General features: G+C 49.0%; 97 protein-coding genes (2 of these 97 cut by a window edge). 38 read left to right on the forward strand and 59 right to left on the reverse strand.

Annotation, left to right across the window (positions count from 1 at the left end):
• On the forward strand, positions 1 to 283 hold the final stretch of the coding sequence (locus CRO74_RS11130; protein WP_097126148.1) for a ferredoxin--NADP reductase. It extends 773 nt beyond the left edge of the window; the window shows 283 of its 1,056 coding nt (coding positions 774–1,056); its start codon lies beyond the left edge, outside the window; the stop codon is at positions 281 to 283.
• 110 nt (positions 284 to 393) lie between these two features.
• On the opposite strand, the gene udk is transcribed toward CRO74_RS11130, so the two are convergent.
• From udk to atpD, 4 genes are all read right to left on the reverse strand, one after another.
• The gene (gene udk / locus CRO74_RS11135; protein ID WP_097126149.1) at positions 394 to 1,011 is read right to left on the reverse strand and encodes a uridine kinase; all 618 of its coding nucleotides are present in this window, start codon (positions 1,009 to 1,011) and stop codon (positions 394 to 396) included.
• Positions 1,012 to 1,122: 111 nt separating this feature from the next.
• On the reverse strand, positions 1,123 to 1,368 hold the full coding sequence (gene atpC, locus CRO74_RS11140; protein WP_012929599.1) for an ATP synthase F1 subunit epsilon: 246 nt from the start codon (positions 1,366 to 1,368) through the stop codon (positions 1,123 to 1,125).
• Positions 1,369 to 1,451: 83 nt separating this feature from the next.
• Entirely contained in the window at positions 1,452 to 2,150 is a 699-nt protein-coding gene (locus CRO74_RS11145) for a hypothetical protein (protein ID WP_097126150.1), read from the reverse strand.
• A gap of 111 nt (positions 2,151 to 2,261) precedes the next feature.
• Positions 2,262 to 3,788, reverse strand: coding sequence for a F0F1 ATP synthase subunit beta (gene atpD / locus CRO74_RS11150; protein WP_097126151.1), 1,527 nt, complete (start codon positions 3,786 to 3,788; stop codon positions 2,262 to 2,264).
• A gap of 296 nt (positions 3,789 to 4,084) precedes the next feature.
• Between atpD and malQ the strand changes: the two genes are divergently transcribed.
• The 4 genes from malQ (at position 4,085) to CRO74_RS11170 (ending at position 11,079) form a co-directional block, all read left to right on the forward strand.
• Entirely contained in the window at positions 4,085 to 5,659 is a 1,575-nt protein-coding gene (malQ, locus tag CRO74_RS11155) for a 4-alpha-glucanotransferase (RefSeq protein WP_097127072.1), read from the forward strand.
• A gap of 167 nt (positions 5,660 to 5,826) precedes the next feature.
• A complete protein-coding gene (locus tag CRO74_RS11160; protein WP_179830175.1) occupies positions 5,827 to 7,215 on the forward strand; it encodes a beta-alanine-activating enzyme beta-propeller domain-containing protein in 1,389 nt (462 codons plus the stop codon).
• Between the two features lie 70 nt (positions 7,216 to 7,285).
• Entirely contained in the window at positions 7,286 to 10,306 is a 3,021-nt protein-coding gene (locus tag CRO74_RS11165; protein ID WP_097126153.1) for a hypothetical protein, read from the forward strand.
• A gap of 50 nt (positions 10,307 to 10,356) precedes the next feature.
• Entirely contained in the window at positions 10,357 to 11,079 is a 723-nt protein-coding gene (locus tag CRO74_RS11170) for an ABC transporter ATP-binding protein (protein ID WP_097126154.1), read from the forward strand.
• A 457-nt stretch (positions 11,080 to 11,536) separates the two neighbouring features.
• On the opposite strand, the gene CRO74_RS11175 is transcribed toward CRO74_RS11170, so the two are convergent.
• The 6 genes from CRO74_RS11175 to CRO74_RS11200 form a co-directional block, all read right to left on the reverse strand.
• The gene (locus CRO74_RS11175; protein ID WP_144035901.1) at positions 11,537 to 12,115 is read right to left on the reverse strand and encodes a hypothetical protein; all 579 of its coding nucleotides are present in this window, start codon (positions 12,113 to 12,115) and stop codon (positions 11,537 to 11,539) included.
• A gap of 395 nt (positions 12,116 to 12,510) precedes the next feature.
• Complete coding sequence (locus CRO74_RS11180) at positions 12,511 to 12,975, reverse strand: hypothetical protein (RefSeq protein WP_097126156.1); 465 nt, start codon at positions 12,973 to 12,975, stop codon at positions 12,511 to 12,513.
• A gap of 292 nt (positions 12,976 to 13,267) precedes the next feature.
• Positions 13,268 to 14,446 (reverse strand): Gfo/Idh/MocA family protein, encoded by a 1,179-nt coding sequence (locus CRO74_RS11185; RefSeq protein ID WP_097126157.1) that lies wholly within the window; start codon positions 14,444 to 14,446, stop codon positions 13,268 to 13,270.
• Positions 14,447 to 14,572: 126 nt separating this feature from the next.
• Positions 14,573 to 15,058 (reverse strand): GyrI-like domain-containing protein, encoded by a 486-nt coding sequence (locus CRO74_RS11190; RefSeq protein ID WP_097126158.1) that lies wholly within the window; start codon positions 15,056 to 15,058, stop codon positions 14,573 to 14,575.
• 107 nt (positions 15,059 to 15,165) lie between these two features.
• Positions 15,166 to 15,927, reverse strand: coding sequence for an OBAP family protein (locus CRO74_RS11195; protein ID WP_097126159.1), 762 nt, complete (start codon positions 15,925 to 15,927; stop codon positions 15,166 to 15,168).
• A 176-nt stretch (positions 15,928 to 16,103) separates the two neighbouring features.
• Positions 16,104 to 17,903, reverse strand: coding sequence for an acyl-CoA dehydrogenase FadE (locus CRO74_RS11200; protein ID WP_097126160.1), 1,800 nt, complete (start codon positions 17,901 to 17,903; stop codon positions 16,104 to 16,106).
• A gap of 265 nt (positions 17,904 to 18,168) precedes the next feature.
• On the opposite strand from CRO74_RS11200, the gene CRO74_RS11205 reads away from it, so the two are divergent.
• Complete coding sequence (locus tag CRO74_RS11205) at positions 18,169 to 19,464, forward strand: Zn-dependent hydrolase (protein WP_097126161.1); 1,296 nt, start codon at positions 18,169 to 18,171, stop codon at positions 19,462 to 19,464.
• Positions 19,465 to 19,486: 22 nt separating this feature from the next.
• Here the strand turns inward: CRO74_RS11205 and CRO74_RS11210 are convergent, their stop codons facing one another.
• Positions 19,487 to 20,413 carry a DUF6089 family protein gene (locus tag CRO74_RS11210; protein WP_245877823.1) on the reverse strand — a complete coding sequence of 309 codons (927 nt, stop codon included), beginning with the start codon at positions 20,411 to 20,413 and terminating at the stop codon, positions 19,487 to 19,489.
• A 207-nt stretch (positions 20,414 to 20,620) separates the two neighbouring features.
• Entirely contained in the window at positions 20,621 to 21,799 is a 1,179-nt protein-coding gene (locus CRO74_RS11215; protein ID WP_097126163.1) for an acetyl-CoA C-acyltransferase, read from the reverse strand.
• Positions 21,800 to 22,054: 255 nt separating this feature from the next.
• On the opposite strand from CRO74_RS11215, the gene CRO74_RS11220 reads away from it, so the two are divergent.
• A complete protein-coding gene (locus CRO74_RS11220; RefSeq protein WP_097126164.1) occupies positions 22,055 to 23,221 on the forward strand; it encodes a YncE family protein in 1,167 nt (388 codons plus the stop codon).
• Positions 23,222 to 23,300: 79 nt separating this feature from the next.
• On the opposite strand, the gene CRO74_RS11225 is transcribed toward CRO74_RS11220, so the two are convergent.
• From CRO74_RS11225 to katG, 24 genes are all read right to left on the reverse strand, one after another.
• A complete protein-coding gene (locus tag CRO74_RS11225) occupies positions 23,301 to 23,855 on the reverse strand; it encodes an NADH-quinone oxidoreductase subunit J family protein (RefSeq protein WP_097126165.1) in 555 nt (184 codons plus the stop codon).
• 41 nt (positions 23,856 to 23,896) lie between these two features.
• Positions 23,897 to 24,463 (reverse strand): NuoI/complex I 23 kDa subunit family protein, encoded by a 567-nt coding sequence (locus CRO74_RS11230; protein ID WP_097126166.1) that lies wholly within the window; start codon positions 24,461 to 24,463, stop codon positions 23,897 to 23,899.
• An 86-nt stretch (positions 24,464 to 24,549) separates the two neighbouring features.
• Complete coding sequence (nuoH, locus tag CRO74_RS11235; protein WP_097127073.1) at positions 24,550 to 25,704, reverse strand: NADH-quinone oxidoreductase subunit NuoH; 1,155 nt, start codon at positions 25,702 to 25,704, stop codon at positions 24,550 to 24,552.
• A 67-nt stretch (positions 25,705 to 25,771) separates the two neighbouring features.
• Positions 25,772 to 26,863 (reverse strand): NADH-quinone oxidoreductase subunit G, encoded by a 1,092-nt coding sequence (locus CRO74_RS11240; protein WP_097126167.1) that lies wholly within the window; start codon positions 26,861 to 26,863, stop codon positions 25,772 to 25,774.
• 42 nt (positions 26,864 to 26,905) lie between these two features.
• Complete coding sequence (locus tag CRO74_RS11245; protein ID WP_144035902.1) at positions 26,906 to 28,429, reverse strand: MFS transporter; 1,524 nt, start codon at positions 28,427 to 28,429, stop codon at positions 26,906 to 26,908.
• Positions 28,430 to 28,545: 116 nt separating this feature from the next.
• The gene (gene nuoF, locus CRO74_RS11250) at positions 28,546 to 29,886 is read right to left on the reverse strand and encodes an NADH-quinone oxidoreductase subunit NuoF (protein ID WP_097126169.1); all 1,341 of its coding nucleotides are present in this window, start codon (positions 29,884 to 29,886) and stop codon (positions 28,546 to 28,548) included.
• Positions 29,887 to 29,894: 8 nt separating this feature from the next.
• Positions 29,895 to 30,395, reverse strand: a complete 501-nt coding sequence (locus tag CRO74_RS11255) for an NADH-quinone oxidoreductase subunit NuoE family protein (RefSeq protein ID WP_097126170.1) — start codon at positions 30,393 to 30,395, stop codon at positions 29,895 to 29,897.
• Between the two features lie 14 nt (positions 30,396 to 30,409).
• Complete coding sequence (locus tag CRO74_RS11260; protein ID WP_097126171.1) at positions 30,410 to 31,642, reverse strand: NADH-quinone oxidoreductase subunit D; 1,233 nt, start codon at positions 31,640 to 31,642, stop codon at positions 30,410 to 30,412.
• An 87-nt stretch (positions 31,643 to 31,729) separates the two neighbouring features.
• Entirely contained in the window at positions 31,730 to 32,230 is a 501-nt protein-coding gene (locus CRO74_RS11265) for an NADH-quinone oxidoreductase subunit C (RefSeq protein ID WP_097126172.1), read from the reverse strand.
• Between the two features lie 86 nt (positions 32,231 to 32,316).
• Positions 32,317 to 32,862, reverse strand: coding sequence for an NADH-quinone oxidoreductase subunit B (locus CRO74_RS11270; RefSeq protein ID WP_012929575.1), 546 nt, complete (start codon positions 32,860 to 32,862; stop codon positions 32,317 to 32,319).
• A gap of 72 nt (positions 32,863 to 32,934) precedes the next feature.
• Entirely contained in the window at positions 32,935 to 33,306 is a 372-nt protein-coding gene (locus tag CRO74_RS11275; RefSeq protein ID WP_012929574.1) for an NADH-quinone oxidoreductase subunit A, read from the reverse strand.
• Between the two features lie 203 nt (positions 33,307 to 33,509).
• Positions 33,510 to 35,693 carry a T9SS type A sorting domain-containing protein gene (locus tag CRO74_RS11280; protein ID WP_097126173.1) on the reverse strand — a complete coding sequence of 728 codons (2,184 nt, stop codon included), beginning with the start codon at positions 35,691 to 35,693 and terminating at the stop codon, positions 33,510 to 33,512.
• A gap of 181 nt (positions 35,694 to 35,874) precedes the next feature.
• The gene (locus CRO74_RS11285) at positions 35,875 to 38,844 is read right to left on the reverse strand and encodes a T9SS type A sorting domain-containing protein (RefSeq protein WP_097126174.1); all 2,970 of its coding nucleotides are present in this window, start codon (positions 38,842 to 38,844) and stop codon (positions 35,875 to 35,877) included.
• A 60-nt stretch (positions 38,845 to 38,904) separates the two neighbouring features.
• Complete coding sequence (obgE, locus tag CRO74_RS11290) at positions 38,905 to 39,909, reverse strand: GTPase ObgE (protein WP_097126175.1); 1,005 nt, start codon at positions 39,907 to 39,909, stop codon at positions 38,905 to 38,907.
• 9 nt (positions 39,910 to 39,918) lie between these two features.
• Positions 39,919 to 40,500 (reverse strand): adenylate kinase, encoded by a 582-nt coding sequence (locus CRO74_RS11295; RefSeq protein ID WP_097126176.1) that lies wholly within the window; start codon positions 40,498 to 40,500, stop codon positions 39,919 to 39,921.
• A 170-nt stretch (positions 40,501 to 40,670) separates the two neighbouring features.
• A complete protein-coding gene (locus CRO74_RS11300; protein WP_097126177.1) occupies positions 40,671 to 42,440 on the reverse strand; it encodes a tetratricopeptide repeat protein in 1,770 nt (589 codons plus the stop codon).
• 89 nt (positions 42,441 to 42,529) lie between these two features.
• The gene (locus tag CRO74_RS11305; protein WP_097126178.1) at positions 42,530 to 43,471 is read right to left on the reverse strand and encodes a PstS family phosphate ABC transporter substrate-binding protein; all 942 of its coding nucleotides are present in this window, start codon (positions 43,469 to 43,471) and stop codon (positions 42,530 to 42,532) included.
• Complete coding sequence (locus CRO74_RS11310) at positions 43,464 to 43,685, reverse strand: hypothetical protein (protein ID WP_097126179.1); 222 nt, start codon at positions 43,683 to 43,685, stop codon at positions 43,464 to 43,466. Before CRO74_RS11310 ends, CRO74_RS11305 begins: the two co-directional genes overlap by 8 nt.
• 5 nt (positions 43,686 to 43,690) lie before the next feature.
• The gene (locus CRO74_RS11315; protein ID WP_097126180.1) at positions 43,691 to 44,515 is read right to left on the reverse strand and encodes an energy transducer TonB; all 825 of its coding nucleotides are present in this window, start codon (positions 44,513 to 44,515) and stop codon (positions 43,691 to 43,693) included.
• A gap of 4 nt (positions 44,516 to 44,519) precedes the next feature.
• Positions 44,520 to 45,056, reverse strand: coding sequence for an ExbD/TolR family protein (locus tag CRO74_RS11320; protein WP_097126181.1), 537 nt, complete (start codon positions 45,054 to 45,056; stop codon positions 44,520 to 44,522).
• Positions 45,057 to 45,112: 56 nt separating this feature from the next.
• Positions 45,113 to 45,739, reverse strand: a complete 627-nt coding sequence (locus CRO74_RS11325) for an ExbD/TolR family protein (protein ID WP_097126182.1) — start codon at positions 45,737 to 45,739, stop codon at positions 45,113 to 45,115.
• A gap of 14 nt (positions 45,740 to 45,753) precedes the next feature.
• On the reverse strand, positions 45,754 to 46,587 hold the full coding sequence (locus CRO74_RS11330) for a MotA/TolQ/ExbB proton channel family protein (RefSeq protein ID WP_097126183.1): 834 nt from the start codon (positions 46,585 to 46,587) through the stop codon (positions 45,754 to 45,756).
• A gap of 601 nt (positions 46,588 to 47,188) precedes the next feature.
• On the reverse strand, positions 47,189 to 47,641 hold the full coding sequence (locus CRO74_RS11335; RefSeq protein WP_097126184.1) for a response regulator: 453 nt from the start codon (positions 47,639 to 47,641) through the stop codon (positions 47,189 to 47,191).
• Positions 47,642 to 47,868: 227 nt separating this feature from the next.
• Positions 47,869 to 50,118, reverse strand: coding sequence for a catalase/peroxidase HPI (katG, locus tag CRO74_RS11340; RefSeq protein ID WP_097126185.1), 2,250 nt, complete (start codon positions 50,116 to 50,118; stop codon positions 47,869 to 47,871).
• Positions 50,119 to 50,227: 109 nt separating this feature from the next.
• On the opposite strand from katG, the gene CRO74_RS11345 reads away from it, so the two are divergent.
• Positions 50,228 to 50,506: a winged helix-turn-helix transcriptional regulator gene (locus CRO74_RS11345; protein ID WP_262508216.1), complete on the forward strand. Its 279-nt coding sequence runs from the start codon at positions 50,228 to 50,230 to the stop codon at positions 50,504 to 50,506.
• A 97-nt stretch (positions 50,507 to 50,603) separates the two neighbouring features.
• Here the strand turns inward: CRO74_RS11345 and arr are convergent, their stop codons facing one another.
• From arr to ilvD, 7 genes are all read right to left on the reverse strand, one after another.
• On the reverse strand, positions 50,604 to 51,038 hold the full coding sequence (arr, locus tag CRO74_RS11350) for an NAD(+)--rifampin ADP-ribosyltransferase (protein ID WP_097126187.1): 435 nt from the start codon (positions 51,036 to 51,038) through the stop codon (positions 50,604 to 50,606).
• A 146-nt stretch (positions 51,039 to 51,184) separates the two neighbouring features.
• Positions 51,185 to 52,045: a helix-turn-helix transcriptional regulator gene (locus CRO74_RS11355; protein WP_097126188.1), complete on the reverse strand. Its 861-nt coding sequence runs from the start codon at positions 52,043 to 52,045 to the stop codon at positions 51,185 to 51,187.
• Between the two features lie 51 nt (positions 52,046 to 52,096).
• The gene (gene ilvA, locus CRO74_RS11360; RefSeq protein ID WP_097126189.1) at positions 52,097 to 53,371 is read right to left on the reverse strand and encodes a threonine ammonia-lyase; all 1,275 of its coding nucleotides are present in this window, start codon (positions 53,369 to 53,371) and stop codon (positions 52,097 to 52,099) included.
• A gap of 127 nt (positions 53,372 to 53,498) precedes the next feature.
• Positions 53,499 to 54,542: a ketol-acid reductoisomerase gene (gene ilvC / locus CRO74_RS11365; protein WP_097126190.1), complete on the reverse strand. Its 1,044-nt coding sequence runs from the start codon at positions 54,540 to 54,542 to the stop codon at positions 53,499 to 53,501.
• Between the two features lie 41 nt (positions 54,543 to 54,583).
• Positions 54,584 to 55,117: an acetolactate synthase small subunit gene (gene ilvN, locus CRO74_RS11370; protein ID WP_097126191.1), complete on the reverse strand. Its 534-nt coding sequence runs from the start codon at positions 55,115 to 55,117 to the stop codon at positions 54,584 to 54,586.
• Between the two features lies 1 nt (position 55,118).
• Positions 55,119 to 56,885, reverse strand: a complete 1,767-nt coding sequence (gene ilvB, locus CRO74_RS11375) for a biosynthetic-type acetolactate synthase large subunit (protein WP_097126192.1) — start codon at positions 56,883 to 56,885, stop codon at positions 55,119 to 55,121.
• Between the two features lie 54 nt (positions 56,886 to 56,939).
• On the reverse strand, positions 56,940 to 58,640 hold the full coding sequence (gene ilvD / locus CRO74_RS11380; protein WP_097126193.1) for a dihydroxy-acid dehydratase: 1,701 nt from the start codon (positions 58,638 to 58,640) through the stop codon (positions 56,940 to 56,942).
• Between the two features lie 125 nt (positions 58,641 to 58,765).
• On the opposite strand from ilvD, the gene murQ reads away from it, so the two are divergent.
• Positions 58,766 to 59,578 carry an N-acetylmuramic acid 6-phosphate etherase gene (murQ, locus tag CRO74_RS11385; RefSeq protein WP_097126194.1) on the forward strand — a complete coding sequence of 271 codons (813 nt, stop codon included), beginning with the start codon at positions 58,766 to 58,768 and terminating at the stop codon, positions 59,576 to 59,578.
• Positions 59,579 to 59,620: 42 nt separating this feature from the next.
• Here murQ and CRO74_RS11390 read toward each other — a convergent pair whose 3' ends face one another.
• From CRO74_RS11390 to CRO74_RS11425, 8 genes are all read right to left on the reverse strand, one after another.
• Positions 59,621 to 60,868 (reverse strand): AGE family epimerase/isomerase, encoded by a 1,248-nt coding sequence (locus CRO74_RS11390; RefSeq protein WP_097126195.1) that lies wholly within the window; start codon positions 60,866 to 60,868, stop codon positions 59,621 to 59,623.
• A 114-nt stretch (positions 60,869 to 60,982) separates the two neighbouring features.
• On the reverse strand, positions 60,983 to 63,472 hold the full coding sequence (gene lon / locus CRO74_RS11395) for an endopeptidase La (protein WP_097126196.1): 2,490 nt from the start codon (positions 63,470 to 63,472) through the stop codon (positions 60,983 to 60,985).
• Positions 63,473 to 63,643: 171 nt separating this feature from the next.
• Positions 63,644 to 64,153 (reverse strand): DUF6702 family protein, encoded by a 510-nt coding sequence (locus tag CRO74_RS11400; RefSeq protein ID WP_097126197.1) that lies wholly within the window; start codon positions 64,151 to 64,153, stop codon positions 63,644 to 63,646.
• Positions 64,154 to 64,244: 91 nt separating this feature from the next.
• Positions 64,245 to 65,561 carry an RIP metalloprotease RseP gene (rseP, locus tag CRO74_RS11405; protein WP_097126198.1) on the reverse strand — a complete coding sequence of 439 codons (1,317 nt, stop codon included), beginning with the start codon at positions 65,559 to 65,561 and terminating at the stop codon, positions 64,245 to 64,247.
• A gap of 186 nt (positions 65,562 to 65,747) precedes the next feature.
• Positions 65,748 to 66,920 carry a 1-deoxy-D-xylulose-5-phosphate reductoisomerase gene (locus CRO74_RS11410; protein WP_097126199.1) on the reverse strand — a complete coding sequence of 391 codons (1,173 nt, stop codon included), beginning with the start codon at positions 66,918 to 66,920 and terminating at the stop codon, positions 65,748 to 65,750.
• Positions 66,917 to 67,507, reverse strand: a complete 591-nt coding sequence (locus CRO74_RS11415) for a hypothetical protein (protein WP_097126200.1) — start codon at positions 67,505 to 67,507, stop codon at positions 66,917 to 66,919. The genes CRO74_RS11410 and CRO74_RS11415 overlap by 4 nt, the downstream gene beginning before the upstream one ends.
• Before the next feature lie 5 nt (positions 67,508 to 67,512).
• Positions 67,513 to 68,859, reverse strand: a complete 1,347-nt coding sequence (locus CRO74_RS11420) for an AAA family ATPase (RefSeq protein ID WP_097126201.1) — start codon at positions 68,857 to 68,859, stop codon at positions 67,513 to 67,515.
• Positions 68,860 to 68,862: 3 nt separating this feature from the next.
• Positions 68,863 to 70,365 carry a GH3 auxin-responsive promoter family protein gene (locus CRO74_RS11425; protein WP_097126202.1) on the reverse strand — a complete coding sequence of 501 codons (1,503 nt, stop codon included), beginning with the start codon at positions 70,363 to 70,365 and terminating at the stop codon, positions 68,863 to 68,865.
• A gap of 204 nt (positions 70,366 to 70,569) precedes the next feature.
• On the opposite strand from CRO74_RS11425, the gene CRO74_RS11430 reads away from it, so the two are divergent.
• From CRO74_RS11430 to CRO74_RS11475, 10 genes are all read left to right on the forward strand, one after another.
• Positions 70,570 to 71,595 carry a rod shape-determining protein gene (locus CRO74_RS11430; protein WP_020604821.1) on the forward strand — a complete coding sequence of 342 codons (1,026 nt, stop codon included), beginning with the start codon at positions 70,570 to 70,572 and terminating at the stop codon, positions 71,593 to 71,595.
• A gap of 106 nt (positions 71,596 to 71,701) precedes the next feature.
• Positions 71,702 to 72,538: a rod shape-determining protein MreC gene (mreC, locus tag CRO74_RS11435; protein ID WP_097126203.1), complete on the forward strand. Its 837-nt coding sequence runs from the start codon at positions 71,702 to 71,704 to the stop codon at positions 72,536 to 72,538.
• Positions 72,539 to 72,635: 97 nt separating this feature from the next.
• Positions 72,636 to 73,142, forward strand: coding sequence for a hypothetical protein (locus CRO74_RS11440; protein ID WP_097126204.1), 507 nt, complete (start codon positions 72,636 to 72,638; stop codon positions 73,140 to 73,142).
• A 3-nt stretch (positions 73,143 to 73,145) separates the two neighbouring features.
• The gene (locus tag CRO74_RS11445; protein WP_097126205.1) at positions 73,146 to 73,628 is read left to right on the forward strand and encodes a free L-methionine (R)-S-oxide reductase MsrC; all 483 of its coding nucleotides are present in this window, start codon (positions 73,146 to 73,148) and stop codon (positions 73,626 to 73,628) included.
• Between the two features lie 108 nt (positions 73,629 to 73,736).
• Positions 73,737 to 74,183 (forward strand): DUF4890 domain-containing protein, encoded by a 447-nt coding sequence (locus CRO74_RS11450; protein ID WP_097126206.1) that lies wholly within the window; start codon positions 73,737 to 73,739, stop codon positions 74,181 to 74,183.
• A 157-nt stretch (positions 74,184 to 74,340) separates the two neighbouring features.
• Positions 74,341 to 75,411, forward strand: coding sequence for an NHL repeat-containing protein (locus CRO74_RS11455; RefSeq protein ID WP_097126207.1), 1,071 nt, complete (start codon positions 74,341 to 74,343; stop codon positions 75,409 to 75,411).
• A 16-nt stretch (positions 75,412 to 75,427) separates the two neighbouring features.
• The gene (locus tag CRO74_RS11460) at positions 75,428 to 76,951 is read left to right on the forward strand and encodes a c-type cytochrome domain-containing protein (RefSeq protein ID WP_097126208.1); all 1,524 of its coding nucleotides are present in this window, start codon (positions 75,428 to 75,430) and stop codon (positions 76,949 to 76,951) included.
• Between the two features lie 228 nt (positions 76,952 to 77,179).
• Complete coding sequence (locus CRO74_RS11465; protein WP_097126209.1) at positions 77,180 to 80,713, forward strand: DUF1553 domain-containing protein; 3,534 nt, start codon at positions 77,180 to 77,182, stop codon at positions 80,711 to 80,713.
• 166 nt (positions 80,714 to 80,879) lie between these two features.
• Positions 80,880 to 82,349 carry a DUF1501 domain-containing protein gene (locus CRO74_RS11470; RefSeq protein ID WP_097126210.1) on the forward strand — a complete coding sequence of 490 codons (1,470 nt, stop codon included), beginning with the start codon at positions 80,880 to 80,882 and terminating at the stop codon, positions 82,347 to 82,349.
• 82 nt (positions 82,350 to 82,431) lie between these two features.
• Positions 82,432 to 83,547, forward strand: a complete 1,116-nt coding sequence (locus tag CRO74_RS11475; protein ID WP_097126211.1) for a mechanosensitive ion channel family protein — start codon at positions 82,432 to 82,434, stop codon at positions 83,545 to 83,547.
• 52 nt (positions 83,548 to 83,599) lie between these two features.
• Here the strand turns inward: CRO74_RS11475 and glpK are convergent, their stop codons facing one another.
• Genes glpK through CRO74_RS11490 form a run of 3 tightly spaced genes read right to left on the reverse strand, consistent with a single transcriptional unit; the run spans position 83,600 to position 86,492 of the window.
• Entirely contained in the window at positions 83,600 to 85,102 is a 1,503-nt protein-coding gene (gene glpK / locus CRO74_RS11480) for a glycerol kinase GlpK (RefSeq protein ID WP_097126212.1), read from the reverse strand.
• Positions 85,077 to 85,754 carry a hypothetical protein gene (locus CRO74_RS11485; protein WP_097126213.1) on the reverse strand — a complete coding sequence of 226 codons (678 nt, stop codon included), beginning with the start codon at positions 85,752 to 85,754 and terminating at the stop codon, positions 85,077 to 85,079. Before CRO74_RS11485 ends, glpK begins: the two co-directional genes overlap by 26 nt.
• A gap of 12 nt (positions 85,755 to 85,766) precedes the next feature.
• On the reverse strand, positions 85,767 to 86,492 hold the full coding sequence (locus CRO74_RS11490; protein ID WP_097126214.1) for an MIP/aquaporin family protein: 726 nt from the start codon (positions 86,490 to 86,492) through the stop codon (positions 85,767 to 85,769).
• 191 nt (positions 86,493 to 86,683) lie between these two features.
• Between CRO74_RS11490 and CRO74_RS11495 the strand changes: the two genes are divergently transcribed.
• From CRO74_RS11495 to CRO74_RS11505, 3 genes are all read left to right on the forward strand, one after another.
• A complete protein-coding gene (locus CRO74_RS11495) occupies positions 86,684 to 87,655 on the forward strand; it encodes a zinc-dependent alcohol dehydrogenase family protein (protein WP_097126215.1) in 972 nt (323 codons plus the stop codon).
• A 192-nt stretch (positions 87,656 to 87,847) separates the two neighbouring features.
• A complete protein-coding gene (locus tag CRO74_RS11500; protein ID WP_097126216.1) occupies positions 87,848 to 88,558 on the forward strand; it encodes a MotA/TolQ/ExbB proton channel family protein in 711 nt (236 codons plus the stop codon).
• A gap of 38 nt (positions 88,559 to 88,596) precedes the next feature.
• Positions 88,597 to 88,989 carry an ExbD/TolR family protein gene (locus tag CRO74_RS11505; RefSeq protein WP_097126217.1) on the forward strand — a complete coding sequence of 131 codons (393 nt, stop codon included), beginning with the start codon at positions 88,597 to 88,599 and terminating at the stop codon, positions 88,987 to 88,989.
• 97 nt (positions 88,990 to 89,086) lie between these two features.
• Here CRO74_RS11505 and CRO74_RS11510 read toward each other — a convergent pair whose 3' ends face one another.
• A complete protein-coding gene (locus tag CRO74_RS11510) occupies positions 89,087 to 89,962 on the reverse strand; it encodes a glycosyltransferase family protein (RefSeq protein ID WP_097127074.1) in 876 nt (291 codons plus the stop codon).
• A gap of 121 nt (positions 89,963 to 90,083) precedes the next feature.
• On the opposite strand from CRO74_RS11510, the gene CRO74_RS11515 reads away from it, so the two are divergent.
• The 16 genes from CRO74_RS11515 (at position 90,084) to purB (ending at position 111,043) form a co-directional block, all read left to right on the forward strand.
• On the forward strand, positions 90,084 to 91,664 hold the full coding sequence (locus CRO74_RS11515; RefSeq protein ID WP_097126218.1) for an FAD-dependent oxidoreductase: 1,581 nt from the start codon (positions 90,084 to 90,086) through the stop codon (positions 91,662 to 91,664).
• Positions 91,665 to 91,720: 56 nt separating this feature from the next.
• The gene (locus CRO74_RS11520) at positions 91,721 to 92,533 is read left to right on the forward strand and encodes a 3'-5' exonuclease (protein ID WP_097126219.1); all 813 of its coding nucleotides are present in this window, start codon (positions 91,721 to 91,723) and stop codon (positions 92,531 to 92,533) included.
• A 175-nt stretch (positions 92,534 to 92,708) separates the two neighbouring features.
• On the forward strand, positions 92,709 to 93,053 hold the full coding sequence (gene nuoK / locus CRO74_RS11525) for an NADH-quinone oxidoreductase subunit NuoK (protein WP_012930395.1): 345 nt from the start codon (positions 92,709 to 92,711) through the stop codon (positions 93,051 to 93,053).
• A 111-nt stretch (positions 93,054 to 93,164) separates the two neighbouring features.
• Positions 93,165 to 95,093 carry an NADH-quinone oxidoreductase subunit L gene (nuoL, locus tag CRO74_RS11530; protein WP_097126220.1) on the forward strand — a complete coding sequence of 643 codons (1,929 nt, stop codon included), beginning with the start codon at positions 93,165 to 93,167 and terminating at the stop codon, positions 95,091 to 95,093.
• A gap of 50 nt (positions 95,094 to 95,143) precedes the next feature.
• Positions 95,144 to 96,622 (forward strand): complex I subunit 4 family protein, encoded by a 1,479-nt coding sequence (locus CRO74_RS11535; RefSeq protein ID WP_097126221.1) that lies wholly within the window; start codon positions 95,144 to 95,146, stop codon positions 96,620 to 96,622.
• 81 nt (positions 96,623 to 96,703) lie between these two features.
• On the forward strand, positions 96,704 to 98,107 hold the full coding sequence (locus CRO74_RS11540; RefSeq protein ID WP_097126222.1) for an NADH-quinone oxidoreductase subunit N: 1,404 nt from the start codon (positions 96,704 to 96,706) through the stop codon (positions 98,105 to 98,107).
• A gap of 143 nt (positions 98,108 to 98,250) precedes the next feature.
• A complete protein-coding gene (locus CRO74_RS11545) occupies positions 98,251 to 98,706 on the forward strand; it encodes a GtrA family protein (protein WP_097126223.1) in 456 nt (151 codons plus the stop codon).
• 167 nt (positions 98,707 to 98,873) lie between these two features.
• Positions 98,874 to 99,065 (forward strand): PG1828 family lipoprotein, encoded by a 192-nt coding sequence (locus CRO74_RS11550; RefSeq protein WP_097126224.1) that lies wholly within the window; start codon positions 98,874 to 98,876, stop codon positions 99,063 to 99,065.
• A 66-nt stretch (positions 99,066 to 99,131) separates the two neighbouring features.
• Positions 99,132 to 99,740: a SprT-like domain-containing protein gene (locus tag CRO74_RS11555; protein WP_097126225.1), complete on the forward strand. Its 609-nt coding sequence runs from the start codon at positions 99,132 to 99,134 to the stop codon at positions 99,738 to 99,740.
• Between the two features lie 2 nt (positions 99,741 to 99,742).
• Positions 99,743 to 103,201 carry a type IX secretion system sortase PorU gene (porU, locus tag CRO74_RS11560; protein ID WP_097126226.1) on the forward strand — a complete coding sequence of 1,153 codons (3,459 nt, stop codon included), beginning with the start codon at positions 99,743 to 99,745 and terminating at the stop codon, positions 103,199 to 103,201.
• Positions 103,202 to 103,317: 116 nt separating this feature from the next.
• On the forward strand, positions 103,318 to 104,520 hold the full coding sequence (gene porV, locus CRO74_RS11565; protein WP_097126227.1) for a type IX secretion system outer membrane channel protein PorV: 1,203 nt from the start codon (positions 103,318 to 103,320) through the stop codon (positions 104,518 to 104,520).
• A gap of 97 nt (positions 104,521 to 104,617) precedes the next feature.
• Complete coding sequence (locus CRO74_RS11570) at positions 104,618 to 105,898, forward strand: M16 family metallopeptidase (protein WP_097126228.1); 1,281 nt, start codon at positions 104,618 to 104,620, stop codon at positions 105,896 to 105,898.
• Between the two features lie 157 nt (positions 105,899 to 106,055).
• Entirely contained in the window at positions 106,056 to 106,706 is a 651-nt protein-coding gene (plsY, locus tag CRO74_RS11575) for a glycerol-3-phosphate 1-O-acyltransferase PlsY (protein ID WP_097126229.1), read from the forward strand.
• 116 nt (positions 106,707 to 106,822) lie between these two features.
• Positions 106,823 to 108,184: a dipeptidase gene (locus CRO74_RS11580; protein ID WP_097127075.1), complete on the forward strand. Its 1,362-nt coding sequence runs from the start codon at positions 106,823 to 106,825 to the stop codon at positions 108,182 to 108,184.
• Between the two features lie 46 nt (positions 108,185 to 108,230).
• Positions 108,231 to 109,574, forward strand: coding sequence for a DUF1207 domain-containing protein (locus CRO74_RS11585; protein ID WP_097126230.1), 1,344 nt, complete (start codon positions 108,231 to 108,233; stop codon positions 109,572 to 109,574).
• A 128-nt stretch (positions 109,575 to 109,702) separates the two neighbouring features.
• The gene (gene purB, locus CRO74_RS11590) at positions 109,703 to 111,043 is read left to right on the forward strand and encodes an adenylosuccinate lyase (protein ID WP_097126231.1); all 1,341 of its coding nucleotides are present in this window, start codon (positions 109,703 to 109,705) and stop codon (positions 111,041 to 111,043) included.
• Positions 111,044 to 111,146: 103 nt separating this feature from the next.
• Here purB and proC read toward each other — a convergent pair whose 3' ends face one another.
• From proC to CRO74_RS11610, 4 genes are all read right to left on the reverse strand, one after another.
• Positions 111,147 to 111,950, reverse strand: a complete 804-nt coding sequence (gene proC, locus CRO74_RS11595) for a pyrroline-5-carboxylate reductase (protein WP_097126232.1) — start codon at positions 111,948 to 111,950, stop codon at positions 111,147 to 111,149.
• 121 nt (positions 111,951 to 112,071) lie between these two features.
• The gene (locus CRO74_RS11600; RefSeq protein WP_097126233.1) at positions 112,072 to 113,208 is read right to left on the reverse strand and encodes a TlpA disulfide reductase family protein; all 1,137 of its coding nucleotides are present in this window, start codon (positions 113,206 to 113,208) and stop codon (positions 112,072 to 112,074) included.
• A gap of 4 nt (positions 113,209 to 113,212) precedes the next feature.
• Positions 113,213 to 114,694, reverse strand: a complete 1,482-nt coding sequence (gene gatB / locus CRO74_RS11605; protein ID WP_097126234.1) for an Asp-tRNA(Asn)/Glu-tRNA(Gln) amidotransferase subunit GatB — start codon at positions 114,692 to 114,694, stop codon at positions 113,213 to 113,215.
• 111 nt (positions 114,695 to 114,805) lie between these two features.
• Positions 114,806 to 115,343: the 3' portion of a phytoene/squalene synthase family protein gene (locus tag CRO74_RS11610; RefSeq protein WP_097126235.1), read on the reverse strand. The gene runs 299 nt beyond the window's last position; 538 of the gene's 837 nt are visible here — the last part of the coding sequence; its start codon lies beyond the right edge, outside the window — the gene reads right to left on this strand; its stop codon occupies positions 114,806 to 114,808.

Consider the following 115,343-nt stretch of genomic DNA (forward strand, 5'->3'; position numbering starts at 1 on the left):
TCGGACGATACTGCTACGTATCGGGCGACGGGAGGGAGAACCCCGTGAGGTTGAGATTCAGGTGCCAGCCTACAAATCCATTCTACAGGCCGCTCTGGATGAGGGTATTCATTTGCCTTACAGTTGCCGGGGTGGTCGCTGTTCCACCTGCGTGGCCCGCTGCACATCGGGAAGTGTCCACATGACCATCAACGACGTCTTGACCGAACGCGACCTGAGCGAAGGCTGGATGCTGACTTGTACCGGCTACCCGGAAAGTGATGGCGTAGTGATTGAGGTATAACGTTAACGTATCGCGGTTCTTTAGTCCGCGTAGCCGAAGGCTAATTTGACAATGAAACGATTTTTTAAGCCTGTCGGCTACGCGGGCTAAAGAACCGCGATACGTTAACGTTATACCTTCGTTTTTAAAAACTCGATTACTACATCCAACCCCTTCTGGTAATGATTGTTGTTAGGGATAACAATGTCAGCTTCGGCGCGGTAGGGTTTGATAAACTGCCTGTATGTGGGCTTTACGTGGTATTTCCAGCGATACATGACATCATCAAGGTCGTAGCCGCGTTCTTCGGCGTCTCGTTTGACCCGTCGTTCGAGTTTAATACTGTTTTTGGCGTCGATGAAGATTTTTAGATCCATCTGGTCGGCCAGTTCACGGAAATGGAAGACGAAAATACCTTCGACCACAATGATCGGGGCAGGGTGGAAGGTCAGCATCTTCGGAATAATGTTCGGGTTGTTGAACGTATATTCTTTCTGCGTAACCAGCTCGCCATTGCGCAATAGACCGATGTGTTGTGCGTAGAGATGGTGATTGATCGTTTCAGGCAGGTCGAAGTTATGAATTCCCTGATCGTCTACCGGAATCAGGTCTCGGCTCAGGTAGTAATTGTCCTGCGAAATCAAACAGATCTGTTCATCCGTAAACGCACTGAGAACTCCTTTTAAAAAAGACGTTTTGCCCGAAGCACTGCCGCCGGTAATGCCGACGATAAACGGTTTTTTGGTCATGGTGGTACCTGAAGTCGGTAACAAAGAAATAAGCAAATGATGAAGTGGCAATAAAAAAAGCGGTCCACTTAGGGTAAGTGAATCGCTTTTATGTCAAAAAGAGTAAATTCTCTAGGCAACTATGGCTTCGGCAAGCACCAGTACTCTGTTTTGAAGTACTTCAACTACGCCACCGTCAACGGTAAAGGTTTGCTGCCCCGAGGCCGTCTGTACAACAACCTGACCTTTATCCAGCGTGCTCACCAGGGGTGCGTGGTTATTCAAAACCTGAAATTGACCTTCGCTGCCCGGAAACGTAACCGCCGTAGCTTCGCCGGAGAAGACTTTACGGTCGGGAGTAATGATATCTAGTGTCATACGAGAAAGATGTATGATGTATGATGTGTGATATATGAGGAGTGTTTTCGACCAACATCATATATCATACATCATACATCTTTTTATAAGGCTCCTTTTACAAAGTTAAGTACGCTACTGATCTGGCTTTTAGCCGCTGGTTCGGCCGCTTTAGCGACTAACCCACCCTGATTAAGCTTGCCAACCGATGCCATAGCTGTCGAAATTAGCGACTGGCCGGTTGTGGCACTGCTGCCTCCCAATGCGGATAAGGCACCCCCGATGTTTGATAGACCGCCGGTTAGCTGGCTACCTTTCCCAAGTAAAGAGCCTGCCGCCATAATTCCTTCGAGTTGATTGCCGCCGGAGGCTAACTTGGCTAAACTAACTGCTTTGCCTAAAACACCGTTGCCTAACGCGCCGGTTGGAATGAGCGGAAGCAGGGCTTTTAATTTAGTAGCCTGAGCCAGCAGTTTGTCTTTAAACGAAGTTGGCTTTTGCTGCGCTTCGGCTTCCAGGGCAGAAATTCCCGTTTCGAGTTCTTTCGCTGTGGTTGCTTTATCGCCTTTGCCAAGCGCAGCCACGGCATTGTCCAGGTGGGCCGTCGCTCCGTTTGCGTCATCCTGAACTGTCGTTGCCGCTGTGCCCGGTGTAATCGCCGAATCCTTGATAGCTCCAACTACCGGTGATGATGCTGGGGCTGTAGGGATTATTGGCGTTGTAACCTGGGCCGTTGCAATCGTAGTTGCCATCAGGCTAGTGAACAAAAGGGCGATTCCAACCCTCAATCGAATTGTTTTCATAAAAACAGATCTGTTTTAATTACTAAACTAATTTGAATTGAGGAAGGAATGGCAGGTTTCCGGCTACGACTCTACAGGGTTACTTTAGAGTCGTAGCCGGAACGTAATGGCTTATTGACCGGATTCTTTCAACAGACGCTCGCCTTTGGCAACGGCATCTTCGATGGTTCCAACCAGGTTGAAAGCCGCTTCGGGCAAGTGGTCATACTTACCGTCGATGATTTGGTTGAAGCCTTTGATCGTGTCTTCGATCGGAACGAGTACACCTTTTAAACCGGTGAACTGCTCGGCTACGAAGAACGGCTGCGACAGGAAGCGTTGTACACGACGAGCGCGGCTTACGATCAGTTTGTCTTCTTCCGATAATTCTTCCAGACCCAGGATGGCGATGATGTCCTGCAATTCTTTGTAGCGTTGCAGAATCTCTTTTACGCGCTGAGCCGTGTTATAGTGTTCGTCGCCAAGAATCTCGGCCGACAGAATCCGTGACGTAGAGTCAAGAGGGTCAACGGCTGGGTAGATACCTAACTCGGAAATTTTACGGCTTAATACAGTCGTAGCATCTAAGTGAGCAAAGGTGGTAGCCGGAGCTGGGTCAGTCAAGTCATCGGCAGGTACGTAAACGGCCTGTACCGAGGTGATCGAACCCCGCTTAGTGGACGTAATCCGCTCCTGCATGACACCCATTTCGGTAGCCAGCGTAGGCTGGTAACCTACGGCCGATGGCATACGACCCAGCAGAGCCGATACCTCCGAACCCGCCTGGGTAAACCGGAAGATGTTATCAACGAAGAACAGAATGTCGCGACCTTCGCCTTCACCGTCGCCGTCACGGAAGTGCTCGGCAATGGTCAATCCTGATAGAGCTACGCGGGCACGTGCTCCCGGTGGCTCGTTCATCTGGCCGAAAACGAAGGTAGCCTGGCTATTGGTCATCTCCTGGAGATCGACTTTCGTGAGATCCCAGCCGCCTTCTTCCATCGAATGTTTAAAGGCATCGCCGTAGCGGATAATGCCCGCTTCGATCATTTCGCGCAGCAGGTCATTTCCCTCACGTGTACGCTCACCCACACCGGCAAATACGGACAGACCCGCGTATGCTTTGGCGATGTTGTTGATCAATTCCTGAATCAATACGGTTTTGCCAACACCGGCACCACCGAAGAGACCAATTTTACCGCCTTTGGCGTAAGGCTCAAGCAGGTCAATAACTTTAATGCCAGTAAACAGTACTTCGGTCGATGTCGCCAGGTCTTCGAACTTAGGCGCTGAGCGGTGGATTGGCAGGCCAACACCGGTTGTGGTTGGTTGTGGAATACCGTCAATGGCTTCGCCAACAACGTTAAAAAGCCGACCCCGGATGCCTTCGCCCGTTGGCATCGTAATCTGATGGCCTAAGTCAACAACCTCTATACCACGGTATAGACCGTCTGTCGAGTCCATTGCGATAGTCCGCACACGATCTTCGCCCAGGTGTTGCTGAACTTCCAGGATTACCTGTTGTCCATTGGCTTTAGTTACTTTGAGGGCGTCCAGGATGGCCGGAATTCGCGAGCCTTCGCCCTCGAAACTCACGTCCACGACCGGCCCGATTATTTGCGTAATCTTACCCGTATTGACTGCCGTTGCCGTACTCATTTGTATAGGATATGCTGTTAATTAAAAGTTGCCCATTGTTTGGGACTGCAAAAGTAGGAGAAAAACCGCGTAAGGTCAAGGAAGAGCCTAGTCATTTTCTAGTTGGTTCTGTCGGGAATGCATTTGGCAATAAGGTTTTTACGACAAAAAGTAAACAAAAGCGGTCTGGGGCGGATTTGTACAAAAACAAGTCGGTAGTCGTTGGCGGTCAGTTAATAGTTGAGAGTGATCAGGTACTGGTTGACATAAAACGGCTCGCTATCGACGCATACCTTTCGACTCAACGATTCTTTTTCATGCTCCAGCAACGCTCAAGTGGTTTACTGCTCCATATTACTTCTCTACCCTCCGCACATGGTGTTGGCGATCTAGGCCCCGAAGCGTATCGGTTCGCCGATTTTCTGGAAGCATCCGGGCAAACCTACTGGCAGATTTTACCACTAACCCCCGTTGACCCCGGCGCCGGGTTCTCCCCTTACAGCAGTCCATCGGCTTTTGCCGGGAATGTTCTGATGATCAGCCTGGAGAAATTAGCCGACGAAAATTTATTAAATGGCGATGATCTGGCGGTATTTAACGATCAGCCCGTTCACAATGTAGTCGTTACAGAACCATCAGATTCTGTCGATGCCGATGTAGTTGCCGCACCACTTCTGTCTGTGCCTTCTACGCTCCATGCCGCCTGGATAAAAAAACGACCGCTGTTAATACGGGCGGCTCAGGCCTTTCTGCGGGAAGCGACCCCCGCCCAGCGCAGCGATTATGACCGGTTTTGCGCCTGGCAAGCTGACTGGCTGAACGATTACGCGCTGTTCACGGCTTTGCAGGAGTCGACCGGGGAGCCTGTCTGGGTTCGGTGGCCTACCGAAATTGTCCGGCGTAACCCCGATGCTTTGGTTAAACAGGCAGCATTACTACACGATGAAATTGAGGTAATTAAGGTACTCCAGTACTTCTTTTTGCGGCAATGGAATGAACTGGCCGCGTATTGTTACACCCGGAAGATTCACTTAATTGGCGACATACCAATTTACGTACAGTTTAACAGCGCCGATGTGTGGGCCAACCCAGAACTGTTTAAGCTTGACGAAAACTTCCAGCCTTTGTTCGTTGCCGGTGCCCCGCCGGATTATTTCAGTGAAGATGGGCAGCGATGGGGCAATCCCATTTACGACTGGGCGGAGCACGAACGGACCGGCTTTGTCTGGTGGATGCATCGGCTGCGGCACCAGATGTCCCTCTACAGCCTGACACGGCTCGACCATTTTCTGGGTTTTGCGGTGTATTGGGAAATCCCGGCCAGCGAACCGACTGCCAAAGTGGGGGAATGGGTGAAAGCGCCCATTGAGGCTTTTATGCACGCTATGCACCGGCAGTTTGTTCAGTTGCCCATTATTGCTGAAGATTTGGGAGCGAAGGCCGCCGACATTCAGCCGTATCTCCGGCATTACGGGATACCGGGTATGCGGGTGGTTCAATTTGGCTTCGGAGTCGACATGCCCACGTCGACCTATGCCGTTCACAACCACGCCGAGAACTTTGTGGTCTATTCCGGCACGCACGATAACAACACGACTCTGGGTTGGTTCCGGGAGTTGGATAAGCTCCACCGGCAGCGCATGAACGATTACCTCGGCACTAAAGTAACTGAAAAGAACGTGGTCGATCAGGTCTGTCGGCTCACGATGCAGTCGGTAGCGCGTCTGGCCATTATGCCCATCCAGGATGTGTTGAATCTTGACGAAACCCACCGGATGAATACGCCGGGCCTGGGCGGTCGAAGCTGGCAGTGGCGATTGCAGCCAAATCAACTAACTGCTGATGTAGCGGCTAAGTTGTTGCGACTCACAAAAATGACCGGCCGGGGGTAGTGATACCGTAAGGCACTCAGTAAGCTGTTTGTATACCGAAAAAACTACTTTGGCACTATAAGTGCTGAGCTACTTAAGTAATGTTTCCTGAGTTACGTTAACCGAATCTCAGGAATACATTGATCATGTATGGACTGTCCGTCCACTCAATTAATGTAGCTGTGCTCATGTTTCGGAATTTACCTACTTCACTGCTTCGGCTGACCGGTTTTGTTTTACTGGTTGCAGCCTGTAAAACATCAATTGATACCCAGCCTGTTACAACCGGTAAGGCGATTGAATCATTCACCTTCACGAACGTGGCTCCGGCGGCTACAGCGGTCGTAGACTCTGTTGTGTATAGCGTCAGAGCGACCGTACCGGCTGGGACCGATTTAACCAAACTGTTGCCCATCATAAAAGTATCGCCCGGCGCCATTATAACACCGGCTTCGGGGGTTGTGATGGATTTTAGCAAGCCAGTGTCGTACACCGTTACGGCCATGGATGGGTTAATTCAGTCTTATACCGTTACGGCTAGCGTGGCAAGTACGATTGCCAACGGGGGCGCGCTCGTGTATATTGGTAACGGAGCGGGTAACTTTTATGCTGTTGACGGAGGCACAGGCGCTGTAAAATGGCGGACATCAACCGGGTCGTCAATCTCTGCCAGTGCGTATGTAGCGGCTGGTATGGCGTTTACGGGCAGCGAAAACGGTAACCTATACGCTTTTGACGCCCTGACGGGTGCTCAGAAATGGAAAATTAGTACGGGCAACAGCATCCTGTCGAGCCCGGTTGTATCGGGCACTACAGTATTTGCGGGTAGTGAAGACCAGAATCTGTATGCAATCAATTTATTGACGGGAGCTCAACGCTGGAAGTTCAGTACGGCGGGTGGGGTTACATCCAGCCCGGTTGTTGCCAATGGGGTAGTCTACACAGCTAGTAAAGATCAGACGTTATACGCACTCGACGTAGCCACGGGTAAGCAACGCTGGAAATTCAGTGCAGGGGACAAAATCACATCCAGTCCTGCTGTAGTTAGCGGGGTCGTTTATATTGGTACCAACGATTATAATCTATACGCACTCGATGCTGTTTCCGGAGCCATCAAGTGGAAATTCAGTACGGGTGGCCCCGTTACATCCAGCCCCACGGTAGCCGATGGAGTCGTTTATGTTGGGAGCGATGATTACACGTTTTACGCGCTCGACCTTACCACGGGTAAGCAACGCTGGAAGTTCAGCACTAATGGCCGTATAAGTGCCAGTGCGGCTATTGCCGGTGGAGCCGTTTATTTGGGTGTTGAGGATAAAACCTTCTATTCGCTGGATGCCGCTACTGGTGCGTTGCGCTGGAAATTTGGCACGGGCGGTATCATCAGTTCAAGTGCTGTGGTCTACAATGGGTTTGTTTATTTCGGGAGTCAGGATGCTAGTTTGTATTGCCTGAATACCACGTCGGGGGCTATGCGGTGGCGTGTTCCGCTCGATGCCAAACTACTGGCGAGTCCGTGTCTGGCCACTACAAACCTGATTCCCGTTGCGCCAGGGATTAGTGGCGGACAACAGTAAGCGATTGACCGGCAGGACTTGTAGGAGGGAATAGCAGGCACTAACCCGCCGTTAACTACGTTTCTCTTTCATGTCATCCTTATTTTTCTGGAAAGATTGGAGCCGGGGGTACCGGCTTACGTATCTGATTAGCTTTATTGCCTTCATTGTCAGTATTGTTCTGTTTGCTATTGCCTGGGCGAAAGGCTTGAGCAATGTTGTTCGGTGGGATGTGCTGAGCGAACTCAATGAGCTTCCCATTATACTGCATACCTTCTCCGATGGGCTGCTCGATTACTCCGTCAACGGGAAAGCGTATGCAGTTTCGGAGCAATTTATTGCGGGTGCCATGCAAACGCACCCCGGTCTGGCTACAGCTTTTTTAATTGGCGTTTGTCTGGCGTTTGTTCTTCTGTTAAGCGCCATAACCCGGCTCGACCGGATTCGCTACCTGGTCGGCATGGGGATTCTTATTCTCGGGCTGGCCTTTTTTCGCTGGGAAATGCTCGATGTCCCGGGTCTCGGCGGTAATTATCTGTTTCTATTGCTGACGTTCGTCTTCGGTTCGGTCAGTTACTATTTCCACGCTTTCCGGGCTGACTACCTCATCCCCGTTCGGCTGGTTACGTTCGGGCTATTAACGGCCGTCGTTGCACTGGCGATTGGAGCGTTGTCGCCGGTACCGTTTCCGGCTTTAGTGGTTGTCAGCTACGGAATGCCGGTGCTGCTGGTGTTTAGCATTGGTTTTATCTTCTTTATCGCTACCGAAATCATTGCCGGGCTCGTCTGGCTCACATCGGCCGGGCGTTCAGAAGGCGGGGAGGTACCGGTTGGTCAACGGCGGGTGCTGGGGCTTAATAACTTTCTGTTTGTCAGTGCGCTGTATCTCGTCAATCTGATACTTATCTGGCTCAAAAATACGAAGTCGATTGATTGGGATTTACTGGCAATCAGTCCGTTTATTCTGTACCTGATTTCTGTTACGCTGGGGGTTTGGGGTTTTCGCCGGTTGGTTCAGCAACAGGATTCGTTCTCTTTTCGCGATGCCGGGGCGTATCTCTATGCCGGTCTGGCCCTGCTCACAACCCTCACGATCACCTACGCGTTTGCAACGGCCAACGACCCGCTGGTCGAAATGTTCGAAGATGTAATCGTGTACACGCATCTGGCGATGGGCGTGGTTTTTGTGGCCTACGTCCTGATTAACTTCCTGCCGATCTTTCAACAAAACTTACCCGTTTACCGCATTCTATACAAACCTAAACGACTGGAGTTGAGTCTGTTTCGGGTGGCCGGTGTGTTTGGTATCGCCGTTTTGCTGGCATCAGGTGGGCTTATTACGTTCCGGCAGGGGGTAGCGGGTTATTACAATGGACTAGGCGACGTGTACACCGCTACCGGCGAACCGCAGTCGGCCAGTGCCTTCTACCAGCTCGCGCTGGAGCAGGAATTTCAGAACCACAAATCGAACTACGCGCTGGCTTCGCTGGCGATCGCGCAGAGCAACCAGACGGCAGCTGCTTTCTTTTATCAGCAGGCGCTCCTCAAACAGCCTCATCCGCAGGATTATGCTGGCCTGAGTCAGACGTATTTACAGACGAATCTGTTCTTTGAAGCCGTCAAAACCTTACAGCGGGGTATTCGGGCGTTTCCGAAAAGTGGCGAGTTGCAAAACAACCTGGGGTATCTATACGCACGCACCAGCGTGGCCGACTCCGCTTATTATTACCTGAAATCAGCAACGGATTACGCCGGAAAAAGCGAAGTGCCGGAAGCCAACCTGCTGTCGTTCTACGTCCGAAACCCGAAAGTACTGGCGGCCGATTCGAGCCTGGTAAAAACCAGCCGGGATTTGTCGTATGAATCTTATCAGTCAAATGCGCTTGCCCTTCGCTTGCTCACGCAGGCGGATACCGCGCAGCCCCAAAGGCCTAACTGGCTGGCTACGGAGCAGAGCAAAGAAGGGTTAAGCGTTGGTCGTTTTGCCAGTTTATATAATTACACGTTAGCCACACAACGGGCAGATACGTCGCTGGCGGGACTGCTTCAGCGCTTGTCGGCGGACCCCCTCAATCAGGATTTTACGGACGATTTACTCCTCGCCCGCGCCGTGGCCGAGTACAATAACTACAATCATCCGGCGGCCTTTAGCCTGATGAGCCAGTTAGCAGAGGGCGATGACAAAAATGGCCCTGCTTACCGTTCCCTGACCGGACTGTGGCTTATGGAGCAGGGGTTATACCGAAAAGCGGCCGAAACGTTCGGCTACAACACCGATACGACTTCTATTTATTTCCACGCGGTAGCGCTCACCAAAGCCAATGACCCGGCTCTGGCGCAGCCTCTCTGGGAAGCGGTCGCTAAAAGTGACCCGGCCGTAGCGGCCCTCAAGGAAGTATTGTATCAGGAGCGGAAACCACAGACTGATCTGGAAAAAGCGTTTTACGCCACTTACCGGACTGATGATCCTAACCGGGGGGCTTATTGGGAAACCGTTCAGGAACCAAGCCTCAAAACCGTAGCGGGGGTAGCCCTCACGAACGATTTTCTCGATCAGCTACAGTGGCGCAATGCACAACTGGTACTATCGGGTTTGCCGAATCCCAAACAGGTCAGTCCGGTGGCGACTTCCCTGCGAAACGTGGTTGCCATTCGTTTATCGGCCTTCCGGCGAAGTGTTGGCTCGGCCGAAACGATGGCCAAAGAATTTATAGTACCCCTCTATCAGGCCGAACGGGATTATTGGCTGGGACAGACCTACGAACGCACCCGCCGGACTGCGCAGGCTCGAAAAGCGTACCAGCAGGCACTGCAACGGGCTCCTCTGAATGCCAGGATCGTGACGGCAGCCGCTCAGCTCGATCAGCAGCGAAAGCAACCGAAGTCGGGTTACGACCTTGTGCTGACGGCCCTGCCCTTCAACGAAGACAATGTTGATTTGCTCAAAACATACATCAACTTATGTACGGAACTCAGCCTGCGGGACTATGCCGAAAGGGGTATGATTAAGCTTCAGCTGGCCACAACACCCGCCGATTATCAGGCGTTTGAAGCGGCTTATCAGGAAAAATTAGCGTCAATCGAAAAGAGTAGAGAGAAGTTTCTTCAATAAAGTAGCTTTGTGTGTTCATCCGTAGCTGCTACCCGACAAGCCAACAAACTATGAATATTATTGAAACCCAAAGTATTGCCAAACGCTATGTGATGGGCACCGAGGTAGTAGAAGCCCTCAAGTCAATTACCATCAGCATTCATAAAGGAGAGTATGTTGCATTTATGGGACCATCAGGCTCCGGTAAATCGACGCTCATGAATATTGTTGGCTGTCTTGACTCGCCCACGTCCGGGAAATACATCTTAAACAACCAGGACGTTAGCGGCATGGGCGAAAACGAACTGGCGGAAGTACGAAACAAGGAAATTGGGTTCGTTTTCCAGACGTTCAACCTGCTGCCCCGGCAAACATCGCTCGAAAACGTGGCGCTTCCGCTCATTTATGCTGGTTACAGCAAAGCTGACCGTACCGAAAAAGCAATGATGGCCCTCAAAAATGTTGGCCTGGAAAATCGGGCGGGGCACCGGCCTAACGAATTGTCGGGTGGACAGCGGCAACGGGTAGCCGTAGCGCGGGCACTGGTCAACGATCCCAGCATTCTGCTCGCCGATGAACCAACCGGTAACCTCGACACCAAAACCTCCTACGAAATCATGGACCTATTCGACCAGATTCATAGTAAGGGGAATACGGTAATCATGGTTACGCACGAAGAAGATATTGCCGAGTACGCACACCGCATTGTCCGGCTTCGCGATGGTCTGGTTGAAACCGATCGCGCCAACGCGAACATCCGCAAAGCAAAAGCCCTGATGCAGTCATTGGGATAAGTAATAACAAGGGCTTTTGGCAACGTCTTTACCTGGAGCCAGTGGTATCGGGTCCTCAGACCTGACGTCACGATAAAAATAACCTCAATTGAGGATCTCCGGAAGCTCTTTTCGATAGCAAGACTGGGTAGAGCACAATTGTATTAAAATACGAACAGCAGTTTTTGTACAAATTCTTCTGTTAAAGAAAATCTCATAATATAATTCTTAGTTATAGGACGATCCTCCAAGAAGTACAATGCCTGGCCACTGATCGAGCTGGCCAGGCATTGTACTTCTTCTCTTTTATAAGGGGGTGGCCTACATTCGTACGAAATGTTCCATCAAAGTTTATTCCGACAGAAATTCAATAAGTTACGGAGCGAGGTAAAGAAAACGTTCTGTTTCTTTACTATTTATCTCGATGGGCAGACTAAAGCGATCAAGAAACTGACCAACGTCTTAAATTAGGGCGTTTTTATCTCTTCCGTGTCGGCAAGGTATAACCGAGTTGTATAGAACCAGCAAACCCTGTTCCCCGGGTAGATACACCAACACCAGCGGCTAGATTGAGATAAAAATTACGTCGGTAGGTACGTTGTAACCCCCACAAGGCCCGCAAGCCAACATCATTATCGGGTCGCGCCAGTTCTATGCTCGACAGATATTGCTCGGTAAAAGGTGCCGACTCAGATATAGCACCGATAGACAAGTAGTTTGCCGAATTAGCATTGATGCTCTTTCCCTGTTGCAGACGTTTTGCGATATTGTAGTAATAACGCCCCTCGGCTGAAGCCACCACATTGAGGTAGTAGGATGAATAAAAGCCCGAACTATTTCCAGGCAATGTGCCCGCTCGTGTGCCCGACGCCACAAAACCCCCACCCAGTTGCAGGGTAGGAACGAAGGTAATTTTGGGGCCTAGCCTGACCTCGTGCGTGATACCAGGAGTTAAGATCAATGCCCGCCAAACATATTTTTGGGTGTAATTGGTTGTTGAATCCTGTGCGTGACAAACCACCGACAGCAACATCAAGATAGCTATACTTGTTTTCATGGTGAGTATTACCGGGGAATAAACTAGTACCACACAAATATATAATTAGCTCTAAAACAATAACTTTTCACACGCATTAGAATCTTATTAGACTTGTAGGTTAAGCGCATTTAAAATAAGTGTGAGGATATTAAGTAGATACTTGTCATCCCCTCCGTTCAAGTCGAGTTGTTATACTAGCATAATTGGTCTGATGGTACATTTCGTACGAAAGTGGGCCACCCCCTTATAAAAGAGAAAAAGTACAATGCCTGGTCAGCTCGATCAGTGGCCAGGCATTGTACTTTTTGAAGCGGTGTTGTATAACTATCATTATGTAAATTGATAAAAGACAGAATTAGCAAGTCTCGACAGTCCTCATCAACCTTAGAAAAAGCTAAAAATATGATTAATAACTAAGGTTTATCCGGGATGCCTACCCGCTGATAGAAATGGCGAGTGCTACCATAACCTTGCGAGGGGGTTGTGACCAAGTCAGTGGTCGTCATAGTCTGATACGTATTGTCAGAAGCCTTCTTAAGCATGAATTGGATATAGGACCCACTGAATTGTTCTACTAACAGACCTTGGGCTTGATCTGACTCGCCAACGGAGTTATCTTGATATAATACCTTAGGGGGCTGCCCATCCTCGGTCAAATAGAGATAATTCCGTGAGCCGTCATTACCATAACTCAAGCTTTTGTCGTGGCCCAGCGTTTGTGGAGTAATATCACCACTCGATGTGCTGGTTTTAACCCATTGCCATTTGCCAACTAACGCTGAGCCAAACGGAGGAGCACAACCACAGTCCGGTTTTTTACAAGCTTGTAGTAAAAAGCAAAGGCTTAGCGTTACGAATAATGATCTGGTCGGTTTCATACAGTTTTAGACTTGACAGTTGATTGACCCATTTTCCACTAGTAAAGGTTGTATTTTGCTGTTATATAAGTGGCATTATGTTAATTAGATGATAAATATGCAATTGCTTGCTGGAAATTTCATATTATTTCTAATCGAGAATAAGAATGCTTTTGTTAGAGGCAACATTCTTACAACATAAAGTGGATGTGCAGTTAGCTACTTGAAATTCCCTTTTAACAGGATAGTAAAAAAGAAGCTCACCTAGCTGACTATTTTACAGTTCCGGATGAGCTTCTTTTGATTAACGTAATCAAGCTTTTAAATTGATCTTCCGGCCGGTTTCGGCTGCCCGGTAGATGGCTTGCAACAGCGTCACATCCCGCATACCTTCGGCACCCGTTACATGGTCGGGGAGTTGTTTTCCGTCGATCAGGTCTTTACAGACACCGTCCATGTGAGCGGCCTGGTGGTTTACAATGGGCATCTCGATCGGGCCTTTGCTGGTGCGGCCTTTCAGCGGACCGTACCCGAATGCCGGAGAAAGTTCAAACCAGCCTTTTTCGCAGGAAGCGTAGAGTCGTTCAACACCCGCTGCATAACTTGTTGTCGAGTTGGAAACGGCACCCCCTGGAAATTCAAACTGCCAGAACATCGTTTCTTCAACATCTTTAAATTTTACAGGGTCTGTTTTTGGGGCAAACTGTGCCGATACCGTAATGGGTTCTTCGCCCGTTATATACCGGGTGCCCTGAACGGCATAAATACCTACGTCCATCAAGGGACCACCCCCGGCCATACTTTTTTTCAATCGCCATTGCGTAGGATCGCCACTCCGGAAACCATCGCTGCTTTCAATGAATTTAACGGCACCAAATACCTTCTCCTGACCCAGTCGCATCACTTCTCTGGTGAATGGCTCGTAGTGCAACCGGTACCCGATGGCCAATTGCTTGTTCGCCTTTTTGCAGGCGTCGATCATGGCCTGGCACTCCTTTGGGTAAATGGCCATTGGCTTCTCGCAAATGACGTGTTTACCGGCCTGAGCGGCTTTGATGACGTATTCGGCATGCATCGAGTTGGGCAGCACGACGTAAATCACGTCGATGTCCTTGTTGTCGGCAATGCGGTCGAAGTTCTTGTAGTCGTAAACGTTTTCCTTGGGGATGTTGTATTTCTGCATCCACTCGGTGGCTTTGGATGGAGTACCCGTTACGATACCCGCCAGACGGCAGTGCTGGGTTTGCTGCAGGGCGGGAGCCAGTTGATTTTTGCTGTAGCCTCCCAGCCCAACGAGCGCGATGCCCAGTTTACGGCCCGGCTGCGAGGAGCGTACCGAATCGAGATTGGTGACCAGCGAATGAATACCGCTGTGCTCATTCTGATAGGTCAGCGTTTCGCCGAAGCCGGCAAGGGGTAAAGATAAAGCCGAGGCACCCGCGCCGAGATTACGTAAAAAAGTGCGTCGGGAATTGTAGTCTTGATTTTTCATGAGCAGCCGTTTTGAGAGACCTTATAAAGCTACTGAAAAGTACAACGCTTTAGAGTCCATAAAAAAAGCACCGATGCTGGTTTTTCTACCAACATCGGTGCCTATGTTCTTTTAAGCGAATTGGGCTTACACGAGTCCAATCTGTATTTCTGTCACACAGTTCGATGGATTTTCCAGATCAACAACAGCATATACCTCACGAATATGCCCATCATTCTGATACCCATCCCGATACAATTGAGCGAAAAGTGCATCGTATACCGGGCCGGAGTCGCTCCAGGATCCTGTGTATGAATGACAGGCACACCGAAACGAGCGAAAGCTACGGTAGATGAATGCATCGGATGGATCGCCCGGCTGGCTAATGGGCAGCGCAACTTCCAGTTGGAACTCATTGGTTTCATCGCCATTTACACCGGTATATATCCAGTGAATAGGACCGGTGATGGTGAGGCCAAGCCGCGTAGCTTCCTGAAAAAGACGCTGAGCCGATCCGTCCGTTTGCTGGGGAAGCGTCAGGAGGGTAGCGTGGGTAGTGAAACAAAGTGCGGTGAAAGGCTGGGTTTCTTTTACCTGGAGGGCATTTGCGGGGCTCGTTAGTTCAGTTGTCATGAGATTTGCTGTGTGTTTTTTACTCATCACAACAAAGGTCGCGCATGGTAGTGACAGCCCTATGTCAGTAGGGTTTGGCTCGGTTGAAAAATCGACATCTTTACGAGCTATTGGTGCCTGTGGGTAGGTCCGGCCTCATTTACCACCTTCAACTGACGGATTTCTCCCTGCTGCCAGGCATCCGCTCCGGGCTGGATTTGGGGAGCCGGAATATCGGTCCGATTCTCCTTATTTTTAGTAGTCGACACGTTGAACCGTTTATCGCGGTCGGCAACCATCTTCGGGTTCGTTTGGCCGTCTTTAGTGAATCCCATCATGACCATCGGGTGGCCAACGGGCAGTGTCAACTCACGGTCGGTGTGCCAGGTGTGGAAGGTCTTACCGTAGGTAGATACCAGTTTTTCCATTAGTTCGTGTTCGGCTACCTGTGGAATGCCGGGCGCAATCAACTGACCTGATTTTACCTCATGGACGTGACTATGCCAGAGTTTCTTTTCTTCATCGGGCAGGGTTTTGAACAGTTTTTCGGACACAATGTACTCAATGCCCATGATCTTGGCATTTTCGCCATTGCCATCGTAAATCACGCACTGGGTGAGGTCTTCATTGATGCTTGAGCAATAGTGGTGCGCTTCCATCTGGCCCTCCATGTGCCCGTTGTAAAAATGAAAGCCATCCAGATACATGTTCAGCTTGTTGAGAGGTGCCTTATTCTGAAGTAGATCCGCGCCCGTTTCCAGTGTTTTCGTCTTGACCGTCTTTTCGTCTCCCGGCGACTCAACATTGGAGGAGGTGTTCTTGCCGCCACAACTTAGCAGAAACAGCAGGGTAAAGGCTATAAAGACGGATCGGAAGCTGAATGAGGCCATAGGAATCTACATTGACTAGTCCTACTCAACGACTCCAATTCTCCATTGTTTGTTGTGGTGAAGGGATGTAAGGATTCGGTACGTTAGGCTAACTCATGAACATACTTCCTCACAAACAAATCGAGCCAGATCTGTGCAGGTCTGGCTCGTTACTATATACTCTGAAATTTTCGTTTCTAGAAAATATACTTGTTCTCGGCAATCATCGCATCGGCAATCTGACGACGGGCATCTTTCAGGTTCATTGGTTCAATTTTCGTGAACCGTTTCAGACCCATCAGCATGCCCCGTAGCTCATCGCCTTCGGCAAATGATGTAATGGCAGCCCGACCGGCGTTGTTTACTTTTTCAACGGCCTCGTGAAGATACACCAATGCCATTTGTTTCTGAAGCGCCACCGCTTCTTCGCCCTGGATACCGATCAGCTTCTCAACGCGCAACAGCACCGATTCTGCCACGTAGATTTCAATGGCCATGTCGGCTACGTTCATCAGGATTTCCTGCTCGTTCGAGAGGTTCATCATGAACTTCTGAACGGCGGCTCCCGATACCATCAGGGCGGCTTTCTTGAGGTTGCGAATGACTTTCTTCTCGGCAACGAATATGCCTTCTTCCTCATCCGAATTGAAATCGGGGATCGACATGATCTCTTTGGCAACGGCCATGGCTGGTCCCATCAAATCGAGTTCACCCTTCATGGCCCGCTTCAGCAGCATGTCCACAACGAGCATCCGGTTGATTTCGTTGGTGCCTTCAAAAATCCGGTTGATCCGCGCATCGCGGTATGAACGGTCCATGGGAGCATCGGCCGAGTAGCCCATGCCGCCGTATACCTGAACGCCTTCGTCGACCACATAATCCAGCACTTCCGAGCCATGCACTTTCATGATCGCGCACTCGATCGAGAACTGCTCCAGCGCTTTCAGTTTAGCGGAGGCATCGTCCATACCCTGTCCTTTCAGGTCTTCAATCAGGTCGTCGATGTTTTGACCGGCGCGGTACGAAGCCGTTTCGGATGCGTACACCTTCAGCGCCATTTCGGCTAGCTTGTGCTTGATGGCACCAAATTGCGAAATAGCCGTTTTAAACTGCTTCCGTTCGTTGGAATACCGAACAGCGTGATTTATTACTTCTTTCGAGCCACCAACGGCTGCAATACCGAGTTTGATTCGGCCAATATTCAGAATATTTACCGCGATTTTAAAGCCGTTCTCCCGCGAAGACAATAAGTTCTCGACGGGTACTTTGCAATCGTTGAAGAAAATCTGGCGGGTGTCAGAGCCTTTGATACCCATTTTGTGCTCCGGCTCATTCATCGCGATACCTTCATAACCCCGTTCGACAATGAACGCCGATAGGTTTTTGTCTGCGTCGATCTTGGCAAAAACGATATACACATCAGCAAAACCACCGTTGGTGATCCACATCTTCTGACCATTCAGAACGTAGTGTTTACCATCTTCGGTCAGCGTTGCTTTTGTTTTGCCGGAGTTTGCATCCGAACCTGAATCCGGCTCGGTGAGGCAGTAAGCCGCTTTCCACTCGCCCGATGCCAATTTAGGCAGGTATTTGGCTTTTTGCTCTTCGTTACCGTAATATACGATGGGCAACGTACCGATACCCGTGTGGGCCGACAGCGCCACCGAGAACGAATGCCCGGCACCGGTTACTTCGGCAACCAGCATTGATGTATTGAAATTTGTACCAAAGCCGCCGTATTCTTCAGGAACCGAAGTACCCAAAATACCTAATTCACCGGCTTTGTCCATCAGCGATGAGATCAGCTCCGGCGATTTGGCGTTATCAATTTCATTCAGACGCGGCCAGATTTCACGTTCCAGGAACTCGCGGCAGGTAGCCGCAATCATCTGCTGCTCTTCGGTAAATTCTTCAGGAATAAAAACCTGTGCTGCCTGCGTTTCTTTGATCAGAAATTCGCCACCTTTTAAGGAAGCTTTTGGTTCTGTCGCAATCATGTTGAAAAAAGAGTTTATTATGCTTGCATACTAATTCGTTAACAAATAAAGTCAATTCAAAATTAGTATGCAAGCATACTAATAATATTTTTTGTTTAACTTTTCCCTTCCTCTGTCCAACATTAGGTATGTCTGCCTAAAGAAGGCTTGTTGTAGGAAAAATGCGTTTAACAGCCCAAAATTTAGTTATTTGCCTTCTTGTTATTTACGTATTTAATGGAGTTGATTATGAGCCTTTTATAAATCAATTCCTTTCTGACAATCCATGAAAAAAGCACTACTTATCTGTCTTTCACTGATTCCGTTCTTGGCAACTGCTCAGGTGCCGTTCCAAAACCTGAAAATCAATCCGCAGCGAATTCAAAACCGCTTGCTGGAGTTATCAAAATTTGGTGAACTGCCTAATGGTGGGATAGGGCGGGTGGCGTACAGCAAAGCTGATCTGGAAGGGCGGGCTTACTTTATCGGCCTGATGAAAAAAGCCGGACTCGACGTAAGCATTGACTTTGCGGGTAACATCATCGGCCGCCGGAAAGGGAAAAACCCGAACCTGAAACCCATCGGCTTCGGCTCGCACATCGACAGCGTACCTAATGGCGGTAATTATGACGGGCCCGTTGGGTCAATTAGTGGGCTGGAGTTGATCGAGACGCTCAATGAGAACAAGATCGTTACGGAACACCCGCTGGAGCTGATCATTTTTGCGAATGAAGAAGGGGGTACCGTTGGCAGCGGTGCCATGATTGGTAAAATTACCCCGGCTGCCCTGAAGTCGGTAAGCCAAAGTGGGCTAACCATTGCTGATGGTATCCGGGCAATTGGCGGCAATCCGGATAGCCTGAGCAAAGTGGTCAGAAAGAAAGGTGATTTGATCGCCTTCATCGAACTGCACATCGAGCAGGGTGGTATTCTGATGACGGAAAATCAGCAAATCGGTATTGTTGAGGGCATTGTTGGGATTGAACACTGGGATGCTACGATTGAAGGTACACCCAACCATGCCGGTACCACGCCCATGAATATCCGTCGCGATGCGCTGCTGGCAGCCTCCCGACTTATTATCGCACTGAATGAAGTGGTTACGAGTCACGAAGGGCGGCAAGTTGGCACGGTGGGTAAACTCGTGGTTGAGCCCGGTGCGTACAATGTTATTCCGGGAAAAGTGGTGCTGGGTGTAGAAATCCGGGATTTGTCGTACGATAAAATCTGGATGCTGTTTCGCGAATTCGAGAGCAAGGCCAGCCAGATTGCTAAAGCGTCTGAAACGACCATTACCTTCGCTCAGTCGGGCGTGCCTGTCATTCCCGCTTTAACGGCTAAACCCATTCAGGATAAGATCATCGGTGCCGCCAAATCGCTGGGACTTTCTTATCGATACATGCAAAGTGGTGCCGGTCATGATTCGCAGGAAATAGCACAAATTGCCCCCGTAGGCATGATTTTCATCCCCAGCGTAGGGGGCATCAGCCATTCGCCCAAAGAATTTTCGAAAGGGGTCGATATTGGCAACGGGGCTACTGTGTTGTTGCAAACGCTACTGGCCATTGACCGGGAAAAATGAGAAGATTCGGTGCTTACGATTATTAGTTAGGGCATTTTACAGGCGTTGGAATCAGGTAGTGAACGGCCAGATGAGTGAGTATATAGATGTCATTACCCGGTAATCCGCGTCTTACATTGGTCGATACGTTCGTCAGGCTGGCCAGTTCGAACGTTCGACTTTGACCCGTGCGGGCATCGGTGGGTTCGTAGCGTCGGTCAGAAAGCATAGCCGACTGTTCGTTCGGCAGGTCGCTTCTATTGGGATACAGCCCGCTCACATCGTCGAGATAATCCGTAAACGTATAGCGAAAGCTAAGCTCGGCGGATACGTTCAGGCTTTGGTTGAGTTTCCAGCGAAGGCCCACCCCTACGGGTATAGCCAGCGCAATCAGCGAGTAAGGCTTTGCATAACCGGCTTGCCCCTGTCCTTCGGTTCCCAGTGGTTGTAGGTCGGTCCAGGCACCTAATGCATCGCCAGAAGTGCGGGTGGGTAACCGTGCTTGTGGATTGTGGGCCACCAACGCCAGACCGAGCGTGGCATAGGGCGTCAAAGACGGACGTTGAGAAGGCCGTGCCGTTTCCGGAAAAAATTGGTAGATGCCACTTACGGCGATTTCTTTCAAATCATTTCTGAAATGAAGATTTCGATGAAACTGGACCGGATGCAGGTTAGGGTTGTCTTTGTTATAGGTATAATCGTCGCCAACTAAACGTATCCAGGTAAACGAGGCTCGAACGGAGAAATAAGGCGTGAGATGACGCATGTAGTTTATCCCAACGTTCCAGCGGGGAAGTGGCGCAATAGGCTGCACCAACTGGCTTATGGGGGCCAACTCTCCCCGATAAATCGCTGAACCGGCTCCAATACCGATTTCAGAATACAATATGGGTTGCCTGTTGCGACGCTGTCCCTGAACTTCCGACAGGCACATGTAAATTAGAAAGAGGGCAATAAAGGTAGATCTCATACAAGTTCGGCAAACAAGTAGCCAAATTAGATGAAATATACCCTTGCACCAACTATTGACGTGAACAGCCTTATGACTTTGTCATCCATCCCGTTAATAATAGTTCTGATAACACAAGATCCTAGCTATATACAAAGCAACGAGCTGGGTACCGAACCTGATTAATCAGTTCAGTACCCAGCTCGTTTATGGTCTCCTGGCTACAAATTAATTCAGGCGTTCAAAAATGCCGGCTACGCCCTGCCCGCCACCAACGCAGGCCGATACCATGCCGTATTTCTGATCTCGACGGCGCATTTCGTTCAATAGTTGTACCGATAACCGTGCCCCGGTTGAACCCAGCGCGTGACCAAGGGCAATGGCACCTCCGTTCGGGTTGATTTTAGCGGGGTCTAGCCCCAATTCCTGAACAACGGCCAGCGCCTGAGCCGCAAAGGCCTCATTCAGTTCAATCAGATCGATGTCGTTCTGTTGTAAACCGGCTTTTTTGAGGGCGATGGGGATAGCCGCTACCGGTCCGATACCCATAATTTTAGGTTCTACACCGGCGGTGGCATATGATACCATACGCGCAACGGGTTGTAAGTTTAACTCGTTGACCAACCGCTCGGACATTACCACCACAAAAGCGGCTCCGTCTGACGTTTGCGATGAGTTGCCGGCCGTAACGGAGCCCCCCGCAGCAAAAACGGGTTTCAGCTTGGCCAAACCTTCGGCACTGGTGTCTTTCCGTGGACCTTCGTCCTGAGCAACGGTCCACTCACGTGTTTTCTTCTTATTACTCTCCGCATCGAAATACGTTTCGCTCACCTTGATGGGCACTATTTCGTCGGCAAATTTACCGTCTTTCTGAGCAGCCAGCGCTTTCACGTGCGAAGCGTACGCAAACTCGTCCTGAGCGTCGCGACTAATATTAAATTGCTGGGCAACCTGTTCGGCCGTAAGCCCCATGCCAATATAGTAGTCGGGGTGCGTTTTGGCTATTTCGTAGTTCAGGGCCGTTTTCCAGCCCATTACGGGTACCATCGACATCGACTCGGTGCCTCCGGCAATAATACAATCGGCCAGACCGGCGTGGATTTTTGCCGAAGCAATGGCAATAGCCTCTAGACCTGAACCACAATACCGGTTGATGGTCATGCCAGGAACACTGTTGGGCAATGAAAGTAAGGCTATGTAACGGGCAATCTGCATACCCTGCTCGGCTTCGGGCACGGCATTGCCTACAATAAGGTCCTCAACGCGGGCCGGGTCCAGTGCGGGAACCTGACTTAATAAATGCTTGATAACTTCGGCCGCCATATCATCGGGGCGGGTAAAGCGGAGACCGCCACGTGGTGCTTTACCCACAGCTGTACGATATCCGGCTACAATGTATGCGTCCATAAAGATGCGATGTTGATTTACTGGTTAAGCAGGAAATTCATGACAATAACTGAATTTTCAATCGAAAAATTACAGCGATTCGTCAAATTATTATGCAAGCATACTATTTTCTTTTGACAAGTGCAATTCAAGGTGCTTTACTGCCCTCATGAGCGTCTGTATAGTCGAATTGTACTAGGTTGTGAGGATAATCGCGGGCAAATGACCTTTATAGGTGTGTGCCGTCGTTGGCTCTATTCCGTTAAGACCTAAGCCATGAAACCAAAAATCAACGCCTTCTTCCTGCTACTAACCAGCCTGCTTCTTGTCACGGCAACCGGTTGGATACCTTTATCAACTGCTCCTTTGTCCTGGAACGCTACTGAAACGTTAGCCCCTAAAGTACAGCGGTATTTATACGTAGTGACCCCCGGCGTACGCAATTACCTGGGTTATGGCGGGCACGGGATTCAGGTGTTCGACATGGATAATAACCATCGGTTTGTGAAATTTGTGAAAACCGGTGGATTCAATAAAGATGGCAAGCCTTCTAATGTAAAAGGCGTTGATGTAAGTCTGGCAACAAACTGCATTTACATCAGCACGCTGGAAGCGCTCCAGTGTATTGATCTGACTACCGAGAAACTCGTATGGGAAAAGCAGTACGAAGGGGGTGTTGACCGTATTTCGATTTCGCCGGACGGGCAAACGATTTACATGCCGTCGCTGGAGAAAGAGTTCTGGACGGTGGTTGACGCCAAAACCGGGAATATTATCAGGAAAATCGTTACCAATTCCGGTGCCCACAACACCATTTACGGACCCGATGGCAACTATGTGTACCTGGCTGGCCTCAAATCGACCATGTTGAATGTGGCCGATGCGAAAACGCATACGGTCGTCAAAAAAGTGGGTCCGTTTGGCGCAGACATTCGTCCGTTTACGATTAATGGAGCCCAGACGCTGGTGTATGTGAATGTAAATGGTCTGCTTGGTTTTGAAGTGGGTGATCTGGTCAGTGGAAAGTTTCTGCACCGGGTGGTTGTGGAAGGGTTCAATATCGGCGAAGTGAAGCGGCACGGCTGCCCGAGTCATGGGATTGGGATGACACCCGATGAAAAGGAAATCTGGCTCTGCGATGGAGCCAACAATCGCCTTCATGTATTCGACAATACCGTTATGCCGCCGGTGCAGAAAACGTCTATATTGGTAAAAGATATGCCCGGCTGGATTACGTTTAGTCTGGATGGTAAATACGCGTACCCGTCAACCGGCGATGTGATTGATGTGAAGACGCGGAAAATCATTGCCAGTCTGGAAGATGAACAGTACAACGATGTGCAGAGCGAAAAGATGGTCGAGATTCATTTCGCTGGTAACAGGGCCATAGCGGCAGGCGATCAGTTTGGGTTGGGGCAGGTAAAGAAATCAGCTAAGAATTGAGCGTAAAAAAAAGCCGCTCGTGTCTTCATACGAGCGGCTTTTGAAATCAAAAAGATCAATTAAATCCGATAAATCCTGGTCAGAAGTGACGATCACCAGCTTCGCGTTTGCCGAGCATGACAGCGCCAACCATGGCAACCAGGAAAAGCACGGAGGCAAGCTCGAAAGGCAGGATGTAATCGCTATACAGCAACTGCCCTAAATTCTCAACCAATCCTGTTTTTGCGCTGAACGTTCCAGCATTGACCGTAGGTACCTGCGCACTCTTAGCCCGGAAGATCGTGATCAGCATGATCATCAATAACCCGCCAACGACTACCGACGCCATTTTGGTCAGGTTTGTTTTCGACTCTTCATCTTCTTTCCGAAGATTCAGAAACATGATGGTAAACAGAAACAAGACCATGATAGCCCCTGCGTAAACAATAATGTTGACAGCTGCCAAAAACTGTGCGTTCAACAGCACGTAATGGCCCGATAAACAGAAGAACGTCGCAATCAACGCCAGTACGCTGTAGACCGGGTTACGCGCTGTAACAACACCAATGGCGCTAAACAACGTGAGTACTGTCAGGAAAAGGAACAGATAGCCGGTTGGCGTCAGGGATTTGAAAAAACTCAAAAATTCAGTCATTGTGTAGCTTAGTCGAATAAACAACAGTAGAAAAAGGTCGGCTAGGTCGCGGCCCGCGTTAGGCTGGGCTCCGTTGGGGTAGTCTGGACTTCGGAGTTAGCTACCCGAATATACCGGTCGTTCATGTTCTCGACCAGTCGATCTTTACCATAAATAACTTCGTCGCGTTCCTGGAAAACAGGAACCATAAGATCATGACGAAGGTAAACGGCCTGTTTAGGGCAAGCTTCTTCGCATAGACCACAGAAGATACAACGCAGCATGTTAATCTCGTACACGGCCGCGTATTTCTCTTCCCGGTACAAGTTTTCCTCGCCTTTCTTACGCTCTGCCGCTACCATCGAGATGGCTTCTGCCGGACAGGCTACCGCGCACAGGCCACAGGCGGTACAACGCTCGCGGCCTTGTTCATCCCGTTTCAGGATGTGATGCCCCCGATAAATGGGACCGAGGTATTTTTTTACCTCAGGGTATTGAATCGTCGGCTTTTTACGAAAAAAGTGGCTGATCGTGATGGCAAGCCCACCCACAATGGCGGGTAGGTACATCTTCTCGGCCAGCGTCATTTCTTTATTGCTGACTTGCTTGGATCGATTCGTTAGTTGCATTCTTTTCAGTATTCGGTTTATGGAATTCAGTTTAGTGTAGTACCAGAGTTAACCGGCTGAAAACACAATTTTGAATCGCCGTTAACTTAAACTTGTTGCGGAATGGCTTCCCGCTTTGGTGCCCGTGCGCCTGATACGACTACCATAAGAACCATAACAATAACAATGGCCCAGGTTGAATACTTAAAGTTATACAACAGACCAGCGCCGGTTATCACAACATTGAGAATAGACAGCGGAATGAGCGTTTTCCAGCCCAGATTCATCAGTTGGTCATAGCGGAAACGGGGAAGCGTCCACCGAACCCACATGAAAAAGAAGATGAAGAAGAAAATTTTGCCGAAGAATACCACAAAGCCAATGGCCGTGGCAATGTTATGTCCGGTAATGGCACCCATCGACTTTTCGAGTGCATTGCCTACTTCATTCATGAATGGATAATGGAACCCACCAAAATACAAGGCCGAAATGAAAGCCGATGACACAAACATATTGATATACTCGGCAAACAGGTAAAAGCCCAGTTTCATAGAGCTGTACTCCGTGTGATAACCGCCGATCAGTTCTGTTTCGCACTCGGGTAAGTCGAACGGAGTACGGTTACATTCTGCAAAAGCGCATGTCAGGAAAATAACAAAGCCCAATGGCTGAGTGAAGATGTTCCACTCGAAGAAACTGGCCTGCTGATCGACAATAGCCCGCACAGAAAGCGACCCGGTCATCATCAGAATGGCAATCATGGAAAGTCCAAGCGCAATTTCGTAACTGATGTTCTGCGATGCCGCCCGGATAGCACCCAGGAGCGAGAACTTATTGTTGGATGCCCAGCCGCCTACCATGACGCCATATACACCCAGCGAAACAACACCGAAGATGTACAACACGCCAATGTTGATTTCAATAGCCTGAAGCGGAATCGAATAGTTATCAAATCGAATGCTGTCGCCAAACGGAATAACCGCACTAGCCATCAGGGCTGTGAGCATGGCCAGACAGGGGCCGAGGATAAATAGCCATTTACTGGCCTGCGACGGAATGAAGTCCTCTTTAAAGAACATCTTGCCCGCATCGGCAATGGGTTGCAGAAGCCCCCATGGGCCTGCCCGGTTTGGGCCTAAACGATCTTGCAGGAAGGCCGCCACCTTGCGCTCGGCGTAGGTGGAGTAGGTCGCAATCAGGAGTGTTATCCCGAAAATGACGAGGATAATGATCCCTTTGACGAGTAATACGGTTAAGTCCATTTTGAAAAAAAATTTCGGCCGCTTTCCGTCCACTAACCGAAAGCCAAAGCCATGTACCTGTTACTAATTAAGGTTCTGGATCTAATGCAGCGGGTAAGACTTTGGCGAAACGCTCGGGTGGCAACTGCTGAATGGTTAGTTGCGATGTGTCGCGCTTATCGTCAATAGGCTTATAATCAGCAGCCGCCATTCGTTCGCCGAAGCTGGGCTTGATCGTGTCGGCCCGGTATTTGTTGGCCGCAATGACGGAGCTGCGAGATATTTTTGTTGGCCCTTCGATAGTCCAGTCACTGGTTTTCTTCGTTTCGAAGCGGCAGGTGTTACAGATGAACTCCGTTACTTCGCTCCACTCGTTTTTGCGGGCGGTTACCCGAATCACTTCGTCACCCCGATACCAGAGCGTAACGTTGCCTGAGCAGGTAGGGCAATCACGGTGGGCATCAACAGGTTTGGTAAACCAAACCCGATTCTTAAATCGGTACGTTTTATCCGTTAAAGCACCAACCGGGCACACATCAATGACGTTACCGGAAAAGTCATTGTCGATGGCTTTCTCGATGTACGTACTGATTTCCGATGCATCGCCCCGGTTCATCACACCGTGAACACGCTTATTCGTAATCTGATCGGCCGTGTACACACATCGATAGCAGAGAATACAGCGCGTCATGTGCAACTGAATGAAAGGGCCGATATCCCGTTTCTCAAACGTCCGGCGATCTTCTTCATAGCGGGTGGTTGCTTTGCCATGGTCGAAGGCAAAGTTTTGAAGGTCGCACTCGCCGGCCTGATCGCAAACGGGACAATCGAGTGGGTGGTTGAGCAGCAGGAATTCAACAACCCCGTTGCGGGCGTCGATAACCTGTGGGCTGGTCTCATTTTCAACGATCATGCCATCCTGCACCGCTGTCAGACATGACGCCACCAGCTTGGGCATTGGGCGTGGGTCTTTCGCCGATCCGGCGGCCACACGAACTAAACAAGCCCGGCATTTGCCGCCACTGCCCTTGAGTGGCTGGTAATAGCACATGGCTGGCGGAGCCACTGCTGGCCCTATTTTCCGAGCAGCCTGCAAAATAGTTGTTCCCGGCTCCACCTCGACCTCAATTCCGTCGATGGTAACTTTTAAGAGTTGCGGCTTTATTTCCTGTTCAGCCATAATTTTTTACTAAGTTGACAAACAACAAGTTCTGGCGTGACCTTATTTATGCTTATAAATTTGATACACGCCCATTTCTTTCGCTAATACGTAGTCACGCGAGTCAAACGTATGGTTCAAAGCAGTGAAGTATAGCGAATTCTTTCTGGGTGTGATAATGAATTTTACCCCTCCCTGTTTTACTAATTCATCGAACCGACTAAAATCATACTTTTTACTATTGTACAAAAATCGCAGGATATCGTCGGAGTAGGCTAACTCATGGCGAAACAGCATTTGATGAAGCATCCATCCCTCGAAATCGTCCCCAAACGTGACAACGATTTTATCTTTTTCCGACAGTTGAGGCTCTACAAACTTTTTAACCATCAGTTCATCCCGGTACATGAGCGCATAATGACCATTATTGATACTTTGATACCGCTCTATCTGCTTACTCACAAAAAAGAGCATGGTCATGCAAATCATTGCCGGAAATAAATACTTGCCTAACTCACTCGTCTGCGCAATTGATTTTTCATTACAAAAATACCAAAATATTACCAGCAAGCCGGTATAGGCGAATTCGTGATAATAACCCACAGCGGCACCATGTTTAAATGCCGTAGCCGTGGCAAATCCAAAAAACATAAACGTTGCCAGGGCGAGAAACCGTTGGGGATTATCTGTACCCGTAAGCAACCATTTAAAGCTGATTAAAAACGATACCGCAATCAGTAAACTGGCGGTTGGAATCAGGTGTCGGAACGTGTAATCATAAAACCAGACTGGAGAAAGTGGCAACGCCAGACTGATAAAAAGATTCTGAAAAAATACCTGATAATTACCTTCATCCAGCAACAAGGTCAACCCTACAAACGTAACCGCCATCAACCCAACGGTGCGAATCAGGATACGCCAGTGTCCAAACAAAATTAAGTAGGCAAGCAGGATCGCAATGTGAATCATACCGCTCTGCTTTATGAAAAAACACGTAACTGACAGAAGAACTGCTGCCAGAACATAGCGATTCCATAAATTCTCCTGACCTACTCCGCGCAGCATACAATACAGGTACGTTGTTGTACACAAAAAAAGCAGACTGTCTGCCCGGGAATTGGTTAGGTGCCAATGTTGCAGAACACCAAAGACAAGGCAACAAAACAATATCGTTTGCGTGAGCCTTATTCGCAGGAACCTATAAGCTGTTATAGATACCACGACCATTGCTAACAGCACCAAGGCAAACGACATTATACGGCTCACTAACTGAACCCTGTGAATATCTGTCGGGTCCCAACCGGTTAGCCGGTACATATTTCCAACTAACTGGTAGTAGATTGGTGCATACTGTGTAACCCAAAAAGGAATTTCTTCTGGATTGTAGTATAAATGCCGACCATCGGCAATCAGTTGGATACCATACGTTGTACTCCGCTCTGAGCCAGAAATGTCAGGGAAATAACTCTTGGATAAATTTATCTTGACGAAGAAAATTACTGCCGTGCAGACTAAGCAAAAAATTAAAGTCAAAAACCAAGCCTTATTTTTAAGGGTATTATATAAATTTAGTACCAGGCGCTGCATGTAAGCAATTTTACGTGTTAATGTGTTCTCAGGGTTTAGAGTTTATCATAACTAGTTGAATGAGTGTGGCTATTTGTCTTATTTTGTTCAAGTGCCTTTACCCCAATATAGGTTAGCTATACTAACGCCATATCGCCCCGGTAAACCGCCCCAGGCTGGGTAGCTTCGGCTGGATTGTCGATATGCCACTGGAACTCATCCCGAAAGTGACGAATTGCACTGGCAACGGGCCAGGCAGCAGCATCTCCAAGTGGACAAATTGTATTTCCTTCAATTTTCTTGGCTACATCTACGAGCAGGTCAATATCCTGCTGGTGCCCGTGTCCGTGTTCAATACGGTGCAGTACTTTTTCCATCCAGCCGGTTCCTTCCCGGCAGGGACTGCACTGACCACAGGACTCGTGGTGGTAAAAACGGGAGAAATTCCATGTGTTCCGTACGATACACGAGGTTTCGTCGAATACGATAAACCCACCCGAACCCAGCATGGTACCGGTGGCAAAACCACCATCAGACAATGACTCATAGCTCATCAGGCGTTTTTCGCCATTGGCTAATGTCAGGGCCAGATTCGCTGGCAGAATAGGGACGGATGAACCACCGGCAACGAGTGCTTTAAACTTGTGCCCCGGCCGGATACCACCACACCACTCATCGGCATAGATGAAATCTTCGACAGGAACGCCAAGTTCAATTTCGTAAACGCCGGGTTTATTGATATGCCCCGATGCCGAAATGAGTTTGGTACCCGTACTGCGGCCGATACCTACGCCCGCATACGCATCACCACCATTATTAATAATCCAGGCGGTTGTAGCTATGGATTCTACGTTATTAACAACCGTTGGAGATTGATACAATCCCTTTACGGCTGGAAATGGAGGCTTGTTTCGTGGGTTGCCGCGCTTGCCTTCCAGTGATTCGAGCAATGCTGTTTCTTCACCGCAGATGTAGGCACCCCCACCAGGCTGCACAACTAATTCCAGATCGTAGCCGCTGCCAAGAATATTTTTTCCTAAGAAGCCTTTTGCCGTTGCTTCGGCAATAGCTTTCTCAAGGATATGGATAACGTACATTAACTCGCCCCGTACGTAGATGAACGACTTATTGGCACCCAGGGCAAACGATGAAATGATCATTCCCTCAATCAGTAAGTGAGGAATGTTCTTCATCAGGTAATGGTCTTTGAACGTACCCGGCTCCGATTCATCGGCATTGCAGACGAGGTAACGGGGAACACCTTCCGGTTTTGCCAGGAAGCTCCACTTCATGCCCATTGGGAATCCGGCACCGCCCCGACCCCGAACGCCCGCTTTTTTCACCTCTTCAACAATGGCTTCGGGCGTCATTGTCTTGATTGCCTTTTCTACGGCCGTATAGCCGCCCTGCTTCCGGTATACATCGAACGTTTCAATGCCGGGAACGTTGATATGCTCAGTTAATATTTTGGTAGCCATGTGTGCGGTTATTTCGACAGTTCATCAATGATCTCATCCACACGTTCGTTGGTGAGGTGCATGTAATATTTTTCCCGAATCTGAAACACCGGTCCCATACCGCAGGCTGCCAGACACTCTACTTCCTTGAGCGTAAACTGACCATCTACGGTTGTTTGACCCGTATCAATGCCGAGCCGTTGCTTTAGGTGGGCGTATACCTCTTCGCCACCCATGAGGCAGCAGGGACCTGTGCGGCAGTATTCGATAACGTGCTTACCAACCGGGTTGAGGTGGTACATGGTATAGAATGACGCTACCTCATATACTTCGATTGGCTGAATGTCGAGCATCCGGGCCACACAATCCATACCCTCAGGGCTGGTCCAGCCTTCCTGTTCCTGCAATAAATGCAACAAGGGTAATAAAGCTGATTTTTGCTTGCCTTCCGGATATCGGGCAATAATTTCCTGTGCTTTGGTGAGCCGTTCCGGGGTAAAAGTTACAGTATTGTTGGTTTCAGTTGTCATAGTAAATGGCAAATTTAGGCATCCAGCTCACCGGCAATGACGTTCATGCTACTCATGATTACAATGGCATCAGACAGGGTCAGCCCCTTACACATTTCAGGATAAGCCTGATAATAGATGAAGCATGGACGTCGGAAGTGCAGCCGGTATGGGGTACGTCCACCATCACTGATCAGGTAGAAGCCGAGCTCTCCGTTGCCGCCTTCAACCGCATGATAGACTTCGCCAACGGGCGCATCAATTTCACCCATCACTATTTTAAAGTGGTAAATGAGGGCTTCCATATTCTTGTACACTTCCTGCTTTGGAGGCAGGTAGTACTGAGGAGCATCGGCAAAATAAGATCCTTCGGGCAGATTGTTTATGGCTTGCTGAATGATGCGCAGGCTCTGCTTCATTTCTTCGTTCCGAACCATGAAACGGTCGTAAGTGTCGCCACTTTGACCAACCGGGATATCGAACTCGAAGTCCTCGTACGATGAGTAAGGATTCATGACACGAACGTCGTAGTCAACCCCCGCAGCCCGCAAATTAGGGCCGGTGAAGCCATAGCTCAGTGCCCGTTCTGCCGAAATGCCACCCACGTTCACCACGCGGTCCATAAAAATACGGTTGCGATTAAAGAGGTTTTCGAACTCGTTCAGCACTTTCGGAAAACGAACGAGCAGTTCTTTGATCTTACGAATAGCCGTAGGGGAGAGGTCGCGCTCCATACCGCCAATCCGACCCATGTTGGTAGTGAGACGCGCTCCGCAAACTTCTTCGTAAATTTCGTAGATGTGCTCCCTTTCCTGGTAGATGTACAGGAAGCCGGTAAAGGCACCAGTGTCGACACCGAGAATACCATTACAAATGAGGTGATCGGACAAGCGAGCCAGTTCCATCATGATAACCCGGATGTACTGCGCCCGTTTGGGTACTTCAACGCCCAGCAATTTCTCTACCGTCATGTGCCATCCCATGTTGTTGATGGGCGACGAGCAGTAGTTCATGCGGTCGGTGAGGGTCGTGATCTGGTAAAACGGCCGACGTTCGGCAATTTTTTCAAACGCCCGGTGAATGTAGCCGATGGTCTGCTCACCCGACACGATTTTTTCGCCATCCATTTGCAGGATGTTTTGAAAAATTCCGTGGGTAGCGGGGTGAGTAGGACCGAGGTTTAGTGTTGTCAGTTCATTGACGTATTGAACCGGACCCTGCTCGGCAGGTAAGTTTTTATTCGCAATATCGAGTTCTTCAGAAACCATATTTAAAGAGCGAAAGAGCGAAAGAGTGAAAGAGTGACAAACAGCTGGTAGTACCGCTCATTCACTCTTTCGCTCTTTCCCTGATATTTATCGTCCAAACAATGCATCAATTTTGTCTTCCCGAGTCGCATCTTCCAGCGGATATTCCTTGCGCATCGGGTGATAGTCCATTTCTTCCATGTTCAAAATCCGGCGTAGGTCGGGGTGACCATCGAAGAGAATGCCGAACAGGTCGAAGGTTTCGCGCTCCATCCAGTTGGCACTGGCAAAGAGTGGAATAAGGGTTGTAATATGAAGATCCTCTGTTGTTAAGTAGACTTTGACCCGCAGCCGAAAGTTTCTGGTCAAACTATGCAGATGGTATACAACACAAAACTCTTTGCCCACCGAATCGGGATAATGGACCGCTGTGATATCGGTCAGGAAGCCCATCTGTATCGTTGAGTGTTCTTTTAAAAACTTGACCAACGAAACAATCTGGTCCCGGCTGGTTGAGCAGGTCAGGAGGTTATACGGATCATCGAAGTCCGTAACGGTCTCACCAAACTGGTTTATTATAATCTGCGCAACTTCTTCGTTGGTCAGCATTGTCAATGTATAAAGGAGTGAATGGACAAGTTCGCAAATAAATAACACAGCATAGCGCTTGGTCACCCATTTTACGAACTTGTTCTCTATTGAATGTTGTAGGAATTCAGCAGCTTCGTATACTCGTCTGTATTGCGACGGCGCAGAGACTCATTTTTGGCAAGTTCCTGTACCTGCATAACTCCTTCCAGAATCTGCTCGGGGCGGGGTGGGCAACCTGGAACGTACACGTCAACCGGAATGATCCGGTCAATTCCCTGAAGCACGCTGTAGGTATCGAAAATACCACCGCTCGATGCACAGGCACCAATCGCGATAACCCAGCGGGGTTCTGCCATTTGCAGATATACCTGCTTCACAATCGGCCCCATTTTTTTAGCAATGGTACCGGCTACGAGCAACATATCCGCCTGACGGGGCGAAAAGCTGGGTCGTTCTGAACCAAAGCGGGCCAGGTCATAGTGTGATGCCATGGTCGACATAAATTCAATACCACAACAGGATGTTGCAAAGGGCAATGGCCAGAGCGAATTAGCCCGGGCAAGTCCAATTATTTTATCGAATGACGTGGCCGAGAAACCCGGTCCATCATAACTCGCGGGGGCTTCAGCCAGCTTGATATCAGTTGCCATAAAAACACGGTCTGCGGTTGTAGTTGCTTACCCTAACAACGAATAAATATGTTCGAAAATTCATTTAAAGGCTTATTCCCACTTTAGAACACCCTTACGGATAACGTAGTAGAAACCAGCCAAAAGTAAACCCATGAACAGAACCATTTCAATGAATCCGGTCATGCCAAGTCCTTTGAAATTTACAGCCCAGGGGTATAGAAAGATAACCTCCACATCGAACAGAACAAAGAGGATGGCAATCAGGAAATATTTAATGGAAATCGGGGTGCGGGCATCGCCCTGTACAGGTATACCGCACTCGAATGGATCGTCCTTTTTCTGGCTATTGCGTTTCGGGCCAATAGAGTGGGTAACAATCATTGTCGTTACAATGAAACCAAGTGCCAGACCTAATTGAATAAGTACCGGTATGTAATCGGCCGGTAGGTAAGTTGCGTTCATATAGTTAGTTGACAGTACCTACGCAAAGGTAGCGATAAAACCAATAGACCCATTTGTTTAGGGGTGTACGTAATGCCTAATAGGCGTCAAATATAACCCACAAGCGTTGTTTTATCAATTCATGCCGTAGTATAGAAAGGGAGTAAACAACAACAGCCCCCTCTACAGAGGGGGCTGTTGTTGATAAAGCGAAAAAGCGATACTTATCGGTTTATAATGATCCGTCTGGATACATCAAAGCCCGCCGACCGCACACGAACCAGATAAACGCCCTGCCCCAGTCCTGTCAAATCAATGGCCTTTCGTTCGTTAAACGAAGGAACTTGCGATGAAAATAACTTCTGCCCACTTAGCGAAAAGACATCGACGTTGGCATTAGCCAGGTCTTCAATGGTTTCGATGGTGATCGAACCTGTCGATGATGGGTTAGGATAAATGCTTAACCCACCATTGGATCGGTCAAAGGCAAAAGCTTTAGGCGTGCTAAATTCAGAAAAACACGTCAACGCGGACCCATTATTGAGGGTGAACGTGGTTCGGGCACGTGCCGAATAGTTGGCCGAGACGATCACCTTTGCAACCGCACCAGTTTGGGGGATTACTTCGCCCGCAGCTCGTCGCCAGTCAAATAAATCAGGCTGACCTCCTGTTGGCCTGGGCAACACGGCTTGCAGGCTATACGCACCAATCTGCTCAATACTTGGTGTGGGTACTTTAGGACGAACCGTTAAGTTCAGCGCTGCGGGCTGTGCTGATCTACAGCCGTAAATATTTACGGCCTGTAAACTATACGAACCCGACTGATTCAGTTTTATTGCTTTGCCAATGGTTGTAGTTGTACTCGTGCCCCATACTCCCGTACTGTTAGTGGTCGTGTTGGCCAGTAGAGACAAAGTAGAGTCTGCGCAAATCTGCTGTTGGTTGTCGATAACCTTACCTGGCTGGCTGGCTAATGAAATGGTTGGCGTTGCGGGCTGAATCGGCCCTTGCAGGTCGAGGGCTGGAGACAGGTACGTGTTTCCAAAATTGTCCTTTAATACAGCCTGGTAAACACCCGGTTGCGTAACGGTAATATTCTGTGTGGTCTGTCCGGTACTCCATGTAAACGATTTATACAAATTAGGCAGACTCAGGCTCACGCTATTTGCCGATGGTGCACACGCTACCGTGATGGTTGGCTGAGGCAACGGAGGAAGTGGGCGCGAACTCGAAAAGAAAACGGCGTTGAGACTTTCAAACCAGGCCTGACCCAGATCATTCAGCCCTTTGTCGCCCGGGTTGTTGGTTGCCCGGTTACCAAAGTGAACATCGTCAAAGCGTGGAACCTGGATGTTGTCTGTAAACGGACCGGCAAAAACGTTATTGTTGTACGTGTTTATTACATCATTCTGGGCCTGAATTACATTTTCACTTACGGTGCCATTACTGTACGAAGATCTGGCCAACACCCAGGCCGGATATCTGTCTGTGTCAGCACGGGTTTTATTGACCAGAAACTGCATGTTATCCGCATATTCTTTCCTTGACGATTTTAACGGGAAGTTGTCATATTCGCCCTGTTGCCACAACACGGCCCTTAATCCCTGAAGTGAGCAATAATATCGTAGCGCAATGACCAGATTTGAGTAGGGCATTCCTTTGGGAAAGTTTTCACCAGGCGTTCCAAGGGCAAATAAGTTTTTAGTAATTAAACCAAGTGAACTTTCGCGCCAGTTCTGAAGGCTGGTACCCTCCCAGGCCGTATTGATGAACAGGACAGGAACATTATACTGCTTAACCAGTAAATCGCCCAGATAACCCCAGCACCAGGCACTCTTTCCGCGCGGACCAATTAACGACGTAGCGGTTAATTGCTGAAAAGAAGGAGCGGGCGGGTCGCCCAGCGAATTAGCCGCTGTGTTGTCGTACGTGACGCAGTTTACCCGGTCGTCTACAGCGCCAACGGCACCATAATTTTGAAAACCCTGCGCGTTGGACTGTCCTGTAATAATGAATACTTCACCAATGCCTACCTTCCGAACAACATCGCTTGCTGTAGCAACACCGCCAATAAAAGCCTGCACTTCTAACCGATACCAGCCACCTCTGGCTCGTATAGCGCCCTGGAAAATTCCTCCCTGCGGATTGCGCTGGATAGTAACCCAGTTGGTGTTGAGCCCCTGCCCGGTTGCTTCTACTTGTAGGCGTGCCTGAATGCTATCGACGGGTTGGTACAGACTTCCTGATAAGTAAATTGTACTGGTATTGTCATTTTCTCGTTGAAAAATCGCCCGGCTTTCCGGATATGTAATTTTTAAGACCTGATTAGTTGTCTGAGCTGATAAACGTGTACCAGTAGCTACTAAGCTGATGACAATTAGATGTTTTAATAGGTAACGATTCTTCATTTTTTGTCTTTCAATAACTTCGTGTTGGGCGATACTTGCTCTAGAGACAGTTCTGAAACGAGGTGAGCAATTCAATTGCTTTTTTAGCCTATCCTCATATTACGGAGAGTCAATGACTTTTCCCGGTAAAGTGCAAAATTAGTGCTAATATCTATGATTAAACGGTCTGTGCGGAATTATATTACAATCCTAATATAATTCGCTTTGAAACGTCAAAATCAGTTGATTGAACCCGTAAAATGTAAGAGCCAGACATCAGACTTGTTAAAACTAACTGTTTCCGCTCATCCAAGGAAGGAACTGCAGTGGTAAAGATTACCTGTCCATTGACCGTGTAAATCGTGATGACGGCATTTGTCAGATTGGCCAGCGTTTCGATGGTGATGATTTTAGCCGGATTGGGATTTGGGTAAATGCTTAGTCCTTTGTTGCTTACATCAACCGTAAAGTTAAATGAAGCTGATGGTAACGAGAAACAGGTTAGTGTCTGTGAATAGACGATTGACGAGCGAGCCGTATAAGATCCGGATTGATTTGCTTTAATTATTGCCGTTTGTGCTGCCAGCGAATCACTACCCAGCCGCCAACGGAACACGGTGCCATTCGTTGAGCTTACTGCTTGGAGTGTATATGTGCCAATTACATTAATGGTAGGCGAGGGAGGAAGAGGTCTTAGCTCAACCGTTATAGTTCCTGCCTGAGGTGACACACAGCCATTGACATCCCGAACTTTTGCGGTATAGTTACCTGCTGAACCAGTTATAATACGCTGTGTAGAATCGCCGGTGCTCCAGAAAACTGTGTAGGGGCCATCAACCCGTAAGGTGGTTCTATCTCCTTCACAAATGATTGGGGAGGGAGCCGCGAGGATGGTTGGCGTTGCCGGCAATGGGTTAACTTTTACGGCTATAACCGGTGAAAAAGGTGATAAGCAACCGTTTTGATCCAGCGCCTGGACGGCAAAGTTTCCAGAAGTGCCAACACTAATGCTGTAGCTACTTTGGCCGCTCGACCAAACAACTGCATTGTTGCTACTTGCACTTAACGTAACACGATTGCCGTCGCAAAACGTTGTTGCACCCCCAGCCGTAACAGACGGTGTTTGGGGAAGGGGATTTACTTTAAGGGTTAAAACGTCTGATTGCTCGGATGTACACCCAAACTGGTTACTCGTTCGGACGGCAAAATTTCCAGACTGGTTTAGTATAATGCTCTGGGTTGTCTGGCCACTTGTCCATTGGTAAGCAACATCCTGAGGAGCGGTTAACGTGATTGTCCTGTCGGCGCAGAATGTGGTTGGTCCATTTGTGGCAATGATTGGTTTAGCCGGTACAGGATTGGCTGTCACCGCTATTACGTTTGACTGCGCCGATGTACAGCCATTTTGATCGGTTACCGTCAAAAAATAAGAACCGGAGTTGCCAATAGTTACGACCTTGTTCTTTTGGCCATCGCTCCAGTTATACTGAATGTTGTCGACATTGGTACGGAGCGTTGTGTTGTCGCCCTGACAAAATACCGTTGGCTTTTCATTGGTAATACTGGGTGTAGGCGGGAGTGGATTTACCGTTACATTTAACACATTCGATGTGAAATCGCAGCCACTTACGTCACGATAGCGAACAAAGTAAGCACCAGCCGAAACGGTGGAGAAGTTTCTTGACGTTGCTACCGTTGAATTAGTTTGCTGGTTTAGCCATGTTACGTTATCGTAATTTGTTGTTAATGCCAGACTACTGCCAATACAAACAGAAGGGGGCCTGTTATCGCTTGTTGCCGCTACAGGGGCGTCGGACACCCGTATCTGATTCGTAAATAAGGTATTACCACGAGAATCTTTAACCTTTGCCCGGTATATGCCTGCTCCTTTTGTTATGCTGTTACCTGACTCGCCCGACTCCCACTGTATGCTGGAATAATTGCCATTGACGGTAAGCGAAAGGTTATTGTTGGAGGCACAGGCGACAGAAATCGTAGGCGAGCCAACAGGAGATATGGGGGTAGAACGCTGAAAAAAAGAGTCGTTTAGGCTTGCATTCCATGCATTCGCTAAATCGACAATGCCATTATAATCGAAGTGAACGCCTTCCGGATCATTACGTGGTGGCCGTTGGCGTGGTATTTGAATTAAGTCTGTATTAGGACCTGCAAATACGTTAGCTGTTGAACTAATCACCTGGTTTTGGGCATCAATAATGACTGGATTAACCCCACCACTAAAGTCACTATAACTTACTCGGGCCACCACCCACGACATGTTGTTGTTGTAATCCTGCCGTGACTGGTTGATGATAAACTGGAGATCGTTAACGTATTGATCTTTTGGTGTCTTAAACTGGTTGTCTGATTCGCCCTGTTGCCAAAGTATGGCCCGTAAACCCAGCGAATTGGCATAAAACTGTAAGGCAAGTTTTAAATTAATGTATGGCTGACGAGCAGGGTACGCTCCCCCGGGCCCATAGGCAACTCCACCTTCGGGCGCGCTGTCTCGCCAGTTACGCACAAATGTTCCGGTAAAGGCTGCGTTAAAAAACATAACCGGGACACGTAACCTTTTTACCAGAATGTCGCCCAACTGACCCCAGGACCAACTACCTAAACCTCTGGGAGCGATGGTAAAGCCGGATGAGTTGTCGAGTTGTGTAAATACGGGTGTGGGTGGTTCGTTTGGAAATCCCTGGTCGGGATACCGGTAGTTAACGCAGTTGACCAGATCATTAAGTGGGTTAGGCGCATCCTGATGGACTCCCTGTGCATTGGATTGCCCGGCAACAACGAATACTTCGCCAATGCCAACGCGCTCCACTAGGGTTGAATTGCCCACCTGCTGATCACCATTCATTCCCCGCACTTCGAGGTTATACCATCCCCCGGAACCCGTTATGTCGCCAGCAAATACACCCCCCGACGGGTTGTTTTGGAGCGTAGTCCAATCCGTTGATGCACCTATACCATCCCGTGCCTGTAAGCGTGCTTCTATGCGCCCAACCTGCGCCGTGTAATACCCCGTAATGCGAATAGTGGCCTGGTTTGAATTGTTTCGTTGCAGAACCGCCCGGGTTGTTGGAAAAGACACCTGCACCTGAGCTAAGGCAAGAATGGGAAGCAATAAAATAAATGCCGCACCAATGGCTACGGAAAAGTATCTCATACGTGTTAAAGCGCAACAACCCCGGCAGGTTATTTGCAGATAAATTTATGTAGGCACTACTCAGACTGGCTCGATATTCGTCAGGTTTTGCCAGATCATATCTTTTAGCTCATCCAAACCCTGTTGACTAACTGCCGAAATATACGCTACCGGTATCTTCTTGGGTAGATCATCCTGCAACTTTTGCCGGGTTTCGTCGTCGACCAAATCCATTTTAGTGATCGCCAGCATCCGGCTTTTATCCATCAACTCCGGATTAAACTCACGTAGCTCGTTCAGCAGGGTATTGTATTCCTGACGAATGTTCTCGCTGGTAGCCGGAATTAGAAACAGTAAGATGGAGTTTCGTTCAATGTGGCGTAAAAAACGCAGCCCAAGTCCTTTGCCCTGCGAAGCTCCCTCAATGATTCCCGGAATATCGGCCATGACAAAGGATTTGTAATCTCTGTAGGCTACGACCCCTAAATTGGGGACAAGGGTTGTAAAGGGATAATCCGCAATTTCAGGGCGGGCCGCCGATAGAACAGATAACAATGTGGATTTGCCCGCATTGGGGAAACCAACAAGACCAACGTCCGCTAATAATTTTAACTCCAGAACTACCCATTCTTCCCGACCTGGTTCGCCAGGTTGAGCGTACTCGGGCGCTTGCTGGGTCGCTGTTTTGAAATGGTCGTTGCCCATGCCACCGCGTCCGCCGGCAAACAGGATGATCTCCTGCCCGTCTTCCGTAATTTCGGCTAATTGTTGACTCGTCTCGGGATCTCGCGCTATTGTTCCCAGCGGTACATCTAAAATAACATCTTCGCCCTGAGCACCGCTCCGCCGGCCACCTTCGCCAGCTACACCATGACCTGCTTTAACGTGCTTGCGGTATTTTAGATGCAAAAGAGTCCACAACTGCGAGTTGCCGCGAAGGATAATGTGCCCTCCGCGACCACCGTCGCCCCCATCCGGGCCACCTTTGGGCGTGTGTTTTTCCCGACGAAAATGAACGGATCCTGCACCGCCCGCGCCCGAACGGCAATTTATTTTTACGTAATCAATAAAGTTCGATGAAGCCATAGTAAATAGTTACCGCTCGACTGCCTTATCAATTTGATAACAGATCTCTTTAAAGATCGTGTCTATCTCACCAATACCGTCAATCGCAGCGAATTTCCCCTGTTGACTATAATAGTCAGCAACAGGAGCTGTCTTGTCATTATACTCTTTTACGCGTCGCCGAATCAGTTCCTCGTTTTGGTCGTCAGGGCGTCCGGAAGTTTGTCCCCTCAATAACAACCGTCGTGTTAGTTCTTCACTATCAACAACCAGAGCGATCATAGTTGTTATTTTCGTATCATGTTGACTCAAAAGTTGGTCTAAAGCAACAGCCTGGGGTACTGTTCTAGGGAAGCCGTCAAAAATAAAGCCGGCAACTAATTGATTTTCCTCCAATTTGTTTTCAATCATACCAATCACAACCTCGTCTGGTACTAGTAAGCCCTGATCCATAAGTTGCTTTGCCCGCAACCCCAGTTCCGTACCGGCAGTAATCTGCGAACGCAACAAATCACCCGTAGATAAGTGAACCAGATTATACTTTTTAATCAAGTATTCGCTTTGGGTGCCTTTTCCGGCACCCGGCGGGCCAAACAGTACAAGGTTAAGCATACGGCTTTTAAGGTAATGTCAGTATAGATCAGTCAAAAATTTGCGCCCGCAAAGTTACAACTCCCATTCAGAATATTAGCTGTAATAATGTCACAAGCTTTATTATTGGTAAAATAAAAAAAGCGTAGGTTCGAACCTACGCTTTTTTGAGTATCAGCCAAGAAATTCTATTACTTATCGGCCACTTTCTTTTTTGCAGGGGTTGCCTTTGGCGCTACTTTGGTAGGTGCTGGCGCGGCCTTTGGACCTTCAAGCGCTTTTTTCACGCTTTCGTCATTCGGATCGAGTGCTAATACTTTATCAAAGTATTCCTTCGCTTTAGCATCATCTTTCTTCAGGAGTGCGAAACCAGCCAGTGCTTTATAAGAGGTTATCAGATAACGTTTGTAATCTGTCTTATCAGTTGAATCCGGAGTCGTAGCCTGCTCGATGAATTTTTCGTACAATGGTCCCGCTAACTCAGCTGCTTTTTCCTGCTCTTTAGGGTAAGCATAATAGTTAGCACCGGCACGATAGTAATAGGCTAATGGATACTTTTTGCCATCAGCTTCAATTCGTGATGCCATTTGTGTGAAGGCTGAATCGGCACGCAGATAGTACTGTTGTTTTACCTGACGGATCTGAGCGGTATCCATTATTGCTATCGTACTATCCCGACCAACACGTGGGGCAAATTGGTAGCTGGAAAGACCTAACCACAGGAAGTCATTGTTTTGTGGTTTCTTGTCGGTTGCAATGGTCTTACTATAATAAGTTGCTGCTTTGTCATACCGCTTCGTATCGTAGTATTTTTTAGCAATTTCACGATACAGATTTTCGGTCGTATCCATTGGCGCGGCTTTCTCCAGGTTTACAATGCTCAACGAATCACCCTGAGGGTTACCCAACTGGGCATATGCACGGCCAAGGTATTTATAGTCGTCAGCCATTACTTTCTGAGGAGCAACTTTGATGAATCGTTCCAAGGATTCAACAGACTCATTGTTCTTACCCAATGCAGAATAGGCCCAACCGTACATCCGGTCAATAATTGGGTTATTGATTTTACCTTTCAGCTGATCCAGGTAAGCGATAGCACCTTGATAATCCTGAGCAAGGAATTTATAACGGGCTACGTCAAGCAGCATCTCCGGGTCTGTAGTACCGCTTTTCTGTACATACAGTTCATAGTTCGAAGCTGCCGCTTTGTAGGCACGCGAGTTAGCCAGGGCATCGGCATAAGCACGATACGTAGGAGCAAACTCAGCATCACCCTGAATGGCAAGTTTAAAGAAATCCTGTGCTTTCTGATAGTTTTTACCTCGCAGATACAAACGGCCAATTTTGTAGTTGGCTTCGGCAAGGTTAGGATTGATCGCCAATGCGTTTTCGTACTTCGTGATCGCGTTACCACCATCATTTTTCAGAAAGTACGCATCGCCCATCAACATTTCGATCTCAGCGTTTTCATTTTTCTTGTCTTTCTCGTCAGCAACGGTTAGCAGGCTCAACGCAGCTGCCGGATCACTTTGCTTCGGTTGATCAAACAAGGTGTACATTTCAGCACCACGAACCAGCACATCCTGGTTCTTGCTTTTCGTTTGGGCAACAGCGTTGTCAATTAAACCTTTAGCTGTAGCTCCATCACTTTTGGCTAGGGCTACCCCGGCCAGACCGATGTTGTTTAATTGGTTTTTGGCATCGGCAGCAGCACCTTTTTCAAACGTTGCTTTAGCTTTATCCAGCTGCCCGCTTCGTAGATAATAGTAGCCCAGATAAAACTGATTATCAGCCGTCGGCGAGCTGGTGGCCAACTGCGTTAGCGTTTGCCCCGCCTTGTTATAGCGCTCAGCTTCTAGATCCTTCAGGGCCGATTGGACGTCCTGTGCAAATAAAGGAGTCGTTAGTGTAGCCCCCACAAACAGGATGGTCATCAGCGATTGCTTCTGGTTGTTCATCATGTAATTCAAGTTGGAAATTAGGGAAATTGGTTAATGCTTATAAAACAATTGACAAAACTAAAAAATTGCGGTCGAACCAAAAAACTTACTTATTTAGTCAGATTTATGATTCGATCATATGGAGTTCTGGGCCAAAGTCCCAATTTACGAATGATTAGCGAACCTGCATCTCTAACTATATAATTAATCAATCCGCCACCTAAACCCGGATGCGTTTCACGGCTCAAAATATATACTGGCCTACGTAAAGGGTAACGCTGCATGCCCAGGTCCTCCTGAAACGGCTGAAAATAGTCATTGCGATTAACCGGGTTTATTTTATCTGAAACTCCCATTACACGCAAATCCTTCGCTAATTCAACAGACAGTGGTTCATCACTATCACTTATCCAGTTGACACCAATAAAGCCAATGGCCGATGGGTTCTTCCGGACAAAGTCAATGACTTCCCGATTGGAGTGCGTCGTGAATATTCGCAATCCTTTTACGTCTTTAATATTAAAAGTTTTTAATACAAACGCTAGATTACTTGAATTGTTATTATCAAAAACCAGGGTGATCGGGCTACTCTGATTGCCTCCTTTTAGTTGTCCCCACTGACTTATCTGCCCATTGAAAATACGTTGCAACTCAGCCATCGTGATCAGGCTGTCTGTGTTCGCTTTATTGACGATCAGCGCTACGCCATCCGTTGCAATCTTTTCAGTAGCTCCTTTTATTTTTCGTTGATCGAATACAGCCCGCTCGTTGGGTTTTAACACACGTGTTGCGAAGACCAGCCGCGCGCTATCCTGAAGCATCATATTGATAGCTTCCTGTTCTGGCCTAAAGATAACTTTAAAATGAGCGTCTGGATAAATTCCGGAGTAAGCAGAGGTCAACTGGGTTACCAGCGGCTGAAATGATTCATCAGCAGCAATAACGATCTCCCCCCGCGATGGATTGTCAAGCGCTGGTTTCCCATTGCCGCAACTCAACAGGCTAGCCAGTAGTCCGACTGTTGCTACGATAACTAAAAAGTGTTTACTCATTTTCCTGAAAACGCTGGTAGGCCCTGTACGCTCGAAACGCACCATAAATGATCAGCAATGCCCCCATCGAATACCGCAATAAGCCGGGCTCCGGGAGCACCCCAAAAGACTGAGAGGAGGCTATCAGTCCGATGCCTCCTCCCAAGTATGCCAGCGAAGCCAGTACTGAAATATACAGTGTTAGCTTGGCTGGACCTCGATTCTGTCCGCGCATAGGTATTATTCCAGCGTGAAGTTGATCGGTAGGTTATACTTAACCCGAACCGGCCGACCTGATTGCTTACCAGGGCGCCACTTCGGCATACCCTTCACTACGCGTTGTGCTTCTTCGTCTGTTCCGAAGCCCAGACCTTTCAGTACCTGAACATCCTGAATACTACCATCGGTGTTAACGACGAAGCTTACGAACACACGGCCTGAAACGTTAGCGCGCTGAGCTGCTGCCGGGTAACGCAGGTTTTTGCTTAGGTATTGACCAAGAGCGGCCATACCACCACTAAACTCTGGCTGTTGTTCTACCACCGTAAAGATTTCTTCTTCTTTCGGGGCAGCTTCAACGGCAACTTCCACTTTTGTTGGGGCGGCTGATGCTTCAGGAGCGGCAATCACTTCTTCGGCGTTGGGGTCGCCTTCCTGCGTTTTTTCAGCAGCAACGGCTTCCTTCAGTTCCTCCACAGCGGGTGGTGGTGTTTCTTCGGGTACTTCCTCATCCGGTTTTACTTCCGGCGGAAGAAATTTCACCGTGTTTACCTTCGGCAATTCAACCGGTGGTGGTGGCGGTGGTGGCGGTTCGTTCGGGTCAATTGGCGGTGGTGGGAGCTTCATTAAGTCCACCTCTACCATTGCCTGTTCTTCTTTCTCCGGAGTTAGAGCGGTTATGATCGTAGGAGCTAATACACCAAGTGTAAACAGGACGCCACCGATAATCAGGGCCCGAGTTACAGTTTTAGGATACGATTTCCGCAAATCATAGGCACCATACGCTTGGTTCCGGTTGGCAAACACGATATCATCGAGTGTTGCCTGGGAGTCTAATTCTGCCATGGTGTTATACGTCTAATTTTGCTTTGTCTTTGAGAAGCTTTACTTCATCCGGAGTCAGTGCGTCCACAAGGGCATACCGCTTCAGTTTCGTAATCGCCATTTCATCCAGAACGTCAACCATGTTTTTGTAGGTCGATAGTTTTGTTGGTTTGATAACCACAACAAACTTTTCGCCACCTACTTTCTTCACGTTCTCCTGGAGGGCCTGCCGAAATTCGTAGCCGTATCCGACGGTTTTCACTTCTGGATCTTCGCCCGCAGCCTTACCAAAGATGTAGTAGGCCTTGTTGTCTTTGCCCAGAAAGACGGTCATTACGTTGGAGGCCTTAATAGGCTCCGTTTCTTCTGTTTTTGTTTTATCCGGCACGTTGAGCGTCATCGAAGATGGTTTGCTCAGTGTGGTGGCCAAAATGAAGAAGGTAATCAGGAGAAATCCAAGGTCTACCATGGGGGTCATATCCACCCGAGTCGACGCTTTCTTTGACCGTACCTTACCACCATCATGTTTACCACCACCACCGCCGGTATTAATTTCTGCCATGTTTTCTTAACAGATTCGCGTGGTGAAAATCAACTATAGATGCAATCGCTACGCGCTTAATCAGCTTTCCAACCGGCCGGGGGAGCTTCCGTTCCCGTAATCAGGTTGAATTTGTTGATGTTTTGCGCTTGTAACGTAGCCAGTACATTCTTGAATTCGGGGAATTTAGCGAGGTTATCGCCTTTCAACGCAATTCGAAGATTGTTGTTGGCCTTCCGGGCATTATAAACCCACTCTTTCAACTCGTTGGTTGGGCCTGCTCCGGTGGTGTCCGTTGGAATCCCCGCCTGTTTAACCTTAGCCTGTTGCTCTTTTGAGAGATTCAGGTAAGATTTCAATTGGTTAATGGGGATACCAAAGTTCGACATTAGAGAAAACTCCTTCTTTTCGTTGTTAGAGAAGGAAAGTCCTTTAGCAGCAGCAATGTTATCCAGCATGGCAATGCGGTTCTGTGCATTGTCGATACCGAAATATACCTTGCCGTCTCTACCAAGACCGATGGTCATGATATCGCTATCAGGGACTTTGATCCCGGAAATGGACGAGGGCGTTTCGATGGTAGCTGCATCCTGCGACCGGAACTGGGCCGTCAGGATAAAGAACGTCAACAAAAGAAACGCCACGTCGCACATCGCGGTCATGTCCACTGTGGAACTGGCGCGTTTTATTTTAACTGCTGGCATAAGTTATTAAACTATTAATAATGGGCTGCGAAGTTCTGCTGAATGCTCAGACCGATTTCGTCAATGTTGTAAGTCAATACGTCAATACGGCTCGTGAAGTAGCTATACATGATCGTAGCAATAGCGGCCGTACCGATACCAAGAGCCGTGTTTACAAGGGCCTCAGAGATACCCGTCGAAAGAGCACCTGTGTCAGGCTGTCCCGTAGCACCCATGGCTGCGAACGCGCGAATCATACCAAGTACCGTACCGAGCAGGGCGATCAGCGTCGAAACCGAAGCCAGGGTAGCAATGATGGTCAGGTTTTTTTCCAGCATTGGCAATTCCAGCGTTGTAGCTTCTTCTACTTCTTTCTGCAGGGCTACTAGTTTCTGCTCTTTGTCTAACTGGGTATCGGTAGCTAACTGCTGGTACTTCAACAGGGCTGTTTTCACAACGTTGCCAATCGAACCTTTCTGACGGTCGCACTCCTGAATAGCGGCAGCTACTTCGTTGCGGTCAAGCTGGCCTTTAACTTTACGAACGAAATCGTCGATAGATCCCGTACCGTTTGCACGGCCGATGGTGATGAAACGCTCAATCGAGAATACCAGTACCGTTAGAAAACAGGTAAACAGAATTGGTACGATGAAGCCTCCCTTGTAGACCGTACCGAAGTAGTCGCCTGGAAGTGGTTCTTTCGTATTGTCGCCTTCCTGGAAGTGGCTACCATCACCGAAGACGAACATGTACGTCAGGATACCGATCAGCAACAATACCGGAATTACGAATGCGGGGTTTAGACCACCTGACTTCTTTTTTGGTGCCGGTGCTTTGGCGGGTGCTGGAGAAGGAGTTTGTGTTTTCATTGGAACTGGACTGTAGGGTTAAAAATTAAAAGTTGGTTTACCCGGTAAAAAAAGTGAAAAATTTAGACTCTTTCGGTTTGTGCATCTAAATTTTTAAAGGAAATGCCTTCAAACCTCCACAAAAATATGAGTTTTCCAGCAATAACCGCACAATTCAATAAGTCTAATCTATCATCTTTATTGCAATCCAGCGGCAATTACTAGGATAAAAACCACTTATTGGCTTTTTTTTATCCTAGGCTAGGATAGACATAAAACCTTGTCGTTCAACTCTCATATACAAAATCTCCTTCGCTTTCAGGGATTAACAGGTTGAGTCTAGGGCGGGGTGTAGTTCATAAAATAATTGTTAAGATTATTAATATGGCTTTTGAAGACTAGCCTACATTGTTTTTAAAAGGGATGCCGGTGAAGACCCGATTCCATAAACTCCTCGAAAATTTTTGAGAAATTATTGAACAGTACTTTACGGCGTCAGTAAGTACGCCCAGCCTTAGTAGCGGTCTTGGTTGGAAAAATAGCTGGCTTTTGGTTAGAACTACACTCTAACTAACTCACTCGTAAAGAGTATTTGTGGGACAGATTTAGTTATACAGTGAATTTAATTGGTAAAGCCTTTGCCAAACCACACTGTAGGAACCGTAATTGTCTCAAACCAATAATGCCGTAATTGTTGCACGTAAGCCTGCCAGGCTGAATAGACAGATGGCTTTCGGGTAAATAACGAAGCTCCCATCGAAAAAGCCTTTTCTACATTCTCTGTCTCGTCGTGGTACGAAAGCATCACCACAGGCAGTAGTCGTCCTTGTGGGTGGTTGCGGAGATAATACAGGAAGGCAAAGCCATCTGGCCCTGTTTGCAAATCGATGTCCAGAAGAATTAATTTGGGCCCTTTCCCCTCAAGGCTTTCAACATAGGCCTGGGCCTCTGCATAGCTGGTTTTAACCTGAATAGAAGCTTCCGGGAAATTTTGCCGGGCTGAACGCGTAAGTACCTCAGCAACAAACGGGTCATCATCAACCAGTAGGATCGAAAATGGAGATGAGGTAGTCACAATTGAGTAACTTGGTTAATAAATAAACAGAGTAACGGTTTTTAGTTCATCAAATTAACAAATTCTTTAGACAAAAGTTTGATTCATCCGCTCAATTCAATGGGACAAATAGACTTTATAAATAAAACTGAATAGGCTGTTGACTTAGGTAAAGGACGCGGTAAGGGCATAATAAAGGTAGTCCGTTTCCAGACTACCTTTTATTTCTAATCTATCAGTCAAACCATTCAGGCCAAGTCAAATCGGTCAAGGTTCATTACCTTAGTCCATGCTGCTACGAAATCCTGTACGAACTGCTCCTGCGCGTCTTCACAAGCGTAAACTTCAGCAAGCGCCCGCAGTTCTGAATTGGAGCCGAAAATAAGATCGACACGTGTGCCCGTCCATTTCAGCTCGCCGGTTATACGGTCACGCCCTTCAAACGCATCCTGGTGATGCGAGGCCGCCTTCCAGGTTGTACCTAAGTCGAGTAGGTTAATGAAGAAGTCGTTGGTAAGTGCTTCCGGACGTTTGGTGAATACTCCGTTTTTAGAAAAACCATAGTTTGTATTCAAGACACGCATACCACCGACCAAAACCGTCATTTCGGGCGCGTTCAAGGTCAGCAGTTGTGCTTTGTCAATCAACATCTCCTCCGACGATACGGTATACTTTGTTTTCGAGTAGTTGCGGAAACCATCGGCTTCTGGCTCTAAGACGGCGAATGACTCGACATCAGTTTGTGCCTGAGAGGCATCGGTGCGACCGGGCGTGAAAGATACTATCACTTCATGACCCGCTTTCTTAGCTGCCTGCTCAATACCTACACTACCACCCAGCACGATCAGGTCGGCTATAGAAACCTGCTTGCCATCCTGTTGCATACTATTGAAGTCGCTCTGGATTTCCTCAAACTTCTCCAAAACCGTTGCCAGCAGCCCCGGATGGTTGACATCCCAATCCTTTTGCGGTGCCAGACGAAGGCGCCCACCATTTGCACCACCGCGTTTATCGGACCCACGGAAGGTCGATGCAGATGCCCAGGCAGTAGAAACTAGTTGGGAAACAGACAGACCCGAAGCCAGTATCATTTTTTTCAGTGCAACCGTATCCTGCTCATCAATCAGTTTATGAGTGACGGCCGGGATTGGGTCTTGCCAGATTAATTCTTCGGTTGGTACTTCTGGGCCGAGGTAACGGGCAACAGGACCCATATCGCGGTGTGTCAACTTGAACCAGGCACGGGCAAACGCGTCGGCAAATTGATCCGGGTTCTCGTGGAAGCGTTTTGAGATAGGCTCGTAAATAGGGTCCACACGTAACGCAATATCGGTCGTAAACATCATAGGCGCGTGACGCTTGGCTGGGTCGTGTGCATCGGGCACGGTACCAACGCCTGCACCGTCTTTCGGTCTCCACTGATGGGCACCGGCCGGGCTCTTTGTCAACTCCCACTCGAATCCGAACAAGTTATCGAAGTAGTTGTTGTCCCACTGGGTTGGCGTTGTGGTCCAGGCTCCTTCCAGACCGCTCGTGATCGTGTCACCACCATTTCCGGTACCGTAGGTGTTTCTCCAGCCGAGGCTTTGCTCCTCCAGGCTCGCACCGGCAGGTTCTGCACCTACATACTGACCTGGATCAGCAGCACCGTGGGTTTTGCCAAACGTGTGGCCACCGGCAATAAGCGCAACCGTTTCTTCGTCATTCATGGCCATACGACCGAAGGTCTCCCGAATGTCGCGGGCAGAAGCAAGCGGATCGGGCCGACTATTTGGTCCTTCCGGATTTACGTAGATCAAACCCATCTGAACTGCAGCCAGCGGATTTTCCAGTTGGCGGTCGCCCGAATAGCGCTTGTCGCCTAACCACTCGGATTCTGCACCCCAGTAGATGTCTTCCTCTGGTTCCCAGACATCCTCGCGCCCACCGGCGAAACCGAAGGTTTTGAAGCCCATTGACTCAAGGGCGCAGTTACCCGTGAGGACCATTAGATCTGCCCACGAAATTTTTCGTCCGTATTTCTTTTTGACCGGCCACAGCAGTAGGCGTGCCTTGTCGAGGTTAGCATTGTCGGGCCAGCTGTTAAGTGGCGCAAAACGCAGGGTTCCAGCCCCCGCACCACCACGTCCATCGGCAATGCGGTACGTACCGGCACTGTGCCAGGCCATCCGAATAAATAACGGGCCATAATGGCCGTAATCGGCTGGCCACCAGTCCTGAGACGTAGTCATTAGGTCGAAGATGTCTTTCTTTACTTCACTCAAATCAAGCGATTTGAATGCCTCAGCGTAGTTGAAAGACTTGCCCATTGGGCTGGACAGAGAGGAATGCTGTCGGAGAATATTCAGCTTAAGTTGATTTGGCCACCAATCCCGATTTCTCGTGCCAGCACCAGCGCTCTGCTTGGCCGTAGCACCTGTAAACGGACATTTGCTTTCGCCGTTGACATTGTAACTTGTGGCGTCTGAGGGTGTGCCCGCGTATATATGATCTTCCATTTTTGTTATATTTAGGTTTTGTGGAGTCAAATTTACACGAATCAATTAATAGTTTTTATTAATTGTTTTTATGTAACTATAGATAAAATCTATATAAGTAAAAATACTGGTGTCGGGAAGATGGAAGTTACTTATCTTATTCTCGTTGTCGGAAAGTCCCAAACGATTTAAGCAGATAGCCCCACAGGTCAGTGGAATAACAGATAAAACACTATCCAAAGAACTAAAAAGTCTGGAAGCGAATAAACTCGTTTTTCGGGAGGTCCACCATACTTTTCCGCCAACCGTTGAGTATTCCATTACGCCACACGGGATGTCGCTCGAAAAAGTGATAGATGAACTTCATTTCTGGGGACTAGCCCATCGAAAGGAAGTTATAGAGCAATGAAAGATCAGCCCATTTAGTTTTACGTTTACGCTGTTGTTCGCAAAGGTTGCGGCTAACGTTCATGCATTGTTCTACTTAAGCCGAATTTAAAACCACTTCAATCTTCTATGGCCTCAATGCCCTGATCTTTAAGTTTTGCTAATCCATCTTTCATAGCCTTGACTTGCTCCGGAGCATGTCCTTGCCAGACAGTAATCTCGCCAACGACTTTAAAAGGTTGTTTTGAGCGGTACGATTTTGTTGGATTACCCGGAAATTTTTTGTCAGTTAAATTCGGATCGTCCTCAATTGAACCTGTTGGCTCTACTAAATATATTCTTTCTCGCCCTTCTCCTAAGGCTAGTTCAGCCCCCCAAATGGCGGCATCTAACGTAGCTGTCAGATAGATGTATTTTGCTTTACTATTTTTTCCATAATTTGAGGTAACGCCTATTTCGATAAAGTCGCCAATCCTCAGATCAGCCTTAGTGCCGTGGAAGAAAGTCTGTGCAAAAGGACTTTGACTTGGTTCTTTCGATTGATTTTCGTTCATATACTTTGTCGGGATTTTAGGTCTTATTGATGTTACCGTGTTTCAGAAGCTCACGAAGTAGCCGTATTTATTCACCACGAACATGTGAATGTATAATCCAGTTATAAATGACGACTAGGAAAGTCAGGCCGTTAGGAGGCAGATGTTCAATACATCCGCTTCGGCGTTGCGCCGTACTGGCTCTTGTAGGCTTTAATGAAGTGTGAGACACTTTCGTAACCAATTTCCATACTCACTTCCGAAACGTTCTTATCGGTATTGCGGAGCAGGAAATGGGCATGTTCTAGTCGTTTTCGGCGTATCCATTGGCCGGGGGAGGTATGGAAATGTTCTTCAAAATCACGCTTGAAGGCTGACAGGCTTCGGCCCGATAGCCTCGATAGCTCGCTCATGGAGAGGGGCTTGAGGAAGTAGGTGCTCATCAGGTAATCGAGATCGGTTTTTTGGCCCTGGTAGATGTGCCAGAGAATGGCCCGCAGGTGCCGGGCGGTATCTAGTTCGAGCAGGTGAAGCAGGAGCTCCTGCGATTTAAGTCGCAGTAATTCGTTCAAAAACGGGGTTCTGGCACCAAAATAGGGCAATAAGGAGTTAATAAATGTCGCGAAGGTAGATGATGACGTGAAGGACAAGATTGGGTCGTCGGGGAGGGGAGTTTGCAGGTCCTCAAACAGGTTTAGATGCTGGCTAACAAACTCCTTCAGTGATTTTTCATTCACGAAAAAGACCAGGCTTTTGTAATTGGCGTCGATGGATTCGTTCATCGAATAACAGCCCCGCTGAAAGAAAAGGATCTGGCTTTTGTGTACGTGTAGTTCCTGGGTAGGTGAGCTGAATTTCTTCTCCCCTTCGAGCACGACAATAACGGCGTGTTCTTCAAAAAAAACCTCGTTCCGTTCGGGATAGACGTCACTACGGTAGGCCACAAACGTCATCTCCGAACCATCAGGTCGCTGAATGTTCAGCGACTGAAATTGATTGGCCTGAATAGAAGAGGGGACGCGGATCATAATACGGATGATTCAGCCAAAGCAACTGCCAGTACTATCAGTTACTACAAACTACACCAAAAACTGAAACAAGTCGGGTTGGTCGTTTAGGTACTCGAATACGATGTTTTGATCGTGCATACGCTGAATCAGCGGCTCGAAATCTTCGCGGTTCTTCAACTCAATACCAACAACCGCCGGACCGGTTTCGCGGTTTGTTTTCTTGGCGTATTCAAACCGGCTGATGTCGTCATTAGGGCCAAGTACGTTCAGGAAGTCGCGGAAGGCACCGGCCCGTTGCGGGAATCGGATGATGAAGTAATGTTTCAGCCCTTCATATAGGAGTGATCGTTCCTTAATTTCTTCCGTTCGGGTGATGTCGTTATTGCCGCCACCGACCAGACACACGACGTTTTTGCCTTTAATTTCGTCTTTCAGGAAGTCCAGCGCAGCAATCGTCAGGGCACCGGCGGGTTCAGCTACGATAGCTTCTTCGTTATACAACTGCAGGATAGTTGTACACACCTTACCCTCGGGAATGAGTACCACCCGATCCAGATTTTGACGGCATATTTCAAAGGTGGTATCGCCCACCCGCTTTACAGCGGCTCCATCTACGAATTTATCGATCTTGTCGAGCGTAACGACGTGACCTTCCTCCATCGCTACTTTCATAGAGGGTGAACCCAGTGGCTCAACGCCAATAAGCTTTGTTTTGGGACTCAGTTGCCTGAAAACTGTCGAAACGCCCGAGGCTAAACCACCTCCGCCAATAGCCATCAGCAGGTAGTCGATCTTGAAATTAGAGTCTTTGAAGATTTCCAGCCCAACGGTGCCCTGTCCCTCCATCACCTGCACATCATCGAAAGGATGCACAAATATGCTTTCGTGGGTATCGACAAACTCCATAGCGGCATGGTAGGCGTCGTCGTAGGTATCGCCAACGAGAACGACCTCAACAAACTCTTTACCGAACAGTTTTACCTGCTTCACCTTCTGGTTCGGCGTAGTTGTTGGCATGAAGATGGTGCCATGAACGGACATTTTCCGGCAGGCGTAGGCTAGCCCCTGCGCGTGATTACCAGCACTGGCGCACACAACACCTTTAGCCAGCATCTCCGGCGATAGGCTTGCCATTTTATTATAAGCTCCCCGGATCTTATAGGAGCGGACGACCTGCAAATCTTCGCGTTTAAGGAAAATCTTGGCGCCGTACCGGTCTGATAGATTAATGTTCTCCTGAAGGGGGGTATGCGTTGCCACGCCCCGAAGCCGTTCGGCGGCTAAATAAATATTGTCGAGGTCTGGGAATATAAATTTCGTCTCTCCTTTTACTACCGTGCTCATAACGTAAAGTTAAACAAACAACGCATAGGGGCGCTGAAAACGTTAATAGGCTATCGGTTATTGAGTTATTAACGGACAGTCAATAACTCAATAACCGATAACCTATTAACTTAATCACTAAAGAAAACTAGGTCCGCTCTGGGCGCAACGAACGGACAGCTTTACCCGCCTGCCACATTTCCGATTCGCGGAGTTCGGCCAGTTCAACTTCCAGTTTCTCGCGGTAGTCGGGCTGCGAGTTGCGGGTAATGCTGATTTCTGCCTGCTCCTGCGTTTTTACCGAGTTATATAATTGTTCAAAAACGGGCTTGGTGGCATCGCGGAACGGCTTCCACCAATCGAGGGCACCACGTTGGGCGGTTGTCGAACAGTTGGCGTACATCCAGTCCATACCGTTTTCGGCCACCAGCGGCATTAGCGACTGGGTTAACTCTTCAACCGTTTCGTTGAAGGCTTCAGACGGGCTGTGGCCATTGGCGCGCAGTACTTCGTATTGAGCGGCAAAAATACCCTGGATAGCACCCATCAGCGTACCACGTTCGCCGGTTAAGTCAGACGTTACTTCTTTATAGAAATCAGTTTCGAACAGGTAGCCCGAACCCACACCGATACCCATTGCAATGGCTTTGGTGCGTGCGTTGCCCGATGCATCCTGATAGATAGCAAAGCTGGAATTCAGCCCTTTGCCTTCTACGAACAACCGGCGCAGCGATGTTCCCGAACCTTTAGGAGCTACGAGGAATACATCGACATCGGCAGGAGGAACGATACCGGTTTTTTCTTTATACGTTACGCCGAAACCGTGCGAGAAATACAGCGATTTGCCGGGTTTCAGGGCGGCTTTCACCGTTGGCCACAGTTCGATCTGAGCGGCATCGGAGAGCAGGAAGCAAATGATCGTACCTTTTTCCAACGCTTCTTCGATTTCGAACAGCGTTTCGCCCGGTACCCAGCCATCGGCAATGGCTTTGTCGAACGTTTTGCCTTTACGTTGTCCAACGATCACGTTGAAGCCATTATCGCGCATGTTCAACGACTGGCCGGGGCCTTGTACGCCGTAACCGATAACCGCAATGGTTTCATTGGCCAGCACCTCACGGGCTTTTTCTAACGGAAATTCTTCCCGTGTTACAACTTGTTCCTCAACTCCTCCGAAATTAATCGTTGCCATGTTTAATTGGTTTTGTACTCGTATTGTAGGATTGTGATTGGTTATAAATAATAAGCCCATTCAGACTCGGGCAGGTACTCGACCAGGCCTTTTTCCGTCTTGCCAACAGCGACGCGGCCCGACCGAACGAACTCCAGGATCTCGTACTGCTTGAGGTAGCCGAAAAACTCGAAAATTTCGGTGTCGTTACCGGTTTTTTCGATAACGACGTAATCCAGTCCCCAGTAAACGACCCAAGCTTTATACTCTTTATTGATCGTTTCGACATCCAGTGATTTACTGCCCAGCGGAGTCGAAATTTTGAAAAGCGCAATTTCGTTATAGACGATCTCATCGTTGAGGTAGCCGAAAACGGCCATCACTTCCACGATCTTGCGAATCTGACGAACAAGTTTTTCAACCTCTTCCCGCGATTCGTGTTTGATAACGATTGTAAACCGAGATATCCCTTTGCGCTCCGTTTCCGAAACGGTCAGGCTTTCGATGTTAATGCGCCGACGGGTGAAAATGATCGTGATGCGGTTCAGCAGCCCGATGGTATTTTCGGTAAATATGCAGATCGTGTAGGTCGTCATCTTATTTAAGTCTAATCTGCGAAACGCTGGCCCCTGCGGGAACCATCGGAAATACGTTCTCCTCTTTTTCCACAATCACTTCGAGCAGGAATGGCCCTTCATGTGCCAGCATGGTGTCAAGGGCGTCGGACAGGTTATCCCGTTGATCGCAGGTTTGTCCGTCCATTCCAAAGCCACGAGCAATGGTGATAAAATCAGGGTTTTGCAGCTCTACGAACGAATAGCGCCGTTCGTGGAACAACTGCTGCCACTGGCGCACCATACCCAGAAAGTTATTATTCAGGATGATGGCTTTAACGGGCTGTTTGTTCTGCACAATGGTGCCAAGCTCCTGAAGGGTCATCTGGAAACAGCCATCGCCAATGATGGCTACCACCTGGCGGTCGGGAGCACCAACCTGTGCGCCAAAAGCGGCCGGTAGAGCAAAGCCCATGGTGCCCATTCCTCCCGACGTAACCAGACTGTTTGGTCGGCGGAACTGGTAATAACGAGAGGCCATCATCTGGTGCTGACCAACGTCCGTTACCAGCACGGCTTCGCCTTTTGTTTTCTGCGACAGCATGTCGATTACCTCGGCCATTCTGATTTTGCCGTTCAGATTTGTCAGTTCAGGAACCGTAATGGTTTCGTTTTCGATCGCATCGAACTTCCGAAACTCGTTACGCCATACCGTGTGGTCATTCGGCTTAACGAGGGGTAGTAATGCTTTTAGTACTTCTTTGGCATCGCCAATAACAGGGGCATCTGCCCGGATAATTTTGTCAATCTCCGAGGGGTCGATTTCAATATGAACAACTTTTGCCTGTTTAATGAACTTGCTGGCATCGCCGGTTACGCGGTCGTCGAAGCGCATACCAATGGCAATGATCACATCGGCCTGATCGGTCATGACGTTCGGGCCGTAATTGCCATGCATGCCCAGCCAGCCCACGTACAAAGGGTGATTGGTCGAAATAGTTGATTGCCCAAGTAGGGTTGTGGCTACCGGAATGCCCGTTTTCTCGGCAAATTCGATCAGTTCGGCTTCAGCTTTGGCAATCTGAATACCGTGACCTGCAAATATATAGGGACGCTTGGCTGAGTTGATCAGGTTAGCCGCTGCTTCGACCTGTTCCTGTTTCGGAATCCGCCGTGGTCGATAACTGACCAGACTCTGACAGCGTTCGTATACGAAGGGCTTCGTCATTAACTCCAGCTGCGAGCTTTTGGTCATGTCGATCAGGACCGGACCCGGCCGACCCGACTGTGCGATGTAGAAGGCTTTAGCCAGTATTTCGGGCACTTCGTTCGCATCCGTAATCTGGTAGTTCCATTTCGTGATCGGCATGGTAACGCCCATGACATCCGCTTCCTGAAACGCATCGGTACCCAGCAGTTTTTTGCCAACTTGCCCAACAATGCAAACCAATGGCGTGGAGTCAATCAGCGCATCGGCAATGGCCGTCACCAGATTAGTCGCTCCCGGCCCCGAGGTAACAAGGCAGATACCGGCCCGGCCTGTTACGCGGGCGTAGCCCTGTGCGGCATGACCGGCCCCTTGTTCGTGCCGAACCAGAATGTGGTTTAGTTGATCCTGATAGTCGTAAAGAGCATCATAGACGGGCATGATAGCACCACCGGGGTAACCAAAAATAGTTTCTACGCCTTCGGCTAGCAGGCATCTCATCAGGGCGTGCGAGCCGTTGATGTATGTAGCATCCGGAGCAACCACTGGGGCTGTATCTACTGCGTGAGCGGTTTCCGGTTTAATACTGGCGATTGCTTCCATGATGTATGATCAATTTTAAGGTCTTCTTCAGTTTGTTGATTTACTGTTGTTCAGTTACGCTTCGTCTGTTACACAGCCTTCACTCGCTGATTTTACGTTGCGGATGTACTTACCCAACACCCCTTTTGTAAATCGGGGAGCCGATTGGTTCCATTCGCTTTTACGCTGTGCCATCTCCTCATCGGAAATGTGCAGGATCAACTGGCGGGTAGTGGCGTCGATAGTGATGCGGTCGCCGTCGTGTACCAGCGCAATGGGACCACCGTCGAAAGCTTCCGGGGTCACGTGACCTACCACAAAGCCGTGGGTTCCGCCTGAGAAACGTCCGTCGGTAATCAAGGCTACTTTGTCGCCCAGACCCGCGCCCATGATAGCCGAGGTTGGTTTCAGCATCTCGCTCATGCCCGGACCGCCTTTGGGACCTGCATTCCGGATAACGATCACCTGACCCGGTAAAATCTCACCCTTCTGGAGCGCGTCGATTACTTCGCCTTCGTGCTCACACACTTTCGCGGTGCCATCGAACTGCATGCCCTCTTTACCCGTAATCTTAGCGACAGCGCCTGTTGGTGACAGGTTGCCCCGCATAATCTGGATATGGCCGGTTGCTTTGATCGGGTTGCTCAGTGGTCGGACAATCTGTTGTTTCTCAAAATCAAGATCGGGCGCATCCGCCAGATTCTCGGCAACTGTTTTGCCGGTTACCGTCAGGCAGTCGCCGTGCAGCATGCCGTTCTGATAGAGGTATTTCATCACGGCCGGTACGCCCCCAATTTCGAGCATATCCTCCATGTAATATTTGCCACTTGGCTTCAGATCGGCCAGAAACGGAACCCGGTCGCTGATCGCCTGAATTTCGTCGAGGGTTAGCTCGATACCGGCCGCCCGGGCAATGGCCAGGTAGTGGAGTACGGCATTTGTAGAACCACCCAGCGCCATCACAATCGTGAGCGCGTTTTCGAGCGATTTGCGGGTAATGATATCGGCAGGGGTAATGTTGCGTTCGAGCAGGACGCGCATGGCGGCCCCAATTTTTTTGCACTCCTCCTGCTTACCAGTATGGGTGGCGGGGTAGCTGCTGCTGAACGGCAGGCTTAGGCCCATGGCTTCAATGCTGCTGGCCATGGTATTGGCCGTATACATACCACCACAGGCACCGGCACCCGGAATGGAGTTTTTGATAACCCCCTCGTAATCTTCGTCGGAGATATTTCCTGCGTATTTCTTGCCCAGCGCTTCAAACGCCGAAACGATGTCCAGTTTCTGTCCTTTATAATGACCTGACCGGATTGTTCCTCCGTAGACCATAATGCCCGGCCGATCGAGACGGGCCATGGCCATAACAGCACCGGGCATATTTTTGTCACAACCTACTACCGTAACCACACCATCATACCATTGAGCTGCTACTACCGACTCAATCGAATCGGCAATCAAATCTCGGCTGGGGAGCGAGTAGCGCATGCCATCGTTCCCGTTGGTCATGCCGTCTGATACGCCAATAGTATTGAAAATCAATCCGACCAGTCCGTTAGCCGTAATGCCCTGCTTTACATAAACAGATAAGCCGTTGAGGTGCATGTTGCAGGTGTTTCCTTCATACCCCGTGCTGGCAATGCCAATCTGAGGCTTTTGCATGTCCTCCTCACTCAGACCTACTCCATATAGCATAGCTTTCGCAGCTGGATTACTTATTTCCTGGGTGAGAGTACGACTAAAACGGTTTAGTTCGGTAGTTGACTGGTCGGTAAGCATAATTAACATTTAGCGAAATTTCGCTGATAGTGTAATAACGCCGTAAATTAAGCCGATGTTTCTGGGAAAGGCAAGAAAAAACAGATTATTTGTTCGGTAAAATTCGACTGTATTAATTTTGAACCATGACAACAGAAACGACTTCCCATTACGACCATTTAGAGCAAATGTCGGTTCACGACTTGCTGACGAATATTAATAAAGAAGACAAGACAGTACCGATGGCGGTTGAGCGGGCAATCCCACAAATTGAAGCTCTCGTTGCGCAAATTGTTATCCGCATGAAGCAGGGTGGCCGACTTATTTACATCGGTGCCGGTACGAGTGGTCGGCTGGGGGTTGTCGATGCCTCCGAATGCCCGCCAACTTATGGTGTGCCGCCCGATCTGGTTATTGGTTTGATGGCTGGTGGCGACGGTGCTATTCGAAAGGCGGTTGAATTTGCTGAAGATGATGCCGAACAGGCCTGGAAAGATATAGCTCCGTACCATCCCGACGAGCTGGATACAGTTATTGGTATTGCGGCATCGGGCCGAACGCCCTATGTAATTGGTGGCCTGAACCAGGCTCGGAAAGCTGGACTGTTGACGGGATGCATCGTTTGCAATGCAGGTTCGGCGGTGGCGCAGGCGGCAGAGTTTCCGGTAGAGGTGGTTACCGGGCCGGAGTTTGTGACCGGAAGTACCCGTATGAAAGCGGGAACGGCGCAAAAGCTGGTGTTGAACATGATCTCAACGGCAGTGATGATTCAGTTGGGACGCGTGAAAGGAAACAAGATGGTCGATATGCAACTGACCAATATTAAGCTACAGGACCGGGCCGCTAAAATGGTTATGAGCGAAATTGGTGTAGACCGCGAGCAGGCCGAAGGGCTGTTGAAACAATTCGGTAATGTTCGGGGCGCTATCGAAGGGTTTGCCCGGATGAATTCCTTATAAGCTAAATGATCTAGGTCGTTGATATGCTCGCACCAGCTTTAACTAAAAATTAAGCGAAATGCCCGCCCGGCCGGTTCGCTGCGTTTTCTGTAGTGGCTCGCATTTAGTCAGGAGTGTTCCTGTTTCGGCCAGGCAACGGATAAGGGAAAAGCAGCCTACCGATGGAGTCGCTTTGGCCGCGAGCAGGGGATGTGCATAGGTGTCAAGAACCAGATGCCAGCCCGCCTGTTTGCTATCGGGAAAATGCTGAAAGGTGTAATCATGAATACGCTTGAACCATTTCAGGCAGTCGGGCTGACGGGTGTGTACGTAGCTTTTTAGTAAGGCCGTCAGCGCTTCGACCTGTACCCAGGCCCATTTCTGCTGCCAGTCTGGAAAAATTGATGCCTGTTGCTTAAAATCAACGTATTGATTTAAACCTGCATTGGTTTCGTCCCAGGCCTGATCGCAAAGACGCAAACACCAGCCAGCGACCTGCATTGCTAGCTTGCGATGGTTATTGATACCGGGCGTGTTCTTAAGTGATGCGCTCTCCGCGTAAAAGTCCAGGAGATAACCGGCCGTTTGGAACGTTAGCCCTACGTTTAACCGTCGGCCTTCGGGAGTGTTGATGAACGCGCCTTCGGGTAAGACATTGTCGAGAAGTGTTTCGGAGCGTCGATCTAAAAACTCGTGCTGTATTTCGTGTATAATAAGGTCGGTTGTTTCTTTTCCTGTTTCTTCACCCAGCAGTGGCTGCATGTCCAGGACCAGTTTGAGTAGGGCAATCGCTTCGCTCAATTGTTGTACGTGCCGAAAGCTACCGACGGTATGCACCTGTTCGGCCCGGATGTCGGCCCGGCGTTCGAGCAAGTTGGTAAATGTTTGCTTTGCCAGCATCGCCCATTCATCCTCTCCGGTAGCGCGATGGAGTTGTGCGTACGCCATCGTTGTGAAACAATCCGGAAGTAAATCGGCTGATTGGCTAACCGGACGACCTCGTCGGTCGAGCTGGGCGTAGCAGTCCAGACTATCCTGGTGCGCGAATTGGCTCAGAAATATAGCACCATGCCGGGCGTGTTCGAGCCAGGCGGGTTGCCTGTCGAGGGTGTTGTGTAACCACGAAAAAGCCCATACTTGCTGGGCTTGTAGTAGTATGGACTTATCACCCTCAATAACCTCTCCCGATGCTGACAACAGATCGAAATAGCCGCCACACAGTTCATCCCGGCTATTTTTGAGCCAGAAGGGAACAACTTGTTGAAGCAGTGCCTGTTGATATGCAGAAGAAAGTTTTTGAAAATCGAGCACAGCGTAAAGATAGGAATGCGGATGGAACGGATTGAGCGGATCAAAACGGATTTTTTTACTATTTATCCGTATAAACCCGCTCAATCCGTTCCATCCGCGTTCCTATCTCGTGGATCAATAGACTTTTTCTACTTCCCGTGGCTCTTTTTCTTCAGGAAGAATAAACTTCATGGGTTTACCAACCTTACCGGGAAGCAGGGCAATGTCAAGGACCTGATCGACCGTATCGGCGTAATGGAACACCAGATCTTTAATATACGACTGATTGATCTCTTCTATATCCTTGCGATTTTTTGAGCAAAGAATAAGCTCTTTGATGCCCGCCCGGTTAGCCGCCAGTATCTTCTCTTTGATACCACCCACGGGCAGCACTTTACCCCGCAAGGTCACCTCACCGGTCATGGCCAGATATGGCTTCACTTTGCGCTGGGTATAAATAGATGTCATGGACGTGAGCATCGTAATGCCAGCCGATGGGCCATCTTTAGGAACAGCCCCCGCCGGAATGTGGATGTGCAGGTCGTAATGGCTGAAAATACGGTAGTCGATACCCAGATCATCGGCATGGGCTTTCAGGTAGGAAAGAGCCGTAACGGCCGATTCCTTCATTACATCACCGAGTTGCCCCGATAGAGTAAGTACGCCTTTACCCCGGCTCAGACTTGATTCGATCAGGAGAATTTCGCCCCCAACTTGTGTCCAGGCTAGTCCCGTAACCACACCGGCAATATCATCGTCGGCGTAGAGTTCTTTGTCGAAAACTTCGGCGCCGAGCATTTTAGGGATGTCGTTGACCCTAATTGTGTGATTGTATTCCTCCTCCATCGCAATGGATTTGGCCACTTTCCGAATCAACGCGCCGATTTTCTGCTCCAGATTCCGAACGCCCGATTCGCGGGTGTAGCCTTCAATAATACGCAGAACGGCTTTATCCTCGAATGCCAGATCTTTCGGCTTGAGGCCGTGATCCCGACGTTGTTTTGGAATCAGGTATTTCTTGGCAATCTGTACTTTCTCTTCAACGGTATAACCCGCAATGTCGATGATTTCCATCCGGTCGCGCAGGGCGGGGTGGATAGTATCGAGCGAGTTAGCCGTAGCGATGAACAAAACCCGCGAGAGATCAAACTCCGTTTCGAGGTAGTTGTCCATGAACGTTGAGTTTTGCTCGGGGTCCAGTACTTCAAGCAATGCCGATGATGGGTCGCCCCGGAAGTCTGAACTGACTTTATCAATCTCATCCAGAATGAATACGGGGTTGGCCGTACCGCATTTGCGGATGTTCTGAATGACTTTGCCCGGCATAGCACCGATGTACGTTTTGCGGTGGCCACGAATTTCGGCTTCGTCGTGTACCCCACCCAGCGCCATCCGGCTGTATTTCCGTCCCAATGCCTTGGCTACCGATTTTCCCAGGGAGGTTTTACCTACACCCGGAGGCCCGTATAAGCAAAGAATCGGGGCTTTCATGTCGTTTTTAAGCTTCAGAACGGCGAGGTATTCAATAATCCGTTCTTTTACTTTTTCCAGACCGAAATGGTCTGTATCCAGAATCTTTTGAGCGCGCTTCAGGTCGAAGTTATCCTTGGTATATTCGTTCCAGGGCAGATCGACCATCAGTTCAACGTAGTTCATGGTAACCGGGTATTCCGGGGCCATGGGGTTTATACGTTGCAGTTTGGTCAATTCCTTATCGAAATGCGCCCGTACCTCACTCGGCCATTTTTTACGGTCGGCTTTGATACGTAATTCGTCGATGTCACGATCCGGGTTTTCCATGCCCAGTTCGTCCTGCAGAACCTTCATCTGCTGGCGGAGGTAATAATCGCGCTGCTGCTGGTCGAGGTCAGAGGAGGCTTTCGACTGAATTTCGCGTTTGAGTTCAAGCAACTGTACTTCCCGAAGCATAAATTCGAGGAGCAAATTGGCCTGCTGGTTGCCTTCGAGGGTTTCCAGAAGCCGCTGCTTGTCTGCTACATCGGCATTGACGTTCGAGGAAAGGAAGTGCAGCAGAAAATGCGGGCTTTCGATGTTGTCGAGCGCAATTCGGGCTTCCTGTGGAATTTCCGGATTCAAACGCAGCATTTTATACGCAGCGTCTTTCAGGGATTGCAGCAGGGCTTTACCTTCTTTCTTGGTTACGTTGGGGAATGAGTCGTCAATCTGGCGTACCTGGGCCGTCATAAATGGCTCTTCCTGTGTGATTTGCTGAATTTCAAAACGCTTTTTACCCTGTATGATTATCGTTATGTTGCCATCAGGCAGCGTAATCATTTTGATAATGTACGCGACGGTTCCAAACCGATAAAGATCATCAACCGTAGGCTCATCTTTTTGCTGGTTCAACTGAGCAACAACACCGATGATTCGGTTTCCCTTATACGCTTTCTTTACTAATCGAATTGACTTGGACCGTCCAACGGTGACGGGAATAACCATTCCTGGGAATAAAACGGTATTGCGAACTGGCAAAATAGGGAGGTTTGCCGGTAATTCGTAATCATCATCTAACCCTTCCGGCGACCCAAGCGGCACAATTTCTAAATTGTCCGAATCAAAATCGGTCATTAACAAACGGGTAGCTAAATCCTGGTCTAAATGCATAAGTATACTGCCAGCCTGGCAGCAATGAATATATGGTGCCTGATACTATAGGAAAGGCAAAAAAATGGAGTAGTTGCAAGGCCCGTGCCAACTACTAATGTATGACGAAGTGGCGGACTAATTGTAACAACTACAAAATTAACTAAATAGGACGCTTTGTGACCGAAAAATTTATCTATCGAACGAAATGTCCTGAGTGGCCTGATTTTTTCGAAAGACAAATGTTTTTTTCTGGCTCTGGTACTGAACATTCACCATATTAACTTGGTCGTCAAACACTTCCATCAAGGCGTTCTGTTTTAATAAGCCGCCCCGAAATGGCTCACTGTAAGGCATTTCAAGATAAATCCAGTGGGCATCTGCTTCAACTTCGTACCCCACGTATTTAATTGGCTTTACTTGCTTCTGCGGGCTTGTATACACAAAGTGAGATTCAATGTATTTTTCGATAATTAAATCATGTTTTGTTTTTCCACTCAGGTTAACTTTTGCCCTGGTTGCTTCTGCAAGCGCCTTTTCAAAATCATCGGTAAATAGTCGAACGCTGATTTCAAATACGTGCTCTTTGGGGTCATACTGCATTTGCGTAACGCTGGCATGAAATTCATGGACAAATGTACTGCCGGATAAAAGCCCAACGAGTAAGACTAAAAAGCCTGACCGAATCAAAAAATTAATCATAGAAACAGAGCAAGAAAAAGGATTCGCAGAGCTGGAAGAGTATCCTCGTTTCCGCTGCGAATCCTCTTCCAACTAAGCAGTTGGCAAATGCTTAAAAAACGGCTTTTAAGACATCGTTGAAAATAGCAAACGCCATCAGCCCAAGTAAAATGACCATACCAACCTTTTGAGCTCCTTCCAGAAAACGATCCGAAGGCTTACGGCCCGAAATAATCTCATAACCGAGAATAGTAGCATGACCACCATCAAGAGCGGGTATTGGCAGTATGTTGAAGAAGGCAAGGGCCATAGAAAGCAAGCCTGTAACGGTCCAGAAGCGATCCCAGACCCAAATGCCGCCAAAGAGATTCTGCGCAATGCCAATCGGGCCGCTCAGGGCTTTTGATGCTGATACTTCGCCCCGGAAGATCTTACCAAATCCTTTAATGTTATCGTAAACGACCTGAAACGCTTTCGAGGTACCCACGCTCAGCGCTTCGCCAAAGGTGTAATCCTGTTTGGTGAGCGGGAGCAGAAATTCGGGATAAAAACCAATGGTGCCCTCGGGCGTGGTGATCATCGTGAGGGTTGTAGCTTGGCCGTTGCGGTTGATACCCAGCGTAAGCGCTTTATTCTTGAGGGGCTTCACCGCTTCCGTAAACTCATGGTAAAACTGGATTGGCTTGCCGTTGATACTTGTAATAACGTCGCCGGCTTTCAGACCCGCTTTACCAGCCGGTTGGCCCGGTACCAACTCACCAACTTTAAACGGCTCGATGGGCTCAATGAACTGACCGGCTGCTTTCTTATCGGCCAGTTTATCGACAAAATCATTAGGAATGAAAATGTCTTCTATTTTGCCGTTCCGGTCGATGGTGTAAGAGCTATTATCGCCAAGGAATACGTCGGAACCGCGAATCTCGTTGAAGTCCGTAATCGGCTTTCCGTTTACTTTGATGATTTTATCGCCGGTTTGTAACCCGATACCTTTAGCCAGGTCGTAGGCAACGATACCGTACTTGGCATCTTTAGCGGCCAGATAAGTGTTGCCATTTTTATAAGCCAGAATCACAAAAATCAGGATGCCCACAATCACGTTGACGATAATCCCGCCGAGCATAACGATCAGTCGTTGCCAGGCTGGTTTCGCGCGGAACTCGTATGGCTGGGGTTCGGCATTTAAGTGGGTAGTGTCAAGCGACTCGTCGATCATACCCGTAATTTTCACGAAGCCACCGAGCGGAATAGCGCCAACGCCGTATTCCGTTTCGCCACGTTTGATACTCCAAACTTTAGGAGGAAATCCGATGAAATACTGCTCCACCCGCATACCAAACGCTTTTGCCGCCAGCAGGTGCCCTAACTCGTGTAAACCAACTAAAATAGATAAGCCCAAAATGAGCTGACCTGCCATCACTAAAATTTCCATGTATTCAGAACCGCTCCGTCGGCCCGTTATGTTAAAATCAATTGTGGGTGTATGCTACTGCGTTTACTTCGACCGCCCTTTGAGGGCACGAAATAAGATAATACCGAGTACGATACCTAAAATAAACCAAATCCAGTACGTCACGTGAATCGAAAACGTTGAGGTTGACAGATACCGTACAAACAGCTAAACTAAACTTTTAATTCGCTCCAGCGCCAGTCGTCGGGTTTCCTCATCGGTTTGAACGTAGTCTTCGTACGTCGGGGTTTTGACGAAGGCTATTTTATTCAGACATAACTCGATAATTTCTGAAATCTCCAGAAAACTGATATGGTCGTTCAGGAACGCATCGACAGCTATTTCGTTGGCTGCGTTAATGATACAGGGCGCATTGCCGCCTAGTTTCAGCGCATCGAAAGCGAGTTGAAGGTTTCGGAATGTTTTCAGGTCGGGTTGTTCAAAGGTCAGGGATGGGTAATCCATGAAATTGAACCGCGGGAAATCGGACTTTAGCCGATCCGGATAGCCCAGCGCGAACTGAATGGGCAGACGCATGTCGGGCAGGCCCATCTGCGCTTTGATGCTGCCGTCCTCAAACTGCACCATCGAATGGATGATGCTTTGCGGGTGAACGATTACGTCGATCTGGTCGGCCGTTAGCCCGAATAACCATTTGGCTTCGATAACCTCCAGCCCTTTGTTCATCAACGTGGCCGAGTCGATGGTTATTTTAGCACCCATCGTCCAGTTTGGATGTTTCAGAGCCTGTGCTTTCGTAACCGTCGCCAAAAACTCCGGCGATTTCCCCCGAAAAGGTCCGCCGGAAGCGGTCAGGATAATCTTTTCGATAGGGTTATGAAACTCACCGACCAGGCACTGGAAAATAGCCGAGTGTTCTGAATCTACGGGGTAGATATTGACGCCCTTTTGAGCTGCCAGCTGGGTAATGAGTTCGCCCGCCACAACGAGCGTTTCCTTATTGGCCAGCGCAATGGACTTGCCCGCTTCGATGGCCTTAATCGTGGGCAGCAAACCCGCATAGCCAACCATAGCCGTCAGAACCATGTCGATGCTATCCATCTGCACGACAGACGCGATTGCCTTGGCACCCGCGTAGACCTTGATGCCCAGCGGATCGAGTGCCGTGAAGACCTGCTCGTAGCGGTCCTCATTGCAAATGACCACCACATTGGGTTTTAGCTCAACCGCCTGCTGAATGAGCAGTTCGGCATTGTTGTTGGTTGTCAGCACCTCGACCTGAAACCGGTCGGAGTGGGACTTTATCACGTCGACGGCCTGCGTTCCAATGGAACCGGTCGAGCCGAGGATGGCGATGTGTCGTTTTTTTATGTCAGTCATTTAGTTTTTACTAAGTCGAAATTGACTTTCACTCCTAATTCTTCTTCAATGGCGCGGATGAAGTAAAGTCCGTCTGGATCTGTTATTAGCAGGTCGTTTATGAATTCTTGATTCGCTTTGCCTGACCATTCAATTGTGCTCCTTATTCGTTTAATGTAGCGTTTACGCACATCAGCTAAAGCTATATCGTCTAGTTTTAGCAATCTTATCAAATTCACAGCCTCAATGTCATCCTGAGATTTAGGATAATATTCGCCTTCAATATATAGAATCCGTTGTTCGAAAGTCGGGTCTGTTGGATAAAGGATAGGTTGATATTTAGACCACTTGTCTGATTTCTCGCTATTCCATTGTGCTTTAACTAAAAACCAGTTCTCGTAATTATCGTCCGATTTACCTTTTAAGGTTGGATTAAAATGTTCAATATCTTTTTTATCGGAGCGTCCGAAATAAGTTTCGGTATAAGCACAAATTTTATGCTGTTCGTCTGCCAGTATTTTTGTCAAAACAGAATTATTTCCACCAATCTTATAAGCAAGCTTGTTCCTAAGAACCTCTGAGTCGTCTAATTTATTTATTCTACGCATCCGGCTCAGAAGTTATAACGATTGCCCAACTCAAGCCGCTCGGCAATAAGTTGATTTTTCTTTTTTTCATCCGTTTCAGCCCGGATCTGCATCGCAAGCTGCCGATACCGTTCATATTCTTCCAGCCCTTTTTGCAGCATTAACTCAGCCATAGCGAAATCCTGACGTAAAATATCGTTTGGGTCGTCACCTTCGGGCGCAATGCCAGAATGCACTTCTACCTCACCTTGTTCATTAAACGAAAGTATAAACCGTTCACAAGGCTCAAAGGCTGATGCGATGATGGGCGAATGCGTAGCAAAGAAAAATTGGGCTTCGGGTGCGAGGGAAGTGTAATAATCGATTAAACCCCGCTGAATGTCTGGAAATAAAGACCTTTCTGGTTCATCGAAGAGAATTACCGTGTCTTTAGTGTTGAATTTATAAAGAGGGATAGCCGTGGATAATAGCTGTCGAGTACCGGTACTGAGGTAGGAACTATTGATTTTAACGCCCTGCCTTGTACGAAGGGCAATGGGAACATTACCCCCATCCGTATCTACTTCCAGAAAAAACTTGTTTAAGATTGGGTTTAGGCATTTTTCTGCTAAATCGATGCGGGGGTTAGAATCTATCCACTTTTGAATCTCTTCCGCTACTTGGCTTTTAGGCGTATTCTGAACGATTTTTGTAATATGTTGTACCGTTTCATCATCATACTGATTAATCTCCTTAAGTAAATATTGCCAAATAGATAGCGATCGCATATCGCCTAATGAAACTACTTTTTTAGAGCCAGCCGTATTAATACGGTCATCGTGAATTGCTTTTTCTTTTTCAATTTGTGTATCGGTCTTTACAAAGTCTGAAAACGTTTGTGGCTGGTCCTTTTGGTCAAATAGAAATGCATCAGCTTCACGGGAAATTGATTCCTTAAGAAGTATGCCTAATTTTTTGGTATTATTATTAGTATTCGCAATTTGCTCGATATCTTCGTCATTAGTAAGTAAAATTTCGAAGAATTCTTTGTTACTATTTAACTCTGTTAAAACGGTTGCCGCAAGATTAATAGATTGCCTACTAAAATCTGTTGTGTAGGAAATGCGTCCATAAAGTTTTGAAGATGGACTATTTAATTCTTTGCCAAGTTTATAATACCCTTGGTTAATAAGAAACTTCTCCCAATCCTGTAGTGATTCAATTAGCTTCCAAATCACATTCAACAACGTCGTTTTTCCCGTTCCACTCTGCCCGATAAAACACACTTTCTCCAACGGCTGTCCTTCTTTCGGGTGGCCTTCGGGATACGTAAAATCAAACTTTATATTTTTGAACTGGCGGTAATCGCCAATTTCGATTCCGGTTATTTTCATGGGTTACACCATTTGTCCAATAGCTATTAATCCGTCGGCAAGTTTCCGGTCGTTGGCCAGACGCGGTACTTTGTTCTGACCACCGAGCTTCCCCTGCGATTTCATGTACTGCTGAAACGCCCCGCGTGGTAAAGGGGTTAGTTTGAGCGGTTGCAGGATAGAACCAGTAATCAGGTCGTCATAATATACGTTCAATTTGGTTAGTTGGCTGTCTACGTCGCGGGCGAAGGCGACCGGGTCGTGAGGTGGGGTGGCAAACTCGACCAGCCATTCGTGGTAAGGCAAGCCCTCTTTTGGGCTCACCATGGGAGCTACCGTGAACTCCACTACTTCCGTTTCGGGGTGCTTCTGCATGGAAAATTGCAACGCCTTTTCCACTTCCTCACCAATGACGTGTTCGCCAAAAGCCGATATGAAGTGCTTAATCCGGCCCGTTACCAGCAGCCGGTACGGCTCCCGCGACACAAACTTGACCGTATCGCCGAGTGAATACCCCCACAAACCCGCATTGTTATTGATGATCACCGCGTAGTTTTTTCCTAACTCTACTTCCTCGATGGTCAACCGGCGCGGGTTTTCAGTAAAGTACTCGTCGGCGGCAATAAATTCGAAGAAGATTCCGCTATCGGCCAGGAGCAACAGGCCTTCTTCCGTCTGGCTATCCTGAAAGGCAATGAACCCTTCGGAAGCCGGGTAGGTCTCGATGGAGTCGATCCGTTTGCCAATGCTCTCGAACAGTTTGGCGCGGTACGGCTCGAAATTGACACCACCGTAAACGAACACCGAAAAATCCGGGAAAACGTCCTTGATCAATTTTCCGGTCCGTTGCTGAATCCGGTCGAAATACATCTGCACCCAGGGCGGAATCCCCGAAATCAGGGACATGGGTTGCGTGATGGTTTCGTCGATGATGCGTTCGAGTTTGGTTTCCCAATCCTCGATGACGTTGGTTTCGTAACTGGGCAGTTGATTGGTGCGGAGGTAAGCCGGTACATGGTGGTTAGCAATACCGGAAAGCCGCCCGATGTTTATTCCTGCTTTTTGGGTCAGTTCGGGACTACCGGATAAAAAAATTAATTTTTTATCCAGAAACGCGCTGTTTCCCGTTTCATTGATGTAATTCAACAGCGCATCGCGGGCCGAATTGATATGATTGGGAATGGAGTCGTGAGTAATTGGAATGTACTTGGTGCCCGATGTTGTACCGGATGTTTTGGCGAAATACAGCGGTTTTCCTTTCCAAAGTACATCAGATCCACCGGCTAGAATCTGTTCGATGTATGGTTTCAGGTCTTCGTAATCCCGGACCGGAACCGCCTGCCGAAACTCCTGAACCGTGTTCACGTCCTGTAAGCGATGATCTTTGCCAAAAACAGTTCCACGGCCACCCGCCATCAATTTCTGAAAACAGCGTTGCTGGGCTTCAGCGGGTTGATACATCCAGGCGTGTTGCCGCTCTACGACAAACTTGGCTAATGGCTTACTCAGGATTGAACGAATTCCCATAATTCCACAAAGGTAAAGTATAATCACAATGATGAATGATAGCAGGTCATCCGCAGGCCGGAAAATGATAGACAAGGCACTTTTGCCATCATTTACAATATGATTCGTAATTCATCATTCATCATTGTGATTAATAATCTATATTTTTGCACACATTTCAAAAAACAGTACTTGCTATAAGACGTTCTGCGTCAACTTATATTGATGGGACTTTTCAATTTTTTAACCAGCGACATTGCTATTGACCTGGGCACGGCGAATACCTTAATTATTCATAAGGATCGGATTGTAGTGGATGAGCCTTCCATTATTGCAATGGACAAAGTCAGCGGGAAAGTGCTGGCCATTGGTCATAAAGCCATGCAAATGCACGAAAAGACCAACGAAAATATTAAAACCATTCGCCCTCTGAAAGACGGTGTTATTGCCGATTTTACGGCTGCCGAGTTGATGATTCGGGGGATGATTAAAATGATTGATACCGGCAGCAAGCTGTTTTCGCCTTCTCACCGGATGGTAATTTGTATTCCATCGGGTATTACGGAGGTAGAAAAGCGGGCCGTTAAAGACTCCGCCGAACACGCCGGTGCCAAAGAAGTATACATGGTGCATGAGCCCATTGCTGCCGCTATTGGTATTGGCATTGATATTACCCAACCCAACGGAACGATGATTGTCGACATCGGGGGCGGTACCACCGAGATTGCCGTCATTGCACTGTCGGGTATTGTTTGTGAGCAGTCAATCCGCATTGCCGGTGACGTATTCACCCGCGATATTGTCGATTACATGCGTCGTGAGCATAACCTGCTAATTGGCGAACGGTCGGCGGAGCAGATTAAAATGGAAGTGGGTTCTGCCTTGCCTGAACTCGACAATCCACCTGCTGACTACGAAATCCGAGGTCGCGATTTGATGACCGGTATTCCCAAAGAGATCAAAGTTACGTACAGCGAAATTGCGTACGCACTCGATAAATCCATTTCGAAAATTGAAGAGGCTACCATGAAGGCCCTGGAAATTTCGCCACCGGAGCTATCGGCTGATATTTATACCAACGGTATTCACCTCACAGGTGGTGGTGCGCTATTGCATGGCCTCGACAAACGACTGGGTGCTAAAACCAAGTTGCCGATCCACGTGGCCGATGATCCGCTCAAAGCCGTTGTAAAAGGTACCGGCGAGGTTATCAAAAACCTGGATATGTACCGATCCGTTCTGATTAGCTAATGTAGTGCCGGGTCGCACGGGCGCCCCCGCTCTGGCCCGGCTTTATAGAGTTAGTAATACAGCCGGGCCAGAGCGGGGGCGCCCGTGCGACCCGGCATTACTTTGTATGGGAGAGTTAGTCGATTTTTTCGTCCGTAGCCGAAACTTCATTTTATTCGTATTGCTGGAAGTACTTTGTTTCTACTTCATTATCAACACCAGCAATTATTGGAGTGTCACGTATTTTAATACGTCGAACCGGTATGCGGCTCAAGTACTGGCCTGGTCAAACGCGGCCAATGAATACACCAGCCTTCGTCAGGTTAACGCCGATCTGGCACTTGAAAACCAACGGCTCAATGCACAGCTAACGAAGTTGCTGCAAAGCAAGCCGGAGGCACCGGCAGAGTATAAGGCCGACTCGGCATTTGCCGATCGATTTAAGTTCACCGTAGCTAAGGTGGTCGATAACACAACACAGTTTGCCAATAACTACATTACCATCGACAAAGGTACGGACGATGGTATTCGGCCGGGTATGGGTGTTATTTCACCAACGGGTGTAGTGGGTAAAGTGAAAGTCTGTAATCAACACTTCTCGGTGGTTACGTCGATTCTACATTCCGAGTTTCTGGTTTCATCAAAACTCATCAAGGCCAATGATATTGGTACGGGTAAGTGGGATGGCGGAGACCCACACCTGATCAAGCTGAATGCAATCTCCCGGTATAAGCCTGTTAACAAAGGAGATACTGTGGTGACCTCGCAATATAATTCTACCTTCCCCCCCGGAATTTTAGTAGGTCTCGTTCGTTCGGTTGGTGTCCAGCCAGATATGACGTTTCATGATATTACGCTTAATCTGGCGACGAATTTCAGCACCTTATCCTACGTATACGTCGTAGAAAATCGCCTGCAAGCCGAGCAGGAGCAGCTAGAAAAACAAATTGAAAACGAAAAATAGTCGGCAAGTGAGTAAGTTGTAAGTGGCTGACGCAGACATACTGTTTTTGCGTCAGCCACTTACAACTTACTCACTTGCCGACTCACTGACTTATAAAATGACCCTGCGCGAAATATTGTCCACGTCCTTGCTGTTTGTGCTGTACCTGGTACTTCAACTACTGCTGGCGCGGAATTTGGTCATCTTTGACTATGGATTCTGCTTTATTTATATTGCCTGTATCCTACTTCTGCCGAACGAAATCAGCCTAACGTGGTTGTTGGTTGCTGCTTTTGTGACGGGTATCATTGTTGATACGTTCTACAATACGTTGGGTATGCATGCAGCAGCTTCGGTATTGATGGCCTACTGCCGACCCCTTGTGGTGCGTTCTCAAATTGACGTACCGGGGTTGGAGACCCGAATTGCCTTCTCGCTTCGTTCACTGGGCGTTAGTGCCTTTTTTCGATACATATTGATATTGACGCTCGTGCATCATACAGCGCTTTTTTTTATTGAAGCGAATAGTCTGTCGTTGATTATCCCAACCCTTATTCGTGTAGGAGCCAGCACGTTGTTTACGACAGTGAGTATTGTATTGATTCAGTTCTTTACCAGAAATTAAGCCATGGCTGAAACACTTATTCTTCCCCAGACTTCTGATCGGCAGGCCGTTTATGATAGCCTTATTCCGCAGATAGCTGCCCTTGTAGACGGTGAGCCCGATCTGATTGCTAATCTGGCTAATATAGCGGCTGCACTCAAAGAAGCGTTCGGCTTTTTTTGGGTTGGATTTTATCTCAAGAAAGATAACCAATTGGTTCTTGGCCCCTTTCAAGGGCCAATTGCCTGTACTCGTATTGCCTTCGATAAAGGTGTTTGCGGAGCGGCCTACACCAGACAGGAAACCATTCTGGTGCCCGATGTGGACCAGTTTCCGGGCCATATTGCCTGTAGTTCGGCCTCAAAATCGGAAGTGGTGGTGCCGGTGTTTGATCGGGATGGCAACGTGACGATGGTGCTGGATGTTGATAGCGATCAACTGAACGACTTCAGCGAGGTGGACGCCAAAGAGCTGGAAAAGATTGCGGGCTTGATCATGACATTCTAAATCAGCGCAAAATCTAAAATTTGTTAAGAAGCCGTTAAATCACCCCTACAGCTTAAACCACGGTTGGCGTTTTTAGTCTTAGGTTCACAATTAAACTAATGACGAACCATGATTAAGAAAATCGCTTTAAGTGGCCTGCTGCTTACTCTTTTTTCATTCCCTTTATTAGCCCAACAAACAGCAACGCCTGATTCGCCAACTCAGGCAAACAGTCGCACCGGTAAGAACCGGTCCATGCAACGTCAGATGGGTGATCCGGCGACCCGCGCCAGAAAAATGACGGATCGCATGACGCAGGCACTGAGTCTCGATGTGGCTACTTCGCAGAAAGTATATGATGCGACGCTGGCCCGTGCTCAGAAAGTGAACGATATTCAGGCTGGTTCGGACAATAACAAAGCCAAACAACAAGCACTGAAAGCAAATGCCGATGACTATAAAGCTAAGTTGAAAAGCATTTTGACGCCCGATCAGTTTGCTAAGCTCGATGCCATGAAAGACCGTATGAAACATGGTCGCCGGGGTGCTGATGGGGGCCGCGATAGTCGTAAGTAGAATCATAAACAGTCTGAAAAAGAAAGTTACCAGATAGCGGTTTTTTAAAAGCTACCGGGTAACTTTCTTTTTTGTAAGTTGACGAAGTCTTGTCTGTGTTACTTGCAGTAAAGTTTAGGTATTTATGACTTTCTTCCTAAACTTTAGCACTACTGTCATGGCATCCCCCCTTTCACGTCGATTATTTCTGAAACAGGCCTCGCTGGCAAGCGCAACCGGTGTTGCTGTTCCAACATTGCTATCGGCTACGTCTTATAAAAAGGCGGCTGAAACAGTTACGATCGGTCATAATGGCTTTAAGTACCGGGTGGTTCCGGGTTGGGGTGTATTGGATGCGGGCAAAAATCCTGTCAACGATTGCCACGAAATGGTGCAGGATGCCAAAGGGCGTATTATCCTGTTGACCAACGAAACGAAGAACAACATCCTGATTTACGATAAATCGGGTAAACTGCTCGAAACCTGGGGACACAGCTACCCCGGCGGGCATGGCCTGACACTGGGTGGCGAAGGCAATGATCAGTATTTGCTGATTTGTGATACCGACCGCAATCAGGTCATCAAAACCGACCTGAAGGGCAAGGAGCTAATGAAGTTGGACTACCCGAGGGAAACCGGCAACTACAACTATTCATCGCAGTTCAAACCGACCGAAACGGCCATAAATCCGGCTAATGGGGATATTTATGTGGTCGATGGTTACGGCTTAAATTACGTTACGCAATACGATAAAAACGGCAAACTTATCCGACAATGGGGTGGTAAAGGCGATACCAACGAAACGTTCGACTGCTGCCACGGCATTACGGTAGACCGGCGGGTGGCGGCTAACCCAACGCTCCTGGTCACTGACCGGCGACACAATGCGCTGAAGCGTTTTTCGCTCGATGGGAAATACCAGTCGACTATTGCGTTGCCCGGCTCGTACATCTGCCGCCCGGTCATTCGGGGTGAAAACATCTACGGGGCCGTTTTTCGGAGCACATCCGATTCGTATCCTGACTCGGGTTATATTCAGATTCTGGACAAAAACGACAAAGTTATTTCTACACCCGGCGGCTCGGTACCAACCTATCAGGATGGTAAACTGACTGAGCAGCGCAAAGACCGCACGAATTCGCCGTTTCTACATCCGCACGATGTGCTGGTGGACGAAGACGATAGCATTTATGTGGCACAGTGGGCGTCGAAGAAAACATATCCTATTAAACTAGAGCGCGTTGCCTGATAGTCTGGCCTGACCTATGAGCGAGTTGATTTTGTTGCAAGCTAATCCATCTTCCCCATCCGACTGGGTATTATTCTGGGGACATTTTCACCCACTCATTGTTCACCTGCCCATTGGCTTTTTGCTGATTGCCGGTCTGCTCGAAATTGACCGCCTGACCCGTCGGAACTCGGTTAGTCCGCACACCATCACGCTGATTTTATTTTGGTCGGCGGTGAGTGCTACGATGGCCTGTGTGTTTGGCTATATGCTGTCGTTGGGTGGCGGCTACGAAGAAGAAACCCTGAACGACCACATGTGGGAAGGTATCGGGGTTGCCGTATTTGCCTGGCTGGCCTGGTCGGTGAAATCCGAGAATCTGGGTCGTATTTTTTCCTTTGCACAATTAATGTACCTGCCTGCGCTGGGGATCGCATTGCTGCTGTTGCTGGCCGCCGGACATCAGGGTGGCAACTTGACCCACGGCTCTGATTACCTGACGCAGTACATGCCCGAAACCATGCGGACGCTGGCGGGTGTGCCCCCTAAGATGAAAGAGGTAAAGTTCGAACCCATTACCGATGTCAATCAGGCGATGGTGTATCAGCAGATTGTCAACCCGATTCTGCATAGCCGGTGTGTGCAATGCCATAACGCCGACAAATCGAAAGGCGGGCTGCGGCTGGATTCACCCGAGATGATCAAGAAAGGGTATGAAGATGGGCCGGTGTTTGTTGCAGGGAATAGTAAATCGAGCGAACTGGTGAAAGTATGCCTCTTACCCGAAGATGATGATCTTCACATGCCGCCCAAGGGTAAAAATCAGCTGAAGGAAAGCGATATTGCTCTGCTTACCTGGTGGATCGATCAGGGCGCTCCCTTCGATAAAAAGGTATCTGATTTGAAGGTCAATGACGCCATTCGCCCGGTATTGGCGTCTCTTGGCGGTGGTGGCCCAATAGAGAACGGAGCTACGTCAGTTGCTAGCGGGCCTGCGCCCGATTCGCCGGTGTTGACCATGAAGGTGCCAGCCGCTGATTCGAAAGTTATTGACGAGTTAAAGAAGCTGAATTTGCTGGTGTTGCCCCTGTCAAAAGAGCAGAATCAACTGGAAGTGAGTGCCGTCAATGCCCGGACGTTCAACGATGCGCAGGCGGCTCAGTTACCGAAGTTGAGCAACCAGATTGTCTGGCTGAAGCTGGGCGATACAGAAATTTCTGACGCGGCACTGGCGCAGGTGGCTAAATTGAAAAACCTGCAAAAACTCCATCTGGAAGAGACCAAAGTGACCGACGCGGGCCTGAAACAACTGAAAGGTCTGGCCTATCTGGAATACCTGAATTTATACGGTACTGCCGTCACCGATGCCGGACTCGCTGAACTGGCTGAGCTAAAGAACCTTAAAACGGTTTACCTCTGGCAAACAAAAGTGACGGAGGAGGGCATCGCGAAGTTGAAAACCGCCCTGCCAAAGCTGGAGGTAATTGGGGGTATCAGCGAGCAGGCCGTTGCCGAATTTGTGAAAGTGGCAGAACCTAAAGGAGAAGCTAAGAAAGATTAGAGGCCTTTTCTGCAAGGGAAAGTGTTGTTGTGTCAGTTTCTTAAAACTGCCATCACCGATACTCAGGGCAAAAATAGCCCTCTCCCATGTCTGTGAGGACACAGACATGGGAGAGCCATCACCTTCTATAAGCAAAATAGACTGGCATCAAGATAAGATAGTACGATTTCTATGTACATTGCCTGGCTAATTTTGTAAATTCGTTTCATAATCAATCAGTTCGTTGGTATGCTCGTCTGGTCAGACATACGATTTAAGTACGTTCTTCTCAGTGTAACAGCTAGCCTGTTCGGCGCGTCTATCTGGCTAACGTCCTGCCGGAGCTCAGTTGAAAAACCCGCCGATATTGTAGCCGTCGAAGCTACGCTTCCCGAAAAAGTTGATTATAATTTACATGTAAAGCCTATTCTGTCTGACCGCTGCTTTGCGTGTCATGGCCCCGATAAAGCCAAGCAACAGGCGGGGTTGCGGTTAGATACGCCCGATGGTGCTTACGAAGCCCTGGCAAAAAGCGGTCACAAAGCCATCGTGCCGGGCAATCTAGCCAAGAGCGAACTGGTCAGTCGCATCCTCAGCACCGATCCCGAGGAGATGATGCCAACGCCCAAGTCGAACCTGACGCTGACGACGGAAGAAAAGGCGATGCTGATTCGATGGGTCGAACAGGGGGCTGAATACAAAGAACACTGGTCGCTCATTGCACCGACCATGCCGGAGCTTCCGAAAGTAAAAGACGAGAAATGGGTTGTCAACGATATTGATCGGTTCATCCTGGCCAAACAGGAAGTGAAAAAAGTAGGCCACGCACCCGAAGCCGATAAAACGACTTTGCTTCGCCGGGTCAGCCTCGACCTAACGGGCTTGCCTCCGACACCCGCCGAAGTAGACGCTTTCCTGGCTGACAAATCCCCGAATGCCTACGAAAAGGTGGTAAATCGACTGCTCAACAGCCCACATTATGGCGAACGGCAGGCGGTTGAGTGGCTCGATGTGGCGCGTTATGCCGACACCCACGGCTATCAGGATGATGGCCTGCGTACCATGTGGCCGTATCGAGACTGGGTCATTCGGGCGTATAACCATAATCTCTCCTTCGACCGCTTTATCACCTGGCAGTTGGCTGGTGATTTGTTGCCCAATCTTAATGGTTCGAAAGATAAACGCGAAAAACTCATTGCCACGGCCTTCAATCGCAATCACCAGCAAAGCCAGGAAGGGGGTATTGTGGACGAAGAATACCGAACCGAATACGTTGCCGACCGAACCAATACCTTCGGCAAAGCCATGCTGGGCCTGACGGTCGAGTGTGCCCGGTGCCATGACCACAAATACGACCCTATCAGCCAAAAAGATTATTACTCACTATACGCGTTTTTCGACAGCAACAACGACCGGGGCCAGATTCCCTACAACGGCGAAGCAGCCCCAACTATTACCCTCACCAAGCCCGAAACAGAAGCCAAACTGCGTTTTATCCGCGAAAAACTGACGCCGATTCAGCAACAGCTTAACCTCAACCGACCCGATTATCAGCAGCGGTTCGGTCAATGGCTGGCGAAAACGCGTGCGGTTTCGTCCATTGATTCCGGATTGTTGGCGCATTATACGTTCGATGAAGCCGACCGGACGGATATTGGGGCCTATGTGAAAGCGCAGAACGAGAAACGAAAACTCGAAGACGAAAAGAAGAAACGGGAAGAAGAAGCGAAACGTAAAAAAGAAGGCATAGCCAAGGTCGGTAAGCCTGAAGACAAAAAGCCCGAGAAAAAGGAGCCACCCAAACGTAAAACAAAGGAAGAACTTTGGCAGGACCCACGGAATGCCTTCGCCAATACCGTAAACGATACAATTCCTGCCCGGTTGGGGGGTGACCCCGATAAAGTAGCGTATTCGGTGCCGGGTCGTTTCGGGAAAGCCCGGTATCTGGCAGGCGACAGTTTCATTGAATTGCCCGGCAACTTCGCGGTCTTCGAGCAAAACGAGCCATTTACTGTGAGTAGCTGGTTCAATCTGGCCAAGCCAAATATGGCCTTGACCCTAATGGGACGAACCACCGGGCCAATGGACGGACAACGGGGTTATCAGCTTGATTTATTGGGTGATGGTCGCCTAAAGCTGGCGTTCAGTCATGTGTGGCCCGCTAATGCCATTGATATTGAGACAATTGAAAAAGTCCCCGTGCATCAGTGGTTTCAGGTGGCTTTTGCGTATGATGGAACGGGCAGAGCCAATGGTATCACGCTGTACCTTAACGGTCGTCCACTCCGTACGAAAGTCATTGCCGACAACCTCATACACAGCATGGTGTATGGAAAGAACAAAACGCGCTGGACCCAGCACCCTTTCTATGTGGGCCGGATGCACGATAACTTTTATAAGGACTTCGCCGTCGATGAACTGCGAATCTATAATCGTTGCCTGACATCGCTGGAAATGCCTAAGCTGGCTGGTCAGCCGGATGCAATCATGGCCGCGTTGCAAACACCCGCTGCTAATCGAACACCGGCGCAACGGACAGGCTTGTATACCTATTACGTAAGAACGCATGACCCCGTGTATCGGCTGGCGTATGCTAACGCAATGAAATTGCGGGGTGAGCAAATTACGCTCTACAACAACTCCGATCAGCTCATGATCATGCAGGAGCGGTCGGTGCCGCGAGAAACGCACTTACTCAAACGCGGGGCGTATGATGCTCCCGGCGAGGTAGTAAAACCGGCGGTTCTGCATAGCTTGAATCCCTTGGAAGAGGATATGCCTACCAACCGGCTTGGCTTGGCAAAATGGTTGCTGGCTCCGGAAAATCCATTGTTCGGCCGGGTGATGGTGAACCGGATGTGGCAGCAGTATTTCGGTCAGGGATTAGCTAAAAATAGTGATGATTTTGGCAACCAGGGTGCCTTACCGAGCCATCCTGAGTTGCTTGACTATCTGGCAATGAAGTTTCGCGACATGGGTGAATCGGGTGGGCAGTGGAACACAAAAGCCATGCACAAACTGATCGTAATGTCGGCAACATACCGGCAATCGTCGAGTGTGCCCGAAAATGTCCGGGAGGCTGACCCGGATAATACCTACCTAACCCGTGGCCCAAGTTACCGGATGTCGGCGGAGCAGGTTCGCGATAATGCGCTGGCCGCTAGCGGGCTACTGACCCGGCAAATTGGCGGACCAAGCGTATTGCCCTATCAACCATCGGGCATCTGGGAGGCCCTGGCTACCCGGAACGCTGTGAAATACGAGCAGGATCATGGCGATAGCCTATACCGACGGTCGATGTACACCATCTGGAAACGGTCATCCCCTGCGCCCATGATGCTGAATTTCGACGCGGCTGAGCGACATACCTGCATTGTCAAACGGCAGAAAACAAGCACCCCATTACAGGCACTCGTAACGCTGAACGACCCCCAATTTGTGGAAGCCGCACGGGTGCTGGCGCAGCGTGTAGTGCCGACCACACGGTCCAACAAATCATCGGTCGGGCAACTAGCCATGTCTCAGCCGACCGAGACGGTCGGTATTACTGCTATTTTCAAAGCCGTCATCAGCCGCCCGGCACGACCGGAGGAAATGGCGCTGGTGAAACAATTATTTGCCGAAGAACTAGCGGATTTTAAGCAGAATCCGAAGCGGGCAGCGGAGTTATTATCAGTAGGAGAATTCCCGGTTGACAAAAAGCTCAACCCCGCCGAACTAGCCGCCTGGACAGTGGTAGCGAGTACCATAATGAATTTCGACGAAGCGGTCATTAAACGATAAAAGGCTGGCGCGTTTCGTTCTGGCTGGCGCGGGCATTCGCCCGTGCCTCTAATAAAGCCAGCATTCGCTGGCGCATAGAAATTGGTTAATCCGCCAGCGAATGCTGGCCAAATTATAGGCACGAGTGAATACTCGCGCCAGCGGTAACAGAACATTTCAACCGGTTATGGATATTCAGGACGAAATACACGACCAACTTAGCCGCCGTACATTTTTGGGTCAAGCCAGTGCGGGCCTAGGAACCATTGCGCTTGCATCGCTGCTGAACCCGACAAATCTGTTTGGTGGAGCAAGCTCGCCCGGCACCTCCATGCCGGGAGAAAACCCGGCTGTGGGCAAGCCGCACTTTCCACCCAAGGTGAAGCGGGTTATTTACCTGTTTCAGAGTGGAGCGCCCTCCCAACTGGAGCTGTTCGACTATAAGCCGAAACTCGAAACTATGTGGGGGCAGGATTTACCGGCTTCAGTACGCAACGGCCAACGCCTGACGGGCATGAGTGCCGGGCAGAGCCGCTTTCCGCTGGCGGCTTCCAAATACAAATTTGCGCAGTATGGTCCCGGTCAAATGTGGCTCAGCGAGTTGCTGCCGCATACGGCGAAAATTGCGGGTGATTTAACCTTTGTGCGCTCCCTGCACACCGAAGCTATCAACCACGACCCGGCGGTAACGTTCTTCCAGACAGGTAGCCAGCAGGCGGGGCGACCTAGCTTTGGCTCCTGGATTAGCTACGGCTTGGGCTCAGACAATCAAAATCTTCCGTCCTTTGTCGTACTCCTGTCCAAAGGACGCGACGGCGATCAGCCGTTGTATGCCAAACTCTGGAGCAATGGATTTTTACCTTCCGTGCATCAGGGCGTGGTGTTCCGGTCGGGGCCAGATCCGGTATATTATTTGAATAACCCACCCGGTGTTGACAAAACCAGCCGTCGGCGGATGCTCGATTATCTGGGAAAACTGCACCAGGAGCAATTTAAACACGTGCTCGACCCGGAAATTAACAACCGGATGGCGCAGTACGAAATGGCGTACCGGATGCAAACGTCCGTCCCCGAAACGCTCGACATATCGAAAGAACCCGATTATATTTTCGATATGTACGGTCCTGACAGCCGCAAGCCCGGTACGTTTGCCGCCAACTGCCTGCTGGCCCGCAAACTGGTCGAAAAAGACGTCAAGTTTATCCAGTTGTACCACCAGGGATGGGACCAGCACGGCAACCTGCCAAACGATATTAAGACGCAGGCAAAAAGTGTTGACCAGCCCTCAGCCGCGCTGATCATGGACCTCAAACAGCGTGGTTTACTGGACGATACCCTCGTGATCTGGGGCGGTGAGTTTGGGCGTGGTGCCTATTCTCAGGGAAAACTTACCCGCGACAATTACGGGCGCGACCACCACCCCCGCGCATTTTCGGTCTGGATGGCCGGTGCCGGTGTCAAAAAAGGCATGGTCTACGGCGAAACGGACGATTTCGGGTATAATGTGGTAAAAGACCCTGTTCATGTGCACGATTTTCAGGCGACGGTCTTGCATTTGCTTGGCGTCGACCACGAAAAACTGACCTTCAAAAGCCAGGGACGCCGGTATCGACTAACCGACGTTCACGGCAAAGTAGTGAAGCCCTTGCTGGCGTAGACAAACGCTATTTTTATAGATCGGATAAATAGGCCTATGAGGTTTTTTCAACCTTGTAGGCCTTACTTTTGTCTATAATTATATGCTACAACAACTTGAAATCTGGATAAGAGCCACCGTTCGCTGGTTTGGCTACGTACCTAACCGCGATTTATCGGGGTGGGTACTGCTCATCATGGCGGTATTGCTGGGACTGGCTGTTGATCTGGTTATGACGCAAATCGTTCGTTTTGTCGTTCGACGTCGGCCATTTCACACATTGGCTTTGCTCAAAATTTATGTCCGATGGGCCTTCTGGATATTTGTGCCTTCTCTCTTTTTTTTGTTGGCCACTAATATACAGTCGGAACGGTTTCTGCGTCGGCATCCGGTGGCGGATAAAACCGCCGAAGTTCTATTCCTGATTACGACGACCTGGTTAGTCGTTCAACTGCTCAAGGTTGCTGAGCTTCGGTTAATTCATCAATACGACACCACGCAGGATGTTAACCTATCGCAACGGAAGTTCGTTACGCAGGTACGGTTCTTTCGCCGAATCATCTCTATCGGGGTCATTATCATAGGAGCGTCGCTGCTGCTCATTTCGTTTCAGGGAAGCCGAAAAGTGGGGCTGAGTGTGCTGACATCGGCCGGGGTGGTTTCGGTATTGATTGGTTTTGCCGCGCAGAAAACGCTGGCCAATCTGATGGCGGGTATTCAAATCGCTTTCAATCAGCAGATACGCCTAAACGACGCCGTTGTGGTCGAAAAAGAATGGGGGCGCATCGAAGAAATTAACCTGACAAGTGTTATTGTAAGGCTTTGGGATCGCCGTCGGCTCATTTTGCCCATAACCTACTTCGTTGAAACGCCCTTCGAAAACTGGACTCGTTCCGATGCCTCGATTATCGGCAGTATATTTCTCTATCTGGATTACAGGGTACCCATTGATAAACTTCGGGAGAAGGCGCGTCAGGTTGCCGAAAATGACCCGCTCTGGACGGGAGAGACGTTTGCCGTGCAGGTGACCGACACCCAACCCACCTGTATTGTTGTCCGCATTCTGGTATCGGCCCAAGATTCGCCATCCGCATTTGATTTGCGTTGTCACATGCGTGAACATCTCATCGCTTTCCTACGGGATGAATACCCGGAAAGTCTGCCGCAAACACGTTTGATGCTGGCCGAGGAGTTGAAGCCAGTTGGAAAAGGTGTATGATGTATGATATAGGATGTATGTCCGGGAGATACATCCTATATCATACATCTTGTCACTCTTCCCACCCAAACGACCGCTCGATGGCTTTTTGCCAGCCTCGCATGAGCTTTGTACGTTTGGCATCGTCCATATTGGGTTCATAGGTTTTGGCAACGCCCCAGTTTTGGCGTAAATCGTCCAGATTTTGCCAGTAACCAACGGCTAGTCCGGCAGCATACGCAGCGCCGAGGGCCGTTGTTTCGGTCATGCGTGGGCAGATAACGGGTCCATTGAGCACATCGGACTGAAACTGCATCAGCAACGAGTTAACGACCATGCCGCCATCCACGCGCAGGGATTTGAGCGATACGCCCGCATCCTGTTCCATCGCCCGCACTACGTCGACGGTCTGGTAAGCGGTGGCTTCCAGAACGGCCCGTGCGATATGACCTTTGGTAACAAAACGCGTCAGACCGGCAATAACACCCCGTGCATCGGCTTTCCAGTGGGGAGCATAGAGGCCTGAGAAGGCTGGTACAAAATAAGCCCCGCCATTATCCTCAACCGTCCGGGCCAGCGTTTCGATATCCGTGCTCTTTTTGATCATGCCCAAATTATCGCGTAACCATTGCACCAGCGCACCGGTAATGGCCACGCTGCCTTCCAGCGCGTAATGAACGGGTTCGTTCTGGAATTGATAGGCTACCGTTGTCAACAGGCCGCAGGTTGAGGTACGGAGTTCGGTGCCAGTGTTCATGAGCAGGAAACAGCCTGTTCCGTAGGTGTTTTTCGCCTGTCCTGGTTCGTAACAGGTCTGCCCAACAAGGGCCGCCTGCTGGTCGCCAAGGATACCTGCTACCGGAACGCCCGGCAATACTTCCGACGATACCGTTCCGTACACCTCACTGCTGGGGCGAATTTGCGGCAGCATGACGCGGGGCACGGTGAAGTCGCTCAACAGACTATCATCCCAGTCGAGGGTATGCAGATTCATTAGCTGAGTTCGGCTGGCGTTGGTAACGTCGGTGAGGTGCAGACCGCCATCTGTTCCACCCGTCAGGTTCCAGACCACGAAGGTATCCATGTTGCCAAAAATGGCGTCGCCCCGTTCGGCATCTTCCCGGAGACCCGGCACATGATCCAACAGCCATTTCAGTTTCAGGCCGCTAAAATAAGTGGCCAGAGGTAGACCCGTTTTCGCCCGAAACCGATCCTGACCGTGGCCATTGGCCGAAAACTCAAGAACCAGGTCGGCGGTGCGCATATCCTGCCAAACGATGGCATTGTAATAGGGTTTGCCTGTTCGGCGGTTCCAGACAACGGTGGTTTCGCGCTGGTTGGTGATGCCAACGGCTTTGATATCCTGTACGGAAAGTTTTCCTTTGATACGAGCCAGTGCGATGACTTCGAGTGTGTTGCGCCAGATTTCTTCGGGGTCGTGCTCCACCCATCCGGGCTGCGGATAAATCTGTTTGTGTTCCTTCTGTGCGAGGGAAACGATCTTGCCCTGTCGGTCAAATACAATACAACGGGTACTGGTCGTTCCCTGGTCAATAGCGGCTATGTAGGAGGGCATGAGAGTCTGAGAGTGCGAAGCTTACAACTTCTTTAAGCTGAGAATATAAAACAGATTTATTTTTTCGTGCAGAGGGGTGGTAAAAGTTTATGACAAGCTTATTATCCCAAACACCATACTGAAAACCGTGTGGCGTAGTTTTCATATTGGCAAAGTCAAATAACTGTTTAGGTAAATAATCGTATCGTAAGCAACTTAGAATTATAGTAGGTGATATTGCCTGAATCTGTTGCTGTAAAAGGGTTTTACTTAAAGCGACATAATTTGATAATACAATCGGATCGGCTGATGCGCTTCCCCAAGTCTTTTTTAGATTGATAAAAGCTATAGATTGTAACGCTTCATTTTTGTCTACATAAGTTATGCTTTCGTAAGTCGGGAAATTATGTAGTATACCGTAAGCCCATTCACTAATTCGATGAGAAAATCCATACCTAACGCTATCAACACCGTTCCACCATTCGGCATATTCACCTGATTCGTATGTGTCGTTGAGTCGATTATGCTCTTTCGCAATGAAAAGAATTTTAGTGGTTTGCTTATTAAACCTTATTGGATCAATAATTCCATCTCTGATTATACCATTATTATAATCGGCTAGGGAAGTAGACTTCTTGTAAAGGATTTCTAATTCTTGAAAAAATAAGTCCATTTGTTGAGAGCTTTAAAGCGTAAACCAGCGAATCAATAACCCGCCGATAGCAGCGCCAACCAATGGCCCCACTACGGGTACCCAGGCGTAGCTCCAGTCGGACGACCCTTTCGCAGGAATGGGCAGTAGCGCATGCGCCAGACGCGGGCTGAAATCGCGGGCGGGGCTCATGGCATAACCGGTAGTGCCGCCTAATGAGAGGCCAATGCTCCACACCAGAATACCTACCAGATACGGGCCAACGCCGATGGCCAGTTCACCCAAATGTTTGGAAGAAATACCCGCCAGACCCAGAATAAGCACCAGCGTGGCCATGGCTTCGCTTACAAAATTGGCACTCGGTTTTCGAATGGCTGGGCCTGTAGCGAAACAGGCTAATTTGGCATCATGATCGGGCGTGGCAGCCCAGTGGGGCAGGTAATGAAGCCAGACTAAGGTTGCTCCCAGAAACGCACCAATCAACTGTGCTGTAATGTAGGGTACCATGTGGCTGAAATCATCTGTCGCTACGGCAAAAGCAACCGTCACGGCCGGATTCAAATGGGCATCGACGCTCCCAAAAGCTTTAGCGACAAAAACGCCCATTGTCACGGCAAAGGCCCAGCCTGCGGTAATGACAATCCAGCCTCCTGCTTCACCTTTTGTTTGTTTCAAAACCACATTGGCAACAACGCCATTGCCAAGAAGTATGAGGACCATTGTACCAATTAATTCACCAAGAAAGGGAGATGTTTGCATTTTTAGGAATTGGTGGTTAAGCGGGTAGTGGTGAGTAGCTATGGGCCATACTAGCCACTGCGCTCAAGGTTTAGGAATAGTTTGTGCGAATTAAGTCATATTTTTGACCCTATTCCAAATCCTGAAATAAATTCATTTGTTGCCGGCGCACCGCAGCGGGACTTCATTTATCAATCCATTTAGTCATCCCTATGAAAAGCATCTTATTTACCGAGACCGGAAAGCCAACAGAAATTCTTAAGCTTACCGATCTGGCCGTTCCTGAGCCGGGACCAAACGACGTACGTATTAAGGTTATTGCCGCCCCAATAAACCCTTCTGACATCATGTTCGTCCAGAATTTGTACGGAATCCGGCCGCAGTTGCCTTCCGGGGCAGGTTTTGAGGGCGTAGGGATTGTGGAAGCTCTTGGAGAGGGCGTTCAGATGCGAACGGGTATGCGGGTAAGTTTTACCAGTGTTGGCACCTGGTCGGAGTATGCCGTTGCTCACCACCGAAGCCTGATTCCGGTGCCCGACGCCATGTCGGATGAGGTGGCCGCTCAGTTATTCGTCAATCCGTTTACAGCCTATGCCATGGTTCAGGATTCGGGCGTACCGGAAGGTGGCTGGCTGATGCTCACGGCGGCTGGGTCGGCCTTTGGTAAAATGGTGATTCAGCTCTGTGCCATGCGGGGTATCAAGACCATTGGCACGGTTCGACGTGATGATTTGAGCGATGAATTAAAAGCACTCGGCCTAACCGAAGTGATCAATACCGAAACCGAAAATATGGCCGCACGGGTCAAGCAGATCACCGATGGGGCCGGGGTAGCCTGCGTGCTCGATGCTGTTGGTGGGCCTATCGCCACCGAAGCGGTTAAGTGCCTAGCCAGGGGCGGAACCATGATTATTTACGGGCTGATGAGTTTACAGGACCCTAGTCTGAATGCTGGTTTAATGATCTTTAGGGAATTGACCGTCAAAGGCTTCTGGCTTACGGACTGGATGCGCCGGGTAGATAGCCAGACCCGGCAGGAAGTGGCACAAAATGTGATCAGTTTACTGGCATCCGGGAAAATCCAGTTGCCCGTCGAAGCGTCTTATCCGCTGGAGCAAATTGCCGAAGCTGTCGAACACGCCGACCGGCCGGGGCGCTGGGGGAAAATCCTGCTAAAACCCTGACGTGCACAGGCTATCGTATTTGGTTTGTTGAGGAAGCTGTTTGGCGGCAGGAGTTATCGGGCAGGCTGCTTTCGCTAATTTTCTGTACGATTTCGGGTGGCTTCCTTATCTTTGACAACAATATACAACTCAGTACGTTTGTTTCAATAACGACCGCAGGTTTACTCACATCCACTTACTCGACTCGTTCGTATGCTCTTGCTCCAGGTTCCGGCTGTTGATACTACGGCCGCATCACTGTCGGCCACAACGGCTGCTCAACCCCAAACTCTGCAACTTTTTGATCTGGTAGCCAAAGGCGGTTGGGTTATGATCCCCATCGCATTTTTGCTATTTGCAGCCCTTTACCTGATTTTCGAGCGGTATTTTGTAATCCGGTCGCAAAGCCGATACGATGCCAATTTCATCGACAATATTCGGGATATGGTGGCGCAGGGGAACATCAAATCGGCCGAATCCTTCGCCAAGAACCAGCGTACCGCCATGGGACGTGTGTTTGAAAAAGCCATCGGTCGAATTGGATCACCCATCCGCGAGATTGAAAGCACCATTGAGACGGTCGGGCAAATTGAACTTTCTCGTTTGGAGCGTAACATGGGGTATCTAGGTATCATCGCCGGTATTGCCCCGATGCTGGGTTTCATCGGTACCATCTCCGGTATCATTCGGATTTTCTATGACATCTCGCTTTCTGATAACATCAGCGTTGGTATCATCGCCGGTGGTTTATACGAAAAAATGATCACGTCGGGTTCGGGTCTGATTGTGGGCGTTATTGCCTATACGGGCTATCACCTGCTCAACATGATGATCGAGCGCTTTACGCTGGCTCTGGAAGTCAATGCGTTCGAGTTTATCGAAGTCCTTCAGAAACCAACGACCGAAACGGCCCGGATGCGGTAACGTCTATCACGGCCGACCGGGACGGTCGGTACTACATTATGAAACTCCGACGTAAAACAAAATTTGCTGCCGAAGTCGCGACTTCATCCCTGAACGACATCATGTTTTTTCTGCTGTTGTTCTTTCTGATCATCTCGACAGTAGCCAATCCCAATGTCATCAAACTGTTGCTGCCTAAAGCAGCTTCGACGCAGCAGTTGAGCAAGAAACAGGTAACGCTGTCGGTTGATGCCGACAAAAAATACTATATCGATAAAAAACCGGTTGATCCAGCCAGTCTGGAGAATGAACTGAAAATAATCATGGCTGGTATTGCCGAGCCAACGGTTGTGGTTCGTTTCGATAAGACCTTAACCGTCCAGGATTTAGTCGATGTGCTGCAAACCGGAGCCAAGCTGAATATCAAGATGGTGATGGCCACCTCCAAATAAATCAAGTTTTTAATGTAATACCGACCGTCCCGGTCGGGTGTAAAGTCAAACCTTTTACACCCGACCGGGACGGTCGGTATTACACTGAAAAGTACAGTTAAATGATTTTGTAATTCTTGTATTCGCCAATACGCCAGCCGGTCAATCGTTCCACCCAAGCCAGCACTTTAACTCTTGTGGAATAATTCTGCTGCCGGGTGTCGAAGTCAAACTGGATATTATCCCGTTTGATACGGGCCTGCATTACGGCCGGATGCGTACCCTCAAACAAGGCTAGCGAATCGATGTGTTTGGCAAACTGGAAGTTTTCGGCTTCTTTTTGAGGAATATTCATCTGCTCATCGGAATGCCAGAACCGATAGAAGTAGTTGTATTTCTTTTTTATTTTTTCCAGCGATTTCACCCAGCCGTAATGGTAGATATAGGCGTCAATTAGCTTGACCTTTAGCTTTTTATTGTCGCTTCGGCGGAATCCCTGTGCATCCCGATACGCATACACCTGCCTGAAAGGGCGGAAAATCCGAATTTCGCGACGGTACCATCTTCTTGAGTTGCCGTAGTACTTATAAGAGCCGTAGAAGTGTACATACTTAAACAAAAGCCCTTCTACGTCGCTGTCAGCCAGGTAGGTTTCCATGGCCTTTTTCACAACCGGAATGTACTGCTCGTGCATCACCTCGTCGCCCTGAATATAAAAGGCCCAATCAACATCGGGTGAAATCGCGGCCAGCGCCTTGTCTGTTTCCTGAGCCAGCACCTTTCCGCCTTCCCGCAAACTATCATCCCATACCGTTTCAATAATTCTGATTTTATCGGAAGGAATATTTCGGATCAGAGCCAGGGTATCGTCCTCAGAATTACCAACGGCTACCACAAATTCGTCGCAAAGCGGTAGAATGGAGGTGATGGCTTCAACGATTGGGTAATCATAGTGAATGGCGTTCCTGATGAACGTAAAACCGGCTACTTTCATGATGCTATAGGTCGACGGAGCCGTCGATTTAGGGGTCAAAATTAGGTAATAAGCGTAGTTTTCGCGTTGGGTCAAATCAAATTAGTGAATACGAAGGTTTATAGGACAAACTCAACCTGCCATGATAGCCGACTATACCGAAGCCCCTGTGTGTCACATCGATGATTTAGCCGATGGTGATCTGAAAGAAGTTCGCGTGGGCGATACCGATGTACTGCTGGCCCGCGCCGATGGGCAGTTTTATGCACTTCACCCGAAATGTTCTCATTATCAGGGGCCTTTGGTCAAAGGCCTGCTGAACGGTCACCGGCTTATTTGTCCATGGCACAATGCCTGTTTTGATATCAGAGACGGGCATCGGCTCGAAGCGCCTGCTCTGAACGGATTACCGACGCATGAGGTGCGCATTCAAGGCGACCAGGTTTTTGTGCGGTTAACAACAGAAAAAGAAAGTCTGGAGAACCCGATGTCCGCGCCAGACACCGCCAATCCTGAAACCTATGTAATCATTGGCAGTGGCGGAGCGGGCGCGTTTGCGGCCGAGGGTATGCGCGAAGGCGGTTTTACCGGCAAAATTGTGATGCTGACCGCCAGCGGAGAAGTGCCATACGACCGGCCAAATTGCTCAAAGGATTACTTGCAGGGGGAAGCCCCTGACGAGTGGATGGCACTCCGCCCGGAAGAGTTCTACAAAAGTTATGGCATTGAAATTCGGACAAATCAGCCGGTAACGGCACTCAATCCCGTAACAAAACAAATTGAACTCGCATCCGGCGAAACTATAACCTACGACAAGGCACTTTTGTGTTCGGGCGGTAAGCCCAATAAATTACCGGCTGTCGATGCTGCGCTCAAGGGAGTGTACACGCTGCGGAGTCTGCACGATAGCCAGACCCTGCGCGATCTGGGCAAACAAGGGAAGAGGGTTGTTATTGTGGGTAGTTCGTTCATTGGACTGGAAGGCGCCATGAGCTTGCGGAAACTCGGTAGCGAGGTGGATGTTGTCGGGCCGGAAACAACACCTTTTGAGAAAATCCTGGGTGCCCGAATTGGCCGGGTCATCCAGGGATGGCACGAGGCAGCGGGCATTCGGTTTCATCTGGGCCGGAGACTGGATCATCTGGAAGGGGAGGAGGCCGTTAGCGCTGTGGTCCTTGACAATGGCGAGCGACTTCTCGCCGATTTTGTGCTGATCGGTACAGGCGTTAAACCCCGAACCGACTTTCTCAAAGGCGTTGCGACCGAGACAGACGGCGGTGTGAAAAGTGATGACTATTTAAAAGTAGCGGATGACCTGTATGCCGCCGGTGATATAGTTCATTATCCGATGGCCGACGGAATGCAGCGAATTGAGCACTGGAAAGTGGCGGGTCAGCAGGGGCACGTGGCCGGATTGAATATGGCGGGTAAAGAAACGCCGTACCAGATGGCCCCCTTCTTCTGGACCAACCAGCAGGGTAAGCGAATCAATTACGTTGGGCACACCACACAGGTCGATGATGTACTGTATGACGGTAATCCGGAAACCGATGAATCCTTTCTGGCTTTCTATGTTCAGGATAACCAAATCGAAGCCGTAGCCGGACTCAAGCGCGATCAGGACATTATTGCTGTTCGGGAGCTGATGCAGGCCGGTAGAATGCCATCGGTCGAAGCCGTCCGAAATGGAGTGAAGTGGGTTGACGAGCTTAAAAAAGCCTGATTCCACCGAAACCTGTTTACCTTTGTTATCGAACCGCACGAAATTTCGGTTTGATTATGACGCATCAACTTGTACTCAAAAAGCCACTCGCTTTTTTCGATCTCGAAACGACTGGCATCAACATCGCCAAAGACCGTATCATTGACATCTGCATCATTAAGGCGTTGCCAGGCGGTGAGGTGATCACCAAAAACCAGCGTGTTCATCCGGGTATGCCCATTCCGCTGGAGTCGAGCATGATTCATGGAATCTACGACGATGATGTTCAGGATGCTCCCCCGTTCAAGACTGTTGCCCGAACGCTGGCGCAGTTTCTGGATGGGTGCGATCTGGCCGGATTCAACTGCAACCGCTTCGACGTGCCGCTATTAGTCGAGGAGTTTTTGCGGGCTAATGTCGATTTCGACATGAAAAATCGCCGTCTGGTCGATGCCCAGCGGATTTTTCACCTGATGGAGCCGCGCAATCTGTCGGCCGCTTACCGGTTTTACTGCAACAAGGAACTGATTGGTGCGCATGGTGCCGAGGCCGATACCATTGCCACCCTCGAAGTACTGGATGCGCAGGTACAGCGGTACATGGGCATGATGGCAAAATCAGATAGTGGTGCTGATGTGGTGTTCGAGAATGACATTGACATGCTTCATAGCCTTACTGCCAACAAAAACATCGACCTGGCGGGCCGGATGGTGCTTAATGACAAGGGCGACGAAGTATTCAATTTTGGAAAACACAAAGGTGCTCCCGTATTGGAGGTGTTAAAGAAAGAGCCTTCCTTCTACGACTGGATTCTAAAAGGAGACTTTCCGCTCGACACAAAACGCCGGTTGACAGAAATCCGGCTTCGTATGTTTAGCAACGGAAAATGATAAATCCGGCGATTTACTGGACAGGATTTGGGTACTAGTGTGTACCGTTAATCCCGTCTAAAACCGCTGTTTATATCCTTTATGTTTAACGGATTCTCGTCAGGAACGTAAAACACCGTTACGGCAATTCCGAATAATCTTTACCTTTGCGGAACTTTGTATTAACCGGCAAGCCATGCAACCCACGCAGGACGTCCTCATTCCGGAAGTCATTCAGCAAATACCGCTCACGTACTACCTGATTCTCAGTACCTCACTGTTCGTCATCGGCATCATTGGTGTACTGACCCGGCGAAACGCTATTATCATCTTCATGTCCATCGAGCTAATGCTCAATGCGGTCAATTTGTTATTAATCGCATTTTCATCGTATCGTTCCGATTCGGCTGGACAGGTATTCGTCTTTTTCATTATGGCCGTTGCCGCTGCCGAAGTATCGGTTGGGCTGGCTATTATTGTCATGATCTACCGCAATACCCGCTCCATTGATGTGGGATTGCTCAATAAACTGAAATGGTAAAATAAGCCATCAGTCGTTAGGGGTTGAAAACAGGTTGCCGGTCCATTCATCAGGAAGCGCCGGGAGCCAAGTACAGCCAACTATCGACTGCTGACTATTGACTTACGACTAATGAAAATAGAATTACTCTGTGCGTTAATTCCGCTCTTCCCGCTTATTGGCTTTCTGATCAATGGTCTAGGCTTTCGTCGGGTGCCAAAAGGTTTAGCCGGGGCCATATCAACCGTTGCCGTTCTGGCGTCTTTCCTGACTTCCGCCTATTTATTCGGGGCATTTCTGGGAAACGCTAATCTGTCTGGTAATGCCGGACCGCTGATCGCTACCCTTTTCGACTGGATCAGCGTGGGCGATTTACACATCAACTTCTCGTTTCAGATTGACCAGCTATCGTTGCTGATGCTGCTGGTGGTAACGGGCGTTGGTACGCTGATTCACTTGTACAGCATTGGCTACATGAGCCACGATGAAGGCTTTGGTAAGTTCATGGCTTTCCTGAACCTCTTCATTTTCTTCATGTTGCTGCTGGTGATGGGGTCAAACTACGTCATCATGTTCATTGGTTGGGAAGGGGTAGGGCTTTGTTCCTATCTGCTGATCGGCTTCTGGAACAAAAACATCAGTTACAACAATGCCGCCCGAAAAGCCTTCGTCATGAACCGAATTGGCGATTTGGGCTTTTTGTTGGGCATATTCATGCTCATCAACACCTTCGGTACGGTTGAATACGTCGATATTTTTAAGCAGGCAACCAGTCTGGCCGTTGGCGACAAAACCATTCTGGCTATTACGCTGCTGCTATTCGTGGGTGCTATGGGTAAATCGGCGCAGATTCCGCTCTATACCTGGCTTCCCGATGCCATGGCTGGCCCAACACCCGTGTCGGCGCTGATTCACGCAGCCACCATGGTAACGGCTGGTATCTATATGGTTGTCCGTTCGAACGTATTGTATACGCTCTCTCCGTTGACGCTCGAAATTATTGGGGGTATTGCCATTGCCACGGCGCTGCTGGCGGCTTCCATTGGCCTGCTGCAAAACGATATTAAGAAAGTATTGGCCTATTCAACTGTTTCGCAGTTGGGGTACATGTTCCTAGGTTTGAGCGCCACGGCCTATACGGCGGGCATGTTCCACGTCATTACCCACGCGTTCTTTAAAGCATTGTTGTTCCTCGGAGCCGGTAGCGTCATCCACGCCATGTCCGATGAGCAGGACATTCGTAAAATGGGTGGCTTACGCAAAGCCCTGCCCGTCACGTTCATTACGTTCCTGATCGGTACCATTGCCATTTCGGGTCTTCCTCCTTTTGCCGGGTTCTTCTCGAAAGATGAGATTCTGGCGCACGTGTTTGAGCATAACAAATTGCTGTGGGGACTGGGTGTTCTGGGTTCAGGCCTGACCTCTTTCTACATGTTCCGGTTACTGTTCCTGACCTTCTTCGGTGAGTTCCGAGGAACGGAAGAGCAGCGGCATCACCTGCACGAGTCACCGGCTACCATGACAGCACCACTGGTGGTACTGGCCATTCTCTCCATTGTGGGAGGTGGCCTGAACTTACCCGGCGGTGGCTGGCTGAGTGGCTTTCTGGCCCCCATTTTTGAAGGATCGAAGCAGGTAAGCCCCGAAGCCTTCGCCGAATCGACCATCGAACACAGCACCGAGTATATACTTATGGCCGTTTCGGCCGGGGTGGCTCTGGTGGCACTCATTATCGCCTATGTTATGTATATCAGCCGTCAGGCCGTACCGGCACCCGAATCGGCGGAGCGGTCGCTGCCTGAGCAAGTTATTTACAACAAATACTACGTCGACGAACTGTACGAAACCATTGTTGTGCGGCCAATTCGTGGACTGGGCGATGCGTTTTACAGTTTCGGCGAAGGGCTTGTCGATGGCGTTGTCAATGGTGTAGCCTGGGTTGTTCAGAAAATCTCGGCCCAACTGCGGTTGTTGCAAAGTGGCTCTATCGGCTTCTATGTATTGGCAATGGTCGTGAGTATCGTCGTCATTTTTGCCCTTCGGTTCTTCATTCGTTTATAATGCTGGTCGTTGGCGTGTCATTCGTCCATCGTATATCGTAAATCGATTATATGCTTACTTTATTTCTGATTCTTTTTCCGGCCGTAGCGGCTACCCTGATTTTCTTTCTTGGGGGCGAACGAGCTAAGCAGGCCGCTTTACTAGCCGCACTGGCTGAGTTGGCCTGCGCTGGTTATGCGTTTTTCAGCTTTAAGCCCGATGCCAGCTCGCAGTTTGCTTTCGATTACCCTTGGATTGGCTCGCTGGGTATCCGGTTGAGCGCCGGGATCGACGGCATCAGTGTCTTGCTGGTTTTACTGACGGGATTACTGGTTCCGTTCATTGTCCTGTCGACCTTCAACCGGACGTACAAGCAACCGGCCACTTTTTACGCGCTCATGCTATTTATGCAGGCTGCGCTGATGGGTGTGTTTACGGCCCGCGATGGATTCCTGTTTTATCTCTTTTTTGAAGCAGCCCTGATTCCAATTTACTTCCTGGCGGCCATGTGGGGCGGAGACAACCGGATTCCGGTTACGTTCAAATTCTTCGTGTACACCATTTTCGGCAGCTTGTTCATGCTGATCGCGCTGGTGTATCTCTATTATCAGACGCCCCCAACGGCGATAGCAGCTCACTCATCGGCCATTGCGGATTTCTATAAGCTAAACCTGACGCCACAAGCCGAAAACTGGATTTTCTGGGCGTTCTTCATTGCCTTCGCCATTAAAATGCCAGTGTTCCCATTTCACACCTGGCAACCCGATACCTACGTTGAGTCACCCACTCCGGCTACTATGCTGCTGGCCGGTATCATGCTTAAAATGGGGGTTTATGGACTAATTCGTTTCATCCTGCCTATCGTTCCGCTGGGTGTAGAGACCTGGGGTAAAACAGCCATTATCTTATCCGTTATCGGCATCATTTACGGCGCGATCATTGCCATTCGGCAGCGCGACATGAAGCGTCTGATCGCTTACTCATCGTTCTCGCACGTTGGGTTGATGGCGGCTGGTGTTTTCTCGCAAACCGAAACCGGAATGCAGGGAGCACTTATTCAGATGCTGGCGCACGGGATCAACGTAGTGGGTATGTTTTTCGTAGCCGACGTTATTTTCTCCCGCACCAACACCCGTCAACTCGATCAGTTGGGCGGTATCACCCAGTCGACGCCTAAGCTCACGGTCTATTTCATGATTATGCTGCTGGGAAGCGTTGCCCTGCCACTCACCAACGGCTTTGTGGGTGAGTTTCTGTTGCTTCATGGTGTTTACACCTTCAACCATTACCTGGGTCTGGCAGCTGGTTTCACCATTATTTTTGGGGCAGTCTACATGCTGCGAATGTTTCAGAAAAGCATGTTCGGCCCAACTACGTCCCGTACCGAATCCTTTACCGACCTGACAACCTCCGAAAGCTGGGTATTTATTCCGCTGGTTGTGATGGTGTTCTGGATCGGTATTTACCCGCATACATTCCTCAAAGTAACCGAACCCGCCGTGGCAAACCTGATGAAGTACATCGGTACAACGGCCGTGTCAATGAAATAAAAAAGTTTACGGTGCCCAGAACACAGTTGTTAAAACGCCTGGCTGTGACTGATAAGCCGTAAATCATAAACCGTAAAATTTATGCTCCCCATCGTTCTCTTATCGGTTTTTGGCATAGCGCTGTTGTTTCTTGGCTTCATGAAGTCGAAGGCAATTTTGCTGCCTGCAACCTTGCTTTTTCTGCTGATCACGCTGGCCGTTAATTTCCTGGACTGGAACAAAACGTACCTGTACTTTAATGACATGCTTCGGGTTAACAACCTGGCGATGGTCTTCATCGCTATTGTGTTAGTGTCTGCTTTCCTGGTTGTGGCCTTGTCGGGTAGTTTTATCGAAAACGACGAAGCACAACCCGCCGAATATTACGGAATCATCCTGTTCTCGCTGGTTGGTGCCGTGATGATGATTGCCTTCGAGAACCTGATCATGCTGTTCGTGGGTGTTGAAATCCTATCGGTAGCCATGTACGTACTAACCGGTAGCGACAAACGAAACCTTCGATCGAATGAAGCGGCATTAAAGTATTTTCTGATGGGAGCCTTCACCACGGGTATCATGCTGTTTGGCATGGCACTTTTGTATGGTTCTACCGGCTCCTTCACTCTGGCGGGTATTGGCGGGTATGCGGCTAATCAACAAGGGCTTTCATTATTACTTTACGTTGGGTTACTGATGTTGCTCATCGGTTTATTGTTTAAAGTATCAGCCGCACCTTTCCATTTCTGGACGCCCGACGTATACGATGGCGCTCCCACTATTTTCACGGCCTTCATGTCTACCGTGGTGAAAACCGCTGGCTTTGCGGCTTTATTTCGGTTACTGTCCGTTTCGTTTGTCGGCGTATATAATTTCTGGTGGACGATTCTGGCTGTTATCACCGCCATTACGCTCATTATTGGCAACTTGACGGCCGTTTATCAAAATAGTTTCAAGCGTATGATGGCGTACTCCAGCATTTCACATGCCGGGTATTTGTTGATCGGTTTGGCTGCACTAGGTGCACAGACGAAGCAGGCTATCGTTTTTTATTCGCTCGCTTATTCGATAGCTACCATTTCTGCTTTTGGCGTGTTGCTACTGGTAGCTCAGCAAAAAGGTACGCAGACAATCTCAAAAGAGGGTGTCTCGACCGAGAGTTTCGATACCTTTAATGGTCTGGCCCGCCAGAATCCTCTGCTCGGTTTCGCCATGACGGTGTCTATGCTGTCGCTGGCTGGCATTCCGCTGACGGCTGGTTTCTGGGGCAAGTTTTACATGTTCTCAACGGCCGTTGAGCGCGGACAAATTTGGCTGCTGGTTGTTGCCGTACTGATGTCGGCAGTTGGTATTTACTACTACTTCCGGGTTATCATTGCCATGTACTTCCGCGATGGCGCTACAGAACCTATTCGCGTGGCACCTTTCTATAAATACGTATTAGTAGCTGCCACCATCTTAACATTGGGTCTGGGCGTTGCTCCCGGCCTGTTACAGGGACTATTCTGAGTTGATAAACAGCACCGTAAGGGCCATATCCTAACTTTAGATGTAGGGAAGATATTGAGTTAGTAATTTTAGAATAGCAGCTGAAATTCGTAGCCAGTTAAAACTAATTGCTTTTGTCAAGTAAAGTAGCCCGCGCGAGCCGCATGCCGAAAGCCCCAAAAAACAAGATGTTCTTCTCGTTTTTTTTGACGGCCGTCTTTGGTGCATCTGTCAATTTCTTTAGCCAAATTTTATACCGCAAGTCGTTTGACTACTCAACGAGTGTGTTTCTTGGTTACCTGACGGCTACAGTTGTAAGTTTTGTACCAACCAAACTTTTTGCCTTCTCCGCTAAGCAAACGGGAAATACGGGTCGCGAAATGGTCAAGTTTGGGATCATTGCCCTGGTTGCCTGGGTTGTTCAGGTGGGTGTGGCGGTAGCTACGCTTGAGTGGATTGCCAATCCGCTCTTTCCGAATATGAGTACGTTTTGGCGAGAGAAAGGCTCCCACGTTGTTGGAATGGGGTTTAGCTTCCTGGCTAATTATTTTGGACACAAATTGCTTACATTCCGAAGTACCGGAATGTATAATAGAATATTATCTCGCTCGTCTAAGTAGTAAAAAAAGACTCTTCAAAAGGAAAGAGCATCTTCTATTAAGCCAATTCTATATAGTACTATTTCCATAGAGATCATTGTCTTATAGCATTTAATTGTACATACTATTGGATTACTCAGGAAAAAACTATATTTGCAACCGAAAACCTAAAACAATCACTGAAGGTAATGAAAAAAGTATTCGCCTTATTATTCGTTGGTAGCATGCTGACATTTGCAGCTTGCCAGAGCAAACCAAAAACCGAAGAAACTACGACCGATTCGACCGCCGTTATGTCTACTGACACAACGACGATGACGGATTCAGCTTCGACGATGTCGGCTGATTCAGCTGCTGCTCCTGCAGACAGCGCGAAGTAATTCGTTCTTCTTCTTTACGATTTACAAAAAAGCCTTATTTTTATAAGGCTTTTTTGTTTCTATACCTTGACGGATTCTTTCAACACCTATTTCCCATCCACAGCTGCCGCTTATTGCTACCAGCTGTGGCAACAGTACAAGTTCACGTTTCGAGTGGTCAGGCCCCGGCGCACACGCCTGGGAGATTTTCGGGTGCTTCCCCATAACCAGACCCAAATTACGGTTAATGCCAACCTGAATCCCTATGCGTTTTTGATTACCTATGTTCATGAAGTGGCCCATGCTGCGGTGAACAGCCACTATAAACGACGGGTTCAGCCACACGGTAAAGCCTGGAAAACGGCTTTCCAGCGGTTGATGCAGCCAATTATGACAGATGCCGTTTTTCCGGAAACGATTCTGGAGCCTCTTCAGCAGTATATGGCAAATCCGGCCGCAACCACTTACGCTAACCCAGCCTTAATGATGGCTTTGCGCCAGTTGGATGTTATAGAAATGGCTGCTACGGGTGAGTCTAAGATACTCCTTAGCCATGTACCCGAAGGGAAATTATTCGAGTTTGCCAAAAAGACTTACCTGCGGGGTACGCTTCGCCGAACACGCGTCGTTTGTAAAGAGATGTCGTCGGGTAGGTCGTATGCCATACTGGCTCATGCGTGGGTGGAAATGAAATAATAATGAAAAAGACGGAATGGACGAGCAGACTTGCGGGATGGCCAAAACAACAGGTTTGGGCAAAACTAACCGTGATCTTCTGCGTCCATTGTTTCCTGTTCATTAGTCGATCCCAGACACTGGCCCAATCTGTTCTGAAAACAGGTACGTGGGTGAAAATAGGTGTAACCCAGTTGGGCGTGTATCGACTCAATCAATCCCAACTGGCGCAACTCAACCCCACTTTTGCCACCGCTGACCCCCGTCGGTTGCGGCTATACGGAAACGGCGGAGCCATGTTGCCCCAAGCTAACGCCAGCCCGCGCCCGACCGATTTGACCGAAAATGCCATTCAGGTGCAGGGTGAAGCAGATGGCCGGTTTGATGCAACCGACGCACTCTTGTTTTTTGGGCAAAGTCCGCACGCTATCCGCTACGATTCAACGACCCGCCGGTTTATACACCAGCTTAATGCCTATTCCGACACAACGTTCTATTTCCTGACCATTGGCGATACGCCCGGTCTGCGCATGGCTGAGCGGCCGTCGGGTAGCCTGTCGGCTATGCCAACCGTTACAACGTTTGAGGATTACCAGTTTTACGAGCAGGACTTATTGAAAGTGCCGTCCGTGCGTTCAGGCCGGGAGTGGCTGGCCGACTATTTGACCATCGACACAACAAAAACAGTATCGTTTGACGTTGCCGGACTAATAGCCAATACCCCCGTTCGGTTAACCGCTTCGGCCGTCGCCGGGGCGCCTTTGGCCACACAGTTCAGGCTTCAACTCAACGATCAGCTAGTTGGAACGATGCCCATGTCCACCATTTCGGGGTATGAATATGACTACCAGGGCGTTGCACGAACCGACACATTTCTGACCAGACTGACAACAGCCGTTAGTTCAATTCGTGTGGCGCTGACATTTCGTAAAAACGGGCAGTATTCGGCGCAGGGCTATCTTAACTTCTTAGCCTTACAAACCCGGCGCGAACTTCGACAGTATGACAAGCCAACCTGGGTCCGTCGGTTGATGGCTGGTCAATACGCGGTTCGGCAAGCAACGAACAATCTGCGCGTTTGGGATGTCACGAACCCGCTAATGCCTGTTTCGCAAGCATATATGTTGTCGGCTGCACAGGAAGCGGGCTGGCTGGGTACTGAACTCAGCGATTATTTTCTCTTTACCGATGCTCAGGTATTGTCCCCTGCATCGCTGAAAGGAATTGCCAATCAAAGTATACAAGCACAGCCGGTCCCCGATTTATTGATCGTTACCCCGGCTGCCTGGCGTGAACAGGCCGACCGGCTGGCCCAGTTCCGGCGCGATCATGATAAACTTTCTGTACTGGTTGTCACAACCCAGCAAACGTTCAATGAATTTGGCTCGGGACAGTCAGACCCGACGGCAATCCGGGATATGGTGCGGTATTTTTATCAGCAACAGCCGACGAAACTGCGCTATGTATTGCTTTTCGGCGATGCAACCTTCAATTATCGGAATATAGGCAGTTTAGTGAGTGCGGCTCAACTGGCCAATATGGTGCCCGTTTACGAAAGCCGGGAGTCATTGCACCCGGTACTTAGCTATTCGTCCGACGATTATTTCGGGTTTATGGACAGTAATGAAGGGGAGTGGACCGAGAATCAGAATGGCGATCACACGATGGAAGTAGGCGTTGGCCGAATACCGGCGAGATCGGTAGAGGAAGCCCGGACGGTGGTTGATAAGTTGATTCGGTACAGTTCCGATCCATCGCTCACCGGCGACTGGCAATCCCGCCTGATGCTGATAGCTGATGATGGTGATTATAATATCCATCAGCAGGATGCTGATCAGATGGCTCGAAGCGTTGAAAAAACGGCACCTGCCTACCGGCCACAGCGGGTGTTTCTGGACGATTATCCGCAGGAGAATACCAGTACTGGACAGAAGGTACCCGTGGTCAATAAATTGATTAATCAGAGCATTGCCGATGGCCAGCTTATCATCAACTATAGTGGTCATGGAGGTATTCTGGGCCTGGCCGATGAGCAAATCGTTACACTTCAGGATATACTTTCCTGGAAAAACAAACGCTTACCGCTGTTTGTGACCGCAACTTGCCAGTTCGGACGTTATGACGATCCGAGCGTGAGTTCCGGTGCGGAATTGACCCTTCTGAGCCGGACAGGCGGTGCAATCGGGCTCTTGACAACTACCCGGCCTGTATATGCCAATACCAATCTGTTGCTCAATCAGGCCTTCTATGATGCTGTTTTTAAGCCCGTTGTTGGTCAGATGCCTCGTTTGGGCGATGTTATGCGAAGCACGAAGAATAACAGCTTGAGCGGCCCGGTTAATCGAAACTTCGCACTCCTGGGCGACCCATCTCTGCAATTAGCCTATCCAACGGCCCAGGCTGTGCTGACGCAGGTAAATAGTAAGCCGGTAGCCGCCGACCGGGCAGATACGCTAAGGGCTTTGCAAACGGTACAACTGTCGGGCGAAATCCGGCAGCAGGCGCAACGGCTATCAAGCTTTTCGGGATTACTCCGGCTGGCTCTGTATGACAAAGCCGTTAGACGAACTACGTTAGGCTCCGAAGCTGGTAGTCCAAAGATGACCTATCAGGTGTTTGCTAATCCAATTTTTACGGGGCAGGTACCCATTCTGCAGGGAAAATTCACCGTGAATTTTACCATGCCTAAAGATATTGACTATACGGTTGGAGTCGGAAAACTCTATTTATACGCCATACAGGCGGATAGTACAATGGATGCGTTGGGCAGTTACGACAATTTACTGGTAGGAGGGAGTATTAGCCCAGACAGTATTGATAGTCAGCCGCCCACGGTGATACTATCTGTTGTTGGAGCAACCAAAGAAGGAGAACGAGTACGAGTAGCAGGCCCTGACGTATCCCTGCGAATCGGACTAGCTGACAACAAAGGGATTAACATTGCCCGAACAGGCTTGGGTCACGAACTTACGGTCCAACTAAACGACCAGCCAGTAGTTATTTTGAACGAAAACTACATTGCCAATGGGGCAGACGGACGCCAGGGTGATGTGCTGTATACCTTCCGTGATGTTGCCCCCGGAACGTACGCAATTCGGGTCAAAGCCTGGGACATTAACAATAATTCAGCGGAGGGCGCGTTGACCTTAATAGTTTCGGAGCGGCCAGGGTTGGAAGTGCGGTCACTACGGGCAAGTCCAAACCCAGTTAGTATCCAGACAACATTCGTAGCCGAGTTAAATCGATCAGGTGAGCCGTTAGACTGGACTTCGACCGTATACAACCTGAATGGACAGTTACTCAATCAACAGTCAGGGCAGTGTACTGATTGTTCCGCTGCGCTGGATGTTGGCGTCTGGACAGGTACCAGCCAGTCGGGGCAACCACTACCAAATGGTATGTATTTTGTTCAGTTTCAGGTTCGTTCTGCAACAGATGGCTCAGAGGCTATAAAAACAAGCCGTATACTATTAACTAAATGATTTCGCATACTTAACAGCATCTCGCTTTTTGTAATCCAACCTTTCATTGTAATTTTGACCGCACAGGACTGCTATTATACTATCATCAGTTACTGTCGTTGACCAACTCTCATTATATGAAGCGCAATTTTTTCCGTGTTCTTCTCGGCGCATGTAGTTTTCTTTCGTTTGTCGTCTCTGCTCAATCTCAAATAACGACGCTCAACGGCGCGCAGCAAAATATCCCCACCTCATCGGTTCCCTTTTTGAATTTCACTCCAGATGCTCGTTCCGGTGCGTTGGGTGAAGCAGGTGTAGCGTTGGGAGAGGCCGATGCGAATGCTATTTTCTGGAATCCCTCAAAACTGGTATTTGCCAAGCAGGACAAAGGAGCCTCTATTTCCTACACACCCTGGTTGCGCAACCTGATTGGTGACATGTATTATACCTATCTGAGTGGATACTCGAAAGTGGGTAAGAACTCAGTTGTAGGGGGCTCACTCATGTATTTCGACTTGGGGACGGTTGATTTCACAACCGCTAATGGCGTGGCCGCCGGGTCATTCAACTCCCGTGAGTATGCGGTAACCGCCACCTTTGCCCAGCGACTTTCGCAAAATTTTTCGCTGGCTGTTGATCTTAAATACCTAAGCTCTAATCTGGCAGCAGGTAGTACCAATGCCGGGTTGAAGCCAGGCTCAACCGCTGCGGCAGACATTAGCGCTTATTATCAGAACGAGTTTCGCGACAATGCAACGGGCAAGGGAATTGGCTGGGCCTTTGGCGGTATGATTTCCAACCTCGGTGGCCGGATCAATTACGGAGGAACCCAGAGTTACTTTATTCCGACCAACCTGCGTTTGGGTACCCGCTTTACCTTGTTCTCTGACCAGTACAACAAGTTTAACTTTGTGCTGGATGCTAATAAGCTCATGGTTCCAACGCCCGATATCCGAACGATTAATGGCGTACAAACAAACGTTAATGCCAATAAAAACTACTTCAGTTCGGTCTTTGGCTCGTTTGCCGATGCACCCGGTGGTTTTGGCGAAGAGCTGAAAGAAATTACTATTTCGACGGGTATCGAGTATTGGTACAACGACCAGTTTGCAGCTCGGGTAGGTTATTTTAATGAGTCGAACGCAAAAGGTGGCCGTAAATACGTAACAACGGGTATTGGTTTACGACTACAGGATCGCTTCGGGGTGGATTTCTCGTACTTATTACCGGTGAAACAAGGTAGTCCGCTATCTGAAACTTTCCGTATTTCGCTTTTACTGAACTTTAACAAAGGCAACCGAATCGGCGATGACGAAGCCCTTTCGGACGATTCGCAATAGCTGTTATTTTAAAGAGCGAAAGAATGAACGAGTGAAAGAGCGCTGATTATCGCTCTTTCACTCGTTCATTCTTTCGCTCTTTCTTGCATTTACACACATGACGCTCGATAGAACACAATCACCCGGATTTCAGGCCATACAGGAAATACGCCTGCCAGCAGTACAGTCTCATCGACTGGATAATGGAATTCCTCTACACCTGATTTCGGTTGCTCAACAGCCGGTTTTGCGGCTGGAGTGCGTATTTAATGCAGGGACCTGGTACGAACAGGTGCCGGGTAGCGCATTTTTCGCTATGAAGATGCTTTCTGAAGGTACACCCACGCGCACATCAGCCCAGATCAGTGAATACATTGACCGATATGGCGCCTTCCTGGAGCTTAATAGTGGCCCCGACCGGGCCAGTGTTGTTATTTACTGCCTCACCAAGTTTTTGCCCGATGTGTTACCTGTTCTTCGGGAAATGCTCACCGAAGCAACCTTTCCGCAGAAAGAACTGGACGACCTTCGAAATATCACGCTCCAGAACCTCCGGGTCAACTACGAGAAGAACGCTTATCTCGCTGGGGTTCTGTTTCGGGAAAAATTATTTGGAGCCTACCATCCTTATGGACGCAGCCAAAAGCCGGAGAATGTTGAAAAGCTTACCCGGCAGGATGTGGTTGAATTCTTTAGTCGGGTTATCAATGAGCGCCCGTTTCAGATAGTGCTGGCCGGTCAGGCTTCCGAAAACGAGGTGTTGTCGATTAACCGCGAACTGGGTCAGCTACCGCTTCGTACCGATGTCAGGCCGGCTTTTGACGGAAATATACATGTCGACGATGGGGTGCCCGTACTAGCTGATAAGCCTGACAGTGTTCAGTCATCGATCCGGGTGGGTCGACGGTTGTTTACCCGATCACATCCTGATTTTTTTAAGATGCTCGTTACTAATGAGATCTTAGGTGGTTATTTTGGCTCCCGGCTCATGAAAAATATTCGGGAAGAGAAAGGCTTTACCTACGGAATCTCATCAAATATGCCTTCCTTCCGGCAGGACGGGTATTTCCTGATTGGAACGGATGTCAATAAAGAAAATACCCAGCAAACCCTGGACGAGATTAGAAAAGAAATAAGCACGTTGCAAACTGAACTGGTTTCGATGGATGAGCTGGAAACGGTGCAGAATTATATGGCTGGTGAATTTGTGGGTTCGCTAAATACGCCCTTCGAAATCGCTGACCGATACAAGGTTATTTTACTCGATGGAATGCCCATCGATTTTCTGACAACCTACATCCATAACATCAGACAGGTTACCCCGTCCGATGTTATGGAGACAGCTAGTCGATACCTCGCTCCCGACGATTTACAGGAAGTAGTCGTAGGAGGCAAATAGGACCATTCAAAAGGTTAATTAGTAGTGCAGTTGTTTCATAGGTTACAATGGTTGATCGTTTAGTAACAATACCTTAATTTTGGGGTTACACCCTTTAATGGAGAAATGATTAATAAAGTTGATCATTTCTTTTCTCTTTAATAACTCATTTCTGTTGATGAATATCCTTCTCATTAGCATTACAGTAGTCGTAGCTTACCTATTAGGCTCAATTCCATCGGCTGTTTGGTACGGTCAGGGCTTTTTTGGTCTTGACATTCGGCAGTACGGCAGTGGAAATGCCGGGGCAACCAATACATTTCGGGTATTGGGCAAACGCGCTGGTACGATCGTTATGCTGGTCGATGTCCTTAAAGGGTATACGGCGGCTATCCTCTCCACCTTACTCTGGTATGCCGATGTTATTACGGAGAATGAAATCATGACCTTCAAAATCGTATTTGGTCTGGTGGCCGTCACGGGTCATTTATACCCAATCTTCGCTGGCTTTAAAGGTGGTAAAGGTGTCGCAACCTTACTCGGTCTGGTACTGGCAACGCATCCCGAGATGGCGGCCGTCTGCATCGGTATCTTTTTGTTGGTCGTTATTGCTTCCCAATACGTCTCGCTGGGATCAATTCTGGCAGCATTGGCTTTCCCGGTCTTGCTGTTACTGCAAATTTTTGGCGAAAAGGAAAGTCCATTGTTAATCGTCTTTGGCTTTGTGGTGTTTCTGCTTGTTGTGCTGACGCACCAGAAAAATATCGCACGATTGATTCGGGGTCAGGAAAACCGAACCGTCCTGATTCGTTTGCGAAAAAAAAGATAAAACCGAAGGAAGAGGTAAAACCAAAGCCCGACGCTTAAACAAATCAACGCCCTGCCGTTGCGCAAAAAGTGCGTAACTTCGGGGCGTTGATTTTAATGGTACAAGGCTATTCGATAATGACTACTTACCTGGAAACAAACAAGCAGCGGTTTTTAGATGAGCTGCTGGAGTTATTGCGCATTCCATCGGTTTCGGCCGATTCAAACTTCAAAGGCGATGTTCGTCGTGCCGCCGAGTTTGTAAAAGATAAACTGGAAGCGGCTGGTCTGGACAACGCCCAGCTTTTTGAGACACCGGGTCATCCGATTGTCTACGCCGAAAAACTCGTTGATCCAGCCAAGCCAACAGTGCTGGTCTATGGTCATTACGACGTGCAACCTGCCGACCCATACGAGTTATGGCATACTCCCCCGTTTGAGCCGACCATCCGTAACGAGCGGATTTATGCCCGTGGTGCCTGTGACGACAAAGGCCAGTTTTACATGCACATCAAAGCCATTGAAGCCATGGTGGCCACGGATGGTTTGCCGTGTAATGTGAAAGTGATGATTGAAGGAGAAGAGGAAGTGGGCTCTGACCACTTGGGAATCTTCGTTGCTGAGCATAAAGAGATGCTGAAGGCCGATGTAATTCTAGTCTCCGATACCAGCATTATTTCCAACGAAACCCCGTCTCTGGAAACAGGATTACGTGGCTTATCGTACGTGGAAGTACACGTAACGGGCGCTAACCGCGATTTGCATTCGGGTGTATATGGAGGAGGTGTCGCTAACCCGATCAATGTATTGTGCGAGATGATTGCCTCCCTGCACGACGAAAAAGGGCAGATTACCATTCCGGGTTTTTACACGAATGTAGCCGATTTGAGTGATGAAGAACGGGCTGAGCTTGCCAAGGCTCCTTTCGACCTGGACGAGTACAAGCGCGATTTGGGCATCAATGATGTGATGGGCGAGGCTGGTTATTCGACAAACGAACGGACATCCATTCGGCCAACGCTCGATGTGAACGGGATCTGGGGCGGATACACCGGCGAAGGTGCCAAAACGGTATTGCCCTCCAAAGCATCGGCAAAGATCAGCATGCGCCTGGTGCCGAACCAGACACCGGATGAAATCACCGAACTGTTCACCAATCACTTCCTGTCCATTGCTCCTCCCGGCGTTACCGTAACCGTAGAGCCGCACCATGGCGGTATGCCATACGTGACACCTGTTGATTCCGTTGAGTTTGAAGCCGCCAGCAAAGCTTTTGAAGACGCCTGGGGTAAGAAACCCATACCAACCAGAGGGGGCGGCAGCATTCCCATTATGGCTCTTTTTGAACAGGAACTAGGGATTAAGTCTATTCTGATGGGCTTTGGGCTGGATAGCGATGCGTTGCACTCACCCAACGAAAGTTACGGGTTGTTTAACTTTTACAAGGGAATTGAAACGATCCCGTATTTCTACAAACATTACGCTGCCCTTAAACAGTAATAAGGTTTCCAGCAACTTGTTTCTTTATTATCCCGGCCTTTAGTTTATGAAAAAAACACTGTCGGTTCTTGTACTGACTTTATACGTAGGAACAATAGCTTTCGCGCAAACGCCTGCCACGCCCCCGGCCCGCGTCTTAACGCCTGCTGAACAGCGACAAAAGGAGAAAATAGACAGGGAGGTCCAGCGCGAGCGTCAGATAAGAGCCGAGTGGGCGCAGAAACAGCGTGAGTACGAAGCAAAACAGGCTGAGAAAGAACGCCAGCGACAGGCCAAAAAAGCGGGCAAGACGCTTGAGCCTATTCAACCGCCTGCGCCTAAGCCCGTAACCGCACCGGCTGTGACGACTCCGACTGTCGATCGACCAGCTGCTTCTACTCCATCCGTTGTGGAGCCGACGAAAAAAGAGAAACGGGAAAAACGCAAAAAGGAAACAGTTGCCGAGCCTGCACCCGTAACGCAGCCCGTAGCCGAGCCCACGCCCACAACACCCGTCCCTGAGCCGGTGAAAGCACCCCGCGCCGAACGTGTAAAGCGGGAGCGGAAGCCACGACCGGTGGACTCGACGGCTGTAGCAGCAACGGGTCGGGAGGAGTCCGTCAGTCGGCCAACGCAGGAATTTCTTCCCAAAGGGCACTTGTTCGATCCTATTTTACTGGACCCGCTCGAAGCGCAAACGTACGGAAGTATTCTGCCGCTTTACTGGACTGAAGGTCAGAAATACAAGGGTAGTATTGTGCCATTCGCCTTTGGATTTGCCAAGCCATTCTACCGCCGAAGTACCAACGCCAGCCATGCCGAAGAATGGGTGCTGGATCTGGCATCCTTCACGCAGTTTGAGGCTTTTCATGACGACGTGACCGATAAAGCCCTTCGCCGGATTATAAATACGGATTACAAAATCAGTATTATCTATAACGTTCGTCGGGGGGAGCACAACTACCGTTTCCGGGTTTATCACCTGTCGTCCCACCTGGGTGATGATTACATCTATCGGAACAAAATAACGGCTCCATCGCCTAACTCGGTGAATTATGAATTGCTGGACGCCACCTACAGTCGGACGGTGAACAACTGGCGGGTGTATGGCGGCCTTGGCGTTGTATTACGTAAAACAGAAGAACGTAAGCCACTGAGTGCGCAACTGGGTGCGTTTTATAAAAAACCTTCGACCAAAGCCACCCGGCTGGTGGGTGGTGCCGATATTAAGTTCTGGCAACAAACCAATTTCAGACCGGGCATTCATGCCGGTATTGGCTTTGAAGTGGGGCGAACGCAAAATAACCTGACGTTTCTGCTGGAAGGCTACTCCGGTTTTCGGCCCTACAGCCAGTTTGAGCAACAGCAAACCACCTGGCTGGGTATTGGACTATACCTGAACCCGTTTTGATGTAAGACGTAGGATGCAGGATATATGATGTAAATCTCACAATGTAATTGTTAATTGTTTGTGCGATACACATCATATATCCTACATAATATATCCTACATCCTACACCCTATATCATACATAACTACATGGAATTATCTGTATTAACGGCCATTTCGCCGGTCGACGGGCGCTATCGGTCACAGGTTGACGCGCTGGCACCTTATTTCTCGGAACTTGGGCTAATCCATTACCGGGTTCGTATTGAAATCGAGTATTTCATTGCCCTCTGCGAATGGCAGGTTCCGCAATTATCCGGTGTCGATCCGTCACAGTTTCCGGCTCTTCGGGCGATCTATGAAACCTTTACGGAAAGCGATGCCCTGCGGATCAAGGAAATAGAGAAGACGACGAACCACGACGTTAAAGCGGTAGAATACTTCATAAAAGAAAAGCTGGCAGGTTCGCCGGTCGAATCGTTTCTGGAATTCGTTCACTTCGGGCTAACCTCGCAGGATATAAACAACACGGCTATTCCGTTGCTTTTGAGCGATGCACTCGATACCGAGATCGTTCCATTGTATCGGCAGGTGTTCATGCGATTGCAGGAGTTGGCCGAGGCATGGAAAGAAGTACCCATGCTGGCCCGAACGCACGGTCAACCGGCTTCGCCAACCCGTTTGGGGAAAGAACTGCTGGTATTTGTGGAGCGGATTGAAAAGCAGCTACACCTGCTGGCCGATATTCCGACGGCTGCTAAATTTGGGGGCGCAACAGGTAATTTTAACGCGCATGTCGTGGCCTATCCGGGCGAAGACTGGAAACTGTTTGGCGATAAATTTGTAGAAAGCCTGGGCATGGTTCGCAGTCAGTTCACGACCCAGATCGAGCATTACGATATGCTGGCCGCTACGCTGGACTCGTTCAAGCGGCTAAACACCATCCTGATCGACCTTGACCGCGACATCTGGACCTACGTGTCCATGAATTACTTCAAGCAAAAGCTGAAAGAAGGGGAGGTTGGTTCGTCGGCAATGCCGCACAAAGTGAATCCCATTGATTTCGAAAATTCGGAAGGGAATCTGGGTATTGCTAATGCCCTGTTCGAGCATTTGTCCGGTAAACTTCCCATCTCCCGTCTCCAGCGCGACCTGACCGATTCGACCGTTTTGCGGAGTATTGGCGTTCCGTTCGCGCATTCAGTCATTGCTCTTAAATCACTCTTGAAAGGGCTCAATAAGCTTGAACTGAATCCGGCGGCTATTGCGGCCGATCTGGAAGATAACTGGGCCGTCGTTGCAGAGGGAATTCAGACGATTCTCCGGCGCGAAGGGTATCCGAAACCCTACGAAGCCCTGAAAGCTCTGACGCGGACAAATCAGAAAATCACCGCCGACGGTATTCGTGAGTTTATTGACGAACTGAACGTGTCAGATGCTATAAAAGGAGAGTTGCGAGCTATAACGCCGTTTAGCTATACGGGCTTGTAATGCCGACCGCCGATACGTCGGACCGCCCGGTTGGGTGTGCTATTGAGTTGTATCTTCAACACACTCAACCGGGCGGTCCGACGTATCGGCGGTCGGCATTACATTACTCTTTCGATAGCTCCGTTGCCCGAACTTGGGCGGCTTTAATGCCCGCTACGAGAGTATTAGCCAGCCCACCGCTTTCAAATTCGCGCAGGGCTGCTTCGGTGGTGCCGCCTTTGGAGGCTACGGCTTTAATTAGCTCGTCCAGCGATTTATCGGCGGTGTTGATGAGGTGATAGGCTCCCAGCATCGTTTGTTTGACCAGTAAAGCCGATACAGAGTCATCAAATCCCATTTGCTTCCCGGCGTCGATCATTGCTTTTACGACGAAATAAAAATAAGCAGGACCACTACCGCTGAGCGCCGTAACGGCATCGAGCATGGACTCATCTTCCAGGAAAATAGACCGGCCCGTAGCGTTGATCAGGTTTTCGACCCGACGCAGACTGGGTAAATCCACTTCTTTGGCCGCCGTAAAACCAGTTATGCCCATGCCCAGCATGGCGGGCGTGTTAGGCATGGCCCGAACAACGAGCGGATGCCCTAATTTTTCCTGAATCTGATTGATCGGAATGCCTGCCATGATCGACAGAATAACCTGATGCGGTTGTACTACTTCCCGAAGGGCTTCGTGTACACTGTTGAAGTCCTGTGGCTTAACCGACAGGATGATCAAATCCGTTTCGCCAACGTGTGGGCCAATGGTATCAACAACAACACCGGCTTTTTCATTTTTGAGCGCTTCAGAACGGTCAGCACTTTTTTCAATAAGAAGTAGGTTCTCTTTTTTTACCAGATCGTACTGCAAAAACGATTTGGCGAACGCCATACCCATATTGCCACAACCCACGATAGCGATTTTCATTTGTCAATAATTGTATTGGTGAATGCGTCAGGGTTGATGAAGTATACGTTTGGCACTTGACCAAAACAAAAAGGTCAGGTTCGTAAACCTGACCTTACAAAACTAACGACTTGCGGTTAACTCACTGCCCACCTTTCAGAATTTCTTCCAATTTCTGTTCCAGTGCGTCGCCCCGGAGGTTCTTGGCAATAATTTTTCCTTCTTTATCAAGCAAAAACGTAGCCGGAATTGCCTGAACGCCGTATTGCTGGGCCGCTGCCGACTGCCAGAATTTCAGATCCGACACGTGGGTCCAGGTAAGGTTATCGTTCCGGATGGCTTTCGTCCAGTTGGCTTTCGCCTGGTCCAGCGAAACGCTGTAGATGGCAAAGCCTTTGTCCTTAAACTTGTTGTACATCCGGACAACATTGGGGTTTTCAGCCCGGCAAGGCCCACACCAAGATGCCCAGAAGTCGATCAGCACATATTTACCCCGTAAAGACGACAGCGGCACGGGGGTACCCGTTGTATCATTCAACGCTATTTCGGGAGCGGGTGCGCCTACCGATACGCCTTTGATCCGGGCAACCCGGCCAATGAGTGACTTGGCGTGCGGGCTGTTCGGATTTTCTTTCTCGAACCGTTGCGCCAGTGATTCATACGTGGTAAAGTCGGTGTCGATGTTAATGAAGTTCAGGGCAAACAAAGACACTAGAGAGGTTCCCATTTCGGGCAGCATAGCCTTTACTTTGTTGACAACATCCTGCTCGGCGGTTTGGTACTCCTGTTCAATCTGCGAAATGCGCTTATTGTCCTTTTTCTCGGTAGCAGCCGCCACCTGTTTGTTCCAGGTTGCTACTTTCGCTTCCATATCGGTGCGGAGCGTATTGAGCTTATTATAATACTCCATGTTTTTGGAGCCTGTAACAGTTGCCTGACCCGTCTGCCCGGTTTTAGCATCCATGCGGTAGCCATCAGCTACCACGTTCAGCGTTTCGCCCCCTTCTACCAGTAGCGCCATCTTTTGTCCGCCACCCACATTCAGAACAAATACCTCGCCCCCGTCGGCCACCTTACCGTTTATAGTAAAGGTGTTGCCGGTCGCAATTTTTGTGGAGTCCAACTTATGGGTTGGCTGCGAATTAGTTTCCAGATAGACGTAGCTGCCTGGGGTTGCTTTGTTGACTTTACCCGTTACGGTAAACGGCTTGGTAGACTGAGCACTAACCGTAAGGCTAAAGGCTACCAGACTGGCTACGTTAAACAATAGATTTTTCATGTATCTATAATATCTTGGCTAATAACTCATTTACCAGTTTTGGATCGGCCGAACCTTTCGATTTTTTCATCACCTCGCCAACAAACAGGCCCAACAGGTTTTTCTTGCCTTTTCGGTATTGCTCTACTTTGTCGGGCCAGGCAGCCAGTACCTCCTCTACCAACGTTTGGAGGGCGTCGGTATTGCGATTCTGTACTAATCCATTCGCTTTGGCAATGTCTTCCGGCGTTGAATCCGGTTGGTCAATCATCAACGTAAACACCTGCTGAGCAGCCGTTTGACTGACGACCCCTCCATCGACCAGATTGATTAAAGCCGCCAGCCGTTCTGCCGAGACCGGAAACTGCCGTTCCCGAAGCGTTTTTTCGTTGAGCTGGCCTTTTACCGGACCCATAATCCAGTTCGACACGGCCTTATAATTTGAGGTCATCATACAGACGGCTTCGTAATACTCGGCCAGTTCTTTAGCATCGGTCAACAAAGCGGCATCGTAATCGGGCAGACCATATACTGTCGTGAACTTCTGATACAATTCGGCCGGAAGTACCGGCATTTGGGCCTGGATGTCGGCTAGCCATGCATCCGAAATGACAACGGGTGTCAGGTCGGGGTCGGGAAAGTAACGGTAATCATTCATCGTTTCTTTCTCGCGCATGGCGTGGCTAAGACCAGTGGCAGCATCAAACGTGCGTGTTTCCTGTGTAATGCGTCCGCCCGATTCAGTCAATTCAACCTGCCGCAGAAATTCACTATCTACGGCCCGCATCACATTCCGAATCGAATTCAAGTTTTTTACTTCAACCTTCGTGCCGAGATGCGTTGCACCCCTGGGTCGAATGGAAACATTTACGTCGCAACGCAGCGAACCCTCCTCCATGTTGCCATCGCAGATGTCCAGATACCGAACCAACCGCCTAACTTCCGTCAGGTATTGACCCGCTTCATCGGCCGTACGAATGCAGGGATCGGTCACCATTTCAATGAGGGGCGTACCCGCCCGGTTATAGTCTAGCTGCGTGGCCCATTGATCGCCATCGTGAATAGATTTTCCGGCGTCTTCTTCGAGGTGAATGTGGTGAACCTGGATGGTTGTCTGGTAAGGTTGCCCCGTAACAGGGTCTTTCACTTTGACTAAAATACCTCCGCCAACGCAGATAGGTCCTTTATCCTGCGAAAGCTGATAACCTTTTGGCAGGTCAGGGTAAAAATAATTTTTACGGGCAAACACATTATGCCGGGTAATGGTACTGCCACAGGCTAGTCCCATCCGCACAGCGTAATCAACGGCTTTACGATTCAGTTTAGGCAACGTACCCGGATGCCCGAGTGTAATGACACTAATATTTGTGTTTGGTTCAGCGCCGAACGCGTTGGTATCAGACGCGAATATTTTGCTTTGCGTAAGCAACTGGCAGTGTACTTCCAGCCCAATAACGGCTTCGTATTGAGACAGAACCTCCGGCGAAAGGGTCGCTTCGGCTATCATTGGCAGAAATTAAAAATTTTAGACAAAGATAGGGAGAAATAAAACAGGGGCTAGCAGCTAAGTTCGTTGGAAAAGGAGTATCAGATACGTTGGGAAGCCGTACCAGAACAGTTAAAGGACGTTGAGCCGATACTTGACATAGGTTTGCGCAAGCAGGGCAAATTTTTGTGGATTAGGTACTCGAACCCGCTCCCGTTGAATGCGGGAAGCTGACAGTTGCTTGATTTTATTGAACAGGGTTTGGTAGTAGATATACGCCAGATAAACGCCCATTCTGGCCCCTCGTGGCAAATTCATAATGCCGATGTAGGCTTCATCGAAGTCTTTCTGAATATCGGCTTCAATGAGTTTCTTGGCATCGAGACCGAAGTCTTTAAAATCGACGCCGGGGAAATAGGTACGCCCCCGATCAACAAAATCACTTTTTAGATCGCGCAGGAAGTTCACTTTCTGAAAAGCGGACCCCAGTTTACAAGCCGCTCCCCGAAGGCGATCAAACTCAGCCAGGTCACCTTCGCAGAATACCCGCAGGCACATAAGGCCAACAACCTCCGCAGAACCGTAAATGTATTCTTTATAGCCTTTGGCATCATAATCCTGGTAGTATAGATCCATCTCCATACTCTTCAGAAAAGCTTCAATCAACTCG

This window comes from Spirosoma fluviale (assembly GCF_900230225.1).
Lineage (GTDB): Bacteria > Bacteroidota > Bacteroidia > Cytophagales > Spirosomataceae > Spirosoma > Spirosoma fluviale.

What these genes read in the sequence shown, in the direction of transcription:
- udk (WP_097126149.1), bottom strand. Translation starts at nt 1,011, where the DNA reads ATGACCAAAAAACCGTTTATCGTCGGCATTACCGGCGGCAGTGCTTCG.
- atpC (WP_012929599.1), bottom strand. Translation starts at nt 1,368, where the DNA reads ATGACACTAGATATCATTACTCCCGACCGTAAAGTCTTCTCCGGCGAA.
- CRO74_RS11145 (WP_097126150.1), bottom strand. Translation starts at nt 2,150, where the DNA reads ATGAAAACAATTCGATTGAGGGTTGGAATCGCCCTTTTGTTCACTAGC.
- atpD (WP_097126151.1), bottom strand. Translation starts at nt 3,788, where the DNA reads ATGAGTACGGCAACGGCAGTCAATACGGGTAAGATTACGCAAATAATC.
- malQ (WP_097127072.1), top strand. Translation starts at nt 4,085, where the DNA reads ATGCTCCAGCAACGCTCAAGTGGTTTACTGCTCCATATTACTTCTCTA.
- CRO74_RS11160 (WP_179830175.1), top strand. Translation starts at nt 5,827, where the DNA reads ATGTTTCGGAATTTACCTACTTCACTGCTTCGGCTGACCGGTTTTGTT.
- CRO74_RS11165 (WP_097126153.1), top strand. Translation starts at nt 7,286, where the DNA reads ATGTCATCCTTATTTTTCTGGAAAGATTGGAGCCGGGGGTACCGGCTT.
- CRO74_RS11170 (WP_097126154.1), top strand. Translation starts at nt 10,357, where the DNA reads ATGAATATTATTGAAACCCAAAGTATTGCCAAACGCTATGTGATGGGC.
- CRO74_RS11175 (WP_144035901.1), bottom strand. Translation starts at nt 12,115, where the DNA reads ATGAAAACAAGTATAGCTATCTTGATGTTGCTGTCGGTGGTTTGTCAC.
- CRO74_RS11180 (WP_097126156.1), bottom strand. Translation starts at nt 12,975, where the DNA reads ATGAAACCGACCAGATCATTATTCGTAACGCTAAGCCTTTGCTTTTTA.
- CRO74_RS11185 (WP_097126157.1), bottom strand. Translation starts at nt 14,446, where the DNA reads ATGAAAAATCAAGACTACAATTCCCGACGCACTTTTTTACGTAATCTC.
- CRO74_RS11190 (WP_097126158.1), bottom strand. Translation starts at nt 15,058, where the DNA reads ATGACAACTGAACTAACGAGCCCCGCAAATGCCCTCCAGGTAAAAGAA.
- CRO74_RS11195 (WP_097126159.1), bottom strand. Translation starts at nt 15,927, where the DNA reads ATGGCCTCATTCAGCTTCCGATCCGTCTTTATAGCCTTTACCCTGCTG.
- CRO74_RS11200 (WP_097126160.1), bottom strand. Translation starts at nt 17,903, where the DNA reads ATGATTGCGACAGAACCAAAAGCTTCCTTAAAAGGTGGCGAATTTCTG.
- CRO74_RS11205 (WP_097126161.1), top strand. Translation starts at nt 18,169, where the DNA reads ATGAAAAAAGCACTACTTATCTGTCTTTCACTGATTCCGTTCTTGGCA.
- CRO74_RS11210 (WP_245877823.1), bottom strand. Translation starts at nt 20,413, where the DNA reads ATGAGATCTACCTTTATTGCCCTCTTTCTAATTTACATGTGCCTGTCG.
- CRO74_RS11215 (WP_097126163.1), bottom strand. Translation starts at nt 21,799, where the DNA reads ATGGACGCATACATTGTAGCCGGATATCGTACAGCTGTGGGTAAAGCA.
- CRO74_RS11220 (WP_097126164.1), top strand. Translation starts at nt 22,055, where the DNA reads ATGAAACCAAAAATCAACGCCTTCTTCCTGCTACTAACCAGCCTGCTT.
- CRO74_RS11225 (WP_097126165.1), bottom strand. Translation starts at nt 23,855, where the DNA reads ATGACTGAATTTTTGAGTTTTTTCAAATCCCTGACGCCAACCGGCTAT.
- CRO74_RS11230 (WP_097126166.1), bottom strand. Translation starts at nt 24,463, where the DNA reads ATGCAACTAACGAATCGATCCAAGCAAGTCAGCAATAAAGAAATGACG.
- nuoH (WP_097127073.1), bottom strand. Translation starts at nt 25,704, where the DNA reads ATGGACTTAACCGTATTACTCGTCAAAGGGATCATTATCCTCGTCATT.
- CRO74_RS11240 (WP_097126167.1), bottom strand. Translation starts at nt 26,863, where the DNA reads ATGGCTGAACAGGAAATAAAGCCGCAACTCTTAAAAGTTACCATCGAC.
- CRO74_RS11245 (WP_144035902.1), bottom strand. Translation starts at nt 28,429, where the DNA reads ATGCAGCGCCTGGTACTAAATTTATATAATACCCTTAAAAATAAGGCT.
- nuoF (WP_097126169.1), bottom strand. Translation starts at nt 29,886, where the DNA reads ATGGCTACCAAAATATTAACTGAGCATATCAACGTTCCCGGCATTGAA.
- CRO74_RS11255 (WP_097126170.1), bottom strand. Translation starts at nt 30,395, where the DNA reads ATGACAACTGAAACCAACAATACTGTAACTTTTACCCCGGAACGGCTC.
- CRO74_RS11260 (WP_097126171.1), bottom strand. Translation starts at nt 31,642, where the DNA reads ATGGTTTCTGAAGAACTCGATATTGCGAATAAAAACTTACCTGCCGAG.
- CRO74_RS11265 (WP_097126172.1), bottom strand. Translation starts at nt 32,230, where the DNA reads ATGCTGACCAACGAAGAAGTTGCGCAGATTATAATAAACCAGTTTGGT.
- CRO74_RS11270 (WP_012929575.1), bottom strand. Translation starts at nt 32,862, where the DNA reads ATGGCAACTGATATCAAGCTGGCTGAAGCCCCCGCGAGTTATGATGGA.
- CRO74_RS11275 (WP_012929574.1), bottom strand. Translation starts at nt 33,306, where the DNA reads ATGAACGCAACTTACCTACCGGCCGATTACATACCGGTACTTATTCAA.
- CRO74_RS11280 (WP_097126173.1), bottom strand. Translation starts at nt 35,693, where the DNA reads ATGAAGAATCGTTACCTATTAAAACATCTAATTGTCATCAGCTTAGTA.
- CRO74_RS11285 (WP_097126174.1), bottom strand. Translation starts at nt 38,844, where the DNA reads ATGAGATACTTTTCCGTAGCCATTGGTGCGGCATTTATTTTATTGCTT.
- obgE (WP_097126175.1), bottom strand. Translation starts at nt 39,909, where the DNA reads ATGGCTTCATCGAACTTTATTGATTACGTAAAAATAAATTGCCGTTCG.
- CRO74_RS11295 (WP_097126176.1), bottom strand. Translation starts at nt 40,500, where the DNA reads ATGCTTAACCTTGTACTGTTTGGCCCGCCGGGTGCCGGAAAAGGCACC.
- CRO74_RS11300 (WP_097126177.1), bottom strand. Translation starts at nt 42,440, where the DNA reads ATGATGAACAACCAGAAGCAATCGCTGATGACCATCCTGTTTGTGGGG.
- CRO74_RS11305 (WP_097126178.1), bottom strand. Translation starts at nt 43,471, where the DNA reads ATGAGTAAACACTTTTTAGTTATCGTAGCAACAGTCGGACTACTGGCT.
- CRO74_RS11310 (WP_097126179.1), bottom strand. Translation starts at nt 43,685, where the DNA reads ATGCGCGGACAGAATCGAGGTCCAGCCAAGCTAACACTGTATATTTCA.
- CRO74_RS11315 (WP_097126180.1), bottom strand. Translation starts at nt 44,515, where the DNA reads ATGGCAGAATTAGACTCCCAGGCAACACTCGATGATATCGTGTTTGCC.
- CRO74_RS11320 (WP_097126181.1), bottom strand. Translation starts at nt 45,056, where the DNA reads ATGGCAGAAATTAATACCGGCGGTGGTGGTGGTAAACATGATGGTGGT.
- CRO74_RS11325 (WP_097126182.1), bottom strand. Translation starts at nt 45,739, where the DNA reads ATGCCAGCAGTTAAAATAAAACGCGCCAGTTCCACAGTGGACATGACC.
- CRO74_RS11330 (WP_097126183.1), bottom strand. Translation starts at nt 46,587, where the DNA reads ATGAAAACACAAACTCCTTCTCCAGCACCCGCCAAAGCACCGGCACCA.
- katG (WP_097126185.1), bottom strand. Translation starts at nt 50,118, where the DNA reads ATGGAAGATCATATATACGCGGGCACACCCTCAGACGCCACAAGTTAC.
- arr (WP_097126187.1), bottom strand. Translation starts at nt 51,038, where the DNA reads ATGAACGAAAATCAATCGAAAGAACCAAGTCAAAGTCCTTTTGCACAG.
- CRO74_RS11355 (WP_097126188.1), bottom strand. Translation starts at nt 52,045, where the DNA reads ATGATCCGCGTCCCCTCTTCTATTCAGGCCAATCAATTTCAGTCGCTG.
- ilvA (WP_097126189.1), bottom strand. Translation starts at nt 53,371, where the DNA reads ATGAGCACGGTAGTAAAAGGAGAGACGAAATTTATATTCCCAGACCTC.
- ilvC (WP_097126190.1), bottom strand. Translation starts at nt 54,542, where the DNA reads ATGGCAACGATTAATTTCGGAGGAGTTGAGGAACAAGTTGTAACACGG.
- ilvN (WP_097126191.1), bottom strand. Translation starts at nt 55,117, where the DNA reads ATGACGACCTACACGATCTGCATATTTACCGAAAATACCATCGGGCTG.
- ilvB (WP_097126192.1), bottom strand. Translation starts at nt 56,885, where the DNA reads ATGGAAGCAATCGCCAGTATTAAACCGGAAACCGCTCACGCAGTAGAT.
- ilvD (WP_097126193.1), bottom strand. Translation starts at nt 58,640, where the DNA reads ATGCTTACCGACCAGTCAACTACCGAACTAAACCGTTTTAGTCGTACT.
- murQ (WP_097126194.1), top strand. Translation starts at nt 58,766, where the DNA reads ATGACAACAGAAACGACTTCCCATTACGACCATTTAGAGCAAATGTCG.
- lon (WP_097126196.1), bottom strand. Translation starts at nt 63,472, where the DNA reads ATGCATTTAGACCAGGATTTAGCTACCCGTTTGTTAATGACCGATTTT.
- CRO74_RS11400 (WP_097126197.1), bottom strand. Translation starts at nt 64,153, where the DNA reads ATGATTAATTTTTTGATTCGGTCAGGCTTTTTAGTCTTACTCGTTGGG.
- rseP (WP_097126198.1), bottom strand. Translation starts at nt 65,561, where the DNA reads ATGGAAATTTTAGTGATGGCAGGTCAGCTCATTTTGGGCTTATCTATT.
- CRO74_RS11410 (WP_097126199.1), bottom strand. Translation starts at nt 66,920, where the DNA reads ATGACTGACATAAAAAAACGACACATCGCCATCCTCGGCTCGACCGGT.
- CRO74_RS11415 (WP_097126200.1), bottom strand. Translation starts at nt 67,507, where the DNA reads ATGCGTAGAATAAATAAATTAGACGACTCAGAGGTTCTTAGGAACAAG.
- CRO74_RS11420 (WP_097126201.1), bottom strand. Translation starts at nt 68,859, where the DNA reads ATGAAAATAACCGGAATCGAAATTGGCGATTACCGCCAGTTCAAAAAT.
- CRO74_RS11425 (WP_097126202.1), bottom strand. Translation starts at nt 70,365, where the DNA reads ATGGGAATTCGTTCAATCCTGAGTAAGCCATTAGCCAAGTTTGTCGTA.
- CRO74_RS11430 (WP_020604821.1), top strand. Translation starts at nt 70,570, where the DNA reads ATGGGACTTTTCAATTTTTTAACCAGCGACATTGCTATTGACCTGGGC.
- mreC (WP_097126203.1), top strand. Translation starts at nt 71,702, where the DNA reads ATGGGAGAGTTAGTCGATTTTTTCGTCCGTAGCCGAAACTTCATTTTA.
- CRO74_RS11440 (WP_097126204.1), top strand. Translation starts at nt 72,636, where the DNA reads ATGACCCTGCGCGAAATATTGTCCACGTCCTTGCTGTTTGTGCTGTAC.
- CRO74_RS11445 (WP_097126205.1), top strand. Translation starts at nt 73,146, where the DNA reads ATGGCTGAAACACTTATTCTTCCCCAGACTTCTGATCGGCAGGCCGTT.
- CRO74_RS11450 (WP_097126206.1), top strand. Translation starts at nt 73,737, where the DNA reads ATGATTAAGAAAATCGCTTTAAGTGGCCTGCTGCTTACTCTTTTTTCA.
- CRO74_RS11455 (WP_097126207.1), top strand. Translation starts at nt 74,341, where the DNA reads ATGGCATCCCCCCTTTCACGTCGATTATTTCTGAAACAGGCCTCGCTG.
- CRO74_RS11460 (WP_097126208.1), top strand. Translation starts at nt 75,428, where the DNA reads ATGAGCGAGTTGATTTTGTTGCAAGCTAATCCATCTTCCCCATCCGAC.
- CRO74_RS11465 (WP_097126209.1), top strand. Translation starts at nt 77,180, where the DNA reads ATGCTCGTCTGGTCAGACATACGATTTAAGTACGTTCTTCTCAGTGTA.
- CRO74_RS11470 (WP_097126210.1), top strand. Translation starts at nt 80,880, where the DNA reads ATGGATATTCAGGACGAAATACACGACCAACTTAGCCGCCGTACATTT.
- CRO74_RS11475 (WP_097126211.1), top strand. Translation starts at nt 82,432, where the DNA reads ATGCTACAACAACTTGAAATCTGGATAAGAGCCACCGTTCGCTGGTTT.
- glpK (WP_097126212.1), bottom strand. Translation starts at nt 85,102, where the DNA reads ATGCCCTCCTACATAGCCGCTATTGACCAGGGAACGACCAGTACCCGT.
- CRO74_RS11485 (WP_097126213.1), bottom strand. Translation starts at nt 85,754, where the DNA reads ATGGACTTATTTTTTCAAGAATTAGAAATCCTTTACAAGAAGTCTACT.
- CRO74_RS11490 (WP_097126214.1), bottom strand. Translation starts at nt 86,492, where the DNA reads ATGCAAACATCTCCCTTTCTTGGTGAATTAATTGGTACAATGGTCCTC.
- CRO74_RS11495 (WP_097126215.1), top strand. Translation starts at nt 86,684, where the DNA reads ATGAAAAGCATCTTATTTACCGAGACCGGAAAGCCAACAGAAATTCTT.
- CRO74_RS11500 (WP_097126216.1), top strand. Translation starts at nt 87,848, where the DNA reads ATGCTCTTGCTCCAGGTTCCGGCTGTTGATACTACGGCCGCATCACTG.
- CRO74_RS11505 (WP_097126217.1), top strand. Translation starts at nt 88,597, where the DNA reads ATGAAACTCCGACGTAAAACAAAATTTGCTGCCGAAGTCGCGACTTCA.
- CRO74_RS11510 (WP_097127074.1), bottom strand. Translation starts at nt 89,962, where the DNA reads ATGAAAGTAGCCGGTTTTACGTTCATCAGGAACGCCATTCACTATGAT.
- CRO74_RS11515 (WP_097126218.1), top strand. Translation starts at nt 90,084, where the DNA reads ATGATAGCCGACTATACCGAAGCCCCTGTGTGTCACATCGATGATTTA.
- CRO74_RS11520 (WP_097126219.1), top strand. Translation starts at nt 91,721, where the DNA reads ATGACGCATCAACTTGTACTCAAAAAGCCACTCGCTTTTTTCGATCTC.
- nuoK (WP_012930395.1), top strand. Translation starts at nt 92,709, where the DNA reads ATGCAACCCACGCAGGACGTCCTCATTCCGGAAGTCATTCAGCAAATA.
- nuoL (WP_097126220.1), top strand. Translation starts at nt 93,165, where the DNA reads ATGAAAATAGAATTACTCTGTGCGTTAATTCCGCTCTTCCCGCTTATT.
- CRO74_RS11535 (WP_097126221.1), top strand. Translation starts at nt 95,144, where the DNA reads ATGCTTACTTTATTTCTGATTCTTTTTCCGGCCGTAGCGGCTACCCTG.
- CRO74_RS11540 (WP_097126222.1), top strand. Translation starts at nt 96,704, where the DNA reads ATGCTCCCCATCGTTCTCTTATCGGTTTTTGGCATAGCGCTGTTGTTT.
- CRO74_RS11545 (WP_097126223.1), top strand. Translation starts at nt 98,251, where the DNA reads ATGCCGAAAGCCCCAAAAAACAAGATGTTCTTCTCGTTTTTTTTGACG.
- CRO74_RS11550 (WP_097126224.1), top strand. Translation starts at nt 98,874, where the DNA reads ATGAAAAAAGTATTCGCCTTATTATTCGTTGGTAGCATGCTGACATTT.
- porU (WP_097126226.1), top strand. Translation starts at nt 99,743, where the DNA reads ATGAAAAAGACGGAATGGACGAGCAGACTTGCGGGATGGCCAAAACAA.
- porV (WP_097126227.1), top strand. Translation starts at nt 103,318, where the DNA reads ATGAAGCGCAATTTTTTCCGTGTTCTTCTCGGCGCATGTAGTTTTCTT.
- CRO74_RS11570 (WP_097126228.1), top strand. Translation starts at nt 104,618, where the DNA reads ATGACGCTCGATAGAACACAATCACCCGGATTTCAGGCCATACAGGAA.
- plsY (WP_097126229.1), top strand. Translation starts at nt 106,056, where the DNA reads ATGAATATCCTTCTCATTAGCATTACAGTAGTCGTAGCTTACCTATTA.
- CRO74_RS11580 (WP_097127075.1), top strand. Translation starts at nt 106,823, where the DNA reads ATGACTACTTACCTGGAAACAAACAAGCAGCGGTTTTTAGATGAGCTG.
- CRO74_RS11585 (WP_097126230.1), top strand. Translation starts at nt 108,231, where the DNA reads ATGAAAAAAACACTGTCGGTTCTTGTACTGACTTTATACGTAGGAACA.
- purB (WP_097126231.1), top strand. Translation starts at nt 109,703, where the DNA reads ATGGAATTATCTGTATTAACGGCCATTTCGCCGGTCGACGGGCGCTAT.
- proC (WP_097126232.1), bottom strand. Translation starts at nt 111,950, where the DNA reads ATGAAAATCGCTATCGTGGGTTGTGGCAATATGGGTATGGCGTTCGCC.
- CRO74_RS11600 (WP_097126233.1), bottom strand. Translation starts at nt 113,208, where the DNA reads ATGAAAAATCTATTGTTTAACGTAGCCAGTCTGGTAGCCTTTAGCCTT.
- gatB (WP_097126234.1), bottom strand. Translation starts at nt 114,694, where the DNA reads ATGATAGCCGAAGCGACCCTTTCGCCGGAGGTTCTGTCTCAATACGAA.